82 protein-coding genes and 1 riboswitch (2 of these 83 running past the window's edge) are annotated in these 115,343 nt (G+C 73.5%); of the genes, 39 read left to right on the top strand and 43 right to left on the bottom strand.

The annotated features are described in order from the left end of the window. On the bottom strand, nucleotides 1-28,186 hold the 5' portion of the coding sequence (locus tag FHX39_RS02625; protein ID WP_183336568.1) for a DUF7507 domain-containing protein. It extends 4,700 nt beyond the left edge of the window; 28,186 of the gene's 32,886 nt are visible here — the first part of the coding sequence; it begins with the start codon at nucleotides 28,184-28,186; the stop codon falls past the left edge of the window. 394 nt (nucleotides 28,187-28,580) lie between these two features. Here FHX39_RS02625 and FHX39_RS02620 point away from each other — a divergent pair, with 394 nt between their 5' ends. Further along, entirely contained in the window at nucleotides 28,581-28,784 is a 204-nt protein-coding gene (locus FHX39_RS02620; RefSeq protein WP_183336566.1) for a hypothetical protein, read from the top strand. On the opposite strand, the gene FHX39_RS21950 is transcribed toward FHX39_RS02620, so the two are convergent. From FHX39_RS21950 to rplM, 4 genes are all read right to left on the bottom strand, one after another. Continuing rightward, entirely contained in the window at nucleotides 28,771-30,261 is a 1,491-nt protein-coding gene (locus tag FHX39_RS21950; protein WP_183336564.1) for a sensor histidine kinase, read from the bottom strand. The two genes, FHX39_RS02620 and FHX39_RS21950, sit on opposite strands and share 14 nt — an antisense overlap. After that, the gene (gene glmM / locus FHX39_RS02610) at nucleotides 30,258-31,610 is read right to left on the bottom strand and encodes a phosphoglucosamine mutase (protein ID WP_183336563.1); all 1,353 of its coding nucleotides are present in this window, start codon (nucleotides 31,608-31,610) and stop codon (nucleotides 30,258-30,260) included. The genes FHX39_RS21950 and glmM overlap by 4 nt, the downstream gene beginning before the upstream one ends. A 51-nt stretch (nucleotides 31,611-31,661) precedes the next feature. Further along, nucleotides 31,662-32,162 (bottom strand): 30S ribosomal protein S9, encoded by a 501-nt coding sequence (gene rpsI / locus FHX39_RS02605; protein ID WP_183336561.1) that lies wholly within the window; start codon nucleotides 32,160-32,162, stop codon nucleotides 31,662-31,664. A 73-nt stretch (nucleotides 32,163-32,235) separates the two neighbouring features. Further along, complete coding sequence (rplM, locus tag FHX39_RS02600) at nucleotides 32,236-32,694, bottom strand: 50S ribosomal protein L13 (protein ID WP_183336559.1); 459 nt, start codon at nucleotides 32,692-32,694, stop codon at nucleotides 32,236-32,238. 298 nt (nucleotides 32,695-32,992) lie between these two features. On the opposite strand from rplM, the gene FHX39_RS02595 reads away from it, so the two are divergent. From FHX39_RS02595 to FHX39_RS02565, 7 genes are all read left to right on the top strand, one after another. Beyond that, complete coding sequence (locus FHX39_RS02595; protein WP_183336556.1) at nucleotides 32,993-34,372, top strand: citrate synthase; 1,380 nt, start codon at nucleotides 32,993-32,995, stop codon at nucleotides 34,370-34,372. Nucleotides 34,373-34,406: 34 nt separating this feature from the next. After that, nucleotides 34,407-35,282: a hypothetical protein gene (locus tag FHX39_RS02590; RefSeq protein ID WP_183336554.1), complete on the top strand. Its 876-nt coding sequence runs from the start codon at nucleotides 34,407-34,409 to the stop codon at nucleotides 35,280-35,282. 149 nt (nucleotides 35,283-35,431) lie between these two features. After that, nucleotides 35,432-36,700 (top strand): efflux RND transporter periplasmic adaptor subunit, encoded by a 1,269-nt coding sequence (locus FHX39_RS02585; protein ID WP_183336552.1) that lies wholly within the window; start codon nucleotides 35,432-35,434, stop codon nucleotides 36,698-36,700. After that, entirely contained in the window at nucleotides 36,697-37,404 is a 708-nt protein-coding gene (locus FHX39_RS02580; protein ID WP_332836637.1) for an ABC transporter ATP-binding protein, read from the top strand. Before FHX39_RS02585 ends, FHX39_RS02580 begins: the two co-directional genes overlap by 4 nt. Then, nucleotides 37,401-38,726, top strand: a complete 1,326-nt coding sequence (locus tag FHX39_RS02575; RefSeq protein ID WP_332836636.1) for an ABC transporter permease — start codon at nucleotides 37,401-37,403, stop codon at nucleotides 38,724-38,726. Before FHX39_RS02580 ends, FHX39_RS02575 begins: the two co-directional genes overlap by 4 nt. Nucleotides 38,727-38,772: 46 nt before the next feature. Further along, nucleotides 38,773-39,654 (top strand): DUF5666 domain-containing protein, encoded by an 882-nt coding sequence (locus FHX39_RS02570; protein ID WP_183336550.1) that lies wholly within the window; start codon nucleotides 38,773-38,775, stop codon nucleotides 39,652-39,654. Next, on the top strand, nucleotides 39,647-41,662 hold the full coding sequence (locus FHX39_RS02565) for an HlyD family efflux transporter periplasmic adaptor subunit (RefSeq protein WP_183336548.1): 2,016 nt from the start codon (nucleotides 39,647-39,649) through the stop codon (nucleotides 41,660-41,662). Before FHX39_RS02570 ends, FHX39_RS02565 begins: the two co-directional genes overlap by 8 nt. 13 nt (nucleotides 41,663-41,675) lie before the next feature. On the opposite strand, the gene FHX39_RS02560 is transcribed toward FHX39_RS02565, so the two are convergent. From FHX39_RS02560 to FHX39_RS02545, 4 genes are all read right to left on the bottom strand, one after another. Next, nucleotides 41,676-43,358: an ABC-F family ATP-binding cassette domain-containing protein gene (locus tag FHX39_RS02560; RefSeq protein ID WP_183336546.1), complete on the bottom strand. Its 1,683-nt coding sequence runs from the start codon at nucleotides 43,356-43,358 to the stop codon at nucleotides 41,676-41,678. A gap of 61 nt (nucleotides 43,359-43,419) precedes the next feature. Next, nucleotides 43,420-43,959, bottom strand: coding sequence for a peptidase (locus tag FHX39_RS02555; protein ID WP_183336544.1), 540 nt, complete (start codon nucleotides 43,957-43,959; stop codon nucleotides 43,420-43,422). Between the two features lie 109 nt (nucleotides 43,960-44,068). After that, nucleotides 44,069-45,490, bottom strand: coding sequence for a sensor histidine kinase (locus FHX39_RS02550; protein WP_198423234.1), 1,422 nt, complete (start codon nucleotides 45,488-45,490; stop codon nucleotides 44,069-44,071). Then, nucleotides 45,487-46,143 (bottom strand): response regulator transcription factor, encoded by a 657-nt coding sequence (locus tag FHX39_RS02545; RefSeq protein ID WP_183336542.1) that lies wholly within the window; start codon nucleotides 46,141-46,143, stop codon nucleotides 45,487-45,489. Before FHX39_RS02545 ends, FHX39_RS02550 begins: the two co-directional genes overlap by 4 nt. Nucleotides 46,144-46,218: 75 nt before the next feature. Here FHX39_RS02545 and FHX39_RS02540 point away from each other — a divergent pair, with 75 nt between their 5' ends. The 8 genes from FHX39_RS02540 to FHX39_RS02505 all read left to right on the top strand — a co-directional run bounded on the left by FHX39_RS02540 (nucleotide 46,219) and on the right by FHX39_RS02505 (nucleotide 53,261). Further along, on the top strand, nucleotides 46,219-47,316 hold the full coding sequence (locus FHX39_RS02540; RefSeq protein WP_183336540.1) for a LolA family protein: 1,098 nt from the start codon (nucleotides 46,219-46,221) through the stop codon (nucleotides 47,314-47,316). A gap of 28 nt (nucleotides 47,317-47,344) precedes the next feature. Next, nucleotides 47,345-48,310, top strand: coding sequence for an ABC transporter ATP-binding protein (locus FHX39_RS02535; RefSeq protein ID WP_183336538.1), 966 nt, complete (start codon nucleotides 47,345-47,347; stop codon nucleotides 48,308-48,310). Beyond that, nucleotides 48,297-49,178, top strand: a complete 882-nt coding sequence (locus FHX39_RS02530) for an ABC transporter permease (protein ID WP_183336536.1) — start codon at nucleotides 48,297-48,299, stop codon at nucleotides 49,176-49,178. Before FHX39_RS02535 ends, FHX39_RS02530 begins: the two co-directional genes overlap by 14 nt. Before the next feature lie 190 nt (nucleotides 49,179-49,368). After that, the gene (gene trmB, locus FHX39_RS02525) at nucleotides 49,369-50,082 is read left to right on the top strand and encodes a tRNA (guanosine(46)-N7)-methyltransferase TrmB (protein ID WP_332836635.1); all 714 of its coding nucleotides are present in this window, start codon (nucleotides 49,369-49,371) and stop codon (nucleotides 50,080-50,082) included. A 1-nt stretch (nucleotide 50,083) separates the two neighbouring features. Next, nucleotides 50,084-50,905, top strand: a complete 822-nt coding sequence (gene truA, locus FHX39_RS02520) for a tRNA pseudouridine(38-40) synthase TruA (RefSeq protein WP_183336534.1) — start codon at nucleotides 50,084-50,086, stop codon at nucleotides 50,903-50,905. After that, nucleotides 50,902-51,522, top strand: a complete 621-nt coding sequence (locus tag FHX39_RS02515) for a class I SAM-dependent methyltransferase (protein ID WP_183336532.1) — start codon at nucleotides 50,902-50,904, stop codon at nucleotides 51,520-51,522. Before truA ends, FHX39_RS02515 begins: the two co-directional genes overlap by 4 nt. 39 nt (nucleotides 51,523-51,561) lie before the next feature. Continuing rightward, complete coding sequence (locus tag FHX39_RS02510; RefSeq protein ID WP_183336530.1) at nucleotides 51,562-52,179, top strand: superoxide dismutase; 618 nt, start codon at nucleotides 51,562-51,564, stop codon at nucleotides 52,177-52,179. 116 nt (nucleotides 52,180-52,295) lie between these two features. After that, the gene (locus tag FHX39_RS02505; protein WP_183336528.1) at nucleotides 52,296-53,261 is read left to right on the top strand and encodes a type IV toxin-antitoxin system AbiEi family antitoxin domain-containing protein; all 966 of its coding nucleotides are present in this window, start codon (nucleotides 52,296-52,298) and stop codon (nucleotides 53,259-53,261) included. A 38-nt stretch (nucleotides 53,262-53,299) separates the two neighbouring features. On the opposite strand, the gene pdxH is transcribed toward FHX39_RS02505, so the two are convergent. After that, the gene (gene pdxH / locus FHX39_RS02500) at nucleotides 53,300-53,947 is read right to left on the bottom strand and encodes a pyridoxamine 5'-phosphate oxidase (RefSeq protein ID WP_332836634.1); all 648 of its coding nucleotides are present in this window, start codon (nucleotides 53,945-53,947) and stop codon (nucleotides 53,300-53,302) included. Nucleotides 53,948-54,000: 53 nt separating this feature from the next. Here pdxH and serC point away from each other — a divergent pair, with 53 nt between their 5' ends. Both serC and katG read left to right on the top strand, forming a co-directional pair. Continuing rightward, nucleotides 54,001-55,140 (top strand): phosphoserine transaminase, encoded by a 1,140-nt coding sequence (gene serC, locus FHX39_RS02495; protein WP_183336526.1) that lies wholly within the window; start codon nucleotides 54,001-54,003, stop codon nucleotides 55,138-55,140. 112 nt (nucleotides 55,141-55,252) lie between these two features. Then, on the top strand, nucleotides 55,253-57,589 hold the full coding sequence (katG, locus tag FHX39_RS02490) for a catalase/peroxidase HPI (protein WP_183336524.1): 2,337 nt from the start codon (nucleotides 55,253-55,255) through the stop codon (nucleotides 57,587-57,589). 42 nt (nucleotides 57,590-57,631) lie between these two features. Here the strand turns inward: katG and FHX39_RS02485 are convergent, their stop codons facing one another. Next, on the bottom strand, nucleotides 57,632-58,567 hold the full coding sequence (locus FHX39_RS02485) for a hypothetical protein (RefSeq protein ID WP_183336522.1): 936 nt from the start codon (nucleotides 58,565-58,567) through the stop codon (nucleotides 57,632-57,634). Nucleotides 58,568-58,854: 287 nt separating this feature from the next. Between FHX39_RS02485 and FHX39_RS02480 the strand changes: the two genes are divergently transcribed. The 3 genes from FHX39_RS02480 to FHX39_RS02470 all read left to right on the top strand — a co-directional run bounded on the left by FHX39_RS02480 (nucleotide 58,855) and on the right by FHX39_RS02470 (nucleotide 60,477). After that, nucleotides 58,855-59,385, top strand: coding sequence for a hypothetical protein (locus tag FHX39_RS02480; protein ID WP_183336520.1), 531 nt, complete (start codon nucleotides 58,855-58,857; stop codon nucleotides 59,383-59,385). Between the two features lie 74 nt (nucleotides 59,386-59,459). Further along, nucleotides 59,460-60,230 carry a hypothetical protein gene (locus FHX39_RS02475; RefSeq protein WP_183336518.1) on the top strand — a complete coding sequence of 257 codons (771 nt, stop codon included), beginning with the start codon at nucleotides 59,460-59,462 and terminating at the stop codon, nucleotides 60,228-60,230. 85 nt (nucleotides 60,231-60,315) lie between these two features. Beyond that, a complete protein-coding gene (locus FHX39_RS02470; RefSeq protein ID WP_183336516.1) occupies nucleotides 60,316-60,477 on the top strand; it encodes a hypothetical protein in 162 nt (53 codons plus the stop codon). Between the two features lie 24 nt (nucleotides 60,478-60,501). Here the strand turns inward: FHX39_RS02470 and FHX39_RS02465 are convergent, their stop codons facing one another. The 5 genes from FHX39_RS02465 to FHX39_RS02445 all read right to left on the bottom strand — a co-directional run bounded on the left by FHX39_RS02465 (nucleotide 60,502) and on the right by FHX39_RS02445 (nucleotide 67,339). Continuing rightward, nucleotides 60,502-61,068, bottom strand: a complete 567-nt coding sequence (locus FHX39_RS02465; protein WP_183336514.1) for a manganese efflux pump MntP — start codon at nucleotides 61,066-61,068, stop codon at nucleotides 60,502-60,504. A gap of 15 nt (nucleotides 61,069-61,083) precedes the next feature. After that, nucleotides 61,084-64,491: a pyruvate carboxylase gene (locus tag FHX39_RS02460; RefSeq protein WP_183336512.1), complete on the bottom strand. Its 3,408-nt coding sequence runs from the start codon at nucleotides 64,489-64,491 to the stop codon at nucleotides 61,084-61,086. 201 nt (nucleotides 64,492-64,692) lie between these two features. Then, complete coding sequence (locus FHX39_RS02455; protein ID WP_183336510.1) at nucleotides 64,693-65,349, bottom strand: SIMPL domain-containing protein; 657 nt, start codon at nucleotides 65,347-65,349, stop codon at nucleotides 64,693-64,695. A 137-nt stretch (nucleotides 65,350-65,486) separates the two neighbouring features. Next, nucleotides 65,487-66,878, bottom strand: a complete 1,392-nt coding sequence (locus tag FHX39_RS02450; protein ID WP_332836632.1) for an MFS transporter — start codon at nucleotides 66,876-66,878, stop codon at nucleotides 65,487-65,489. After that, nucleotides 66,875-67,339 carry a MarR family winged helix-turn-helix transcriptional regulator gene (locus FHX39_RS02445; protein WP_183336508.1) on the bottom strand — a complete coding sequence of 155 codons (465 nt, stop codon included), beginning with the start codon at nucleotides 67,337-67,339 and terminating at the stop codon, nucleotides 66,875-66,877. The genes FHX39_RS02450 and FHX39_RS02445 overlap by 4 nt, the downstream gene beginning before the upstream one ends. A 124-nt stretch (nucleotides 67,340-67,463) precedes the next feature. Here FHX39_RS02445 and FHX39_RS02440 point away from each other — a divergent pair, with 124 nt between their 5' ends. The 3 genes from FHX39_RS02440 to FHX39_RS02430 all read left to right on the top strand — a co-directional run bounded on the left by FHX39_RS02440 (nucleotide 67,464) and on the right by FHX39_RS02430 (nucleotide 69,277). Continuing rightward, nucleotides 67,464-67,778 carry a DMT family transporter gene (locus FHX39_RS02440; protein ID WP_183336507.1) on the top strand — a complete coding sequence of 105 codons (315 nt, stop codon included), beginning with the start codon at nucleotides 67,464-67,466 and terminating at the stop codon, nucleotides 67,776-67,778. 143 nt (nucleotides 67,779-67,921) lie between these two features. Beyond that, nucleotides 67,922-69,040 (top strand): DUF3048 domain-containing protein, encoded by a 1,119-nt coding sequence (locus FHX39_RS02435; protein ID WP_183336506.1) that lies wholly within the window; start codon nucleotides 67,922-67,924, stop codon nucleotides 69,038-69,040. A 30-nt stretch (nucleotides 69,041-69,070) separates the two neighbouring features. Next, nucleotides 69,071-69,277: a hypothetical protein gene (locus FHX39_RS02430; protein WP_183336505.1), complete on the top strand. Its 207-nt coding sequence runs from the start codon at nucleotides 69,071-69,073 to the stop codon at nucleotides 69,275-69,277. A 159-nt stretch (nucleotides 69,278-69,436) separates the two neighbouring features. Here FHX39_RS02430 and FHX39_RS02425 read toward each other — a convergent pair whose 3' ends face one another. Genes FHX39_RS02425 through FHX39_RS20875 form a run of 3 tightly spaced genes read right to left on the bottom strand, consistent with a single transcriptional unit; the run spans nucleotide 69,437 to nucleotide 71,210 of the window. Next, nucleotides 69,437-69,970: a MarR family winged helix-turn-helix transcriptional regulator gene (locus tag FHX39_RS02425; protein WP_183336504.1), complete on the bottom strand. Its 534-nt coding sequence runs from the start codon at nucleotides 69,968-69,970 to the stop codon at nucleotides 69,437-69,439. 41 nt (nucleotides 69,971-70,011) lie between these two features. Beyond that, nucleotides 70,012-70,827, bottom strand: coding sequence for a DUF3027 domain-containing protein (locus FHX39_RS02420; RefSeq protein WP_183336503.1), 816 nt, complete (start codon nucleotides 70,825-70,827; stop codon nucleotides 70,012-70,014). After that, a complete protein-coding gene (locus FHX39_RS20875; protein ID WP_183336502.1) occupies nucleotides 70,827-71,210 on the bottom strand; it encodes a cold-shock protein in 384 nt (127 codons plus the stop codon). The genes FHX39_RS02420 and FHX39_RS20875 overlap by 1 nt, the downstream gene beginning before the upstream one ends. A gap of 207 nt (nucleotides 71,211-71,417) precedes the next feature. Between FHX39_RS20875 and FHX39_RS20870 the strand changes: the two genes are divergently transcribed. The 3 genes from FHX39_RS20870 (at nucleotide 71,418) to FHX39_RS02400 (ending at nucleotide 76,182) form a co-directional block, all read left to right on the top strand. After that, the gene (locus FHX39_RS20870; RefSeq protein WP_183336500.1) at nucleotides 71,418-72,272 is read left to right on the top strand and encodes an MFS transporter; all 855 of its coding nucleotides are present in this window, start codon (nucleotides 71,418-71,420) and stop codon (nucleotides 72,270-72,272) included. A 4-nt stretch (nucleotides 72,273-72,276) separates the two neighbouring features. Then, nucleotides 72,277-74,451 carry a helicase-associated domain-containing protein gene (locus FHX39_RS20865; protein WP_183336498.1) on the top strand — a complete coding sequence of 725 codons (2,175 nt, stop codon included), beginning with the start codon at nucleotides 72,277-72,279 and terminating at the stop codon, nucleotides 74,449-74,451. A gap of 75 nt (nucleotides 74,452-74,526) precedes the next feature. Beyond that, a complete protein-coding gene (locus tag FHX39_RS02400; protein WP_183336496.1) occupies nucleotides 74,527-76,182 on the top strand; it encodes a DNA repair helicase XPB in 1,656 nt (551 codons plus the stop codon). A 154-nt stretch (nucleotides 76,183-76,336) separates the two neighbouring features. Here the strand turns inward: FHX39_RS02400 and FHX39_RS02395 are convergent, their stop codons facing one another. Continuing rightward, nucleotides 76,337-77,242 carry a type IV toxin-antitoxin system AbiEi family antitoxin domain-containing protein gene (locus FHX39_RS02395; protein WP_183336495.1) on the bottom strand — a complete coding sequence of 302 codons (906 nt, stop codon included), beginning with the start codon at nucleotides 77,240-77,242 and terminating at the stop codon, nucleotides 76,337-76,339. A 324-nt stretch (nucleotides 77,243-77,566) separates the two neighbouring features. Further along, entirely contained in the window at nucleotides 77,567-78,142 is a 576-nt protein-coding gene (locus FHX39_RS02390; RefSeq protein ID WP_332836631.1) for an NUDIX hydrolase, read from the bottom strand. 150 nt (nucleotides 78,143-78,292) lie between these two features. On the opposite strand from FHX39_RS02390, the gene FHX39_RS02385 reads away from it, so the two are divergent. Beyond that, a complete protein-coding gene (locus FHX39_RS02385; RefSeq protein ID WP_183336494.1) occupies nucleotides 78,293-80,380 on the top strand; it encodes a HelD family protein in 2,088 nt (695 codons plus the stop codon). 96 nt (nucleotides 80,381-80,476) lie between these two features. Here the strand turns inward: FHX39_RS02385 and FHX39_RS02380 are convergent, their stop codons facing one another. From FHX39_RS02380 to FHX39_RS02330, 11 genes are all read right to left on the bottom strand, one after another. Continuing rightward, nucleotides 80,477-80,995, bottom strand: a complete 519-nt coding sequence (locus tag FHX39_RS02380; protein ID WP_198423233.1) for a MarR family winged helix-turn-helix transcriptional regulator — start codon at nucleotides 80,993-80,995, stop codon at nucleotides 80,477-80,479. 83 nt (nucleotides 80,996-81,078) lie between these two features. Then, complete coding sequence (locus FHX39_RS02375; protein ID WP_332836630.1) at nucleotides 81,079-82,581, bottom strand: sensor histidine kinase; 1,503 nt, start codon at nucleotides 82,579-82,581, stop codon at nucleotides 81,079-81,081. Nucleotides 82,582-82,678: 97 nt separating this feature from the next. Beyond that, complete coding sequence (locus FHX39_RS02370) at nucleotides 82,679-84,460, bottom strand: FAD-dependent oxidoreductase (protein ID WP_332836629.1); 1,782 nt, start codon at nucleotides 84,458-84,460, stop codon at nucleotides 82,679-82,681. Further along, a complete protein-coding gene (locus FHX39_RS02365) occupies nucleotides 84,457-84,717 on the bottom strand; it encodes a UBP-type zinc finger domain-containing protein (RefSeq protein WP_183336493.1) in 261 nt (86 codons plus the stop codon). Before FHX39_RS02365 ends, FHX39_RS02370 begins: the two co-directional genes overlap by 4 nt. Before the next feature lie 90 nt (nucleotides 84,718-84,807). Continuing rightward, on the bottom strand, nucleotides 84,808-85,077 hold the full coding sequence (locus FHX39_RS02360) for a DUF4031 domain-containing protein (RefSeq protein WP_183336492.1): 270 nt from the start codon (nucleotides 85,075-85,077) through the stop codon (nucleotides 84,808-84,810). Then, a complete protein-coding gene (locus FHX39_RS02355) occupies nucleotides 85,074-85,814 on the bottom strand; it encodes a copper homeostasis protein CutC (protein ID WP_183336491.1) in 741 nt (246 codons plus the stop codon). The genes FHX39_RS02360 and FHX39_RS02355 overlap by 4 nt, the downstream gene beginning before the upstream one ends. Continuing rightward, on the bottom strand, nucleotides 85,811-87,016 hold the full coding sequence (locus FHX39_RS02350) for a dipeptidase (RefSeq protein WP_183336490.1): 1,206 nt from the start codon (nucleotides 87,014-87,016) through the stop codon (nucleotides 85,811-85,813). Before FHX39_RS02350 ends, FHX39_RS02355 begins: the two co-directional genes overlap by 4 nt. A 69-nt stretch (nucleotides 87,017-87,085) precedes the next feature. After that, complete coding sequence (locus FHX39_RS02345) at nucleotides 87,086-87,802, bottom strand: TetR/AcrR family transcriptional regulator C-terminal domain-containing protein (protein ID WP_198423232.1); 717 nt, start codon at nucleotides 87,800-87,802, stop codon at nucleotides 87,086-87,088. A 138-nt stretch (nucleotides 87,803-87,940) separates the two neighbouring features. After that, complete coding sequence (locus FHX39_RS02340; protein ID WP_183336489.1) at nucleotides 87,941-88,645, bottom strand: DUF3618 domain-containing protein; 705 nt, start codon at nucleotides 88,643-88,645, stop codon at nucleotides 87,941-87,943. Then, entirely contained in the window at nucleotides 88,642-89,091 is a 450-nt protein-coding gene (locus tag FHX39_RS02335; RefSeq protein WP_183336487.1) for a phage holin family protein, read from the bottom strand. The genes FHX39_RS02340 and FHX39_RS02335 overlap by 4 nt, the downstream gene beginning before the upstream one ends. Continuing rightward, the gene (locus FHX39_RS02330) at nucleotides 89,088-90,101 is read right to left on the bottom strand and encodes a hypothetical protein (protein WP_183336485.1); all 1,014 of its coding nucleotides are present in this window, start codon (nucleotides 90,099-90,101) and stop codon (nucleotides 89,088-89,090) included. Before FHX39_RS02330 ends, FHX39_RS02335 begins: the two co-directional genes overlap by 4 nt. Nucleotides 90,102-90,262: 161 nt before the next feature. On the opposite strand from FHX39_RS02330, the gene FHX39_RS02325 reads away from it, so the two are divergent. Further along, nucleotides 90,263-91,585 (top strand): hypothetical protein, encoded by a 1,323-nt coding sequence (locus tag FHX39_RS02325; protein ID WP_183336483.1) that lies wholly within the window; start codon nucleotides 90,263-90,265, stop codon nucleotides 91,583-91,585. A gap of 83 nt (nucleotides 91,586-91,668) precedes the next feature. On the opposite strand, the gene groL is transcribed toward FHX39_RS02325, so the two are convergent. Continuing rightward, a complete protein-coding gene (groL, locus tag FHX39_RS02320; RefSeq protein WP_183336481.1) occupies nucleotides 91,669-93,291 on the bottom strand; it encodes a chaperonin GroEL in 1,623 nt (540 codons plus the stop codon). A 288-nt stretch (nucleotides 93,292-93,579) separates the two neighbouring features. Here groL and FHX39_RS02315 point away from each other — a divergent pair, with 288 nt between their 5' ends. Continuing rightward, nucleotides 93,580-95,049, top strand: a complete 1,470-nt coding sequence (locus FHX39_RS02315) for an MDR family MFS transporter (RefSeq protein ID WP_332836628.1) — start codon at nucleotides 93,580-93,582, stop codon at nucleotides 95,047-95,049. Then, entirely contained in the window at nucleotides 95,046-96,242 is a 1,197-nt protein-coding gene (locus tag FHX39_RS02310) for an MFS transporter (protein WP_183336477.1), read from the top strand. The genes FHX39_RS02315 and FHX39_RS02310 overlap by 4 nt, the downstream gene beginning before the upstream one ends. A 104-nt stretch (nucleotides 96,243-96,346) precedes the next feature. Here FHX39_RS02310 and FHX39_RS02305 read toward each other — a convergent pair whose 3' ends face one another. Beyond that, nucleotides 96,347-97,147, bottom strand: a complete 801-nt coding sequence (locus tag FHX39_RS02305) for an HAD-IIA family hydrolase (protein ID WP_183336474.1) — start codon at nucleotides 97,145-97,147, stop codon at nucleotides 96,347-96,349. Nucleotides 97,148-97,209: 62 nt separating this feature from the next. Between FHX39_RS02305 and FHX39_RS02300 the strand changes: the two genes are divergently transcribed. Continuing rightward, the gene (locus tag FHX39_RS02300) at nucleotides 97,210-97,455 is read left to right on the top strand and encodes a hypothetical protein (protein WP_183336472.1); all 246 of its coding nucleotides are present in this window, start codon (nucleotides 97,210-97,212) and stop codon (nucleotides 97,453-97,455) included. Between the two features lie 16 nt (nucleotides 97,456-97,471). On the opposite strand, the gene FHX39_RS02295 is transcribed toward FHX39_RS02300, so the two are convergent. Beyond that, entirely contained in the window at nucleotides 97,472-97,876 is a 405-nt protein-coding gene (locus FHX39_RS02295) for a VOC family protein (protein ID WP_332836627.1), read from the bottom strand. A gap of 58 nt (nucleotides 97,877-97,934) precedes the next feature. Here FHX39_RS02295 and FHX39_RS02290 point away from each other — a divergent pair, with 58 nt between their 5' ends. Then, nucleotides 97,935-99,452 carry an LLM class flavin-dependent oxidoreductase gene (locus FHX39_RS02290; RefSeq protein WP_332836626.1) on the top strand — a complete coding sequence of 506 codons (1,518 nt, stop codon included), beginning with the start codon at nucleotides 97,935-97,937 and terminating at the stop codon, nucleotides 99,450-99,452. 17 nt (nucleotides 99,453-99,469) lie between these two features. Here FHX39_RS02290 and FHX39_RS02285 read toward each other — a convergent pair whose 3' ends face one another. Then, the gene (locus FHX39_RS02285) at nucleotides 99,470-99,895 is read right to left on the bottom strand and encodes a DUF1810 domain-containing protein (protein WP_183336468.1); all 426 of its coding nucleotides are present in this window, start codon (nucleotides 99,893-99,895) and stop codon (nucleotides 99,470-99,472) included. A 33-nt stretch (nucleotides 99,896-99,928) separates the two neighbouring features. Between FHX39_RS02285 and FHX39_RS02280 the strand changes: the two genes are divergently transcribed. Both FHX39_RS02280 and FHX39_RS21945 read left to right on the top strand, forming a co-directional pair. Then, nucleotides 99,929-101,434: an MFS transporter gene (locus tag FHX39_RS02280; protein WP_198423230.1), complete on the top strand. Its 1,506-nt coding sequence runs from the start codon at nucleotides 99,929-99,931 to the stop codon at nucleotides 101,432-101,434. An 81-nt stretch (nucleotides 101,435-101,515) separates the two neighbouring features. Next, on the top strand, nucleotides 101,516-102,964 hold the full coding sequence (locus tag FHX39_RS21945) for a glucose-6-phosphate dehydrogenase (RefSeq protein WP_198423229.1): 1,449 nt from the start codon (nucleotides 101,516-101,518) through the stop codon (nucleotides 102,962-102,964). Between the two features lie 97 nt (nucleotides 102,965-103,061). Here FHX39_RS21945 and FHX39_RS02270 read toward each other — a convergent pair whose 3' ends face one another. After that, a complete protein-coding gene (locus FHX39_RS02270; protein WP_183336466.1) occupies nucleotides 103,062-105,113 on the bottom strand; it encodes a RecQ family ATP-dependent DNA helicase in 2,052 nt (683 codons plus the stop codon). Nucleotides 105,114-105,310: 197 nt separating this feature from the next. On the opposite strand from FHX39_RS02270, the gene FHX39_RS02265 reads away from it, so the two are divergent. Together FHX39_RS02265 and FHX39_RS02260 are read left to right on the top strand one after the other, a co-directional pair. Beyond that, nucleotides 105,311-105,814 (top strand): pyridoxamine 5'-phosphate oxidase family protein, encoded by a 504-nt coding sequence (locus tag FHX39_RS02265; protein WP_198423228.1) that lies wholly within the window; start codon nucleotides 105,311-105,313, stop codon nucleotides 105,812-105,814. Continuing rightward, a complete protein-coding gene (locus FHX39_RS02260; RefSeq protein WP_183336464.1) occupies nucleotides 105,814-106,671 on the top strand; it encodes an oxygenase MpaB family protein in 858 nt (285 codons plus the stop codon). Before FHX39_RS02265 ends, FHX39_RS02260 begins: the two co-directional genes overlap by 1 nt. Nucleotides 106,672-106,736: 65 nt before the next feature. Here FHX39_RS02260 and FHX39_RS02255 read toward each other — a convergent pair whose 3' ends face one another. After that, nucleotides 106,737-107,012, bottom strand: a complete 276-nt coding sequence (locus tag FHX39_RS02255) for a MoaD/ThiS family protein (RefSeq protein ID WP_183336462.1) — start codon at nucleotides 107,010-107,012, stop codon at nucleotides 106,737-106,739. Continuing rightward, a complete protein-coding gene (thrC, locus tag FHX39_RS02250; RefSeq protein ID WP_183336461.1) occupies nucleotides 107,009-108,295 on the bottom strand; it encodes a threonine synthase in 1,287 nt (428 codons plus the stop codon). Before thrC ends, FHX39_RS02255 begins: the two co-directional genes overlap by 4 nt. A gap of 14 nt (nucleotides 108,296-108,309) precedes the next feature. Further along, a riboswitch (SAM riboswitch) is annotated at nucleotides 108,310-108,421 on the bottom strand. A 102-nt stretch (nucleotides 108,422-108,523) separates the two neighbouring features. Here thrC and FHX39_RS02245 point away from each other — a divergent pair. Then, on the top strand, nucleotides 108,524-109,036 hold the full coding sequence (locus tag FHX39_RS02245) for a hypothetical protein (protein ID WP_183336460.1): 513 nt from the start codon (nucleotides 108,524-108,526) through the stop codon (nucleotides 109,034-109,036). A gap of 27 nt (nucleotides 109,037-109,063) precedes the next feature. Further along, the gene (locus FHX39_RS02240; protein ID WP_183336459.1) at nucleotides 109,064-109,495 is read left to right on the top strand and encodes a hypothetical protein; all 432 of its coding nucleotides are present in this window, start codon (nucleotides 109,064-109,066) and stop codon (nucleotides 109,493-109,495) included. Between the two features lie 21 nt (nucleotides 109,496-109,516). Here the strand turns inward: FHX39_RS02240 and FHX39_RS02235 are convergent, their stop codons facing one another. From FHX39_RS02235 to FHX39_RS02220, 4 genes are all read right to left on the bottom strand, one after another. Beyond that, nucleotides 109,517-113,344 carry an ExeM/NucH family extracellular endonuclease gene (locus FHX39_RS02235; RefSeq protein ID WP_183336458.1) on the bottom strand — a complete coding sequence of 1,276 codons (3,828 nt, stop codon included), beginning with the start codon at nucleotides 113,342-113,344 and terminating at the stop codon, nucleotides 109,517-109,519. Nucleotides 113,345-113,469: 125 nt separating this feature from the next. Beyond that, nucleotides 113,470-114,642 (bottom strand): RNA polymerase sigma factor, encoded by a 1,173-nt coding sequence (locus tag FHX39_RS02230; RefSeq protein WP_183336457.1) that lies wholly within the window; start codon nucleotides 114,640-114,642, stop codon nucleotides 113,470-113,472. A gap of 72 nt (nucleotides 114,643-114,714) precedes the next feature. Then, nucleotides 114,715-115,128 (bottom strand): YciI family protein, encoded by a 414-nt coding sequence (locus FHX39_RS02225; RefSeq protein WP_183336453.1) that lies wholly within the window; start codon nucleotides 115,126-115,128, stop codon nucleotides 114,715-114,717. 202 nt (nucleotides 115,129-115,330) lie between these two features. Beyond that, nucleotides 115,331-115,343, bottom strand: partial view of a GDSL-type esterase/lipase family protein gene (locus tag FHX39_RS02220; protein ID WP_183336451.1) — the final stretch only. Its footprint extends 1,160 nt past the window's final position; the window shows 13 of its 1,173 coding nt (coding positions 1,161-1,173); the start codon falls outside the window, past its right edge — the gene reads right to left on this strand; the stop codon is at nucleotides 115,331-115,333.

Raw genomic sequence — 115,343 nt, 5'->3', positions numbered from 1 at the left:
CGACCTGCAGCGAGGCCGCGGTCGCGGTCGGGGTGCGCACGGTCGTCGGGGCGGACGTGGCCGCCGCGCCGTCGGGGCGGACGCCGGCCGCCGTGACGGTCGTGACCACGGCACCGCTGTCGACGTCGGCCTGGGTGACCACCGTCGAGCCCGTGCAGACGGCCTGCGCGCCCGGGGCGAGGGTGGCCGGCAGGCAGTCGGCGGGTGCGGCGAGCCGCGGCCCGGTGACCGTGACGCCGGTCAGCGTGAGCGTCCCGGTGTTGACCACGACGAAGCGGTAGGGCACGACGTCGCCGGCGTCGACGAGCCCGTCGCCGTTGGTGTCGGTCGGCGTCCCCGCGGTCGCGGTCACGGCCAGCGTGGAGACCGCGGAGGTCGTCGTCGTCTCGCTGTCGGGCGCCGCGACCACGTCGTCGCCCGACGGGTCGGTCCCTGTGGCGGTCGCGGTGTTCGTGACCGAGCCGGCGTCGACGTCGGCCTGGGTGAGGACGTACGTGGCCCGGCAGGTGAGCGTGCCGCCCGGGGCGACGGTGGCGGCGTCGCAGGTCAGGCCACCGGTCTGCAGGCGGTCGGCGACCTGGACCCCGGCGACCGTGACGGTACCCGGGTTGGTGACGACGTAGGTGTAGGTCACGGTGTCGCCCGCGTCGACCTGCCCGTCACCGTCCACGTCCACGGCGGGCGCGGCCCGCAGGTCGATCGCCAGCCCCCGCGCCTGCGGCAGGACCGTGGTGACGCTGGCGGCCGGGGAGCCGACGCCGGTGCCGGTCGTGGTGCGGCCGGAGACGGTCGCGGTGTTCACGACCGACCCCGTGTCCAGGTCGGCCTGGGTGAGCACGTAGACGCTGGTGCAGCGCACGGTGGCGCCCGGCGCGAGCGTGGTCGTGGGGCAGCTGATCGTGCCCAGGACCGGGTCGTCCACGACCAGGCCCTGCACGGTCACCGCACCGGTGTTCGTGACGTCGAAGGTGTAGCGGAGCGTGTCGCCGACGTCGACCCGGCCGGAGCCGTTCGTGTCGGCCGTAGCGTCGGCCCGGAGGTCGAGACGGAGGCCCTCACGGGTGGCCAGCGAGGTGTCGGTGCTGTCGGGCGTCGAGCGCTGGACGGTCCCGTCGGGACGCGTGCCGCGCGCGGTCGCCGTGTTGGTCAGCGAGCCCGCGTCCACCTCGGCCTGGGTGAGCACGTGGTCGCCCGAGCAGGTCGTGACGGCGCCCGGGGTCAGCGTGGTCGTCGGGCAGGGTGCGTCCACCAGCGCGTCGTCGACGCCGACGCCGGTGAGGGTCAGCGCACCGGGGTTGGCGACCCGGAACGTGTAGCGCACCGTGTCGCCGGCGCTGGTCCGGCCGTCGCCGTTCGTGTCGAGCGGCGGAGCGGCGGTCTTGTCCAGCGTCAGGGCGGCGCTCGCGGGGAGCCGGGTGGAGGTGGCGGCCGCCGCGGAGACGACCGGCGCGCCGGTCGGCGAGCTGCCGGTGGCGGTCGCGGTGTTGTCCACGCGCCCGGCGTCGAGGTCGCCCTGGTCGAGGGTGTAGGTCGCGGCGCAGGTCGTCTGCCGCCCCGGGGCCAGGCTCGTGGCGGTGCAGGTGACGTCGCCGCCGACCAGCGCGTCACGGACGGCCACGCCGCTCACGGTGACCGACCCGGTGCTGGTCACCACGAACGTGTAGCGGACGGTGTCGCCCGCGTCCAGGCGACCGTCGCCGTTCGCGTCGACGGGGGCGCCGGCGGTCTTGATGAGGCTCAGCGCGGCCCGGGTGTCGGTCGGCGTCTCGACGGTGGCCGGGGCGGAGCTCACGATGGCGCCGCCGGGCCGGGTGCCCGAGGCCGTCGCGGTCTCGAGCACGGTGCCGGCGTCCACGTCGGCCTGGGTGACCGTGTACGTGAGCGTGCAGGTGGTCGCCGCTCCCGGGACCAGGACCGTGGAGGGGCAGGTCAGGGTGCCGGGCAGGCTGTCGGCCACGGTCACGCCGGTCAGGGTCTGCACGCCGGTGTTCGTGACCACGGCGGCGTACTCGATGCGGTCCCCGGCGCCGGTCCGCCCGTCGCCGTCGACGTCGACCGGCGTGCCGGCGCTGAGCGCCAGGGAGACCGACGCGGCGCTGCTCGTGGCGCTGGTCGCGGTGACGGGGGGCGAGGTGACCGTGGCGCCGGTCGGGGTGACGCCGATCGCGGTGGCGGTGTTGGTGACGCCGCCCGCGTCGACCTCGTCCTGGGTGATGGCGTGGTTGGCCGTGCAGGTGGCGCGCAGGCCCGGCACCAGGGTGCGGACGTCGCAGCTGACCGTGCCGACGCGGGCGTCCCGGATGTCCACGAGCGACAGGGTGACCACCCCGGTGTTGGTGACGACGAACGTGTAGGGCTGCCGGTCGCCGGCCCCGATCCGGCCGTCGCCGTCGAGGTCGACGGCGGTGCCCGCGGTCTTGACCATGACGAGGGTGGCGGTCGGGTCGGTCGGCGTCCGGGTGCCCGAGGACGGCGAGGTGACCGCTCCGCCGCGGGGGTCGGTGGCCGCGGCGGTGGCGGTGTTGACCACGGCGCCGGCGTCGACGTCGGCCTGGGTGATCGTGTACGCCGCCGTGCACGTGGTGGTCCCGCCCGGCAGCAGGGTGGTGGTCGGGCAGGCGACGCCACCGACCCTGGCGTCGCGGACGACGACGTTGGTCAGGGTCTGCGCGCCCGTGTTGGTGAGCACGAAGCGGTAGGTGATCCGGTCGCCGGCGTCGACCCGGCCGTCGAGGTCGACGTCGACCGGGGCGTCGGCGGACTTGACCAGGCCGAGCTGGGCGGTCGCGGACGTCGGGGTGCTCGTGGTGTCCGTCGGGGAGACGGCCCGCGCCCCGCCCGGGCCGGTGGCCGAGACGGTCGCGGCGTTGTCGACCGTGCCGGCGTCCACGTCGTCCTGCGTGATCGTGTAGGTGGCCGTGCAGGTCGCGGTCGCCCCCGGGGCGAGGGTCTCGACGTCGCAGACGGCGGCGGACGCGATCCGGGAGTCGTCGACGGCCAGGGCCGTCAGCGTGACCGCGCCGGTGTTGCGGACCACGAACGTGTAGCGGACGGTGTCGCCGGCGTCGACGCGGCGGTCGCCGTCGACGTCGACCGGGGTGCCGGCCGACTTGTCGAGGGTCAGCGTCGCCGCGGTGGCCGTCGGCACGGTCACGGTGACGGGGGCGGAGGTCGTGGTGGTCCCGGTCGGCGTGGTGCCCGAGGCGGTGCCCACGTTGGTGACCGCCCCGGCGTCGACCTCGGCCTGGGTGATCGGGTGCGTGGCCGTGCAGGTGACCTGCTCGCCGGGCAGCAGCGTGGTGCGCGGGCAGACGACGGGCCCGGCGACCGTGTCGACCACGCCGACCCCGGTCAGGGTCACCGCACCCGTGTTCGTGAGCACCGCGGTGTAGGTGACGGTGTCGCCCGCGTCCGTGCGGCCGTCGCCGTCCACGTCGACCGGGGCGGCGGCCGACAGGGCCAGCGTCAGCGTCGAGGCGCTCGAGGTGCGCGTGGTGACGGTCGCCGGGGCGGACGTCAGCCGCTCGCCCTCCGGGGTGAGGGCGGAGGCCGTCGCGCGGTTGACCACGGCGCCGGCGTCGACCTCGGCCTGGGTGATCGTGTGGTCCGCGGCGGTGCAGGCGACGGCCGCCCCCGGGGCCAGCGGGCCCGCGGGGCAGCCGACCGGGCCCAGCAGTGGGTCGTCCACCGTGACGCCGGTCAAGGTCGCGGTACCGGTGCTCGTGACCGTGAGGCCGTACGTGATGCGGTCGCCGGCGTCGACGCGCCCGTCGCCGTCCACGTCGACCGGGGTCCCGGCGGTCTTGTCCAGCCGCAGCGCGCCGGAACCGACGGTGGGCGTGGTGGTCGAGTCGGGGCGCGAGGTGACGGTCGTGCCGGCCGGGTCGGTGCCGACCGCGGTGGCCGTGTTGGTGAGCGAGCCGGCGTCGACGTCGGCCTGGGTGATCGTCGCCTCGGCGGTGCAGGTGGCCCGGGCCCCCGGCGCGAGCGTGCGGACGTCGCACGGGACGGTGCCGGTGAGGCGGGCGTCCACGACCGCCACGGCGGTGAGGGTGCGGCTGCCCTCGTTCACGACCACGAAGGTGTACGGGACCCGGTCCCCGGCGCTGATGCGGCCGTCCCCGTCGACGTCGCGGGGGGCCCCGGCCGTCTTGTCCAGGGTCAGCTCGGCCACGTCGGCCGTGGGCGTGCTGGTGGAGTCGGTCGCCGTCGGCACGGGCGTCCCGGCCGGGTCCGTCCCGGTCACGGTGGCCGTGTTGGGCACGCTGCCGGCGTCCACGTCGGCCTGGGTGATCGTGTAGGTCGCCGTGCAGGTGACCGAGCCGCCCCCGCCGAGCGGACCGGTGGCGCAGGGCAGCCGGCCACCTGCGGCGGAGTCGCCGAGGAGCGCGTCGCGCAGCACCACGTCGCGCACGGTGCGGACGCCGGTGCTCGTGACGACGAACGTGTAGGTGATCTGGTCGCCCGCGTCGACGCGGCCGTCCGCGTCGACGTCGACCGGGACGCCGGCCCGCTTGTCGAGGCTCAGGCCGACCGTGGTCGCGGTCCGGGTCGTCACGGTCTCGCGGTCGGAGGCGACCAGGGCCCCGGCGGAGTCGGTGCCGGTGGCGGTCGCGCCGACGACCACGGAGCCGGCGTCGACGTCGGCCTGCGTGATCGTGTACGTCACCAGGCAGGTCGTGCTCGCGGCCGGGGCGAGCGTGGTGGTCGGGCAGGTGGGCGCGACCGGCGCCGCCCCCGGGAACGTGACCGCCCCGGTGAGGCCGGTCAGGGTGCGGGTGCCGTCGTTCGACAGCACGACCTGGTAGGTGATCGTGTCGCCGACGTCGACCAGGCCGTTCCCGTTCGCGTCGGCCGGCGTGCCGGCCACCAGGGCGAGGTCGAGCACCGAGCTCGTGGCCACGGGCGTCGTCGTCGTGTCGGGGTCGGAGGTGACCGGCCGGCCCCGCGGGTCGTCGGCCGCCGCGCGGGCGGAGTTGTCGACCGTCCCGGCGTCGACGTCGGCCTGCGTCAGGACGTAGGTCGCGGTGCAGGTCGCGGAGGCGCCGGGCAGCAGCGTGGTCGCCGGGCAGGCCGGACCGGCCGGGATGCGGGCGTCCCGCACCGCGACGCCGGTCAGCGTGACGGCACCGGTGTTGGTGACCCGGAACGCGTACGGCAGCCGGTCGCCCGCCTCCACCCGGCCGTCGCCGTCGACGTCGACGAGGGCGCCCGCCTGCTTGTCGATCACCAGCGTGGCCACCGTGCTCGTCGGCGTGCTCGTGCTGCTCGGCGCGGAGACGACGGGGGCGTTCGTCGGGTCGGTGCCCCGGGCGGACGCGGTGTTGCGGACCGTGCCGGCGTCCACCTCGGCCTGCGTGACCGTGTGCGTCCCGGTGCAGGTGGTCGTGCCGTTCGCGGCCAGGGTGGTGGTCGGGCACACGGCGGCCGCGGCGAGCTGCGGATCGGTGATGCCCAGGCCGGACACCGTGACCGTGCCGACGTTGGTGACCGCGAAGGAGTAGGGCACGACGTCGCCGGCGTCGAGCCGGCCGTTCGTGTTCACGTCGGTGCTGGTCCCGGCGGTCTTGACCAGGCTCAGGCCCTGCACGCCGACCACCGGGGTCACGGTCGAGTCGGGCTGCGAGGTCACGGTGGTGCCGTCCGGCCGCCGTGCGGTCACGGTCGCGGTGTTGGCGACGACGCCGGCGTCCACGTCGGCCTGGGTGATCGTGTAGGTCGCCGTGCAGCTGGTGCTCTGCCCCGGCGCCAGCGCCGTGGTGCCGCAGGGGGCGGTGACCAGCGGGTCCACCACGGCGAGGAACGTGACGCGCTGGGCGCCGGTGTTCGTGACGACGAAGGTGTACGCGACGGTGTCGCCCGCGTCCACCCGGCCGTCACGGTCCACGTCCACCGGCGCGCCGGCCTGCTTGTCGACGGAGAGCGCCGCGGTCGTCGAGGTCGGGGTCGTGGTGCTCGACGCGTTCGACGTCACGGTCGCCCCGGCCGGCGAGGTGGCGGTCGCGGTCGCGGTGTTGGGCACCGAGCCGGCGTCCACGTCGTCCTGGGTGATCGTGTACGGGGCGGTGCAGACGACGCTCGCGCCGGGGGCCAGCGGGCCGGCCGGGCAGGCCGCCGGCGCGGTCAGTCGGGGGTCGGCGACGGCGGGCGCGGCCAGGGTGACCGCACCGGTGTTGGTGAGGGCGAAGCGGTAGTCGACCCGGTCGCCGGCGTCGGTGCGGCCGTTGCCGTTCAGGTCGACCGGCGCCCCCGCGGTCTTGACCAGGGCGAGGGTGGCGACGCGCGAGGTGGGCGTGCGCGTGCTCGAGGGGTCCGAGACCACCGCGGCCCCGGTCGGGTCGGTCCCGGCGGCGGTCGCCGTGTTGTCCACGGTCCCGGCGTCCACGTCGGTCTGCGTGATCGTGTAGGTCGCCGTGCAGGTGGTGCTCGCCCCCGGCGCGAGCGTCGTCGTCGGGCAGGTCGCCGGCGCCGCGAGCCGCGGGTCGGTGACCGCGACCGCGCGGACGGTCAGGCTGCCGGTGTTCGTGACCCGGAACGCGTACGTGATCGTGTCGCCGGCGTCGGTCCGGCCGTCGGCGTTCACGTCGGCGGGCGCACCGGCCGTCTTCGTGAGGGTCAGCGCGGAGCTGGTGAGGAGCGGCGTGGTGGTGGAGTCGGCGGCCGAGGTGAGCGTCGTCCCGTCGGGGCGGCGCAGGCTCGCGGTGGCCGTGTTGAGGACCGCGCCCGCGTCGACGTCGGCCTGGGTGATGACGTAGGTCGCCGTGCACCGCAGCTCGGCGCCCGGGGCCAGCGCCGTCGTCGGGCACGTCGGGGCGACGAGGCTGTCGGTGACCCGCAGCGGCGTCAGGGTCTGGGCGCCGGTGTTGACGACCACGAACGTGTACGCGACGGTGTCGCCGGCGTCGGTCCGCCCGTCGCCGTTCGCGTCCACCGGGCCCGCGGCCTGCTTGTCGAAGGTCACGCTCGTCGCGGTCGACGTGGGCGTGGTGGCGCTCGAGCTGGCGGAGAGGACCGCCGCGCCCCGGGGGTCGGCCGCCCGCGCGGTCGCGGTGTTGCGGACCGACCCGGCGTCGACGTCGGCCTGGGTCAGCGTGTAGACGGCGGTGCAGGTCGTGCCCGCCCCCGGCGCGAGGGAGGTCACCGGGCAGGTCGGACCGCCCGGGACGCGGGCGTCGAGCACGGCCAGGCCGGTCACCGACTGCGCACCGGTGTTGGTGACGGCGAAGCTGTACGCGACGGTGTCGCCGGCGTCGGTCCGCCCGCTGCCGTCCGCGTCGACAGGGGCCGCCGCGGTCTTGACCAGGGCCAGCGCCACGACCGTGCTGGTCGGGGTCGCCGTGCTGTCCGGGTCCGAGGTCGTCGTGACCCCGGCCGGGGTCCGGCCGGACACCGTCGCGGTGTTGGTGACCGCACCGGCGTCCACGTCGGCCTGGGTGATCGTGTACGCCGCGGTGCAGGTGGTCGTCGCCCCCGGGGCCAGGGTCCGGCTGGGGCAGACCGCTCCCCCGTCGACGCGGCTGTCGGCCACGGCCACGCCGGTCAGCGTCACGTCACCGGTGTTGGTGACGACGAAGGAGAAGGGCACCCGGTCGCCGGCCGCGATTCGGCCGTCGCCGTTGCGGTCGACCGGGGTCCCCGCCTGCTTGTCGAGCGTCAGCGCGGAGGTGGTGCTGGTGGGCGTGCTGGTGCTCGAGGCGGGCGAGGCGACGGTCGCGCCGGCCGGGGTGCGACCGGCCGCCGTCGCGGTGTTCGCGACCGCGCCCGCGTCCACGTCGGCCTGGGTGATCGGGTACGTGGCCGTGCAGGTGGTGGTCGCGCCCGGGGCGAGGCCGCCCGCCGGGCAGGAGACCGCGACCTTGGCGTCGGCCACGGTCACGCCGCTCAGCGTCAGCGCGCCGGTGTTGGTGACGGCGAAGCGGTAGGTGATCGTGTCGCCGGCGTTCGTCCGGCCGTTGGCGTCGGTGTCCACCGGGGGCGCGGCGGTCTTGGTCAGGGCGAGCGTCGCCGTGGTGCTCGTCGGCGTGCTGGTCGTCGAGACCAGCGACGTCACGGCGGTGCCGCGCGGGTCGCGGGCGCTCGCGGTGGCGGCGTTGGCGACCGCGCCCGCGTCCACGTCGGCCTGGGTGACGACGTACGGGGTCGTCGTCGTGCAGGTCGTGCCCGCTCCCGGGGCCAGCGTGGTGACCGGGCAGGTGGTCGCCCCCACCTTGGCGTCGGCGACGGTCAGGCCGGTCAGGGTCGTCGTGCCGGCGTTGGTGACGGCGAAGCGGTAGGGCACGGTGTCGCCCGCGTCGAGCCGGCCGTTGCCGTTGACGTCGGTCGGGGTGCCGGCCGACTTGCGCAGCGACAGGGTCGAGGCGCCCGTCGTGGGCGTGGTGGTGCTCGCGTCGGGCGAGGTCACGGCGGCGCCGCCCGGGGACGTCCCCGTCGCCCGGGCGGTGTTGGTCACCGCGCCGGTGTCGAGGTCGGCCTGCGTCACGGTGTAGGTCACCAGGCAGGTGGTCGAGGCGCCCGGCGCGAGCGTGCGCGTCGCGCAGCTGACCGGGCCGACCGTCGGGTCGACGACCGTGACCGCGGCGACGGTGACCGTGCCCGGGTTGCCCACGGTGAACGTGTAGGCGATCGTGTCGCCGGCGTCGGTCCGGCCGTCGGCGTTCGCGTCGACGGGCGCGCCCGCGGTCTTGGTGAAGGAGAGCGCAGCCGAGGTCGCGAGCGGGGTCGACGTGGCGGCGGCCGCCGACGTCACGGCGGTGCCGGTCGGGGTCTGCCCGGCCGCCCGCGCGGTGTTGTCGTGGCGCCCGCGGTCGAGGTCGGCCTGGGTCAGCGTGTACGTGCCGACGCAGGTGGTGCTCTGCCCCGGCGCCAGCGTCACCGGCGCGCAGTCCGGGAGCTGGGCGTCGGAGGCGGCGACGCCCGTGAGGGTCAGCGCGCCCGTGTTCGTCGTCACCAGCGTGTAGGTGATCGTGTCGCCGGCGTCGATCCGGCTCGAGCCGTTCGCGTCCACCGGGCGGCCCGCGGTCTTGGTCAGCCCGAGGGTGGCGACGGTGGAGGTCGGGGTCCGCGTGCTCGAGGCGGCGGAGGTGACCACGGCGCCGTTCGGCGCCGTGGCGCTCGCCGTCGCGGTGTTGGTCACCGCGCCCGCGTCGACGTCGGCCTGGCTGACCGGGTAGGTCGCGGTGCAGGTCGTGCCGGCACCCGGCGCGAGGGTCGTCACCGGGCAGGCGACCGGCACCCCGATGGTGACGTCGAGCACGGCCACGTCCCGCAGGGTGGTGGCGCCCGCGTTGGCGACGGCGAAGGAGAAGGGGATCCGGTCACCGGCGTCCACGCGGCCGTTGCCGTTCGCGTCGGCCGGCGTGCCCGCGGTCTTGACCAGCGTGAGCGTCGCCGCGGTCGCGGTCGGGGTCGCGGTGGAGGAGCTGTTCGAGGTGACGGTCGCGCCCGCCGGGCTGCGTCCGGTCACCGTCGCGGTGTTGGTGACCGCGCCAGCGTCGACGTCGGCCTGGGTGATCGCGTACGCCGTCGTCGTCGTGCAGGTGGTGCTCGCCCCCGGCGCCAGCGTCGTGACCGGGCAGCTCGTGGCCCCGACCTTCGGGTCCACCACCGCGACGTTCGACAGGGTCTGCGCGCCCGTGTTGGTGGCGACGAAGGAGAAGCCGATCCGGTCGCCGGCGTCGACCCGGCCGTTGCCGTTGCTGTCGACCGGGGCGCCCGCCGTCTTGGCCAGGCTCAGCGTGGCCAGCGTCGACGTGGTCGTCGACGTGGTGGAGACGTTCGACGCCACCGCGGCACCCGCCGGGTTGCGCCCGGTGGCCGTGGCGGTGTTGGTGACCGCGCCGGCGTCGACGTCGGCCTGGCTGATCACGTAGGGGGCGTCGGTGGTGCACGTGGTGGTCGCCCCCGGGGCCAGCGTGGTGGCCGGGCAGGTGGTCGCGCCGACCTTCGGGTCGGCGATCGCGACCGCGCTGACCGTCACCGCGCCGGTGTTCGAGACGGCGAAGGAGTAGCCGACCCGGTCGCCGGCGTCGACGCGGCCGTCCGCGTCGGAGTCGACCGGTGCCCCGGCGGTCTTGACCAGGGCGAGGCCGGTCAGCGTGGTGGTCGCGGTGGACGTCGCGTCGGGCGCGGAGGTGACCGTGGTGCCGTTCGGGCGGCGACCGGTGGCCGTCGCCGTGTTGTCGACCGTCCCGGCGTCCACGTCGGCCTGGCGGATGACGTACGCCCCGATGCAGGTCGTCGAGGCCCCCGGGGCGAGCGTCGTGGCGACGCAGGCGGCGCTGACCCGGGAGTCGACGACGGCCACGTTCGTCAGGGTCTGCGCGCCCGTGCTCGTGAGCGTGAACGTGTAGGGGATCCGGTCGCCGGTGTCCGTGCGGCCGTTGCCGTTGACGTCGAGCGGGGTTCCGGCCGTCTTGTCGAGCAGCAGGCCGGACGCGGTGCTCGTCGGGCTGGAGGTCGTGGACGCCGCCGAGGTCACCGTCGCGCCGCCCGGCGTGCGCGCGGTGACGGTCGCGGTGTTGGCGACGGCACCGGCGTCGACGTCGGCCTGGGTGATGACGTACGGCGTCGTCGTGGCGCAGGTGGTGCTCGCGCCCGGCGCCAGCGTGGTGGCCGGGCAGGTGGTCGCCCCGACCTTCGCGTCGACGACGGCGACGCCCGTCAGCGTCTGCGCGCCGGTGTTCGTGGCCAGGAACGTGTAGCCGACCCGGTCGCCCGCGTCGACGCGGGCGTCGCCGTTGACATCGACCGGCGTCCCGGCGCTCTTGACCAGGGTCAGGGTCGCCGCGGTGGAGGTCGGGGACGAGGTCGAGGAGGCGTTCGACGTGACGGCCCCGCCGGCGGGGTTGCGCCCGGCGGCGGTGGCCGTGTTGTCCACGGCCCCGGCGTCGACGTCGGCCTGGGTGATCACGTACGGCGTCGTCGTGGTGCAGGTCGTGCTCGCGCCCGGGGCCAGGGTGGTGGCCGGGCAGCTGGTGGCGCCGACCTTCGCGTCGGTGATCGCCACCCCGCTGACCGTCTGGGCGCCCGTGCTCGTGACGACGAACGTGTACGCGATCCGGTCGCCCGCGTCGGTCCGGCCGTTGCCGTTGACGTCGGTCGGCGTGCCCGCGGTCTTGGTCAGGCTCAGCGTGGCCACGGTCGAGGTCGGGGTGGACGTCGACGAGGCGTTCGAGGTGATGGTGGCGCCGGCGGGGTTGCGCCCGGTCACGGTCGCGGTGTTGGCCACCGCGCCCGCGTCCACGTCGGCCTGCGTGATCGCGTACGGCGTGGTGGTCGTGCAGGTGGTGCTCGCCCCCGGCGCGAGCGTCGTCGTGCCGCAGGTCGTCGCCCCGACCTTGGCGTCGACCACCGCGAGGCTCGTGATCGTCACCGCGCCGGTGTTCGTGACGGCGAAGGCGTAGCCGACCCGGTCGCCCGCGTCGACCCGGCCGTTGCCGTTCGGGTCGGTCGGCGTGCCCGCGGTCTTGGTCAGCACCAGCGTGGCGAGCGTCGACGTCGGCGTGGCGGTGGACGAGGCGTTCGAGCTGGTCGTGGCCCCGGCCGGGGTGCGCCCGGTGGCCGTGGCCGTGTTGCCCACGCTGCCGCTGTTCACGTCGGCCTGGGTGATCGTGTACGGCGCGGTCGTGGTGCACGTCGTGGTCGCGCCGGGCGCGAGCGTGGTCGACGGGCAGGACGTGGCCCCGACCTTCGGGTCGCTGATCGCGACCGCGGTCTGCGTCACCGCGCCGGTGTTGGTCACCGCGAAGGCGTAGGCGACCCGGTCCCCGGCGTCGACCCGACCGTTGCCGTTCGTGTCGACGGGGGCACCGGCGGTCTTGGTCAGGGCGAGCGTGGCCACCGTCGAGGTCGGGGTCGAGGTGCTCGAGGCGTTCGAGCTCGCCGTCGTGCCCGCCGGGGTCCGCGCGGTCACCGTGGCCGTGTTCGCGACCGCACCGGCGTCGACGTCGGCCTGGGTGATCGTGTACGGGGCGGTGGTCGTGCACGTGGTGCTCGCCCCCGGCGCGAGCGTCGTGGCCGCGCAGGTGGTGGCGCCGACCTTCGGGTCGACCACGGTGAGGTTGGTCAGCGTCTGCGTCCCGGTGCTGCTCACGGCGAAGCCGTAGGCGACCCGGTCCCCCGCGTCGACCCGACCGTTGGCGTTCACGTCCGTCGGGGCACCCGCGGTCTTGACCAGCGTCAGCGCGGTCAGCGTGCTGACGGCGGTGCTGGTGCTGTCCGGGGGGGAGGTGACGGCGGCGCCGTCGGGACGCCGCGCGCTCGCGGTCGCCGTGTTGTCCACGGTCCCGGCGTCCACGTCGGCCTGGGTGATCGTGTAGGTCGCGGTGCAGGTCGTGGCCGCGCCCGGGGCCAGCGTGGTGGTCGGGCAGCCGGCGGTGACCCGGCTGTCGGCGACGGCCGCGGACGTCAGGGTCACCGCGCCCGTGTTCGTCACGACGAAGGTGTAGGTGACCCGGTCGCCGGCGTCGGTGCGGCCGTTGCCGTTCACGTCGGCCGGGGCGCCCGCGGACTTGTCCAGCCGCAGCGTCGCCACGGTGCTCGTCGGGGTGGCGGTCGTCGAGGTGTTCGACACGACGCGGACGTTGGCCGGGGTGCGGCCGGTCGCCGTGGCGCTGTTGCTCACGCTGCCCGCGTCCACGTCGGCCTGCGTGATCGTGTACGGCGCGGTCGTCGCGCAGGTGGTGCTCGCCCCCGGGGCCAGCGTCGTCGCCGGGCAGGTCGTAGCGCCCACCTTGGCGTCGGTGATGGCCACGGTGGAGAGGGTCTGGACGCCGGTGTTGGTGACGAGGAACGTGTAGCCGACCCGGTCGCCCGCGTCCGTGCGCCCGTTCGCGTTGACGTCGGTCGGGGCGCCGGCCGTCTTGGTCAGCGCGAGGGTGGCCAGGGTCGCCGTCGGGGTGCTGGTGGACGAGGCGTTGGAGGTCACCGTGGCGCCGGCCGGGCTGCGCCCGGTCACGGTCGCGGTGTTGGTCACCGCGCCGGCGTCGACGTCGGCCTGGGTCACGGCGTACGCGGTCGTCGTCGTGCACGTGGTGCTCGCCCCCGGCGCCAGCGTCGTGGCCGGGCAGCTCGTCGCCCCCACCTTCGGGTCGGCGACGGCCACGGTCGTCAGGGTGACGGCGCCGGTGTTGGTGGCCAGGAACGTGTAGCCGATCCGGTCGCCGACGTCGGTCCGGCCGTCGGCGTCGACGTCGGTGGGGGCGCTGGCGGTCTTGGTCAGGCTCAGCGTCGCGACGGTCGACGTCGGCGTGGAGGTCGTCGAGGCGTTGGACGGCACGGTCGCGCCGGCCGGGTTGCGTCCGGTGACGGTCGCGGTGTTGGAGACCGCACCGGCGTCGACGTCGGCCTGCGTGATCGTGTACGGCGCGGTCGTCGTGCAGGTGGTGCTCGCGCCCGGGGCCAGCGTCGTCGCGGCGCAGGTGGTGGCGCCGACCTTCGGGTCGACGACCGCGAGCCCGCTGATGGTCTGGGCGCCGGTGCTGGTCACCGCGAAGGAGTAGGTGATGCGGTCGCCCGCGTCGACGCGGCCGCTGGTGTTCGTGTCGACGGGCGCGCCGGCGGACTTCACGAGCTGCAGGGTGGCCGTGGTGGCGGTCGAGCTGGTGGTGGTGTCGCCGTTGGAGGTGACGGTCGTGCCGTCGGGTCGACGCGCGCTGGCCGTGGCCGTGTTGGTCACCGCACCGGCGTCGACCTGGGCCTGGGTGATGGTGGCCGTGCCCGTGCAGGTGCTGGTCTGGCCCGGGGCCAGGGTGGTGGCCGAGCAGGTGGCGGACACCCGGCTGTCGTTCACCGCGAGCACGGTCAGCGTGACCGCACCTGTGTTCGTGGCGGTGAAGGTGTAGCCGATCCGGTCACCGGCGTCCGTGCGCCCGTTGCCGTTGACGTCCGTCGGCGCCGCGGCCGACTTGTCGAACCGCAGCGTCGCCGCCGCGCTGGTCGGGGTGCTCGTGGAGGAGGCGTTCGAGGTGACGGTGCCGCCGGCCGGGTTGCGTCCGGTGACCCGCGCCGTGTTGGCCACCGCACCGGCGTCCACGTCCGCCTGGGTGATCGTGTAGGGCGCGGTGGTCGTGCAGGTGGTCCCCGCCCGCGGGGCGAGGGTGGTCGCGGCGCAGCTGGTCGCCCCGACCTTCGGGTCGACGACGGCGAGGCCGGCGACCGTCTGCGCACCCGTGTTCGTCACCGCGAACGTGTAGCCCAGCGTGTCCCCGGCGTCGACGCGACCGTTGGTGTTGACGTCGGTCACCGCGCCCGCGGTCTTGACCAGGCTCAGCGTCGCCGCGACCGAGGTCGGGGTCGAGGTCGCGTCGGAGTTCGACGTGATCAACGTGCCCAGCGGACCGCGCGCCGTCGCGGTCGCGAGGTTGTCGACCGAACCGGCGTCGACGTCGCCCTGCGTGATCACGTACGGGGTCGTGGTCGTGCAGGTGGTGGTGGCGTTGGGGGCGAGGCTGGTGACCGGGCAGCTCGTCGCGCCGACCTTGGCGTCGTTGATCGCCAGCGTCCCGATCGTCTGCAGGCCCTGGTTCGTGACCACGAACGAGTAGGCGACGGTGTCGCCCGCGTCGACCCGGCCGCTGGTGTTCGCGTCGACCGGACCGGCGGCGACCTTGTCGAGCAGGATGCGGCGCAGCGTGCTCGTCGGGGTGCTGGTCGAGGACGCGTTCGAGGTGACGGCCGCCCCGCCCGGCGCGGTCCCGGACGCCGTGGCCGTGTTGTCGACGGTCCGCGCGTTCGCGTCGGCCTGCGTGATCACGTACGGGGCGTTCGTCGAGCAGGTCGTCGACGCCCCCGGCGCCAGCGTGGTCGCCACGCAGGTGGTCGGTCCGACCTTCGCGTCGGTGATCCGCAGGCCGCTGAGGGTCTGCACCCCCGTGTTGGTGAGCGCGAAGCCGTACGCGATCGTGTCGCCGGCGGCGACGTAGCCGTCACCGTTCGTGTCCACCGGTGCGCCCGCCGACTTCGTCAGGCCCAGGGTGCGGGCGGTCGAGGTCGGCGTCGCCGTCGACGAGGCGTTCGACGTCGCCGTCGCCCCCGCCGGCGTGCGGCCGGTCACGGTCGCCGTGTTGTTCACCGTCCCGGCGTCGACGTCGGCCTGCGTGATCGTGTACGGCGCGGTCGTGGTGCACGTGATGACGTCACCGGGCGCCAGCCGGGTGCTCGGGCAGGTGGTCGCGCCGACCTTCGCGTCGACGACCGCGACCCCGGTGAGGGTGACCGGGCCGGTGTTCGCCGTCCGGAAGCTGTAGGAGATCTGGTCACCGGCGTCGACCCGGCCGTTGCCGTTCCCGTCGGTCGGGGTGCTCGCGGACTTGGTCAGCGTCAGCGTGCCCGCGGTCGCGGTCGGCACGGTCGCGGTCGAGCTCGGCGAGGTGACCGCGGTGCCCGCCGGGTTCCGGGCCGTCACCGTGGCGGTGTTGACGACCCCGCCGGCGTCGACGTCGGCCTGGGTGATCACGTACGGGGCGTTGGTCGTGCAGGTGGTCGTCGCTCCCGGCGCGAGCGTCGTGGTGGGGCAGGTCGTCGTGCCGACCTTCGCGTCGACCACGGCCAGCCCGGTCAGCGTCACGGCACCCGTGTTCGTCGCCCGGAAGGCGTACGCGACCCGGTCGCCGGCGTCGGTCAGGCCGTTCGCGTTCACGTCGGTCGGCGTCCCGGCCGACTTCGTCAGGGTCAGGGTGGCGGCGGTCGACGTGGGGGTCGCGGTCGAGGAGGCGTTCGAGGTCACGGTGGCGCCGGCCGGGTTGCGCCCGGTCACCCGGGCCGTGTTGGCCACGGTCCCGGCGTCGACGTCGGCCTGGGTGACGACGTACGGCGCGGTCGTGGCGCAGCTCGTCGTCGCGCCCGGCGCCAGGCTGGTCGTCGTGCAGGTCGTCGCCCCGACCTCGGGGTCGACGACGGCGAGGCCCGTGATCGTCTGCGCACCGGTGTTCGTCACGGCGAACGTGTAGCCCAGCGTGTCCCCGGCGTCGACGCGACCGTTGGTGTTGACGTCGGTCACGCCCCCGGCGTTCTTGACCAGGCTCAGCGTCGACGCGATCGAGGTGGCCGTGGACGTCGCGTCGGCGTTCGACGTGATGAGGCTGCCCATCGGGGCCCGGGTCGTCGCGGTCGCGACGTTGTCGACCGACCCCGCGTCGACGTCGGCCTGGGTGATCACGTACGGCGTCGTCGTGGTGCACGTCGTCGTCGAGTTCGGCGCCAGCGTCGTGACCGGGCAGGTCGTCGGGCCGGCCTTCGCGTCCTGGATGGTCAGCGCCGTGAGCGTCTGCAGACCCGTGTTGGTCACCACGAACGAGTAGGCGATCGTGTCGCCGGCGTCGACCCGGCCGTCGGTGTTCGCGTCGACCGGGGCGGCCGCGATCTTGTCGAGCGACTCCTGGCGCAGCGAGCTGGTCGGCGTGGACGTCGACGACGCGTTCGACGTGACCGTCACCCCGCCCGGCGCCGTCCCCGTCGCGGTGGCCGTGTTGGTGACGACGCGGGCGTCGGAGTCGGCCTGCGTGAGCACGTACGGGGCGTTCGTCGAGCACGTCGTCGTCGCGTTCGGCGCCAGCGTCGTCGCCACGCAGGTCGTCGGACCGACCTTGCCGTCGACGATCCGCAGCCCGGTGAGGGTCTGGGCACCCGTGTTCGTCACCGCGAAGGAGTACGCGATCGTGTCGCCGGCGGCGACGTAGCCGTCACGGTTCGTGTCCACCGGTGCCCCGGCCGACTTCGTCAGGCTCAGCGTCGACGTGGTGGCCGTGGAGGTCGAGGTGGTGGAGACGTCGGACGTCACCGGCGTCCCGGCCGGGGTGCGCCCGGTCGCGGTCGCCGAGTTGTTCACCGCGCCGGCGTCGACGTCGGCCTGGGTGATCACGTACGGGGCGGTCGTCGTGCACGTCGTCGTCGCGCCCGGGGCGAGCGTGGTCGCCGGGCAGCCGGTGGCGCCGACCTTCGCGTCGCCGATCGCCACGCCGGCGATCGTCTGGACGCCGTCGTTGGACACCAGGAAGCTGTACGAGACCCGGTCCCCCGCGTCGACCCGACCGTTGCTGTTGACGTCGACCGGGTTGCTCGCGGTCTTGGTCAGGCTCAGCGCCGCCGCGGTGCTGGTCGCCGTCGTCGTCGAGTCGGTGTTGGAGGTCACCCGGGTGCCGTCGGGCCGGGCGGCGCTCGCGCTGGCGGTGTTGGTCACCGCGCCGGCGTCGACCTGGGCCTGGGTGATCGTCGCGGTGCCCGTGCAGGTGCCGGTCGCGCCGGGGGCGAGCGTGGTCGCCGTGCAGGTCGCGCTCACCCGGTTGTCGAGCACGGTCAGCAGGTCGAGGGTCACCGCGCCGGTGTTCCGGGCGGTGAACGTGTAGGTGATCCGGTCGCCGGCGTCGACGCGGCCGTTGCCGTTGACGTCGGCCGGGGTGCCGGCCGACTTGGTGAACTGCAGGGTGGCCGTCGCGTTCGTCGGGGTGGTCGTCGACGAGGCGTTCGAGGTGACGGTGGTCCCGGCCGGGGTGCGCCCCGTGACCCGCGCGGTGTTGGCCACCGCGCCGGCGTCGACGTCGGTCTGCGTGATCGTGTACGGGGCCGACGTCGTGCAGGTCGTCGACGCGCCCGGGGCCAGGCTGGTCGTCGTGCAGGTCGTCGCCCCGACCTTCGGGTCGACGACTGCGAGGCCCGTGATCGTCTGCGCACCGCTGTTCGTCACCGCGAAGGAGTAGCCCAGCCGGTCCCCGGCGTCGACCCGGCCGTTGCCGTTCACGTCGGTCACCGCGCCCGCGGTCTTGACCAGGGTCAGCGTCGACGCCGTCGAGGTCGGCGTGGACGTGGCGTCGGCGTTGGACGTGATGAGACTGCCGAAGGGGGCCCGGGTCGTCGCCGTCGCCACGTTGTCGACCGACCCCGCGTCGACGTCGGCCTGGGTGATCACGTACGGCGTCGTCGTGGTGCAGGTCGTGCTCGCCGCCGGAGCCAAGGTCGTGGTCGGGCAGGTCGTCGGGCCGACCTTGGCGTCGACGATCGTCAGCGTGGTCAGCGTCTGCAGACCCGTGTTGGTGACCACGAACGAGTAGGCGATCGTGTCGCCCGCGTCGACCCGGCCGCTGCCGTTCGCGTCCACCGGGGTACCGGCGATCTTGTCGAGCGACTCCTGGCGCAGCGAGCTGGTCGGCGTGGACGTCGACGACGCGTTCGACGTGACCGTCACCCCGCCCGGCGCCGTCCCCGTGGCCGTGGCCGTGTTGTTGACGACGCGGGCGTCGGAGTCGACCTGGGTGATCACGTACGGCGCGTTCGTCGTGCAGGTGGTGCTCGCCCCGGGGGCCAGCGTCGTCGTGGGGCAGGTCGTCGGACCGACCTTGCCGTCGACGATCCGCAGGCCGGTGAGGGTCTGCGCGCCGGTGTTCGTCACCGCGAACGAGTACGCGATCGTGTCGCCCGCGGCGACGTAGCCGTCGCCGTTCGTGTCCACCGGGCCCCCGGCCGACTTGGTCAGGCTCAGCGTGGAGGTCGTCGCGGTCGGCGTCGAGGTGGCCGAGACGTTGGACGTGATCCGGGTGCCGGCCGGGTTGCGCCCGGTCGCCGTGGCCGTGTTGCTGACCGCGCCGGCGTCGACGTCGGCCTGCGTGATCGTGTACGGGGCGGTCGTCGTGCACGTCGTCGTCGCGTTCGGGGCCAGCGTGGTCGCCGGGCAGGTCGTCGCCCCGACCTTGGCGTCGACGATCGCGGTCGTGGAGATCGTCTGGACGCCGGTGTTCGCGACCACGAAGCTGTAGGAGATCCGGTCGCCGGCGTCCACCCGGCCGTTGCCGTTCACGTCGGTCGGGTTGCTCGCGAGCTTGGTCAGCTGCAGCGACGACGTGGTGGACGTCGGCACGTTGGCGCTCGAGCCCGCCGACGTGACCGTCGTGCCCGCCGGGTTCTTCGCCGTCACCGTGGCGGTGTTGGCGACCGTGCCGGCGTCGACGTCGGCCTGGCTCACCGTGTAGGGCACGGACGTCGTGCAGGTCGTCGTCACCCCCGGCGCCAGCGTGGTGGCGGGGCAGGTCGTCGTCCCGACCTTCGCGTCGACGACGGCCAGCCCGGTCAGGGTGACCGCGCCGGTGTTCGTCGCGCGGAAGCTGTAGGCGATCTGGTCGCCCGCGTCGGTCAGGCCGTTCGTGTTGACGTCGGTCGGCGCCCCGGCGGTCTTGGTGAGGGTCAGCGTCGCGGTGGCCGACGTCGGGGTCGTGGTCGAGGAGACGTTCGACGTGACGGCGACGTTCGTGGGGTTGCGGCCCGCGGCCGTGGCGGTGTTGACCACCGCGCCCGCGTCCACGTCGGCCTGGGTGATCACGTACGGGGCGGCCGCGGTGCAGGTGGTCGTGGCCCCGGCGGCGAGCACGGTGGCCGGGCAGCTCGTGGCCCCGACCTTGGCGTCGGTCACGGCCACGCCCGTGATCGTGAGCGACCCGGTGTTGGTGACGGCGAAGGAGTAGGCCACCCGGTCGCCGGCGTCGACCCGGCCGTTGCCGTTGACGTCGGTCGGCGTCCCGGCGGTCTTGACCAGCCCGAGGCTCGAGACGGCCGACACCTGGACCGCGGTGGAGGCCGCGTTCGAGGTCACGGTCGCGCCGGCGGGGTTGCGTCCGGTGACGGTCGCGGTGTTGCTGACCGCGCCGGAGTCGACGTCGGCCTGGGTGATCGTGTACGCCGTGCTCGTGGTGCAGGTGGTCGCGGCGCCCGGGGCGAGCGTGGTCGCCACGCAGGTGGTCGCGCCCACCTTCGGGTCGGCGACGGCCAGCGCGGTGATCGTCAGCGCGCCCGTGTTCCGGGCGGCGAACGTGTAGCCGACGCGGTCACCGGTGTCGACCCGGCCGTTGCCGTTCACGTCGGTCGGGGTGCCCGCGGTCTTGGTGAGGCTCAGTGTCGCCACCGTCGAGGTGGGCGTCGACGTGGAGGACGCGTTGGAGGTGACGGCGGCGTTGCCCGGGGTCCGGCCCGTGGCCGTCGCGGTGTTGGCCACGGCGCCGGCGTCCACGTCGCCCTGCGTGATCGTGTACGGGGCGGAGGTCGTGCAGGTGGTGCTCGCCCCCGGGGCCAGCGTCGTCGCCGGGCAGCTCGTCGCGCCGGCCTTCGCGTCGACGATCGCGACCGCGCTGACGGTGACGGCGCCGGTGTTGGTGACCAGGAAGGAGTAGGCGACCCGGTCGCCCGCGTCGACCCGGGCGTTGGCGTTCACGTCGGTCGGGGCGGCGGCGCTCTTGGTCAGGGTGAGCGTCGCGGTGGTGGTCGTGGGGGTGGACGTCGACGCCGCGTTCGAGGTCGCCGTGATCGTTCCGGTGACGTTCCGCGCGGTGGCGGTCGCGGTGTTGGTGACCGCGCCGGCGTCCACGTCGGCCTGGGTCACCGTGTACGGGTTGGTCGTCGTGCAGGTGGTGCTCGCGCCCGGGGCCAGGGTCGTGGCGGCGCAGGTGGTGGCGCCGACCTTGGCGTCGGTGATGGCGACGCCGGTCGCGGTCAGGGCGCCGGTGTTGGTGACCCCGAAGGTGTAGCCGATGCGGTCACCGGCGTCGGTGCGGCCGTTGCCGTTGACGTCGGTCGGCGCGGAGGCCGTCTTGGTCAGCGCGAGGCTCAGCACCTGCGAGGTCGGGGTCGTCGTCGACGAGGCGTTGGAGGTCACGGTGGCCCCGGCCGGGTTGCGCCCGGTCACGGTCGCCGTGTTGTTGACGGCCCCGCCGTTCACGTCGGTCTGCGTGATCACGTACGGCGCGGTCGTCGTGCAGGTGGTGCTCGCGCCGGGCGCCAGCGTGGTGACCGGGCAGGTCGTGGCCCCCGCCTTGGCGTCGACGACGGCCAGCGAGCTCACGGTCTGCGCGCCGGTGTTGGTGACGGCGAAGGCGTACGCGATGCGGTCGCCCGCGTCCACCCGGCCGTTGGTGTTCGTGTCGGTCGGCGTGCCCGCGGTCTTGGTCAGGGTCAGCGTCGACGTCGTCGAGGTCGGCGTCGCGGTGGAGGCCGCGTTCGAGGTGACGGTCGCCCCGGCCGGGTTCCGTCCCGCGGCGGTGGCGGTGTTGCTCACCGCGCCGGCGTCCACGTCGGCCTGGGTGATCACGTACGGCGCCGTCGTCGAGCAGGTGGTGCTCGCGCCCGGGGCCAGCGTGCCGGCCACGCAGGTGGTCGCCCCGACCTTCGCGTCGGCGATGGCCACGCCGGTGACGGTCACCGCCCCGGTGTTGGTCACCCCGAACGAGAAGGTCAGCGTGTCCCCGGCGTCGACCCGGCCGTTGGTGTTGGCGTCGACCGGGGTGCCGGCGGTCTTGGTCAGGGCCAGGGTGGCGACCGTCGAGGTCGGGGTCGTCGTGCTCGAGGCGTTCGAGGTGACGGTCGCGCCGCCCGGGTTCCGCGCGGCGGCCGTCGCGGTGTTGTTCACGGCGCCGGCGTTCACGTCGGCCTGGGTGATCACATACGGCGCGGTCGTCGTGCAGCTGGTGCTCGCCCCCGGGGCCAGCGTCGTCGCGGGGCACGTCGTGACGCCGACCTTGGCGTCGGTGATGGCCAGCCCGGTCAGGGTCACCGCGCCGGTGTTGGTCACGAGGAACGTGTAGGCGACCCGGTCACCGGCGTCGACCCGCCCGTTGGCGTTGACGTCGGTCGGCGCGCCCGCGCTCTTGGTCAGCAGCAGGGTGGACGTGGTCGACGTCGGCGTGGCGGTGGAGGCCGCGTTGGACGTGACGGCGCCGCCGGCCGGGTTCCGGCCGGTCGCGGTCGCGGTGTTCGTCACCGCGCCGGCGTCGACGTCGGCCTGGGTGACCGTGTAGGGCGCGGTCGTGGCGCAGGTGGTGACCGCGCCCGGGGCGAGCGTCGTCACCGGGCAGGTCGTCGCCCCGACCTTCGCGTCGACGATGGCCAGCCCCGTGACGGTCTGCGCCCCCGTGCCGGTCACGGTGAAGCTGTAGGCGATCCGGTCCCCGGCGTCGGTCCGGCCGTTGCCGTTGACGTCCGTGGGCGTGCCCGCGGTCTTGGTCAGGGCGAGCGTCGCCGTCGTGGCCGTCGGGGTCGACGTGGTCGAGGCGTTGGACGTGACGGCCGTGCCGGCCGGGTTGCGGCCCGTCGCGGTGGCGGTGTTGGCGACGGCGCCGGCGTCCACGTCGGCCTGGGTGATCGTGTACGGCGCGGTCGTCGTGCACGTGGTGCTCGCGCCCGCGGCCAGCGTGGTCGCCGGGCAGGTCGTCGCGCCCACCTTGGCGTCGGCGATCGCCACCGCGGTGACGGTCTGCGTGCCGGTGTTGGTGACGAGGAACGCGTAGCCGACCCGGTCCCCGGCGTCGGTGCGGCCGTTGCCGTTCGTGTCGACGGGAGCGCCGGCGGTCTTGGTCAGGGTCAGCGTCGACGTGCTCGTGGTCGGCGTCGACGTGGAGGCCGCGTTCGAGGTGACGGTCGTCCCGGCGGTGGTGCGGCCGGTGGCGGTGGCCGTGTTCGTGACGGCGCCGGCGTCGACGTCGGCCTGCGTGATCACGTACGGCGCGGTCGTCGTGCACGTGGTGCTCGCGCCCGGCGCCAGCGAGGTGGCGACGCAGGTGGTCGCCCCGACCTTGGCGTCCACGATGGCGACGTCGGTGAGGGTCCGGGCGCCCGTGTTCGTCACCGCGAACGTGTAGCCCACACGGTCGCCGGTGTCGGTGCGGCCGTTGGTGTTGACGTCGGTCGGCGTGCCCGCGGTCTTGGTCAGGAGCAGCGTGGCCGTCGTCGAGGTCGTCGTGGACGTGCTCGAGGCGGGCGAGGTCACCGTCGCCCCGGCCGGGGTGCGCCCGCTCGCGGTGGCCGTATTGGCCACCGTGCCGGCGTCGACGTCGGCCTGCGTGATCACGTACGGCGCGGTCGTCGTGCAGGTCGTGCTCGCCCCGGGGGCCAGCGTGGTCGCCGGGCAGGTGGTCGCGCCCACCTTGGCGTCGGCGATCGCCACGCCGCTGATGGTCAGCGACCCGGTGTTCGTCACGAGGAACGCGTACGCGACCCGGTCGCCGGCGTCGACCCGCCCGTTGGTGTTGACGTCGGTCGGCGTGCCCGCGGTCTTGGTCAGGCTCAGCGTCGCGACCGCGGACGCCTGGACGGCGGTGGACGACGCGTTCGAGGTGACCGTGGTCCCGCCCGGCGTCCGGGCCGTGACGGTCGCGGTGTTGTTGACCGCGCCGGCGTCGACGTCGCCCTGGGTGATCGTGTAGGGCGCCGTCGTCGTGCAGGTCGTGCTCGCCCCCGGGGCCAACGTCGTGGCCGGGCAGCTGGTGGCGCCGACCTTGGCGTCGACGACGGCGACGGTCGACAGGGTGACCGCGCCGGTGTTCGTGGTGGCGAAGCTGTAGGCGACCCGGTCCCCCGCGTCGACCCGGCCGTTGGCGTTCACGTCGGTCGGTGCGCCGGCGGTCTTGACCAGGGTGAGCGTGGCGACGGTCGAGGTCGTGGTGGCGGTCGACGACGCGTTCGAGGTGACCGCGGCCCCCGCCGGGTCGAGCCCGGTGGCGGTGGCCGTGTTGACCACCGCGCCGCTGTTCACGTCGGCCTGGGTGATCACGTACGGCGCGGTCGTCGCGCACGTCGTGCTCGCCCCCGGGGCCAGCGTGGTGACCGGGCAGGTCGTCGTCCCGACCTTCGCGTCGGCGATCGCCACGCCGGTGACGGTGCGCGCGCCGGTGTTGGTGACGGCGAAGGAGTACCCGACGCGGTCGCCCGCGTCGACCCGCCCGTTCGTGTTGACGTCGGTCGGCGTGCCCGCGGTCTTGACGAGGGCGAGCGTGGTGACGGTGGACGTCGGGGTGGACGTGCTGGCCGGGCTCGAGGTGCGCAGGACGTTGTTCGGGTCCCGACCGCTGACCGTCGCGGTGTTGGCCACGGCCCCGGCGTCGACGTCGGCCTGGGTGATCACGTAGGCCGCGGCCGGGGTGCAGGTCGTCGCCGCACCCGGGGCGAGCGTCGTCGCCGCGCAGGTGATCGCCCCGGTCAGCCGGGAGTCGGTGACCGCGACCGTGCGCAGCGTGAGCGAGCCGGTGTTCGTGGCCCGGAAGCCGTAGGCGATGGTGTCGCCCGCATCGACCCGGCCGTTGGTGTTGACGTCGACGGGCGTGCCCGCCGTCTTGGTCAGCGCGATGGTCGCGACCAGGTCGGCCTGCGTGGCGGTCGAGTCGGTGTTCGACGTGACCAGCGCGTTGGCCGGCGAGCGCCCGCTCACCGTCGCGGTGTTGGTCACCGAGCCGGCGTCCACGTCGGCCTGGGTGATCGTGTAGGTCGCGGTGCAGACGGTGCCCGCGCCGGCGGCCAGCGTGGTCACCGGGCAGGTGGTCGTCACCTTGGAGTCGGCGACGGCCACGTTCCGCAGGGTCTGCGTCCCGGTGTTGGTGACGCCGAAGCTGAAGGTGATCTGGTCGCCGGCGTCGACCCGGCCGTTCGTGTTGACGTCGACCGGCGTGCCCGCGGACTTGTTGAGGCGGAGCGAGGTGACGACGGTGGTCGGCGTGGTCGCCGAGGCCGCGTTCGAGGCGACGGCGGCCCCGTTCGGGCCGGTGGCCGAGGCGGCCGCGGTGTTGGTGACCGCGCCGGCGTCGGCGTCGGCCTGGGTGATCGTGTACGCGCCGCTCGAGCACGAGGTCGAGGCCCCGGGGGCGAGCGTGGTCGAGGTGCAGGTGACCGGCCCGACCTTCGCGTCGGTGACGACGACCCCGGTCAGGGTCAGCGCGCCGGCGTTCGTGACGGTGAAGGCGTACGAGACCCGGTCGCCGGTGTCGGTCCGGCCGTTCCCGTTGGCGTCGACCGGCGCACCCGCGGTCTTGGTCAGGGTCAGCGTGGTGACGGTGCTGGTGGGGGTCGCCGTGGCCGCGGCGTTCGACGTGACCGCGGTGCCGGCCGGGTTACGCCCGGTCGCCGTGGCGGTGTTGTTCACCGCGCCGGCGTCGACGTCGGCCTGGGTGATCGTGTACGCCGTGGTGGTCGTGCAGGTGGTGCTCGCCCCCGCGGCCAGGGTCGACGCGATGCAGGTCGTGGGCCCGACCTTCGCGTCGGCGATGGCGAGCGTGGAGACGGTCACCGTGCCGGTGTTCGTGACGCCGAAGGTGTAGCCGATCCGGTCGCCCGCGTCGACGCGGCCGTTGGTGTTCGTGTCGGTCGGGGCGCCGGCCGACTTGGTCAGGGTCAGGCTCGACACCTGCGTGGTGGCGGTGGAGGTCGTCGAAGCGTTCGAGGTGACCAGGGTCCCCTGCGGGTTGCGCGCGGTGACCGTCGCGGAGTTGTTGACCGTCCCGGCGTCGACGTCGGCCTGGGTGATCGCGTACGGGGTCGTCGTCGTGCAGGTGGTGGTCGCCCCCGGGGCCAGCGTGGTGACCGGGCAGGTGGTCGCGCCCACCTTGGCGTCGACGACGGCCAGCGTGGTGAGCGTCGACGTGCCCGAGTTGCGGACGGCGAAGCTGTAGGCGATGCGGTCCCCGACGTCCACGCGCCCGTTGCCGTTGGGGTCGGTCGGGGTGCCGGCGGTCTTGGTCAGCTGGAGCGTCGAGGTCGGGTTGGCGGTGACCGTGACGCCGTCGGTGTTCGACGTCACCGCGCCCACCACGGACGAGCCGGTCGCGCGGGCCGTGTTCCGGAAGGACGTGCCGTCGACGTCGGCCTGGGTCGTGGTGTAGGTCGCGGTGCAGGTGACCGTCGCCCCGGGGGCGAGGGAGGCGGCGCCGGCCGGGCAGGTCGGCGTCGGGGCGGTGCCCGTGCCGGTGAAGCCGGACTCGGTCACGGCCACACCGGTGACGGTCGCCGTGCCCGAGCTGGTGACCGCGTAGCTGTAGGTGACGACCTGCCCCGCGGCGGTCACCGAGCTCCGGCTCGCCGTCTTGGCCAGCGTCAGCGTCGCGGAGAGCGGGGTGTCGGTGTAGGTGCAGACGACGTTGGGGGCGTTGGTGGTGCCCGTCGGGATGGTGACGGTGGAGCCCGTCACGGGGACGTTCGCGTTGCCGTTGCCCGTGTCGACGCAGGCCAGGGTCTGGTTGTAGGCCGCGAGGTTGGTGCCGCCGGACGCGGTCTGGGCCAGCGTGTAGGTGCGGCCGGTGACGGCCGGGACGGGCCCCGCGACCTCCGCGGGGTCGTTCTGCACCCCGGTGTTCGTGCCGGAGGTCGTCCCCGTGTTCCCGGTGCTCAGCCCGCTGCCGGTGATGGCCAGCGCGAACTGGTCGGTGCTGCTCACGCGCCCGACGACGTTCGCCCGCAGGCTGAGGACCGGGTTGTAGTCGCAGTCGGCCGCGTCCACCGTGTTCGCCGTGCCGCCGCCGGAGACCGTCGTGGGGTTCCCGACGGCCGCCCCGGAGTTCGGGTCGAACTTGTAGAGCACGCCGGGCGCGGTGGCGTTGGTCGTGAGGTAGAGGTAGCCGTCGGCGTCGAACGTCATGCCGTTGAAGGAGGCCCCGGTGGCGGGGTTGGACACGACCGACACGGTGAGGGCGGCCGAGCCGGCCGTGGTCGGCACGGTCTGGTTCAGCACCCCGAGCTGGGTCGTCCCCGCGGTGGTGCCGGAGGCCAGGGCGTACAGCCGGCCCTGGCTGTCGAAGGCGACGTCGCCGTTGCCGCCGGTCGTGCTGAAGCCGGTGACGCTGCCGACCCGGCCGATGCCGGTGTTGGTGTTCGTGTTGAAGGCGTAGAGGTCGAACCCGCCCGAGCCGGTGGAGTAGTAGACGTAGTAGATCCCCGTCACCGGGTTCAGGGCGCCGCCCACCGCCCCGGTGCCGGTCACCGGCGACGAGGCCAGCGTGTAGGTCGTGGTCGCGCCGGTGACGACGTTGAGGCGGTACACCAGGATCGGCGACCCCGAGGTGAAGCCCTGCTGGACGGCGAAGGCCGCGGTGCCGTCGTTCGTGACCGCGAGCCCGTTGTAGCCGGTGGCCGGGGCGTTCGTGGCCGCGAAGGTGCCGGCGAGCGTCCGCGCGGCCGAGGTGGTGTTCACGGCGAACACCTCGCCGGTGCCGGCCATGGTGAAGACCGTGCCCTGCACGCAGGAGAGGGCGGGGAGCGCGGTGACGGCCAGGGTGGTCGCGGCCGGCGCGTTCAGGCCGGCGAGGGTCGTGAAGTTCGCGGGGTTGTCCACCGTGGTGCCGGGGGTCCGGGAGGTGACGTCCACGCTCACCGTGCACGAGGCGGCTCCCGCCGCCAGCGAGCCGGTGAAGGTCAGCGAGGTCGACCCCGCGGTGTTCCCGGTGGCGGTCGGGGTGCCGGTGCAGGTCGTGGTGTAGTTCGGAATCGCGGCGACGGACAGGCCGGCGGGCAGCGCGTTGGTGAAGGAGAAGCCGCCCTTGGCCAGCAGGTCGGTGGTGTTCGTGACCGTGTAGGTGAGGGTCGAGGTGCCCCCGGAGCTGATGGTGCTCGGGCTGAAGGCCACGTCGAGCTGCGGCGTGACGTCGAGGATCTGCAGGTCGTCGATCGCGCCGTCGTTGCCGTTCCCGGTCACGGTGGTGTTGAGCACCCGGACCCCGACGGCGCTGCCCGGGTAGAGCACGGGCGCGCCGGTGAACGTCCCGCGGCTCGTGCCGTTGAGCAGCGTGGACCCGTTGCAGGCGTTCACGGTGCCGGGGATCGTGGTCGCCGCTCCCCCGGCGTCGAGGTAGGCGAACTGCAGCACCGGCGGCGTCGTCCCGCCGTTGGTGCAGTTGATCGCGGCGTAGTTCACGCGGAACGCCACGTAGCGGTTGGGCCCGGTCAGGGTGCGCGGAGCGACGGTCGACAGCTCGTTCGTGCTGGTGGAGTCGGCCGCCTCGGTGTACGCGGTGACCGCGTGGTTCGCGGTGTTCGGGGACGTGCCGTTCTGCGCGCCGAGCAGGGTCGCCAGCGTGCGGAGGTTGGGGTAGACGTTGGCGGCGCAGTTGTTGTTGGTCGTGCTGGTCGCGGTGCTGGCGCCGCTGAGGACGATGCCGTTGCAGGCGGTCAGCCAGTACGGAGCGGCGGTGTAGCGCTGCCCGCCCACGCCGACGTACTGGTCGACCGGGGTGGAGCCGGTCCCCTGCCCGACCTCGAACGTCTCGTTGAGCACGGAGACGGGGGCCTGGGGTGTGCCGGGGGTCCCGGGCGCGGCGACGGCCGGGGTGGGGGCGGCGAGGGGGATCCCGATGGAGAGGGCGGCGGCGAGCAGCGTGAGCACGACCGCCGAGGCGGTCGGGCGCAGCAGTCTCTCGACCGTGCTGAACGGCCGACGCCGCTCCGCGCTCCGGGCCATGCACCTTCTCCGACTGGACGTTCGTCGGAGACCGGCCCGGCTGGGGGGTCCTCGACCTTGGTGGCCGCCCTCGACCGCTCGGTCGTGGACGTGGATCCCCCCGGACCCGTGGACGACGGCCCGCTCAGGGCTGCCGTCCGTGACACAAATTATGTGTCGAAGAAGAAAGTACGCGATCTTCGAGCATCGTGCTGGGGGGCCGACGTATCAGCCCGCGCTCCCGTCCCTCCTCACCCTCAGGACGCGCGTACCGGCGGTCAGAGGGGAGCCGCCGGCACGCGCTCCTCCCACGTCGCGGGCCGGCTCTCGAGGGCTCGCGGGCGTCCGCCCGGCGCGCTCGGTCGATCACGTCGTCTTCAGGTGACGGACAGCCTCCCGGGCTACCGTGGTCGCCATGTCGAACGAGCAGGGCCCGCTTCCCCCTCGCGAACGGCTGAGCGCGGGGACGGCCTTCAAGGCCGGCTTCTTCGGCGCCTTCGGCGTCGCCGTCTTCTCCCTGCTGCTCACGCTGGTCGTCGGCGTGGTCGCCCTCGTCCTCGCCGCTCTCGGCGTCCTGCCCGGTGTGGCCCAGCTCTTCCAGACCGTCACCGGTCCGTAGCGCCACCCGCCCCGCCGGAGCGGTGGAGGGCCAGCGGGAAGGTCAGCACGAACTGGGCCCCGCCGCCCGGGGCGTCCGTCACGGCGACGGTCCCGCCGTGCTGGCGCACCACCGACTCGGTGATCGACAGGCCGAGACCCGTGCCCGGCGTCGCGCGCGAGGCCTCCGAGCGGAAGAACCGGTCGAACACGAAGGGCCGCTCCTCCTCCGAGACCCCGCCGCCCTCGTCGCCGATCCGCACCTCGTGCCCCTTGAGCGACACCGAGACGGTGCCGCCCGGCGGGGAGTACTTGACCGCGTTGTCCAGGACGTTGGTGAAGGCACGGGCCAGCAGATCGGCGTCCCCGTGCAGGCGGACCGGGTCCAGGTGCACCGCCCAGCCCAGGCCGGGGGCACGCATGCTGACCCGGTCGACCGCCTCGTCGAGCACCGCCGCCAGGTCGACCTCGTGAAAGTCCGTGGGCGCGCGGTCCTCGCGGGTCAGGCCGATCAGGTCGGAGACGAGCGCGGAGAACTCGACGAGCTGCGCGCGGACGTCCCGCATGATCGTGAGCCGGTCGGCGGGGTCGAGCATCGCGCGGTCGGTGTCGGCGGCCAGCAGCTCGATGTTGGTGCGCAGGCTGGTCAGGGGCGTCCGCAGCTCGTGCCCCGCGTCGGCGACGAAGCGGGCCTGCCGCGTCCGGGAGACCTTGACCGTGTCGAGCAGGTGGTTGAAGGCCACGCCGAGGCGGCCCAGCTCGTCGTTCCGCGCGATCGTCACCGGCGTCAGGTCGTCCTCGGCCGCACGTTGCTCGACCTCGGCGGTCAGCTCCCGCACCGGGGCGACCCCGGCCCGCGCCACGCGGCGTCCGACGACCCCCGCCACCGCCACCGCCACGACCCCGCACACGAGCAGGCCCATGGCCAGGGCCATCAGGATCTGCTGCGTCCCGGCCATCGGGCGCCCCACGAGCAGCGCCGTGCCCGGCTCCGCGCCGAGCGGGACGACCCGGACGCGGTAGAGCGCGCCGGCGTCCGTCGTCGCCGAGTGCGTGTACGCGTCCCGGAGGCCCCCGGCGACGGCCACGTCCCCGGCCTGCACCGGCACGACGTCGGGCGTCGTCCCCCGCAGCACCGACCCGTCGGCGCGGACGACCGCGGTCACGATGGTGCTCAGGCCGGGTGCGGTGCTCACGAACCGCTCGAGGTCCGCCGGCCCAGGAGCCGGACCGAGGTCGGCGAGCGCCATGTCGGAGGCCCGCAGGAGGGCGTCGTCCGCGGCGTTGAACGCGGCGGCGCGGGACGCGAGGTAGCCACCGAGACCGGTGACCAGGACGGCGAGCGCGACGATCAGCAGCGTGAACCGCCCGACGCGACGCTGCAGCGACGGACCGAGGGTGAGGCGGAGGCATCGGCGACCCGCGGCGGCCAGGGCAGCCGGGACCGGACGAGCCGTCCGGGCCGACCGGACGGACGCAGGCGCCCCCTCCGCGGTCACAGGCCGAGCTGCACCCGGACGACGTCGGACAGACGCTGCGCGACGGTGTCGGCCACGTCGTACGACTCGGCCTCCACCATCACGCGGACGAGCGCCTCGGTGCCGGACGAGCGCAGCAGCACCCGGCCCTGGTCCCCGAGCTCGGCCTCGGCCTCGGCGACGGCCGCCAGCAGCCCGGGGTCGGTGCCCGCGCGGGCCTTGTCGACGCCGGAGACGTTCACCAGGACCTGCGGCAGGCGGTTCATCACGGCCGCGAGGTCGGCCAGGCTGCGGCCGGTGGTCGCCATCCGGCTCGCCAGGTGCAGGGCGGTCAGCACGCCGTCCCCGGTGGTGGCGTGCTCGGACATGATCACGTGCCCGGACTGCTCGCCGCCCAGGGTGTGGCTCCCGACCTTCATCGCCTCGAGGACGTAGCGGTCGCCGACGGCGGTCTGCTCGACGGCGATGCCGGAGCGGCGCATGGAGTGCAGGAAGCCGAGGTTGCTCATCACCGTGGCCACGACGGTGTCGTTCTTGAGCCGGCCGTCCTCGTGCATCGCGAGGGCCAGCACGGCCAGGATCTGGTCGCCGTCGACGATCCGGCCGTCCGCGTCCACCGCGAGGCAACGGTCCGCGTCGCCGTCGAGCGCGATGCCGAGGTCGGCCCCGTGCTCCAGCACCGCGGACCGCAACGAGTCCATGTGGGTGGACCCGCAGTTCTCGTTGATGTTGAGGCCGTCGGGCGTCGCGTGGATCCGGACGACCTCGGCCCCCTGGGCCTCGAAGGCGGCGGGGCCGGCGACGTACGCGGCGCCGTTCGCGCAGTCGAGGACGACCTTGAGGCCGTGCAGGCTGACCGGCGTGCCGACGCTGTTGACCAGGTGCGCGACGTAGGTCTCCACGAGGGAGTAGTCGTCGCGGACGCGGCCGACGCCGCCACCCGTGGGGCGGGCCCAGGGCTCACGGAGCCGGGCCTCGATGGCGTCCTCGACGGTGTCGTCGAGCTTGACGCCGCCGCGGGCGAAGAACTTGATGCCGTTGTCGGGCATCGGGTTGTGGCTGGCCGACAGCATGACGCCGAGGTCGGCCTGCTGCTGACCGGTCAGGAACGCGACCCCCGGGGTCGGCACGACGCCCAAGCGGACGACGTCGACCCCGGCGCTGGCCAGCCCGGCCACGACCGCGGCCTCCAGGAACTCCCCGGAGGCACGCGGGTCGCGGCCCACGACCGCGAACGGCCGGTGCCCGCTGAACTCGCCGGCCTCGCCCAGCACGTGGGCGGCGGCGACGGCGAGGTCCAGCGAGAGCTCGGCGGTCAGCTCGTCGTTCGCACGACCACGCACCCCGTCGGTGCCGAAGAGACGACCCACGGGATCAGCGTGCCAGACGCGAGGACGACACGGCGGCCGCGACGAGCGCGATCAGCGCTTGCTGTACTGAGGAGCCTTGCGGGCCTTCTTGAGACCGGCCTTCTTGCGCTCCTTGATCCGCGCGTCGCGGGTCAGCATCCCGGCCTTCTTCAGGGCCGGACGGCTGGCCTCCTCGTCGACGAAGTTGAGGCAGCGGGCGATCCCGAGACGCAGCGCGCCGGCCTGGCCGGTGACGCCGCCGCCGTGGATGCGGGCGATGACGTCGTACGAGCCGGTGACCGCAGCGGTGCCGAAGGGCTCGGCCACGATCTGCTGGTGCACCTTGTTCGGGAAGTAGTTCTCGAGGTCGCGGCCGTTGATGGTCCACTGACCGCTGCCCGGGACGATGCGCACGCGGGCGATCGCCTCCTTGCGGCGGCCGGTGGCACCGGCCGGGGCGACGACGGCCGGGCGGTTGCCGGTGCCCGTCGAGCCCGGGTTGGCCTCGGAGCGGTAGGCGATCTCGCGGTCACCCTCGGTGATGGGGGCGATCTCGGTGGCGGTTTCGGTCACGTTCTGGGGTGTCCTTAAGAAGCTCGGTGGTGCGGTCTGTGCTGCGGCTGCTCAGCGATGAGGCTGAACGGTGCTACTGGGCGACCTGGGTGATCGCGTACGCCTGCGGCTGCTGGGCCGAGTGCGGGTGCTCGGGGCCGGAGTAGACCTTGAGCTTCTTGATGAGCTGGCGGCTGAGCCGGTTCTTGGGGAGCATGCCCCACACCGCGAGCTCGACGACCTTGCGCGGGTCACGGGCGAGCAGCTCGCCCGCCGGGACCGACTTCAGACCACCCGGGCGACCCGAGTGGCGGTGGTACATCTTGTCGGTTCCCTTGCTGCCCCCGAGAGAGATCTTCGAGGCGTTGACCACGACGACGAAGTCGCCGCCGTCCATGTGCGGCGCGAAGGTCGCCTTGTGCTTGCCGCGCAGCAGCGTGGCGACCTGGACGGCGAGCCGACCGAGGACGACGTCAGACGCGTCGATGACGTGCCAGTCCCTCGTGAGGTCACCTGGCTTCGGGCTGAACGTCTTGTTGTCGTTCGGGGACAAGGTCGTGGACCAGCTCTCGGATCAGTGGGTGGATCGATCGTTCTTACGGTGCGGTTCGTGCGGTTCTCGTGGCGGTTCGGCCGTGCTCGCGCGTCCCCAGGCACCAGGCCGGGCACGGCTCGAACACGTGCGCGGACGCAACGACCCATCAGGTTACCCGCGCTCTCCGCAGCCGGTCAAAACCACGACGGAACGAGCCCGGAACCGCACCGCCCGGGCCCCCGAGGTGGTGGGGATCACCCCTCCTGGGCGCCGACCGCCCTTCACCGATATTCGGACGTCCTTCTAGATTGGGCCCATGACCGACGTGTCCACGACCGACGCCGCCCTGGACCTCACGCCCCAGCAGCCTGCCCTCGACGACCAGACCTCCGACGACACCGGGCCCGCCGGGAACGGTGGCCGCGACACCCTGACCGTGACGGACAACCGGACGGGCCAGACGTACGAGCTGGAGATCACCGACGGCACCATCCGCGCCGCGGACCTCAAGCAGATCAACGCCGACGGGGAGGGCCTCGCGACCTACGACCCCGGCTTCGTCAACACGGCCTCCTGCCGCAGCGCCGTCACCTTCATCGACGGCGACGCGGGGATCCTGGAGTACCGCGGCTACCCGATCGAGCAGCTGGCCGAGCACTCGACGTTCCTCGAGGTCGCGTACCTCCTGCTGAACGGCGACCTGCCCACCGAGGCCGAGCTCGAGGAGTGGGTGCACCAGATCACGATCCACACGTTCCTCCACGAGAACGTGAAGCAGCTCATGCAGGGCTACCGCTACGACGCGCACCCGATGGGCATGCTCATGTCGTCGGTGAGCGCGCTGTCGACCTTCTACCCCGACGCGGTCAAGATCGCCGACGTCGACAACCGCCAGCTGCAGATCACCCGGCTCATCGCCAAGATGCCGACGCTCGGCGCCTTCGCCTTCCGCCACGCGCAGGGCAAGCCGTACGTCTACCCCGACAACCGGCTGTCCTACGTCGAGAACTTCCTCGCCATGCTCTTCAAGATGAGCGAGCCGACCTACGCGGCCGACCCCCGCCTGGTCAAGGCGCTCGACATCCTGCTGATCCTGCACGCCGACCACGAGCAGAACTGCTCGACCAACGCGGTCCGCTCCGTCGGCTCGTCGCAGGTCGACCCGTACTCCGCGGTGGCCGCCGGCATCGGCGCCCTCTACGGCCCGCTGCACGGCGGGGCGAACGAGGCCGTCCTCAAGATGCTGCGCCGGATCGGGTCCGTCGACCAGATCCCCGCCTTCATCGAGGGCGTCAAGGCCGGCAAGGAGAAGCTGATGGGCTTCGGGCACCGGGTCTACAAGAACTTCGACCCGCGCGCGACCATCATCAAGAAGGCCTGCGACGACGTCTTCGCGGTCACCGGGGTCAACCCGCTGCTCGAGATCGCGCAGGAGCTGGAGCGGATCGCGCTGGAGGACGAGTACTTCGTCAAGCGCAAGCTCTACCCCAACGTCGACTTCTACTCGGGCCTGATCTACGAGGCGCTGCAGTTCCCGCCGGAGATGTTCACGGTCCTCTTCGCGATCGGCCGCACGCCGGGCTGGCTCGCGCAGTGGTCGGAGCTGGTGCAGGACAAGGAGCAGAAGATCGCCCGGCCGAAGCAGATCTACACCGGCCACCGCACCCGCGAGTTCGTGCCGATGGCGGAGCGGTAGGGCCCGGAGCGAGGTCCAGGAGCCGGTCGGACGCGTGGTGACGCCCGACCGGCTCAGCTACGCCCGCCTGGTGAAGGCGGCGCTGGTCGGCGCACTGCTCGGCCTGGTCTTCGACGTGGCGGTCACGCAGCTGACCGGCGGCAGCACGTTCTCGCTCGCGCGACTGCCGTCGATCGTGGCGTCCGGCGTCGTCGGCTTCGCCGGCGGTTGGCTGTTCGAGGTGTTCAAGGCGCAGACCGAGGTGACCGACGGCGCCGTCCGTGCGGTCGCCGCGCTCGAGCGTGACGTCGCCCGGCTGACGCGTCGGCTGGGCTTCGCCGACCAGGCGCTGGGCATGCTCATGGACGCGCCACGCCACCACGCGGCGCTGGACGAGCTGATCACGGCGTCCATGAAGGACAAGTTCCGCAGCATCCCCGACGTCGGCGTCGCGTCCTACCTACGGGTGCTGGAGCTCGCGATCGACCACGCCGCCCGCTACGAGGGCGTGCACACCTCCGGCTTCCGCTGGTACCGCGACACCGACGCCGGGCACTACCTCGACGGCCTCCGCGACAAGCCCATGGGCGTGAAGACGCGGCTGCTGCTGGTCGACGACGCCGACCTCGACGCGATGGAGGCCGACCTCGCCGACGACGACGTGATGACGTACTACTGGCGTCACACCGGCGACGTCGACACGTACTGGATGAGCACGGGCGACTTCCGGACCGCCTTCCCGGGCCGCGACCTCCCCCGCGACTGCGCCTTCTACGACCGCCAGCTCTACGTGGCGTACGACGAGCCCAAGCTGGTGCTCCGCTTCGACGTCCTCGACCCGGGCAACGAGATGGCCCGGCTCTTCGACGACCTGCGCGAGCTCAGCGCCCGGCACGCCCCCACGCTCCACCGGGTCGCCCGGCCCGCCTGAGGCCAGCCGCCCCGTCCTCCTGCGGCCGGGGCCGGCGGTCACAGCCGCACCACAGGTCGGCCCCAGACGTCGCATAGCCGACCTCACCAAGATCACGGCGAGCCCCGGGACCGTCCGCGTCCCGTCACGAGCAGAACGAGGACGCAGCCGTGCGCCGAGCCCGCCCCACGAACGCCCGCCCCCGACGCCGTCGGCTCTGGCTGGTCGTCGCGGCGGCCGCGGTCGTCCTGGTGGGCGGCGGCGGCGCCCTGGCCTGGAGCCTGACCCGGGCGAGCACGACGCCGGCCGCCACCGAGCGGACCGTGACGCTCGCCCAGGAGACGGTCAAGGAGACGGTCGGGGCGACCGGGACCGTGGAACCCGCCCGCCGCGCGGACCTCTCCTTCGGCGCCGCCGGCACCGTGACGTCGGTGAAGGTGGCCGTCGGCGACCAGGTCGCCAAGGGCGACGTGCTGGCCACGCTGGACGACGACGACCTCCAGGCCGACCTCGACGCGGCGCAGGCCGACCTGGAGTCCGCGCAGGACGACCTCACCACCGCCGAGGACGACGACGACACGACAGCGGCGGAGCTGAGCGCGGCGAAGGCGAAGGTGGCGGTCGACGAGAGCACCGTCTCCACCGCCGAGACCGCCCGGGACGCAGCCAGGCTTCGCGCCACGTTCGCGGGGACGGTGGCCGAGGTCGGGGTGGCCAAGGGCGACACGGTCGGCTCCGGCTCGGCGTCCTCCGGCTCGGGCTCCTCCGGCTCCTCCGGCACGGGCACCACCGGCACGACCACCGCCGCGGTGACGGTCATCTCGACCGACCGCTACACCGTCGCCGCCGGTGTCGGCAGCGCCGACCTGGCCAAGGTCAAGAAGGGCCTGCAGGCCCAGATCACCACGAGCGGCTCGACCTCGACCGTCTTCGGCACCGTGTCGTCGGTGGCCGTCATGGCCTCGACCTCCGGCTCGACGAGCGCCGGGACCGGAACGGCCGCCGGCAGCGCGACGTTCCCGGTCGTGATCACCGTGACCGGGACCCGCAAGGACCTGTACGCGGGCGCCACGGCCACGGTGTCGATCATCGTCAGCCAGCGTGACGACGTGCTGACCGTGCCCACCGCGGCGGTCTCCAGCGCCAACGGCCAGACCGTGGTCACCCGGCTCGTCGGCACGCAGAAGGTCGCCACCCCGGTCACGCTCGGCACGAGCTACGGCGCCACGACCGAGGTGACGCAGGGCCTCGCCGCGGGCGACCAGGTCGTCGTGACGGTCCCCGGCCGGGCCGCGGGCGGGAACGCGTCCGGCCGCAGCAGCGCCGGCTCGGGTGGCTTCGGCGGCACGGGGAACGGGACCGGCGGCTTCGGCGGCGGCGTCCCGGGTGGTCAGCCGGGCGCGGGCACGGGGAACGGCACCGGCGGGGGGACCCGGTGACGCCGGACGCCGTCGTGTCGCTCGAGGCGGTCAGCAAGACGTACGCGACCGGGGCCGCGGAGGTGCACGCCCTGCGCGGGGTCACGCTGCGCATCGACCGCGGCGAGTACGTGGCGGTGATCGGGCCCTCGGGCTCGGGCAAGTCGACGCTGATGAACATCCTCGGCTGCCTCGACGTCGCCACGTCCGGGCGCTACAAGCTGAACGGCGTCGACGTCGAGGACCTGTCGGAGACCGAGCTGGCGGCCGTGCGCAACACCCACATCGGCTTCGTGTTCCAGCAGTTCAACCTGCTGCCGACCCTGTCGGCCTGGCGCAACGTCGAGCTCCCGCTCGTGTACGCCGGCGTCGGGCGCGCCGAGCGGCGGGAGCGGGCGCAGCAGGCGCTCGGCCGGGTCGGCCTCGCCGAGCGGGTCGACCACCGTCCCAGCGAGCTCTCCGGCGGCCAGCAGCAGCGGGTGGCGATCGCCCGCGCGCTGGTCACCGACCCCGCGCTGATCCTGGCCGACGAGCCGACCGGCAACCTCGACTCGCGCTCCAGCGAGGACGTCATGGCGCTGCTCGACGAGCTGCACGCGTCGGGCCGCACGATCGTGCTGATCACCCACGACCTCGAAGTCGCCGCCGCGGCGGGACGTTCCGTGACGGTCCGTGACGGCGAGCTCGTCGGGGCCGCCGCGCCGCTGGTGGGGTTCCGCGCGTGAGCACCCCCGCGCTCCACCCGCCCCGCGTCCGGGCGGGTGAGACCCTCGGGATCGCCCTGGAGTCGGTCCGCACGCACCGCATGCGCTCGCTGCTGACCGTGCTCGGGATCTGGATCGGCATCGCCTCCGTCACCCTCACCGTCGGTCTCGGCCAGGGTGCCCAGGCCCAGGTCGCGGCGCAGATCGACAGCCTGGGCAGCAACCTGCTCGTGGTCTCCCCCGGCAGCTCGACGACCGGCGGCGTCCGCGGCGGGCGCGGCACCGCGACGACCCTGACGACTGCGGACGCCACGGCCCTGGCCGACCCCGCCGTCGCCCCGGACATCGCCCACGTGGCCCCGGTCCGGACCAGCTCGAGCGTCCTCACCCAGGGCACCACCACGTGGACGACCACGGTCACGGCGACGACGCCGGACTGGCTGGGCGTGCGCGCCCGGACGCTCAGCGCCGGCCGCTTCCTCACCGCCGCCGACGAGACGACCGCGGCCCACGTCCTGGTCCTGGGCGACACGACGGTGTCCGAGCTCGGGCTGCGGACGGGGGTCGGCAGCACCGTCACGCTCGGCGGGACCGCGTTCACCGTCGTCGGGGTGCTGGCCGCGAGCGGCTCGACCGGCACGACCGACGAGGACGACCTCGCCGTCACGCCGATGAGCACCGCCGACCAGGTGGTCGGCTCGACCACCACCGGCTCCGTGTCGTCGATCTACCTCGAGGCCGCCTCGGGCGACCGGCTCTCTGCGGCCTACCAGGAGGCGTACGCCGCCCTGGCGACCCGGCACGACACCGGCGCCACGGGCACGGCGGGGACGGGCACGACGGGGACGCGGGCGGGGACCACCACGACCGGCGGGACCGGCGGGACGACCGGCACCGTCGACTTCTCGATCACCAGCCAGCAGTCCCTGGTCCAGGCCGCGACCGCGACGTCGAAGACCCTGACGATCCTGCTCGCCGGCGTCGCCGGCATCTCGCTCCTGGTCGGCGGGATCGGGGTCATGAACATCATGCTGGTCTCGGTCTCCGAGCGGATCCGCGAGATCGGCCTGCGCAAGGCCCTCGGCGCGCCACCGGCGCTCATCCGCCGCCAGTTCCTGGCCGAGGCCTGCCTGCTGAGCCTGGCCGGCGGCGTCCTCGGGCTCGGCACCGGCTACCTCGGCGCCTGGCTGCTGCCGGCGCTCATCGGGCAGCCCGTGACGATCTCGCTGCCCGCCTCGTTCGGCGCGCTCGGGGTTGCGCTCGCCGTCGGGGTCGTGGCCGGCGTCTACCCCGCCTCCCGCGCCGCCCGCCTCGCCCCTATCGACGCGCTCCGCAGCGACTGACGCGCCACCCTCCGCTCCGCCCCCTCTGCGCAACCCCAGGAGAACCATGTCCGTCCGTACGCCCACCCGCCCGGCGATGCTCGCCGCCGCCCTCACCGCCGGCCTCGCCCTCGCGCTCGCGGGGTGCAGCAGCCCGGGCACCAGCACCGCCGGAGCCGACCCGTCCGGCGGGGCCGCCTCGGGTCAACGCGCGGGCGGCCAGCGTCAGCCGGGGGTGTCCGGGCTGATCGCCGCGGTGTCGGGCACGACGCTCCAGGTGCAGAGCACGACGGAGCAGACGGCCGTGACCTACACGGACAAGACGACGTTCAGCGAGACGAAGACCGCCAAGGCGTCGGACCTGGCCAGCGGGCTCTGCGCCACGGTCCGGACCGCGGAGGCCGCCGCCGGTGCCACGCCGGCGACCACGGTGGCGGCGTCGTCGGTCACGCTCAGCCCCGCCGTCGACGGGTCGTGCCCGGGCGGGGCGGGCGGCGCCCGGCCGGCGGGCGCACCCTCGGGGGCGGCTCCGTCCGGGGCGCCGTCGGGTGCCGCTCCGGGCGGCACGGCACCGTCGGGAGCGCCCTCCGGCGCCGCCGGGTTCGGCCGCGGGACCAGCGGCCGGGTCAGCTCGGTCGACGGCTCGAGCTTCGTGGTCGCCGAGACCCGCCCGGGCGCGAGCACCACGACCGACGTCACCGTGACCACGACCTCGGCCACCACCTGGTCGCAGGTCGCGAAGGCCAGCGCCAAGGCGGCGACGGTCGGCCGCTGCGCGACGGCTACGGGCACCACCAACGGCACCGGCGCCCTGACCGCCACGACCGTCCGGCTGAGCGCACCGACCTCCGACGGCACCTGCGCCACGTTCGGCGGCGGCCGCGGTGGTCAGGGCGGGCAGCCGGGCCAGGGCGGGCAGCCCGCCGGCGGGAGCACCGCGAATGGCTGACCGCGTCGCCGTCCGCCGGGGTCTGCGCTGGGGGGTGCCGGCCGTCCTCGTGCTGGCCGTCGTCGTCTGGTTCGCGGTGCGGGCCGGGACGGCCTCCGGCGCCGAGGCCGACCGGTACGCCACCACGACAGTCGGCACCGGCTCGGTCACGCAGACGTACGCGGGCAGCGGCACGGTCGCGCAGGTGAAGGAGGCCACGGCCACCTTCCCGGTGTCCGGCGCGGTCACGAAGGTGGACGTCGCCGTCGGCGACCACGTCGAGGTCGGCGACGCCCTCGCGAGCATCGACGACACCGCGCTCGAGACGGCCGAGCTCGAGGCCGAGCAGACGCTGACCGAGGCGCAGGTCGCGCTGGAGGACGCCCAGGACGCGGCCGACGCCTCGGCCAGCGCTTCCGCCTCGGCCAGCGCCTCGGCTTCGGCCAGCGCCTCCCCGAGCGCCGCGCGGTCGAGCGCGACCCGGAGCACCTCCTCCTCGCCGGGCGGAGGCACACCCACCCGCTCGCCCACACCGACCCCCACGCCGACGGCGACCGCCACCCCGACCGGCGGGACGGGAGGCGGTGGTTCCGGGACGGGTGGTTCCGGGACGGGTGGTTCCGGGGGTGGAGCCCTCCCGGCCGCCTCGCTCCCCACGCTGGCCAGGAACGTCGTCAAGGCGCAGGCGGCGCTGACGCAGGTCGAGCACACGGCCGCCCTCCAGCTCGCGGAGCAGCAGAAGGCCTGCACGCCGCTCTCCGTCACCCCGAGCCCCTCGGGCTCGCCCAGCGCGTCGGGCTCCGCGAGCCCGTCGTCCTCGGCGACCCCGACGGGTTCGGCGAACCCGACCGCGTCGGCAACCCCCACGGGTTCGGCGACCCCCACCGCGTCGGCCACACCCACGGGCTCGGCGACGCCGTCGAGCAGCGCGACGCCCACGTCGGGGGCGACCCCGACCGAGACGCTGACGCTGTCCCCGGTGGCCTCGGTCGACGCCAGGACGCTCGCACGCTGCATCGCCGCGGTCGTCACGCTGCAGCAGACCCAGCAGTCCGACGCGAGCCGCCGCACCGCGTACGACACCGCCGTCAACGCCCTCGTCACCGCCGCGTCGAGCCAGGGTCAGGGCTCGAGCCCGGGCTCGGGGACCGGCTCGGGCTCGACCGGTGGGTCCGGCGGTGGGAACGGTGGGAGCGGTTCGACCGGCGGTGGGAGCACGCCCACCCGCACGCCGTCGACCGGCACCGGGTCGACCGGCGCCGGGTCGACCGCCGCCACCGGTCAGAGCAGCGCGACCGGCACCTCCGGGCGCACCGGCCAGACCACGACCGTCGCCTCGGCCGAGGCCGCGGTGACCAAGGCCCAGCTCGCGCTCGACTCCGCGCAGGCCCAGCTCGAGGCCGCGACGATGACCGCCCCGATCAGCGGGACGGTCGCGGACGTGCCGTTCGCCCAAGGCGACACCGCCGGTTCGGGCGACACGGTGACCGTCGTCGGGTCCGGCGCGGTGTCGGTGCAGATGGCCGTGCCCGAGGCGTCGTTCCGGCTCCTGAAGGTGGGCCAGGCCGTCGCCCTCACGACGCCCGGCGGTGGTCAGGCCAGCGGCAAGGTCACCCAGCGGGGCCTGCTGCCCGACACGTCCACGACGACGACGACGTACCCCGTCACGGTCACCGCCTCGGGCAAGGCCGCACGCACCCTGCCGACCGGCGCCACGGCCTCGCTCGCGGTGACCGTGGCCAGCGCGGAGGACGCGACCGTCGTGCCCGTGTCCGCCCTGACCCGCAGCGGCAGCACGGGGACCGTCCAGGTCCTGGCCGGCGGGGTCGTCACCCGCAAGCCGGTGACGCTCGGCGTTGTCGGCACCAGCACCGTCCAGGTGACCGACGGCGTGACGCCCGGCCAGGTGCTGGTCATCGCCGACACCACGACCGCGCTCCCGACGACGAGCGCCAACCAGGGGGCGCGGGCGTTCGCGGGCGGCGGCGCCGGTCCGGGCGCGGGTGGTGCTCCTCCGGGCGGTCGCTGACGACCGGGTCGGGTCAGCGCGTGCGCTGCACCCGGGTCTCGTCCCACACCGGCTCGTCGGAGGCGTAGACGCCACCGTCCGAGCCGAAGACCAGGAACCGGTCGAGGCTCCGGGCGAACCAGCGGTCGTGCGTGACCGCGACGACGGTGCCCTCGAAGGCGTCGAGCCCCTGCTCCAGGGCCTCGGCCGAGGCGAGGTCCAGGTTGTCGGTCGGCTCGTCGAGCAGGAGCAGCGTCGCCCCCGACAGCTCCAGCAGCAGGATCTGGAACCGGGCCTGCTGGCCCCCCGACAGCGACTCGAAGCCCTGCTCCGCCGCGTGCGCCAGCTCGTAGCGGTCGAGCTTGCGCGACGCCAGCTCGCGCCCCATCCCCTGCCGGTGGTCGTCGCCGCGGTGCAGGATCTCGAGCAGCGTGCGGCCGGCCAGCTCCGGGTGCGCGTGGGTCTGCGCGAACCACCCCGGGCGTACGCGGGCGCCGAGCCGGGCCTGCCCCGTGTGCGCCACCGGCGCAATGTCGAGCCACTCGACGGGCTCGTGCTCGCGGTCGGGCAGGCTGCCGCCGAGCGCCAGCAGGCGCAGGAAGTGCGACTTGCCCGACCCGTTCGAGCCCAGCACGCCCACCCGGTCGCCGAACCAGATCTCGGTGCTGAACCGCCGCATCAGCCCGGTCAGCTCGAGGTCCTCGACGACGACCGCGCGCTTGCCGGTCCGTCCGCCCGAGAGCCGCATCGACACCTGCTGCTCGAGCGGGATCGCCTGCGGGGGGCCCGCCTCCTCGAACTTCGCCAGCCGCGTCCGCGCCGCCTGCAGCCGGCTGGCCAGCCCGTCGTTGAACTCGGCCTTGATCTTGTACATCTGCACGAGGTCCTTGAGCTTGGTGTGCTCCTCGTCCCAGCGCCGGCGCAGCTCCTCCAGCCGCGCGGAACGGTCGGCGCGCGCCGTCGCGAACGTGGCGAACCCGCCGTGGTGCACCCACACCGTGTTGCCCGCGGCGCCCAGCTCGAGCGCGGCGATCGCGGTGGCGGACTCGGCCAGCAGCTCCCGGTCGTGGCTGACCATGAGGACCGTCTTCGGCGTCGCCCGCAGCTGCGCCTCGAGCCAGCGCTTGCCCGGCACGTCGAGGTAGTTGTCCGGCTCGTCGAGCAGCAGCACCTGGTCGGGCCCGGACAGCAGGGCCTCGAGCGCGAGCCGCTTCTGCTCCCCGCCGGACAGGGTCCGCACCTCGCGGTAGCGGGCGCGGTCGTACGGGATCCCGAGCGCGGAGGTGCAGCAGGAGTCGAAGCGCACCTCGGCCTCGTAGCCGCCGGCGTCGGCGTACTCCGAGAGCGCGGTGGCGTAGCGCATCTGGACGGGTTCGGTGTCGTCCTCCATCAGCTCGAGCTCGTACGCGTCCACCGCCGCGGCGGCCTCGCGCAGCCGCGTCGGCGCGAGGGAGAAGAGCAGGTCGGCCACGGTCGAGGAGTCGCGGATCGACCCGATGAACTGGCGCATCACGCCGAGCCCGCCGCTGCGGCTCAGGGTGCCGTCGGTCGCGTCCAGGTCGCCCGAGACGATGCGCAGCAGCGTGGTCTTGCCGGCGCCGTTCGGCCCGACGAGGGCGACCACGGCGCCGTCCCCCACCCGGAACGACACGTCGTCGAGCAGCCTCCGACCGTCCGGGAGGTCGTAGCCGACGCCCGAGAGCTCCACGTGTCCCACGGGCGGAGCGTAGACGGGCGGGCCCGCGTCGGCACCCCTGATTCCAAGGGCGCCGGGGCGCTCAGGCGGCGAGCAGGAGGGCCAGGGCGGCCGTGTCGGCGTTCCCGGCGGGGTCGATGCCGCCCCGGCTGATCAGCTGGGTGACCGTGCCGTCGACGTCGGCCTGGACCCAGGCGGCGCGGTGGTCGAGCCCGAGGTGCGGCAGGCCCGGCAGGAACACGCAGCCGGAGGCGACCTCGTAGTCGGGCAGCGTGCGCGGGGTGCTCCGCGGCGGGTGCAGGACGACGAGGCCGGGCGGCGTCGCCTCGGCGAACTGGCCCGGACGCAGCGGGTGCTCGCCGACCAGGGAGCCCTCGGCCACGACGAGCCCGACGGCCCCGGGCTGCGGGTCCTCGGGCAGCTCCTCGCGGATGCGGAAGACGGTGCTCGCGCCGAGCAGGCCCGGCACGGCGGCCATCCGGACGGCCAGCACCAGGAACTTGGCCCACTCGACCGTGTCGTCGGGCCACCGGCCGATCAGCATGAAGCCGTAGAGCGACCCGCGGGACTGCAGGGGGGCGACCTCGATCGCTCGGCGGGACGAACCCTCGTGGCCAGTCATGGAAGACCCCCTCGAACGAGCGCGGGTGCTGCGTGGAGCCACTCTGCACTCGCCCCGGACGCGATCACAAGGAAACGCTCAGGTCCGTACCGAGTTGTAACACCGCGCCTCAGCCGGGGGCCGGCAGCGTGACGAGCGCCCGGAGCCCGCCGTCCGGGCCGTCGGTGAGCACGATCTCCCCGCCCGCCCGCGCCACGAGCTCGGCCACGATCGGCAGGCCGAGGCCGGTGCCGCCCGCGTCGCGGCTGCGGGCGTCGTCGAGGCGGGCGAACCGTTCGAACACCCGGACGCGGTCCGTCGCACCGATGCCGGGGCCGTCGTCGGTCACCCGCAGGACGACGCGGCCGTCGGGCGCGACGACGGCGTCCAGGTCGACCCGCGAACCGGCGTGCCGGACCGCGTTGGAGGTGAGGTTCACGAGCACCCGCCGCAGCTCGGCCGGGTCGGCGAGCACGGTCGGGTCGCCGTCCGGCGGGAGCGCCTCGACCCGTACGCCCGCCCGTCCCGGCACGTCGGCCGCGACGTCGGCGAGCAGCGGACCCACGGCCACCGGCTCGGGGTGGGGCGGCACGGGGGCGTCCGCGCCGCTGCGGGCGAGCAGCAGGAGGTCCTCGACCAGCGCCGAGAGCCGGGCGAGCTCGGGCGTCAGCTCGGCCGGCAGGTCGCCGCCCTCCCCCAGCCGCGCCGCCACCTCGAGCTGCACCCGCATGCTCGCCAGCGGGCTGCGCAGCTCGTGCGCGGCGTCGGCCACGAACGTCCGCTGCCGCTCCCGGGCCGCGGACAGGCGGTCGAGCATCCCGTTGAGGGTCAGGGCGAGGGCGCGGATCTCGTCCGCCGCGGCGGGCACGGGCAGGCGTGCGTCGGGGTCCGCCCGGACGCCGGGCGCACCCGGCCCGCCTGCGGTGCGCCCGACCCCGATGCCGTCGGCCCCGATGCGCTCGGCCCCGGCCCGCAGCTGCTCGACCGGGCGCAGGGTGCGGCCCATGACCACCCAGGCCACCACGGCCATGACGAGCAGCACGGCCGGGAACACGACGAGCAGCCCCGTCCGCAGCGCCGAGCGGGCCGCCAGCACGTCCCCGACCTGGACGGCCACGATGACCCTGACCGGCGCGGTGGCGGGGCCGGCGGGGATGGCGCGGACCCGGAGCGGCCCGGAGGACCCGATCCGCGCGCCGTCGACCACGACCGCCTCCCCGGTGAGCGCCCGCTGCAGCTGCACCGGGGTCAGCACCGGTACGAGACGGTCGGCCCCGAGCGACGCCGCGATGACGCGCTCCTGCGCGTCGACGACCTGCACGAGCTGCGACCCGGTCGTCGGCAGCGCCTCCGGCAGCCGGCCCTCGTCCACGAGGAGGGCCACCTCGTTCGCGCTCGTCAGGGCCTCGCGGTCCAGCGTGCGGTCCGTCGAGACGGTCAGCGCCTGGTAGAAACCGGCACCGCCGACGAGCAGGGCGATCGCCACGCCCGTCACCCCGATCAGCAGCAGCCGCGTCCGCAGGCTGAGGCTGCGCGTCCGGGGCGCCCTCATCCCACGAGCCGGTAGCCCGCGCCGCGCACGGTGATCAGCCGGTCCGCCCCGATCTTGCGGCGCAGGTAGCCGACGTAGACCTCGACGGCGTTCGGCCCGGTCTCCGCCGCGGCCTCCCACACGTGGTCCAGCAGCTCGGTCTTGGTCAGCACCCGGCCGGCGTGGCGGGCCAGGTACTCCAGCAGGGCGAACTCCCGACCGGTCAGCTCCACGGGCTCGCCCGCGACGTCCACCTCGCGACTCGCCGGGTCGAGCCGCACGTCACCCACCGCGAGCACCACGGGTCGTGCGCCCGCACCGCGCCGCAGCAGGGCCCGGAGCCGCGCGAGCAGGACGACGTACGAGAACGGCTTGGTCAGGTAGTCGTCGGCCCCGTCGTCCAGCGCGTCGGCCTGGTCGTGCTCGCCGTCCTTGGCCGAGAGCATCAGCACCGGCACCCAGTTGCCGGCCGCCCGGAGCCGCCGCACGACCTCGTAGCCCGACAGCCGCGGCAGCATCACGTCCAGGACGACGACGTCGTACGCCTCCTGGCCGGCCCGCTCGAGCGCCTCGACCCCGTCACCGGCGACGTCGACCGCGAACCCGTCCGCCGTGAGCCCCTTGCGCAGCGCGGCCGTCAGCCGGGTCTCGTCGTCGACCAGCAGCAACCGCATGCCGACCAGTGTCTCCGGCGCACCCTCGGCCGCCTTCTCAGCCTCCTGACAGCGGGGTGCTTGCAGACTCTGAGCATGCGTTCGCTCACTGCTGCTCGTCCGACCCTGCGCTGGCTCGTCCCGCTCGCGGTCCTGCTCGCCGTCCTGGCCTCCTTCCTCGTCGTCAACAGCGCCAACGCCAAGGCGCCGCTCCCGACGATCTCCGCGCAGGACCTCCTCGTGAAGGTCGGCGGCGCGAAGGTCGACGGGCTCTCGGGCACCGTCGTGCAGAACGCCGACCTCGGCATCCCGGCCATCCCGGGCGGCACCGGCAGCGCCGGCGGCCAGCTGACCTCCCTGCTCTCGGGCAGCCACACCATGCGCGTGTGGACCGACGGCGCCGACAAGGCCCGCCTCGCGGTCAACGACGAGTACGCCGAGACCGACGTCGTCACCAACGGCACCGACGTGTGGACCTACGACAGCCGCGCCAAGGCGGCGACGCACACCACGCTGCCCGACGGCAGCGACCGCGCCGACCGCCAGGCCCCGGCCGGCGCCCCGCAGACGCCGCAGCAGGCCGCGCAGGAGGTCCTCGCCAAGCTCACGCCGACCACCGCCGTCCGGGTTGACCCCGACGTCACCGTCGCCGGCCAGGCCGCGTACGACCTCGTGCTGACCCCGAAGGACGGCGCGTCGCTGGTCAAGCAGGTCCGCGTCGCCGTGGACGGGGCGAACTTCGTCCCCCTGCGCGTGCAGGTCTTCGGCGCCGGTGACAAGCCCGCGCTCGACGTCGCGTACACCGACATCGCCTTCGGCCAGCCGGACGCGCGGATGTTCTCCTTCAACGCGCCCGAGGGCACCAAGGTGACCGAGAAGGCCGTGCCGGAGCGCAAGGCCCCGACGGCGGCGGAGAAGAAGGAGCTCGAGGCCCGCAAGGCCCAGGCTCAGAAGGACACCACTGTTGTCGGCACCGGCTGGAGCACGGTCGTCGTGACCAAGCTCCCGGGCGACGCCGCGAACGGCAACGAGACGCTCAAGGGCTTCCTCGGTCAGCTCAAGCCGGTCTCCGGCTCGTGGGGCACCGGGCGCGAGCTCGACGGGACCGTCGTGACCGCGATCCTCACCGACGACGGCCGGCTGGCCGTGGGTGCGGTCGGCGCGGACGTCGTCGCCGCAGCCCTCGCGCGCTGACGGGACTGACGGCGGGTAGAAGCAGAGCATGACGGCAGCACCGGTCCGTGACGGTGGCGGGGACCTCCCCGCCGCCGTCCGGACGCGTGGCCTGACCAAGCGGTTCCGCCAGCAGACGGCCGTCGGGGGGATCGACCTCGAGGTTCCGAGCGGGGCGGTCTACGGCTTCCTCGGTCCGAACGGGTCCGGCAAGACCACGACCATCCGGATGCTGCTGGGCTTGATCTCCGCGACGTCGGGGAGCATCGAGGTCCTCGGCGAGGCCATGCCCGGCGGTGCCTCCCGGACGCTGCGCCGGGTGGGCGCGCTGGTCGAGGGGCCGGCGTTCCACCCGTACCTGTCCGGCCGCGCCAACCTGGGCCGCCTCGACGCCGCCGACCCGCACAGCGACGCCCGGACGGCGCCCGCCCGGATCGACGCCGCGCTCGACCGCGTCGGGCTGCTGCCGGCCGCGACCAAGCGTTATCGCGCGTACTCGCTCGGGATGCGCCAGCGCCTCGCCATCGCCAACGCGCTGCTCGTGCCGCGCGACCTGCTGGTGCTCGACGAGCCGACCAACGGCCTCGACCCGCAGGGCACCCGCGAGGTGCGGCACCTGATCGAGGAGCTCGCCGCCGACGGCACCACCGTCCTCGTGTCGAGCCACCTGCTCAGCGAGGTCGACCAGATGTGCACCCACGTGGGCGTGATGTTCGAGGGCAAGTTGCTCACCCAGGGCCTGCTGTCGGACCTGCACGCGACGACGGCCCAGACGGTGCGCGTCGACACCGACCGGACCGAGGACGCGGCCGCGGTGCTGCGGACGCTCGGCCTGACCGACGTCCGGCTCCGCGACGACCACGTCACCGCGCTGCTCGGCGAGGTGGCCATCGAGAAGGTCGTGCCCGAGCTCGTGAACGACGGCGTGCCGGTCCTCGGCTTCGCCGTCCTGCGGCCGTCCCTGGAGGACGTGTTCGTGTCGTTGACCGGAGAGGGCTTTGATGTCAGCGGCTGAGGCCGACGTGCTGGTCACCCGTGAGCCGCCCCGTCCGGGGGTCGCGCTCCCCGGGCGGTTCCTGCGCTCGGAGCTGGCGATCGTCTTCGGCAAGCGCCGCAACCTCGTGCTCCTCGGCGTCCTCGCGGCCATCCCGGTCCTGCTCGCGATCGCGCTCAAGGTGTCGTCCGGCCCGGACGACGGCCGGGGCGGGGGCGGGCCCGGCTTCTTCGAGGCCATCACCAGCAACGGCCTGTTCGTGGCGTTCGCGGCGCTGGCCGCCACGCTCCCCCTGTTCCTGCCCCTCGCCGTCGCGGCCGCCTCGGGTGACGCCATCGCCGGCGAGGCCAACCAGGGCACGCTGCGCTACCTCCTGACCATCCCGGCCGGGCGTACGCGGCTCCTCCTGACCAAGTACGCGGCCGTCGTGATCTTCGGCCTGGTGGCCACCGCGCTCGTCGCGCTGGCCGGTGTCGTCTCCGGGCTCGCGCTCTTCGGCGGCGGCGACGTGATCCTGCTGTCCGGGACCACGACGAGCTTCGCCGACGGGGTCGGCCGGCTCGCGCTGAGCGTGCTCTACCTCAGCGCCGGCTTCGCCGCGCTGGGCGCGATCGGGCTGTTCGTCTCGACCCTGACCGAGCAGCCGATCGCCGCGATCGTGGCGACGATCGGGATCGACGTCCTGATGTTCATCCTCGACGCGATCCCCCAGCTCGCCTGGCTGCACCCGTGGCTGCTGGTCGACCACTGGTCCGCCTTCGGCGACCTGCTGCGCGACCCGATCAGCACCGACGCCATCAGCCGGGGCCTGCTGACCGCCTTGGTCTACGCGGTCGTGTTCCTGGTCGCGGCGTGGGCACGGTTCCGGTCGAAAGACATCACCTCCTAGTCCCGTCGATCGGCTCCGCGGCGCGCGCGAGAGCCGGGAGGGGCCGTGCTCGGCGCGGCGAACCTAAGATGCCTGAGTCCCGGCGCCCGTCGAGCTCGCGTCGGGCAGTGACCCGAGACGCAGGTTCGACGGACCGAGCACGGCCCCTCCCGGCGGACGTGACCACCAGCCAGCAGGAGAGACGCGACCCGTGCCCACCGACCTCCGCCCGCGACTCCACCGCGAGGTGACGTCCTTCGTCCGGCGCAGCGCGCGGATGCGGGACTCGCAGCGGCGGGCGTACGAGGCGCAGGTCGGCGGAATCGTGCTGGACGTGCCCCAGGGTGCGCTGAGGACGTCGGTCGCCGACGACGCGGCCGTCCTGGACCTGCCGGCCACGTTCGGGCGGACGGCACCGGTCGTGGTCGAGATCGGCTGCGGACCCGGCGACTCCCTCGTGCCGATGGCCCGGGCGCGCCCCGAGATCGACGTCTTGGCGTTCGAGGTCTTCGAACCGGCCGCCGCCGCCCTCGTGGCCCGGGCCGTCCGTGAGGACGTGAGCAACGTGCGCGTCGCCCCGGTCGACGCCGTGGCCGGGCTGGAACGGCTCGTGCCGGCCGGAGGGCTGGCCGAGGTCTGGACGTTCTTCCCCGACCCCTGGCCCAAGCTCAAGCACCACAAGCGCCGGCTCATCGACCCCGCCTTCGCCGACCTCGTCGCCTCGCGGCTCCGGCCGGGCGGGCTCTGGCGGCTGGCCACGGACTGGGCCGAGTACGCCGACCAGATGCGCGCCGTCGTCGGCGGCCACCCCGCCTTCGTCGCCGAGCCCGAGGAGCGCGGCGACCGGCCGGTCACCCGTTTCGAGCGGCGCGGCCTCGCCGAGGACCGCGCGATCGCCGACCTCGTCTACCGACGGGTCGCCTGACGTGCCCCGCTGGCGGCTGGACGTCGCGTACGACGGGGCCGGGTTCGCGGGCTGGGCCACCCAGCCCGGGCAGCGGACCGTCGCGGGTGAGCTCGAGCGGTGGACGACCACCGTGCTCCGCCTCGACGCGCCGGCCACCCTGGTCTGCGCGGGTCGCACCGACGCCGGCGTGCACGCCCGCGGCCAGGTCGCCCACCTCGACGTGCCCGAGGGCCTCCCCACGCCGCCCGAGGAGCTCCACCGCCGGCTGGCCCGGGTGCTCCCGCCCGACCTCGTCGTCTCCTCGGTCCGGGAGGCGCCCGCGGGCTTCGACGCGCGGTTCGCGGCGGTCTGGCGACGCTACGTCTACCGCCTCGCCGACGATCGGACACCCCGCGACCCGCTGCTGCGCGGCTTCGTGCAGGACGTCCCGGGCACGCTCGACCTCGACACGCTGGCCGCCGTGGCGCCCGCGCTGCTCGGGCTCCACGAGTTCGCCGCGTTCTGCCGGCGCCGCGAGGGCGCGACGACGATCCGTACGCTGCTCGACCTCCGCGCGGAGCGGGTCGCGGCGGGCCCGCTGGCCGGCGTGGTCGAGGTGACGGTGCGGGCGGACGCCTTCTGCCACTCGATGGTGCGCTCGCTGGTCGGCGCGCTCGTCGCCGTCGCCGACGGACGCCGGGACGGGGTGTGGCTGGCCGGGCTCCTCGACGCGTCCGCTCGCGAGCCGTCCGTGCCGGTGCTGCCGGCCCGGGGCCTCACGCTGGAGGAGGTCGGCTACCCCGCTGACGACGCGCTGGCCACCCGGTCGCGCGAAGCCCGAGCCGTACGGGAGCTCGTGTGACCTCGCCGGAGCAGCCGGAGCACTACTTCTCGGGCACGCCCGCCGGGCCGGAGCACCGCCGTCGCCTCGACGTCGAGGTGTGGGGCCGGCGGTTCGTCCTGCAGAGCGCCAACGGCGTGTTCTCCGCCGACCACCTCGACCGTGGGACCGAGATCCTGCTGCGCGAGTCCGCCCCGCCCACGGGCAGCCCGCGCGTGCTGGACCTCGGCTGCGGCTACGGACCGGTGGCCCTGGGCATCGCGTTGGCCTGCCCGGGCGCGCAGGTCGACGCCGTCGACGTCAACGAACGCGCCCTGGCGCTGTGCCGCGACAACGCGGCCGAGCTGGGCGTCGCCGACCGCGTCCGCGCCCTGCTGCCCGACCAGGTCGAGCCGGGGACGACGTACGACGAGATCTGGTCCAACCCACCGATCCGCGTCGGCAAGGAGGCGCTGCACGCGCTGCTGCTGACCTGGCTGCCCCGGCTGGCGCCGACCGGGACGGCCCGACTGGTCGTCAGCAAGAACCTGGGCGCCGACACGCTGCAGCGCTGGCTGGTCGACCAGGGCTACGGGTGCGGGCGCGCCGCGAGCAGCAAGGGCTTCCGGGTGCTGGTCGTGACGCCCGCGGCGGGCTGACCCCGGCGGCGACGGTCGGAGGGACCCTCGTACGGTGGGGTGGTGACGTACACACTTCCTGACCTTCCGTACGACTACAGCGCGCTCGAGCCGCACATCTCCGGCGAGATCATGCAGCTGCACCACGACAAGCACCACGCCACCTACGTGGCCGGCGTCAACACGGTCCTCGACCAGCTCGCGGACGCGCGCGACAAGAACGCCTTCGGCCCGATCAACGGCCTCGAGAAGACGCTCGCGTTCCACCTCGGCGGGCACATCAACCACTCGGTCTTCTGGCCGAACATGTCCCCGGACGGCGGCGACAAGCCGACCGGCGAGCTCGCGGCGGCGATCGACGAGTTCTTCGGCAGCTTCGACGGCTTCCGGGCGCAGTTCGAGGCCAACGCCAACGCGATCCAGGGCTCCGGCTGGTCGATGCTGGTCTGGGACTCGCTGGGCCAGCGGCTCAACATCAACCAGCTATACGACCAGCAGGCCAACCTGCCGCTCGGGCAGATCCCGGTCGTCCTCCTCGACATGTGGGAGCACGCCTTCTACCTGCAGTACAAGAACGTCAAGGCCGACTACGCCAAGGCGTGGTGGAACGTCGTCAACTGGGCCGACGCCCAGGAGCGGTTCGCCAAGGCGAAGGCGCAGACCCCCGGTCTGATCTGACCTCAGCCCGACAACGGGGATGATCCGGCACCTGTGAGGTGCCAGATCATCCCCGTTGTGCTTTTGCCCTGTGGATGAAGGGGTGAGCCCCGCCGTGTGCGCCTCAGGCTTTTCGGGTGACGACATCGGCCGAGGTGCTGCGAGCGCTCAAGCCGCTTGCCGACCTCCAGGCCGGCGTGATCACGCGCGAGCAGGCCAGCGCCCACGGGGTCTCACCTCGCGTCGTCGCACGGCTGCTTGACGAGGGCCATTGGCGGCGCCTGGAGCGTGGGGTCTTCTTCACTGCCCACCTCGAGCCGCCCTTCGTGGCTCGCGCGTGGGTGGGCACGCTGCTGGGCGGTGACGACGCGCGGGTAGGAGACCTTGCCGCGGGTCGGCTCCACGGGTTGGCCGACGAAGACCCGGATCGGATCATCGTCCTGGTACCTCACGCGCAGCGGCCCGCCCCGCGCCGCGGCTACGAGTTCGTCCGCGAGCGCGCGGGCACCCGTGGCCGATCGATCGGTGCGCCACCCCGCACCACCGTCGAGGACACCGTGCTCGACCTGTGCACCACCGCTCGGCCGGAGGACGTCGTCGGCTGGGTGACCGTGGCCGTGGAGCGCCGTCGGACGACGGCGAAGCGCCTCCGACGCACGCTGGCCGGTCGCAGACGGCATCCGCGCCGCGACCTTCTCGAGGGACTCCTCGCCGACGTCGCGGTGGGCGTCCGGTCTCCGCTGGAGATGACCTACCTGCGCGACGTCGAGCGAGCGCACGGGCTGAGTGCCCTGGTCAGCCGGCAGCTGCCCTCGCGGGACAAGAAGGCGGTGCGTGACGTCTGGTACACGCAGTTCGGCGTCGTGGTCGAGCTCGACGGACGGCTCGGGCACACCGAGCTCGGGCGGTTTCGCGACATGGACCGCGACAACGAGGCAAGCCTTGACGGCTTGCTCACCCTGCGCTTCGGCGCTGGTGACCTTCACGGCCAGCCGTGCCGTGTGGCGGCCAAGGTCGCCCGTGCTCTTCACCAGCGTGGCTGGAGCGGCCTGCCGACTCGCTGTCGCCGCTGCCGACTCGTCCCCGCAGGGGAATGGGGATGATCTGGCACCCACCGGGTGCCAAAGCATCCCCACTGGGTCTACGGAGCCAGGCGGGTCCGGATCCAGGCGTCGTCGGTGCGGTCGTAGCGCAGCCGGTCGTGCATGCGGCTGGGCTGGCCCTGCCAGAACTCGATCATCGAGGGCCGCACCCGGAACCCGCCCCAGTGGGGCGGGCAGGGCACGGTCTCGCCGTCGAAACGGCGCTCGACGCGGGCGTACGCGTCGGTCAGCGCCTCGACGCCGGCGACCTCGCCCGACTGCGGCGAGGCCCAGGCGCCGAGCTGCGAGCCGCGCGGGCGCGACGCGAAGTAGGCCTCCGACTCCTCGCGGGCGACGCGGGTCACGAGCCCCTCGACGCGGACCTGGCGCTGCAGCGGGTACCAGCCGAGGTGCAGGGCCGCGTACGGGTTGACCAGCAGCTGGTGGCCCTTGGCGGAGTCGTAGTTCGTGAAGAACACGAACGTGCCGTCCTCGACGCCCTTCAGCAGGACCGTCCGCGAGGTCGGCCGGTCGCCGAGGCTCGTGGACAGCACCATCGCCGTCGGCTCGGGCAGCTCGCCGCGCTCCTTGGCCGCGAACGCGTCGGCCAGCCAGCCGTCGAAGAGCGGGAACGGGTCGGCCGGGGCCTCCTGCTCCCGCAGGGTGTCGGCGCGGTAGTCCATCCGTTCACCTGCGAGGTCGGGCACCTCGCCATCCTTCCAGCACGACCGGCGGACAGCCGGGCCGGTCCACGCCCCAGATGGAAGGATGGACCACCGTGACGGCGCTCCGGATCCCCCAGGACCTCCTGCCGGCGGACGGCCGGTTTGGCTGCGGCCCGTCGAAGATCCGGCCCGAGGCGCTTGCGGCCCTCGCCACCGACGGGGCCGCGCTCCTCGGCACCTCCCACCGGCAGCGCCCGGTCAAGAGCCTCGTGGGCGATGTCCGTACGGGGCTGGCCGAGCTCTTCGCGCTGCCCGAGGGCTACGAGGTCGTCCTCGGCAACGGCGGCTCGACGACCTTCTGGGACGTGGCGGTCAGCTCGTTGATCGAGCGGCGGAGCGCGCACGCCAGCTTCGGGGAGTTCTCGGCCAAGTTCGCCGCCGCCGCGGCCGCGGCCCCCCACCTCGACGCACCCATCGTGGTCACGGCCCCGGTGGGCTCCGTCAACGTCCCGACGGCCGTGCCCGGCGCCGACGTCTACGCCTGGGCCCACAACGAGACCTCGACCGGCGCGATCGCCCCGGTCCAGCGGGTCGAGGAAGCCGACGACGGCGCGCTCGTCGTCGTCGACGGGACGTCGGCGGCGGGTGGGGTCGCCCTCGACGTCAGCCAGACCGACGTCTACTACTTCGCGCCGCAGAAGAGCTTCGGCTCCGAGGGCGGGCTCTGGTTCGCCCTGGTGTCCCCCGCCGCCGTGGAGCGCGTCGAGCGCATCGCTGCCTCCGGCCGCTGGATCCCGGAGAGCCTCAGCCTGGCCGTCGCGCTGACGAACTCCCGCCTCGACCAGACCCTCAACACCCCGGCGATCGCCACGCTCTTCCTGATGCGCGACCAGCTGCGCTGGCTGGCGGCCCGCGGCGGGCTGGCCGGCGCGGCTGCGCGCACCGCGGACTCCGCGGCCCGGATCTACGGTTGGGCGGAACGGTCGCCGTACGCGACCCCGTTCGTCACGGATCCGGCCCACCGCTCCCCCGTCGTCGCGACCGTCGACTTCGAGGGCGTCGACGCGGCCGCGCTGGCCGCCGCCCTGCGGGCCAACGGGGTCGTCGACACCGAGCCCTACCGCAAGCTCGGCCGCAACCAGCTGCGGGTGGGCATGTTCCCCAACGTCGACCCCGACGACGTCAGCGCCCTGTGCGCCTGCGTCGACTGGCTGGTCCCCCGCCTCGGGACCTGAGCGCCACCTGTGCGCCGTCCGGCCGCGTCGGCAACTGCTGAGCACCGAGGCGCAGAATCGCTGGTGAGGCACGGTTCTCGTGCCGTCGGGCGAGAGGTAGGAACAGGAACACATGGTCGACATCCACGACGAGGCCCGGTCAGCCGACCGGACCGACACGAGCACCTTCGAGATGCAGGGCAGCTGCCCGTTCGGCGGTGACACCGTCGGCGGCGCGTTCGGCGACTCCCCCACGCTCGAGACCTGGTACCCCGACCGTCTCCGGGTCGAGCTGCTGCACACCAACGGCCTGGCCGCCGATCCGATGGGCCCCGACTTCGACTACGCGGCGGCCTTCGCGACCATCGACCTCGCCGAGCTCAAGCGCGACATCACGACCCTGCTGACGACGTCGGTGCCCTGGTGGCCCGCCGACTACGGCAACTACGGCCCGCAGATGATCCGGATGGCCTGGCACTCCGCGGGCACCTACCGGATCGCCGACGGCCGGGGCGGCGCGGGAACCGCGATGCAGCGCTTCGCCCCGATCAGCAGCTGGTGGGACAACGGCAACACCGACAAGTCGCGCCGGCTCCTGCAGCCGATCAAGCACAAGTACGGCTCGGCGCTCTCCTGGGCCGACCTGATCGTGCTCACCGGCAACTGCGCCCTCGAGCTGATGGGCTTCCCCACGTACGGCTTCGGCGGCGGCCGGCTCGACGCCTGGGAGGCCGACGACGCCAGCTACTGGGGTCCCGAGGTCTGGGACGCCGCGAACGTGGCGAGCTACGACTCGATGGTCACCCGCGACGAGCGCTGGCGGGGCCAGAACAGCGACGCCGACTACGACCTGCAGAACCCGCTCGCCGCATCGCACCAGGCCCTGATCTACGTCAACCCGGAGGGCCCGTACGCGAACGGCGACCCGCTGGGCTCGGCGCGCGACATCCGCATCACGTTCAGCCGGATGGCCATGAACGACGAGGAGACCGTCGCCCTGATCGCCGGCGGCCACGCCTTCGGCAAGAGCCACGGCGCGGTCCCGGCGGACAAGATCGGCCCGCCGCCGGAGATCGCGCCGATCGAGGCCATGGGCCTCGGCTGGCACAACCCGCAGGGCGCGGGCAACGCCGAGAACACCATGACCAACGGCATCGAGGGCAGCTGGACGCCCGACCCGACGCAGTGGGACAACAGCTACCTGGAGAACCTCTTCGCCTACGACTACCAGCAGTCGGAGAGCCCGGCCGGCGCGCTGCAGTGGACGCCGACCGACCCGGACGCACCGCGGACCCCGGACGCGCACGTCCCCGGCCTCACGCACCCGCTGATGATGATGACCTCCGACATCGCGCTCAAGGTCGACCCGGCCTACCGCGCCGTGTGCGAGAAGTTCCTCACGGACTTCGACACGTTCACGCTGGCCTTCTCGAAGGCCTGGTACAAGCTCACGCACCGCGACATGGGGCCGAAGCACCGCTACCTCGGCCCGGAGGTGACGATCGAGGACGGCCTGCTGTGGCAGGACCCGCTGCCCGAGGCCGACCACGCACCGATCGACGCGGCCGACGTCGACGCGCTCAAGCGGCGGATCCTGGCCATCGGCGTCGGAGTGCCCGACCTCGTCGTCACCGCCTTCTCGGCGGCGTCGACCTACCGCGACAGCGACCACCGCGGTGGCGCCAACGGCGGCCGGCTGGCGCTCGCGCCCCAGAAGGACTGGGCGGTCAACCGGCGTACGGTGCCCGTGGTCGAGGCGCTCCGGGCGGTCAAGGACGAGTTCGACGCCACAGCCGGCGGGGGCAAGCAGGTCTCCCTGGCCGACCTGATCGTGCTCGCCGGGTGCGCGGCGGTCGAGCAGGCCGCCCGTGACGCCGGGGTGGAGACGACCGTGCCGTTCACGCCGGGCCGCGTCGACACCACGCAGGAGCTCACCGACCTCGAGATGTTCGAGTGGCTGCGCCCGGTCACCGACGGCTTCCGCAACTTCGTCGCCGACGAGTACGCGGGAGTCGCGGCGACCGTGGCGCCGGAGAAGCTGTTCCTCGACCGGGCCAACCTCATGACGCTGACGGCTCCGGAGTGGACGGCGCTGACCGGTGGCCTGCGGGTGCTGGGCGCCAACCACGACGCGTCCGCCCACGGGGTGTGGACCGACCGGGTCGGCGTGCTGAGCACCGACTTCTTCGTCGGCCTCACCGACACCGACCTCGAGTGGTCGCCGGCCGACGCGTCGGGCACGACCTTCGTCGGACGGGTCCGCGAGACCGGGGAGGCGAGGTTCACGGGCACGCGCCACGACCTGGTCTTCGGCTCGAACGCGCAGCTGCGCTCGATCGCCGACGTGTACGCGGCGGCCGACGGCCAGCGTCGGTTCGTCGCCGACTTCGTCCGGGCGTGGGACAAGGTGATGATGCTGGACCGCTTCGACGTGAAGGGTCACAAGCGCTACGGGTCGATGGCCGCCTGAGCGCGGGGCCGCGTCTCTCGACCGACGTCGGGAGGCGCGGCCTCAGCCCGGCCGGCGCACCAGAGCCACGACGACGCCGGCCACCACGGCCACGACGCCCGCGAGACCGACGGCCAGGTAGGTGCCCCGCTGGCGCGTCACCGGGGTGGCGGCGGTGTCCTCCGGGTCCTCGTCCGAGCCGGGGTCGGACGACGCCGAGGGGCTCGCCGAGGCGGCCGCGCCCGGGATCGGCATGGAGACGACCTTCGCGTTCTTGCCCTCGCCGCCGACCAGCAGCGACTTCCCGTCCAACGACAGCGTCAGCGCCTCGGCCTGGGCGACGTCGGTGACGTCCTCGCTCGCGACGACCTGACCAGAGGTCCCGTTGACCACCAGGACCTTGCCGTACGTGAGGTAGGCGATCTCCTTGCCACCGGGCAGGATCACCCCGTCCGTGAGCGTCGCGGGGACGTCCTTGATGCGGGTGAGCTTGTTGACCCCGTCGCGGCTCGGCTTCTCCGGCGCGCGGTAGAGCCCGCCCTTCGCCTCCTTCGTCGCCACGTAGAGGACGCCGGCCGGGGTGACCAGGAGCGTCTCCGCGTCGTGCGCGCCGTCGGGGTAGCGGAAGTCGTACGCACGGTAGGTGCGGACCTCGTCGTCCGGCTTGGGGTCGTCGAAGTAGTAGACGCGGATCGTCTTGCGCTTCGCGTCGTTGTCGCCGATGTCGCCGACGTAGAGGCGGTCGTTGCGCCAGGCCACCGCCTCGGCGTCGACGGGGAAGGCGTTGTAGCGCAGCGTCCCCTTGACCTTGCCGGACGAGTCGACGCCGTAGACGATCCCCAGCGCGCCGGAGTCGTTGACGGTCCAGTAGACCTTGTTCGTGGTGTCGCGGGCCATGCCGGAGTTCTCGGTGATCCGGCTGTCCCTGATCGTGAACGCGGTCTTGCCGGCCGCACCCGCCACCAGCGGGAAGGACGTCGCCAGACCGAGTGCGAGCACGGACGCCGCTGCGGCTCGCAGGGTCGCGCGCCTACGCATGGGATCTCGCTCTCGGTGTGAGGGCCGCTGCGGGTGGGTCCGCCGACGGGTCAGCGGGCAGCGTACGTCCGAACAGTCTCCGCCTGCGAGTCGTGAGACGCGGCCCGCCACGCGGCAGCGCTGGCTCAGCGCAGCAGCGCGGTGACGACGACGAGCAACACCAGCCCCACCAGGACACCGGACACGATCACGCGACGGGTCCGGGGGTTCACACGACCGAGGATAGGAGCGGCTCGTACGGTGAGCGCGTGGCCGGGCTCCGTGCGTACGCCCTGGGGGTCGCGGAGCTGCGCGCCGTCGTCGGCGCGACGGGTCCGGCGGCCGAGCGGCTGAGGGCGATCGCCGCGCAGGCGTTCCCGCCCGGCGGGGCGGCGTCGGCCGTCCCCGACCGGCTGGGCCCGATCTACCGGCGCGTGCCCGGCGCCCCCGTGGTCCGGCCCGAGGACCCGACGCGGAGGGACCTCGACGCGCTTCTGGCCGGGACGCCGATCCTCCCGCGACGCGCGGCCCCCGTGTGGCGCCTGGTCGAGGCGTTCGCCGCCGGGCTCGCCTGGTCCTCCTCCCCGGCCCCCGAGGACGCACGGCTGACGTCGCTCCTCGGGCCCGCCGGGCTCGACCTGCCGCCGCTCGAGGGCCTGGTCGCGGGCTGGTGCCGGCTCGACGACGCCGCCGTGGTCCCGGCCCTGCACGACTGGCTCGAGACGTCGCAGGCCTGGACGGAGGCCGCGGGCCGGGCCGGACGCCCACGGCCCGACGTCGTCGTCCTCGGCCTGCCCTGACGGCCTCGGCGTACGCCGGACCCACGGCCACCGCCGCACGGTTTCTGTCGGCCCCGACCCCTATCGTCTGACGGGTGGTGAAGCGGGTGGCGGGTGAGGCGAGGGCGTGGCCCTGGGTCGCGGTGGCGGTCGTCTTCGTCGTGCTGTCCCCCGTCGCGTCGCTCCTCACCCGGGACGCGACCGGCCGCGCCTCGCTCGGCTGGGTCGCCGTCCAGGCGCTCGCCACGGCGGCCGCGTTCCTCATCCCGCAGATCCGTCAGATCCGCTCCGAGCACCGGCAGGCCAAGGCCGAGGAGCGGGAGTTCGACACCCGGGTCGAGGTGGAGCTGGCGTTCAACGACGCGCTGGAGCCCGTCGTCCGGCTGCTCGGCGAGCTCGCGCAGGAGACCGACCGCGACCAGCGCGAACGGCGGCGGGCGCAGGCCGTGCCGCTGGTGCTCACGACCACGGCCCAGCTGACGGGAGAGGACCGCGTCCGGGCGTGCTGGTTCGCGCTCGAGCCCGGACCTCCGGAACGGCTGCGGCCCCAGGAGTCGCTGGGCCGCGCGGGCCCGGTGACGACCGTCTTCGAGCGCGGCACCCCGGGCGGCGACGCCGCCCTCGACCTGGTCACCGCCAGCTCGCGGCTGCTGGTCCGCGACCTCGAGGTCGACGCCCCGGGACTGTGGGAGCTCGACGACACCACGGCGTACCGCAGCCTGGTCGTGGTGGCCGTGACCGTCGGGAACGTCGCCCACGGGATGATCACCCTCGACGCGCTGGAGGTGGACTGCTTCGACGACGACGATGTCGCGCTCGTCCGCCTGATGGCCGGCCTGCTGGGCGCCGCGATGAGCATCCGGTGATCGTCGGGCCGGCCGGCTCCGGCGTGCTCGCGCGCGTTGGACACGGGTGCGAGAATGGGTCTCCAGACCGAGGAGGTGACGGCACGTGGCGATGACGATCGACGGCGACCACCACGACCGGCGGATCGAGGCGATCCTGACCGACCCGAAGGGCTACTTCGAGCGCGCCCGACGCCGGGCCGAGACCAAGGTCCGGCGCGAGATGGAGCAGGAGCGGGACGTCAAGCCCGCACCGCGCACGAGCTGACCTCACCACCGGTGCGGTGAGCCCCTACAACACGCCCGTGTGGTCCAGCAGCACGCGCGTCCCGATCAGGATGAGGATGACGCCGCCGGCGATCTCGGCGGGCGCCCCGAACCGCTTGCCCACCCGTCGGCCGAGCACGACACCGGCCAGGCTCAGCACGAACGTGCACACCCCGATCAGCAGCACCGCCTGACCGACCGGCACGGGCAGGAACGCGAACGAGATCCCCACGGCCAGGGCGTCGATGCTCGTGGCCACCGCGAGCAGGAGCAGCTCCCGGACGGGCAGGGTGTCGCTGTCCTCCGCGTCGTCCTCGCCGCCGCGTACGGCCTCCCAGATCATCTTGGCGCCGATCAGCGTCAGCAGCCCGAAGGCGACCCAGTGGTCGACGCCGGTGATGTAGCGGGCGAACTGGCGGGCCAGCAGCCAGCCCAGCAGCGGCATGACGGCCTGGAACCCGCCGAACGCGAGCGCGATGGCCAGGGCGTGGCGCAGGTTGAACGTCTTCATGTGCAGGCCCTTGCCGAGGGCGACCGCGAAGGCGTCCGCGGACACACCGATGGCGATGAGCAGCAGACCGAAGAAGGACATGACGAGCGGTCCCCGTCAGACGGGGACGACCACCAGCACCAGGTCACCGCCCTCGACCTGCTGGATCGCGCTGAGCGCCAGCCGCTCGACGCGCCCGGCGACGGCCGAGGTGATGGCGGCCTCCATCTTCATGGCCTCGATGGTCGCGACCGTGGCCCCGGCCTCGACCTCGTCGCCCTCGGCGACCGTCACGGTGACGACGCCGGCGAACGGCGCGGCCACCTGGCCCGGACGGGTCGGGTCGGCCTTCTCGGCCGCCTTGACGTCGACGCGGACCGCCTTGTCGCGGACCCGGATCGGCCGCAGCTGGCCGTTGATCGTGCACATGACGGTGCGCATGCCGCGCTCGTCGGGGTCACCGATCGCGGACAGGCCAAGGATCAGGCTGACGCCGCGCCCGATGCGCGCGATGTGCTCCTCGCCCGGCTGGAGGCCGTAGAGGTAGTCGAGGGTGTCGAGCCGGCCCACGTTGCCGTACGTCTCGCGCAGGTGCAGGAAGTCCTTCGTCGGGCCGGGGAAGAGCAGCCGGTTGAGCGCGGCCTGGCGCGGGGCGCCCTCGCGGTCGAGCTCGGCGGAGTCCTCGTCCGACAGCTCGGTCTCGCGCAGCGGCACCGTCCGGCCGGCCAGGGCCTTGGTCCGGAACGGTTCCGGCCAGCCCCCGGGCGGGTCGCCGAGCTCGCCGCCGAGGAAGCCGATCACCGAGTCGGGGATGTCGTACGCCTGCGGGTTGTCCTCGAACTCCTGCGGGTCCGCCCCCGCCGCCACCAGCTGCAGCGCCAGGTCGCCGACGACCTTCGAGCTCGGCGTGACCTTGGTCGGCCGGCCGAGGATGCGGTTCGCGGCGGCGTACATCGCCTCGATCTGCTCGAACTTCTCCCCCAGGCCCAGCGCCACAGCCTGCTGGCGCAGGTTGGAGAGCTGACCACCGGGGATCTCGTGGTCGTAGACGCGCCCGGTCGGGGCGTCCAGGCCGGACTCGAAGGGCGCGTAGACCTTGCGCAGCGCCTCCCAGTACGGCTCCAGGTCCATCACCGCGCGCAGGTCGAGGTTCGTCGCGCGCTCGGTGTGCTCGAGCGCCGCCACGAGCGCGGACGCGGGCACCTGCGAGGTCGTGCCGGCCATGGGCGCGCTGGCCACGTCGACGGCGTCGACCCCGGCGTCCACCGCGGCCATCAGGGTGGCGAGCTGGCCGCCGGCGGTGTCGTGGGTGTGCAGGTGCACGGGCAGGTCGAAACGCTCGCGCAGCGCGGTGACCAGGGTCTTCGCCGCCGGTGGGCGGAGCAGGCCAGCCATGTCCTTGATCGCCAGCACGTGCGCGCCGGCGTCGACGATCTGCTCGGCCAGGCGCAGGTAGTAGTCGAGCGTGTAGAGCTTCTCGTCCGGGTTGGTGAGGTCGGCGGTGTAGCAGAGCGCCACCTCGGCGACCGTCGTCCCGGTCTCGCGGACCGCCTCGATCGCCGGGCGCATCTGGTTGACGTCGTTCAGCGCGTCGAAGATGCGGAAGATGTCGATGCCGACCGTCGCCGCCTCCGCGACGAACGCGCTCGTCACCTTGGCCGGGTAGGGCGTGTAGCCGACCGTGTTCCGGCCGCGCAGCAGCATCTGCAGGGCGACGCCCGGCATGTTGTAGCGCAGCGCCGCGAGCCGCTCCCACGGGTCCTCGGCGAGGAAGCGCAGGGCCACGTCGTACGTCGCCCCGCCCCAGCACTCGACGCTCAGCAGCTCGGGGGTCATCCGCCCGACGTACGGGGCGATGCGCAGCAGGTCCTTGGTACGGACGCGGGTCGCCAGCAGCGACTGGTGCGCGTCGCGGAACGTCGTGTCCGTGACCTCGGTGCGGACCCGCGCCCGCAGGTCGGCCGCGAAGCCCTCCGGCCCGAGCTCGAGCAGCCGCTGCCGCGAGCCCTGCGGCGACGGCTTCGACAGGTCGATCCCGACCGGGCGCTTGACCCCCGGGTCGAGGTGCGTCGGCGCGGGGCCCCACGGCTTGTTCACCGTGACCTCGGCGAGCCAGCGCAGCAGCTTGGTGCCGCGGTCGGCGGGCGCGTGGGTGGTGAGGAGGCCGGGACGTTCCTCGATGAACGCGGTCGAGACGTCGCCGGCGATGAAGTCGGGGTCCTCGAGGACGGCCTGCAGGAACGGGATGTTCGTGCTGACGCCGCGGATGCGGAACTCGGCCAGCGCTCGGCGCGCGCGGGCGACCGCGGCGTCGAAGCTCCGGGCCCGGCAGGTGAGCTTGACGAGCATCGAGTCGAAGTGGGCGCTGATTTCCACGCCCGTGTCGACCGTGCCGCCGTCGAGGCGGACGCCGGCGCCGCCCGCGCTGCGGTAGGCGGTGATCGTCCCGGTGTCGGGACGGAAGCCGTTGGCCGGGTCCTCGGTCGTGATGCGGCACTGCAGGGCCGCGCCGTTGATGCGGACGTTCTCCTGCGACAGGCCGAGGTCGGCGAGCGACTCGCCACTGGCGATGCGCATCTGCGACTGGACGAGGTCGACGTCGGTGATCTCCTCGGTGACCGTGTGCTCGACCTGGATCCGCGGGTTCATCTCGATGAAGACGTGCTCGCCCGCGCGCGGGCCCTCGGTCTCGACGAGGAACTCGACGGTGCCGGCGCACGAGTAGCCGATCGAGGTCGCGAACTTCACGGCGTCGGCGCACAGCGCCTCGCGCAGCTCGGGGCTGATGTTCGGCGCCGGGGCGATCTCGATGACCTTCTGGTGGCGGCGCTGGATCGAGCAGTCGCGCTCGAACAGGTGCATCACGTGCCCGGACGCGTCGGCGAGGATCTGCACCTCGATGTGCCGCGGGCGCCCGACGGCCTGCTCGATGAAGGCGGTCGGGTCGCCGAACGCGCCCTCGGCCTCGCGCATGGCCGCCTCGGTCAGCTCGCGGAGATTGGCCGGGTCGTCGACCCGGCGCATGCCGCGCCCGCCGCCGCCGGCGACCGCCTTGACGAAGACGGGGAAGCCGATCTCCTCGGCGCCGGCCACGAGCTCGTCGACGTCGGCCGAGGGCGGGGTCGAGCGCAGCGTCGGCACGCCGGCCGCGCGGGCGGCGCCCAGGGCGCGCACCTTGTTGCCGGCCAGCTCGAGCACGTCGGCCGGCGGGCCGATGAAGGTGATCCCGTTCGCGTCGCAGGCGCGCGCGAGGTCGGGGTTCTCCGACAGGAAGCCGTAGCCCGGGTAGATCGCGTCGGCGCCGGACTCCAGCGCCGCGCGGATGATCTCGTCGATGTCCAGGTAGGCGCGGACGGGGTGCCCGCGCTCGCCGATCAGGTACGCCTCGTCCGCCTTGATGCGGTGCACCGCGTTGCGGTCCTCGTACGGGTAGACCGCGACCGTCTGGGCTCCGAGCTCGTAGGCGGCGCGAAAAGCCCGCACGGCGATCTCACCCCGGTTGGCGACCAGCACCTTCGTGAACATGCCGAGAACCTATCTGGCCGCGTGTTACCGGTCCGCTACACGTCCGCGCTGCTCGCTCCGCGTCCTGCCGCCGAACGCCTGACGCGCTGGGCGGCCCGGGACGGGTGCTCTCACGAGGCCCCCTCACAACCATCCGCCCTCGCAAGCTCGGGCTCCCGCCAGACCCATCCACGCTCGGGGGCCTCGTGGGAGCACCCGTCCCTAGGTCGGCAGGGCGTCTGACGGTGGCACGTCGGTCAGGGCGAAGCGTGCTGTCACGTTCGCCGTGGCGGTCTGCGGCTGGGGTTCGAGGTCGAGCTCGGGTGCGGGCTCGGCACCACCCTTGGCCGACATGGCGAACATGCGAGGCATCTGGCCGAGGCCGCCGTCGGTGTCGGAGAGCTCGAGGAGGTCGCCGAGGGTCGCGCCGAGGGCGGTGGCGTAGTCGCGGGCCCGGTTGACCGCGGCGCGGACGGCGGCGAGGCGGGCCTCGCGCTGGAGCGGCGACTCGCGGCGCAGCGACCACCAGGGGCCGTCGACCTGCGCGCCCGGCAGGCCGACGAGGGCGACGACGAGGTCGGAGAGGCCGGCGAAGTCGGCGAGGACGAAGGAGGCCGCGTACCGACCGGTGTAGCCGGTGATCTTCACGCCGGAGCGGCGGTCGAAGACGGGCGTGACCTGGAGCGGGTCGGTGCGGACCGCGTCGTACACGAGGTCGGGCCGGGCGGCGTCGACCTGCCGCCCGAGATCGCCGAGGGCGCGGGCGACGTCGGTGGCGGTACGCCCGGTGGTGTGCAGGACGACCGACACGGTCGCGAGCTCCGGCGGCCCCTCGACCTGCCCCTCGCCCCGGACGGTCACGGTCGGCGTCGCACTCATGCGCCGACCCTAGCGAGCACGAGAGATCAGGAACGCTCCCTGAGCCTGTCGAAGGGCCTCGAAGAGGTTGGCTCCACTCGACCAGGAGCCAGCCCGTTCCGGGCCCTTCGACAAGCTCAGGGAGCGTTCCCCAGAGCTCAGGCGGCCTTCACCTCGAGGTTGGGGTGCGGGTGGAGGTGGGGGCGGACCTTCAGGTGCTCGCGGTGCAGGACGAACGCGACGCTCGCGAGGACGCCGAGGGCGGTGAGGCCGCCGCCGCCGATGAGGGTCCAGCGAGGGCCGAGGACCTCGCCGACCCAGCCGAGCAGGGGCGCACCGATCGGGGTGCCGCCCATCAGCACCATCATGTAGAGCGCCATCACGCGACCGCGGAGGTGGCCGGCGGCGCCGAGCTGGACGGAGGCGTTCGCGGCGGTCAGCGTCAGCAGGGCGACGAGGCCGAGCAGCGGCAGGATCGCCGCGTACGTGGCGTAGGTCGGCATCAGCCCGGCGGCGATCTCGACGACCGCGAAGGCCAGGGCCATGATCACCACGAACCGTCCGCGCGGGCGGGTCTGGCGCCGGGCGGCCAGCAGTGCGCCGGTGAGCGAGCCGACGGCCATGAACGTGCCGAGGATCCCGTACGCGGCCGCGCCCTTGTGGAACTCCTGCTGCGCCATGAGGGCGGAGGTCATCTGGAAGTTCATGCCGAAGGTCCCGACGAAGAACGCCACGCACAGGATCAGCAGGAGGTCGCTGCGGTGGGCGATGTAGGACATGCCCTCGCGGATCTGGTGCTTGGCCCGCGGGGGGCGTTCGGCCCGGTTGAGCAGGGCCGGGTTCATCAGGCTCAGCGCGAGGATCATCGCGCCGTACGTGACGGCGTTGGAGAGGATCGCCCAGCCTGAGCCGAAGCCGGCGATGACCAGGCCGGCGAGGGCCGGGCCGATGACGCGCCCGGCGTTGAAGTTGGCCGAGTTGAGCCCGACGGCGTTGGCGATGTGCTCGCCGCCGGCGACCTCGGAGACGAACGCCTGGCGCGCCGGGTTGTCGAAGGCGGTCCCGAGCCCGAAGGCGAGGGCGATGACGAAGACGTGCCAGGTCTGGGCGACCCCGGTGACGGCGAGCAGGCCGAGCACGGCCGCGCACACCGCCATCCAGCCCTGGGTGACCCGAAGGATGCGGCGCTTGTCGAAGCGGTCGGCGATGAGCCCGCCGTACGGCGACAGCAGCAGCATGGGCAGGAACTGCAGCCCCGTCGTCACGCCGACGGCCAGCGCCGAGCCGTGGGACAGCTCGAGGACGAGCCAGTCCTGGGCGACGCGCTGCATCCACGTGCCGATGTTGGAGACGAAGGCGCCGGCGAAGTAGATCCGGTAGTTCGGCTGGCCGAGCGCGGCGAACATGCTGCGGCGCTTCGTCCCCGCTTCCTCGGCCCCACGCTCGTCGGCGACGACGGCCTCGGCGGCGTCGGGCAGGTCGGCGGGGTCGGTCGGGCGGTCGGCCCGGGTGTCGGTCAGCGGGGTGGGACGGTCGGTGTCCACGGTCACGCGGCGTTGATCCTCTCGAGGATGCCCACCGCACGGCGGAGCACCTCTCTGTCGTCCGGGTCGAGCTCGGCGATGCGTTGGGCGAGCCACTCGGAGCGGCGGCGGCGGTTGAGCAGCAGGAGCTCGCGTCCGCTCGTGGTCAGGGAGACCAGCGACTGGCGCCGGTCGGTCGGGTCCGGGGTGCGGACGACGAGCCCGCGCTCCTGGAGCGCGTTGACGACCCGCGTCATCGACGGGGCGGCCACGCGCTCGGCGGCGGCGAGCGTCCCGATCGGCTGGTCGTCGGCCCGCGCGAGGGTGCCCATCGCCGACAGCTGGCTGGCCGTCAGCTCGAGCCCGTCCGCCCGCACCTGCCGGAGCCGGCGCGCGAGGCGCATGACCGCGGGCCGCAGCCCGTCGGCGAGGCCGGCGACGCTCCGCAGCTCGCTGCGGGTGCTCCGGGTGGGGGTCGTCGTGCTCATGACCCTCAATCTACTCCTTAGCAATGTTAAATACAAAGGCTAAGCAACGCCGGATGAGCGCGGCCACGGGGCACGATGCTCGGCAGCCGCCCGCAGGGGGTCGGCGAGAACGAGGGGTGGGTCCATGGCGTGGGTCGTGCTGGTGCTGTCGGGCGTGATGGAAGCGGTGTGGGCCACGGCGCTCGGGAAGTCCGAGGGGTTCAGCCGCCTCGCACCGACCGTCGTGTTCGGCGCCGGGCTGGTGGTGAGCATGGCCGGGCTGGCGTACGCGATGCGCTCGCTCCCGGTCGGCACGGCGTACGCGGTGTGGGTCGGGATCGGCGCGGTCCTCACGATCGTCTACGCCATGGCGACCGGCGAGGAACCGTTCTCCGTCGTCAAGGCGCTCCTGCTCGCCGGCATCGTCGGCTGCGTGATCGGGCTCAAGCTCCTGCACTGAGCCGGGCGCGCAGCCGGCCCGGAGACGACGCCCGGATGAACACCTGCGGCGCCGCCGTGGCGGAGGACGGGTGCCGGCGCGGGCCGTCCGTACGATGACGAGACCGGGCGTGGACCCGGCCACGGACGGAGAGGGAACCCGAGATGGCGCGGATCAGCCGCCGCACGGCGCTGCTGGGAGTGGCGGCCGCCGCGCTGGCCGCCTGCTCGCGGGACAAGACCCCGGCGCCCGCCCCCGCGGCGGACGTCCCGACCCCGGTTCCGACGCCCGCGGCGTCGACCACGCCGGCGGCCCCGGTCGACACGCGGCCCCGCTGGCCGCTGACGGGCGAGCTGCTCGACGACAAGAAGGACGCCCGGCACGCCGCCGTGGCGGTCAAGGTCCCGGACAACCGCCAGGAGCACCCGCAGCGGGGCATCAACGACGCCGACATCGTCTTCGTGCAGCTGGAGGGCTACCTCGACGCCGACGGCTACAGCTCGACCCGCCTCGTCCCGGTGTTCCACAAGCACATGCCCGACACGGTGGAGCCGGTCCGCTCGATCCGCCCCGTCGACGTCCCGCTGCTCAGCCCGATGGACGCGATCATCGGCAACACGGGCGCCGCGAAGTGGACGATCAAGTACGTGAAGAAGTACGACAAGCACCTCGAGTCGATGCTGTCCTACCTCGCGACGAAGGGCACCGGCGCGTACGGGACCGACCAGTCGCGGGTCTACCAGTACCAGGGCCAGACCTACTACGACCGCGCCACCACCTGCCATCCGAAGGTCCTGGCGCAGCAGACCAAGCGGTTCCGGGACGGTCCGCCGCGCGTCTACTTCCCCATCGCGTCCAGCGACAAGGAGGTGAGCACGGTGAAGTTCAAGGGCAAGGACGGCACGAGGCTGCAGGTCCCGTACAAGGGGGACGGCTACCTGATGGGCTACACCTACGACAAGAAGTCCAAGCGCTACCTGCGGAGCATGCCCTGGGGCCCGCACGTGCTGGCCGACGGCAAGCGCGTCTCGACCGACAACGTGCTGGTGATCAAGGCGCACCAGCACTACGAGCACCACGAGCCGTTCCACGACGTCATCGACACCAAGGGCACGTTCCTCTACTTCAACCGGGGCCGGTACGTGACCGGGACCTGGCGCAAGGCCGGGGTCGCGGAACCGTTCAGCTTCGCGCTCACCAACGGCGAGCCGCTCCGGATGGCCCCGGGGCAGACGTTCGTGGAGCTGCCCGACACCAAGGCGAAGATCAAGATCGGCGACTGAGGCGCCACCACGCGGGGTGGGGGACGTCGCATGGACAGCACCACGCCCACCGGCCGACCTGGCCCGCGAACCACGCAGGCGCTCGCGATCTACCCGCGCGACCACGCCGCCGCGGCGCTGGCCGGCGCGGACCTCTTCGCCCGGATGTCCCGCTCGCGGGCCGACCGGGCCTGGGAGCCGACGCAGGTCGTGGTCGAGGGCGGGCTCGACGCGCTGCTGGCCAAGGCGAACGGGTGACGGGCGCTGCAGGCCGCGTACGGGACCACCCTCCCCGTCGACCTCGACGGGCTCCTCGACCGGGCCGAGGACCAGGTCGCCCGGCTGCGGACGGTCCACGCGACGGTCGCCGCCGCCGTCCTCTGAGTCTCAGTGCTCTGAAGCTCAGCGCTCTGAGGCTCAGACGTCGAGGCCGGCGATGACCTTCTCGAGCAGCTCCGCCATCGTCTCGATCTCGTCCTCGGTGAGGCCGGAGAGCACGTCGGACTCGACCATGTCGGACTGGCGGATCACCTCGACGAAGAGGGCGTAGCCGGCGTCGCTCAGCTGGATCAGCACCCGGGTGCGGTTGTCGGAGTCCTGCTCGCGCGTGATCAGGCCCCGCTCGACGAGGCGGTCGAGGCGGTGCGTCATCGACGACGGGGCGATGTTCGTGGCCGCGGCGAGCTGGGACGGGGTGAGCGGCGCGTGGCCGGGGCTCCGCGCGAGCTCGGAGATGACCAGGTACTCGTTGGTCGAGATGTCGAGGTCGACGAGCTGGCGGTCGTACCACTGGTTGAGCCGGCGGGAGAGCCGGTGCACCGCGGTGGTGACGCGCTGGATCGACTCGTCGGCGCCGGCCGCCACGAAGGTCGCGACCGCCTGACGCAGGTCCGCGGCGTCGCCCGGGGAGAGGACGGCCGTCTTGTCGGCGGCTGCCGGCGCGTCAGTCATGGGGTCAGTCTCACCGATCGGTGCGTGGTCGGCCAACGACGTCAGTCGAAGAGGGAGTCGCTCTGGTCCCAGTCGATGGTCTCCCAGAGCAGGGCCGGGAGCTCCTCGACGTGCTCCTCCTCGACGACGCTCGAGTGGGCGCCGCAGCCGTGGTCGACGCTGACGACCGAGCCGTCCGAGGCGGAGAAGCCGTTGGTGCAGGCGCCGAAGAGAACGCCCAGCTCACCGGTCAGGCGGGTGAAGAACCCGCAGGTCTCGCACACGTCGGGCGCCTGGCGGGTGAGGTTGTTGTCCGGGCCGGGCGGGCCCTGCAGCCAGCGCAGCGTGGCGTCGTCGCGACCCGTACGCGTCAGCACGCGCTCGCGGCCCAGGCCGAGCTCGGCCACGACGACGCGGGCCAGCTCCTCCTCGGCGGGGTCCTCGCTGGTGGCGGACTCGCCGCCGGTGTAGCCGGGCTCGAGCCGCTCGTCGTCGACCGGCGAGGCCATCAGGAGGCCCGCGGTCACGTCGCCCGGGCCGACGCGCTCGGCCCACGGGACCCAGCGCGGCGCCAGCAGCGACCCGTCGCCCGGGAGCAGGACGACCTCGTCGACGGTGACGACCTTGGCCCGCGAGGCGCGGGCGACGGTCACCGACCAGTGCCAGCCGGCGTAGCCCGGGTGGGTCGAGGCGAACACGTGGGTGAGGACGCGGTCGCCCTCGGCGACGGCACCGAGGTGCTCGCCGACCCCGATCACGCCGGCGGTCTCGACGGCCGCGTCACGCGCGAGGTCGACGGCGTCGAGGCAGGCCTGGTCGGCCTTCGGCGCCTTGGGCGCCCGCGGGGCGCGCGCGGGGGTGGTGGTGGGTGTCGTCACTAGAGCTCCAGCTCGTCGGCGACGGCCCGCAGCACGGAGGCGAGCTTGCCGGCCGTCCGGGCGTCGGGGTAGCGACCGCGGCGGTAGCCGTTGCCCACGCTGTCCATCGTCTTGATCAGGTCCTCGATGATCACGGTCATCTGCTCGGTGGGCTTGCGCTGCGCCTTGGACAGCGACGGCGGGGCCTCGAGGAGGTGCAGCGACAGCGCCTGCTCGCCGCGGCGGCCCTCGACGATTCCGAACTCGACCTTCTGCCCGGGCTTCAGCGTGGTGACACCCTCGGGCAGCGCGTTGGAGCGCAGGTAGACGTCCCCGCCGTCGTCCTTGGTGAGGAAGCCGAAGCCCTTCTCGGCGTCGTAGAAACGGACCTTGCCAGTCGGCACGACGAACCTCACCTGCTCTTCACGTCTGCTGCGGATGCTGTGCGTCGCGTGGACGAACCGCGACCGCGTACGGGTCACCCACGCTGGGCAACCCCCCGATCCTAGCGGGACGGCTGTCGGCGCCCAACCGAGATCGCGCCGCCCGGGCGGCACCGGCTGTTCTCGTCGCCACCGTCCCGCCGCCCCCCGGCTCACTAGGATTGAGGCGTGGCGACCTGGGAAGACGGACCGGAGTACGCGCCGCACGAGCGGCCGCAGTACTTCGCCGACGCCCCCGTGGCGCCGCTGGAGCAGGCCCCGCCCGCGGCGCGTCCCGCCGACGGCCAGCCGACGAGCCGGCCGCACTTCGACGAGCCGTCCGCGCCGGTCGCCGCCCTGGCGACCCTCGTGCCCGAGCCCCCGGACGAGCGCGACCCGCACCTCCCCTTCGACACCGTGACCACCACGCTGACGTCGGAGTCGCCCTGGGGCGCCAGCCAGCCGTTCGTCGCCAGCGCGCCCTTCGCCGCGACCGCCTCCGAGCTCGCCTCGGCCCCGACGTCCGGGCCGCTGCCCCAGATCCTGCCGACGGGGCCGGTCGGCCAGGGCGTGCCGCAGCCGCCGGCGGACCCGTACGCCTTCCCCGTCCCGGGCACCCCGGAGTGGTTCGCGCCGCCGCCCACGACGTACGGCGACCAGCGTCAGCCCGGCCGCGTCGACGCCAAGCAGGTCGTCGAGGCCGCGACGCCCGGGCTGTGCATCGTCCTGGCCGTCGGCGGGCTCATCTACGTGCTCGCCCCGGTCATGCTGATCGTCGCCGTGATCCTGTCGACGCGGGTGAAGGTCGCGCAGCGGGCCGTGCGCATCGCGTTCCGGATCGCCGCCGGCGCCGTCGCCTTCTTCGCGCTGGTCGGCCTGGTGCGGTCGGTCTTCGACGGCGACCCGTGGTGGAGCTACGTGGGCCTGTGGTCGCTGCTGATCTGCTGGGTGATGCTCGGCGTGACGCTGCTCGTCGTGCGGCAGGGGCTTTCCCGGCCCCGGCCGCCGGCCGCGACCCCGCCCTCCTCGAATCCCTGGGGCTGAGCGCGTGGCCCCGCCCGCGCGTCCCCGAACCCTCACCGAGAGTCTCCGCCGCTGGCCCGTCGAGGCCGTCGAGGCGCTGCTCGCCGCACGCCCCGACCTCACGGTCCCGATGCCGCGGGACCTGTCCGAGCTCGCCTCGCGGGCGACGACGTCCGCCTCGACCGGCCGGGCGCTCGACGACCTCGACGCCTGGCAGCGGCTCGTCGCGGAGGCGCTGGCCGCCCTGCCCGACCCGACGACGCTCGCCGACCTCGAGGCCCTCGTCGGCGGCGCCTCCACGGAGGTCGTGGCGGCCGTCGACGTGCTGCGCGCAAGGGCCCTGGCCTGGGGCGACGACGACGGGCTGCACCTCGTCCGCACCGCCCGCGAGACGTTCGAGCCGCACCCGCTCGGCCTGGCCGCGCCCTCGCGGCAGCCGGTCGAGGACGTGGAGGTCGACGCCGCGCTGGCCGGGTGCACCCCGGCCATGCGGGCGCTGCTGGACCGGCTCGTCTGGTCCCCGACCGGGGTCGCCCGCCAGTCCGACCGCGCCGGTGGTGCGGCCTCCCGCAGCCCCGTCGGCGCCCTCCTGGCCGCACGGCTGCTGCGCTCCCTCGACGGCGACACGGTCGTCCTCCCACGCGAGGTGGCCCTGCGGCTGCGCGAGGGGCGGCTGACGCCCGAGCCCGTCGCCCGGCAGGCTCCGGAGCTGACCGGCCGGAGCCGACCGACCAACCTCGTCGACCGGGCGGCGGCCGGTGCGGCGCTCGGGCTGCTCGACGACGTCGACCTCGTCGCCCGCGCGCTCGAGGACGCCCCGTTCCGACCGCTGCGGACGGGTGGGCTCGCGGCCCGCGACCTGACCGCGCTCGTCCGGGCGCTGGGGACCGACCTCGCCCACGCCACGTTCGTCGTCGAGCTGGCCGCCGCCGCCGGTCTGGTCGCGCCCGGCAGCAGCCACGGCGTGCTGCCCACCGCGGCGTACGACCGCTGGGTCACCCGCCCGGCCCCGGAACGCTGGACGACGCTGGCGCGCGCCTGGCTGGCCGTGCCGCGCTGGTTCGCGCGCTCGTCCGCCGCCGGGGCCCACGCCCTCGGCCCCGAGGCGGAGTCGCCGTCCGCGCCGGCGCTGCGCCGCGTCGTCCTCGGCCTCGCGGTGGCGGCGGGCCCGGGCACGGTCCTGGAGGCACCCGACCTCGGCGCCGCCCTCGCCTGGCACCGGCCCCGCCTCTCGCGGACGCCCGAGGCGGCCGTCGAGCTCTCCCGCGACCTGTGGCGTGAGGCGTCGTGGCTGGGCTTCGTCGCGCTGGGTGCGGTGTCGGACTTCACCCCCAGCCTGCTCGCGGACGTCCCGATCCCGGAGGCCCTGGCGGCCCTGTTCCCGGAGCCGGTCATCGACCTGGTCCTGCAGGCCGACCTGACGGCCGTGGCCGGCGGTCCCCTGCGCCACGACGTCGCCGCCGACCTCCGGCTGCTCGCCACCCAGGAGTCGCGCGGGGCGGGGGCCGTCTACCGCTTCAGCGCCGACTCCGTACGCCGGGCCATGGACGCGGGCTGGTCGGCCGAGGACGCGCTCGGCTGGCTGCGCGCGCACGCCTCGACGGCGGTCCCGCAGCCGCTGGAGTACCTGCTCGGCGACGTCGCCCGCCGCCACGGCGCGGTGCACGTGGGTCCGGCCCTCAGCTTCGTGACCTCCGAGGACGACGCCCAGCTGAGCACGTTCCTGCGGCTGCCGCAGTCCGCCGCCCTCGGCCTGCGTCGCCTCGCCCCCGGCGTGGTCGTGGCCGCGGCCGAGCCCGACGAGCTGCTCGAGGCGCTCCGCGAGGCCGGCCTCAGCCCGGTCGCCGAGGACGCCCACGGCCGTGGCCTGCCCGCCCCGCCGGTCCCCCGCGCCCCCGCCGCCCGGCTGACCCCGGCTGCGTCCCCGCCCCGGACGGCCGACGTCGCCGCCGCCGTGATCGCGGCCGACCAGCGGGCAGCCACCGCCACGACCGCGGCGGCCGCGCTCGACGACCTCCGGGCGGCCACCCGCGACGGGCTGCCCGTCCGCGTCACCTGGGTCGAGAACGACGGCCGGTCCACCCAGCGCGACCTGGCCCCGCTCGACCTCAGCGCCGGCCTGGTCCGTGCCGTCGACCGGACCAACGCGCAGATCGTGACGATCGCGCTCTCGCGGATCGCCGCCGTCGAACCGGTCTGACCCGCTTCTCCGCCGACGCAGGTACCCCTCCTGGGGTGGCCTCCTCGCCACCACCCCCCGCCTACTCTGGGACGGATGTCTGATTCCCAGCCCGGCCCTCTCGTCGTCCAGTCCGACAAGACCCTCCTCCTCGAGATCGACCACCCGGCGGCCGAGGCCTGCCGGATCGCGATCGCCCCCTTCGCCGAGCTGGAACGCGCGCCGGAGCACATCCACACCTACCGGCTGACCCCGCTGGGACTGTGGAACGCACGCGCCGCCGGCCACGACGCCGAGCAGGTCGTCGACACGCTCCTCACCTACAGCCGCTACCCCGTCCCCAACGGGCTGCTGGTCGACGTCGCCGACACCATGGACCGCTACGGGCGGCTGCGGATCGAGAAGCACCCCACGCACGGCCTCGTGCTGGTCACGACGGACCGTCCGGTGCTCGCCGAGGTCCTCAAGTCGGCGAAGGTCAAGGGCCTGGTCGGCAACCGCGTCGACGACGACACCGTCGTCGTGCACGCCAGCGAGCGCGGCCACCTGAAGCAGGTGCTGCTCAAGCTCGGCTGGCCCGCCGAGGACTTCGCCGGCTACGTCAACGGCGAGGCCCACGCGATCGACCTCACGCAGGACGGCTGGGAGCTGCGGCCGTACCAGGCGCAGGCTGCCGAGTCCTTCTTCCACGGCGGGTCCGGCGTCGTGGTGCTGCCCTGCGGCGCGGGCAAGACGATCGTCGGGGCCGCGGCCATGGCCACCGCGAAGACGACCACGCTGATCCTCGTCACCAACACGGTCTCGGCCCGCCAGTGGCGCGACGAGCTGGTCAAGCGGACGAGCCTGACGCCGGAGGAGATCGGGGAGTACTCGGGCTCCAAGAAGGAGATCCGGCCGGTCACCATCGCGACGTACCAGGTCATCACGACCAAGCGCGGCGGCGTGCACCCCCACCTCGAGCTCTTCGGCGCGCGCGATTGGGGCCTCGTGCTCTACGACGAGGTCCACCTGCTGCCGGCGCCCGTGTTCCGGATGACCGCCGACCTGCAGGCCCGCCGCCGCCTCGGCCTGACCGCGACGCTCGTGCGCGAGGACGGCCGCGAGGGCGACGTGTTCTCCCTCATCGGCCCCAAGCGCTACGACGCGCCGTGGAAGGACATCGAGGCGCAGGGCTACATCGCCCCGGCCGACTGCGTCGAGGTCCGGGTGACCCTCAGCGAGTCCGAGCGGATGACGTACGCGGTCGCCGAGCCGGACGTGCGGTACCGGCTCGCCGCGACGGCCGACTCCAAGACCGACGTCGTCGTCGACCTCGTCCGCAAGCACACGGGCACACCGACCCTGGTCATCGGCCAGTACGTCGACCAGCTCGAGGAGCTCGCCTCCCGCCTCGACGCCGCGCTGATCACCGGCGACACGACGGTGCGGCAGCGCGAGCGCCTGTACGAGTCGTTCCGGACCGGCGAGATCGACCTCCTCGTGGTCAGCAAGGTCGCGAACTTCTCGATCGACCTGCCCAGCGCCGAGGTCGCGATCCAGGTCTCGGGCGCCTTCGGCTCCCGGCAGGAGGAGGCCCAGCGCCTCGGCCGCCTGCTGCGCCCCAAGGCCGCCGGCGTCATGGCCCGGTTCTACGCCGTCGTCAGCCGCGACACCGTCGACGCCGAGTTCGCCGCGCACCGCCAGCGCTTCCTCGCCGAGCAGGGCTACGCGTACACGATCATGGACGCCGACGACGCCCTGGCCGCCGACTAGCAGCACTGTTCTCGGTCGGACTCCTGCGAGCCGGCACGCTTTCCTCGCGTCGGCACACCCTGCTCGCCCGGGCACACCCTGCTCGCACCGGCACACCCTGCAGGGTGTGCCGACGACAGCAGGTGGTGCCCAGGCGCACAAGGTGTGCCGCTGATCAGAGGGCCGCGCGGGCAAAGGCCCGGCGCAGGCGTTCGGCGATGACCTCCGGGTGGTCCAGGTCGGCCCACACCCACCGCACCACCTGCCAGCCGAGCTCGCGCAGCAGGTCCTCCCGCCGCTTCTCGCGGTAGAGGACTTCGCCGCCGTCCTCGCCCTGGCCCAGCAGCCGCCCGTACTTGACCCGGCCGTCGAACTCGCCGATCGTGCGCAGCCCCGGCCACACGAAGTCGACCCGCCCCACGGCCTCCGACCCGTCCAGGACGCGGAACTGGATGTCGTCCGGCATGAGGCCAAGGTCTGACAGCAGCACCCGGCTCAGCGACTCGCCGGCCGACTCCGACCGGCCGTCGGCGAACTCCACGACCTTCCGTGCCCTCCCCGCGCCACGGAGCTGAGCGGTCCGGTCGAGCGCTGCACCCAGCTCGGCCATCGTGACCCCGATGGTCAGCGCCCGGTCGGCCGCAGCGACACCCTGCTCGAAAGGGAGGGAACGGGCGAGGTCGACCACCGTCCGCGCCAGGTCAGTGGTGGGCCAGCCGTCGATCCGGACGACCTCGCTCGGCGACAGGGGGCTGCCGTGCCGGTGCACCGTGGTGCGGCGACGTCCCCCGCCGGTGCGGGGACGCGTCACGTGCACCCGGCTCAGCGGATCGGGCCACATGGGCAGCGTGTGCAGGATTCCGGCTGAGCCGTGGCTCAGCGTCCAGCCCGGTCCGAGCTGAGGCATCGTCGCCTCGACCAGCAGCCGGTGCGCCTCCTCGTGGGTGAGGTCACGCCCGTCGGGCCGGAGGTAGGCGCCCCGCCGGAGCCGGACGAGGTCGCCGCCCGAACGACGTCGGGCCAGCTCGGAGTCGGACATCCCTCGGGCCACGAGCTCTCTGCGGAGCACCACCTGCTGCATGCGGCAAGACCAGCACCGGCGGGACAGGCAGGCCAGGGGCTCGTACGTCCCCTGTGGACAGCGCTGCGTACGGAACTGGCTCTGTGGACGGGCGTCACCGAAGTCGGCATACCCACCGGACAGCGGCACACCCTGCAGGGTGTGCCGAAGGGAGCAGGGTGTGCCGGGACGAGCAGGGTGTGCCGAAGGGAGCAGGCTGTGCCGGGACGAGCAGGGTGTGCCGCCCGGGGCTCAGGGGTCGGAGTCATCCCGGTCGGCATACCGGGCGAACGTCGGCACACTGTGCAGGGTGTGCCGAGACGAGCAGGGTGCGCCGGCAGAACCTCAGCTCACGTCGAGAACCGTCGACTCCTCCTGGAAGCCGAGGTCGACCGGCCAGCGGTCGGCGTGGTCGAGGAGCAGGAGGATCTCCTCCAGCTCGCGCGGCCAGACCCACTCGTCGCTGGCGCGCAGGTCCTCCTCGGACCACCAGCGCCAGCCCTTGAAGGTGATCTGCTCCTCGGCCGTGTGGCCGGTGACGTCCACGTCGAACGTGTCGACCTGCGCGAGGTAGAAGGCCTCGTCCTGCTCGATCACCTGGTCGGAGTAGCCGTGGACCACGTGGCGCCGCGCCACCGGGCCGAGGAGGACGCCCGGGTCGAGGTCGAAGCCGGTCTCCTCGCGCACCTCGCGCACGGCCGCCTCCGTCTCGGACTCACCGGGGTCGATGCCGCCGCCGGGGGTCACCCACCAGCGCACGTCGACGAGGCCGGGGTCGCTGTCCTCGAAGAGCAGGGTGGCGCCGTCGGGATTGAGCAGCAGCACGCGGACGGTGCGACGCGTGACCCGCGGGCGGTTCGCCGGGTTCTCGACGGGCGAGTACGAGCGGGTCCGGACGGGCGGTTGCACTGACTCAGTCACGGTCTTCAGCCTAGGAAGCCGGTCGGCGCCCTCGTTCCCGGGTCCCTCCCGGCACGTCGCGGCGGGCAAAGCCCTGGACGGAAGAGCCCCGGGGCCCTAACGTGGCCCCTCGCCCCTTCGTGCCTGCCGATCCAGGATCGGAGCTCTCGCATGCGCGCCGAGCCCTCACACCCGCCCCCTGATCCCCTCGCCGCCGAGCAGACGCACCTCGACGAGTCACGCGCGGCCCTGACGCAGATGCGCCGCCAGACCGCGGGCCTGACCGCCCAGGGCGCCGACCGGATCGCGACCGAGCACCTCAAGCAGGTGCTGCACCGACGGATGCTCTCGCTGCAGGACGACCCGACGGTGCCGCTCTTCTTCGGCCGGCTCGACTACGCCACCGACCTGGGCGCCGAGCACGACGAGACCCTCTACGTCGGCCGCCGCCACATCACCGGCGAGGCCGGTGGCGAACCCCTCGTCATCGACTGGCGCGCGGGCATGTCGCTGCCCTTCTACCGCGCCCGCCCCGCGGACCCGATGCACGTACGCCGCCGCCGCCGGTTCGGCTTCTCGTCGGGGGCGCTGACGGCGTACGAGGACGAGGACCTCGTCGGAGGTCCCGCCGTCGAGGGAGCCGAGCGCGGCACCGGGTCGTCGATCCTCCAGGCCGAGATCGAGCGGCCGCGCACCGGTCCGATGCGCGACATCGTGTCGACCATCCAGCCCGAGCAGGACGTCATCGTCCGCGCGGGCCTCGACCAGTCGGTCTGCGTGCAGGGCGCCCCCGGCACCGGCAAGACCGCGGTCGGGCTGCACCGGGCGGCGTACCTCCTCTACGCCCACCGCGAGCAGCTGTCGCGGTCGGGGGTGCTCGTGGTCGGGCCCAACGCCAGCTTCTTGTCCTACATCGGCGACGTGCTGCCCGCGCTGGGCGAGATCGACGCCGGGCAGGCCACGGTCGAGTCGATGCTCGCTGACGCGACGGAGCTCGAGGTTCGCGGGACCGAACCCGCCGCCCGGGCCCGGCTCAAGGGCGACGCCCGCCTGGCCGAGGTCCTCCGCCGCGCGGTCTGGTCGCACGTCGCGCCCGCCACCGGCACGCTCGTCCTGCCGCGCGGCATCCACCAGTGGCGGGTGCCCGCCTACCTCGCCGACGAGGTCGTCGCCGAGCTCCGGGAACGGGGCGTCCGCTACGAAGCCGGCCGCACGATGCTGGCCCAGCGGCTGGCCCACCAGGTGCTGCTCCGGATGGAGGCCGCGGGCGACTCCCCCGACGACCGGGTCCAGGCGGCCGTGGCCCGCAGCCGGGAGGTGAAGGCGTACGTGAGCGGGCTCTGGCCGGCGCTCGACCCCGCCCGGCTGGTGCTCCGGCTGCTGACCGACGCCCCGTTCCTGGCGGAGGCGGCCGCGGGGCTCCTCGACGACGACGAGCAGCGCGAGCTGCAGGGCGGGCGACCCGGCCGGACGCCGAGGTCGGCCCGGTGGACGCTCGCCGACGTCGCGCTCGTCGACGAGGCGCGCGACGTCCTGATGCGGACGCCGAGCCTCGGCCACGTCGTCCTCGACGAGGCCCAGGACCTGTCGCCGATGATGCTCCGCGCGGTGGGCCGCCGCGCGAGCACAGGCTCCATGACCGTGCTCGGCGACCTCGCGCAGGCCACCACGCCGTGGTCGGTGGGGTCGTGGGAGGAGTCGCTGGCCCACCTCGGCCAGCCGGACGCGGTGGTGACCGAGCTCGTGGAGGGCTTCCGCGTCCCCGGGCTGGTGATCGACTACGCCGCCCGGCTGCTCCCGGTGATCGCCCCGACTCTGACGCCGCCCTACTCCGTACGACGCTCGGCCGGCGAGCTCGACCTGCGGCGCAGCGATGCACCGCTGACCGCGACCGTGACCGCGGCCCGGGAGCAGCTGGAGCAGGCCGGGACGGTCGGCGTCGTGGTCGCGGACGCGCAGGTCGCCGAGGTCGCCGCGGCGCTCGGCGGGGCCGGGGTCGCGTACGCGCTGCTCGGCGAAGGCACGGCCGAGGCCGACCCCGAGGACCACGCGGACGTCCGTCGGGTCGAGCTGGTGCCGGCGTCGTTGGTGAAGGGGCTGGAGTTCGACCACGTGGTGCTGCTGGAGCCCGCCCGGCTCGTCGCCGCCGAGGCGGACGAGGTGACCGGCCTGCGCCGGCTCTACGTGTGCCTGACCCGGGCGGTCACGACCCTGGTGGTCGTGCACGCGGCCGACCTGCCGCTCGCGCTGGCCGCCTGAGCCTCTGCCCCTGACCGACTCAGGAGCTGTCGGTCGAGGCGCCGACCTCTGCGAGGCCCTTCGACAGGCTCAAGGGGCGTTGCTCCGCGTGGAGCGTCAGCCCCGCGCCTCGCGCGTCGCGGCCTTGAGCTGCACGTCGAGCTCGCGGAGCTCGCCGACGAGGGAAGCCATCTCGTCGATGCCCAGGCCGCTGGCCCGGCACATCTCGAGGGTCACGCTGGCGGCGCGCTCCTGCAGGCGCTGGCCGGCGCGGGTCAGGCCGATGATCACGAGGCGCTCGTCCGAGCGGTCGCGCGTCCGGCTGATCAGGCCCATCGCCTCCAACCGCTTGAGCAGCGGGGAGAGGGTGCTGGACTCCAGCGAGAGGCGCTCACCGATCCGGCCGACGGGCACCGACGACTCCTCCCACAGCAGCACCATCACGAGGTACTGCGGGTAGGTGAGCCCGAACTCCTCCAGCGCCACCCGGTAGCGGGCGGTCATCGACCGCGAGGCCGTGTAGAGCGCCAGGCAGAGACGGTCGTCGAGGGCGATCATCGCGGCTTCGTCGGGCGTCACCGGAGACGTACGGGCGTCCCCACCGGGACGCTCCAGCTCCTGCGCGACCAGATCCATGTCCACAGGCTAGTCGCGCGGGGGCCGTACGCCACGGACCCGTCCACGACATCCCGCGTACGGCACATCAATCCGTGACCGCATCAGCCGGCCGTGTCGAGCCGCTGCGGGCTGACGAGCGGGAGCCGCACCTGGAACCGCGTGTCGCCCGGCACCGACGTCACCCGCAGGTCGCCGCCGTGGCGCTGCGCGATCACGCGGTAGGAGATGTCGAGCCCGAGGCCGGTCCCCTCCCCCACGGGCTTCGTGGTGAAGAACGGCTCGAAGATGCGCTCCTGCAGCTCCTGGGGGATCCCCGTCCCCGTGTCCCCGATCTCGACCAGCACGTCGTCGCGCTCGAGCGCGGTCCGGATGGTCAGCGTGCCGCCGTCGGGCATCGCCTGCACGGCGTTGTCGATCAGGTTGGTCCACACCTGGTTGAGCTCGGCCGGGAAGGCCGGGACCTTCGGCAGGCCCTCCGCCAGGTCCTTGACCAGGGTGATGTTCCCCGGCGCGGTGATCTTGTGCTTGAGCATCATGATCGTGCTCTTCAGGCCCTCGTGCACGTCGATGTCGGCGTGCGTCGCGCGGTCCATCTGCGAGTACTGCTTGGCCGCGCCGACGAGGGTCGAGATGCGGGTGGTGGCGTCCTCGATCTCGTTCATCAGCTGCTCGGTGTCGAGCGCGTACGCGACCCAGTGCACCGCGTCGCTCAGGACGTCGGGCGAGACGCTGCCGGCCAGCTCCTCCAGCCAGTCGACGTCGGCGCCGGCGGCCACGAGCACGGGGGCGACGTCCCAGCTGCCGACCACGTCGTGGTCCTCGAGCCAGTCGCCCAGCTCGTCCTCGGCCTCCGACGTCTCCATCGGGCTGAGGTCGCGGGTGATCTTGGCCATCCGCTCGACGGCCGCCTCCTGCAGGTCGACCATCGCCGCGAACTCACGCCCGTCAATGTCGGCCGAGGCGAGGTGGCTGAGCTTGCCGCGCATCTTGCTGACCCGCTCGCGCAGGCTCGCCGTCGCGCGCACGGCCGCCGAGGCGGGGTTGTTGAGCTCGTGGGTGAGGCCGGCGGCCAGCCGCCCCAGGGACAGCAGGCGCTCGCGCTGGCCGACGACGAGCTGGCTGTTGCGCATGCCGGTGGCCAGGCCCTCGAGCATGTGGATGGCCATCGGGAACCAGACGCGGATCTTGTCGGCCCACAGGGCGGCGTCGATCACCCAGAACGTGGAGTCGGTGACCGCGACGAGGCTGTTGGCGTAGCGGTGGCCGGCCTCGGCCTTGACGAACGCCGCTGTCGCGCCCGCGTACACGCCGCGGTGGTCGGTTCGGTTCACCTCGACGTTCGTGCCCTCGACCCAGCGCCGCATCGCGACGCACCCCTCGACCAGCACGAAGAAGCAGGTGGCCGCGTCGCCCTCGGTGTAGACGGCCTCGCCCTCGGCGCGGGTCTCGACGTAGCCGTTCTCGCTGAGCCACTCCAGCTGGGTCGGCTCGAGCGCCTCGAAGAGGAAGAGCGTCCGCAGCTCGTCGGGCGTGAGTCGCCGCTCGCCGCCGCCCTGGTCCGCCGTCCGCTGCTGCACCGTCTGGTCCGTCACCGTGTCGCTCACCGTGTCTCCTTCGCCCTGCACAACGTGCGCGGGACGCTCCTGCTTCCCATGGTGCCCCCGGTCGGGTCCTGCCGCGCGCCGAGGCGCCCGGCCGGTGTCACTGCTCGGCCAGGTAGCGGTGCACGAGCGTCACGGCCAGGGCGCCCTCGCCGACCGCCGAGGCGACGCGCTTGACCGAGTCGGCGCGGGCGTCGCCGGCGACGAACACCCCCGGCAGGCTCGACTCGAGCAGGTACGGGTCGCGCGGCAGGTCCCAGCCGTCGGGCCGGCGGCCCTCGACCAGCAGCTCCGGCCCGGTCACCACGAAGCCGCGCGCGTCCCGGACGACCTCGCCGTCCAGCCAGTCGGTGAGCGGAGCGGCGCCGATGAAGACGAAGAGGTGCTCGGCGTCGACCACCTCGCGCTGCCCGGTGGTCTTGTCGAACAGGGTCACCGCGCTCAGGTGCTCCTCGCCCTCGACCTTCTCGATCTGCGTGCAGGTGCGGACCTCGATGTTGTCGCGGGCCTCGACCTGCTCGATGAGATAGCTGGACATCGACTTCGTCAGCGAGTCGCCGCGGACGACGAGCGTCACCTGGGCGGCGTGCGTGGAGAAGAACACGGCCGCCTGGCCCGCGGAGTTGGCCCCGCCGACGATGACGACGTGCTGGTCGGCGCAGGCGGCCGCCTCGGTCGACGCGGAGCCGTAGTAGATGCCGCGCCCGAGCAGCGCGTCGGCCCCCTCGGCGTCGAGCTGGCGGTAGGACACCCCGGTCGCGAGCACCACGGCGTGGGCCAGCAGGGTCTCGCCGTCGTCGAAGGTGATCTCGCGCGCCGGGCCCTTCGCCTTGAGCCCCACCACGGAACGTGCCGTGAGCAGCTCCGCCCCCAGCCGTACGGCCTGGCGGCGCGCCCGGTCGGTCAGCTGCGCCCCGGCGACCCCGTCGGGGAAGCCCAGGTAGTTCTCGATCCGCGAGCTCTGCCCGGCCTGCCCGCCGGCGGCGGAACGTTCCAGGACGACGGTCTTGAGCCCCTCCGACGCCGCGTACACCGCGGCCCCGAGCCCGGCCGGCCCGCTGCCGACGATGACGACGTCGTAGAAGTCGCCGCGCGGGGTGGTGTCCAGGCCGACCGCGTTCGCGAGGTCGGTCAGGCTCGGGCGCGACATGGCGTCGCCGCTCGTGGTGACCACGACCGGCACGTCGGCCGGTCCCTTGCCCGCCGCGGCCAGCAGCCGCTTGCCGTCCGGGTCCTCGACGTTGTACCAGCGGTACGGCACCAGGTTGCGGGCCAGGAAGTCGCGGACCTCGTACGACTCCGGCGACCAGGGGTGCCCGAGGATCTTGGTCTTGTGCTCCGGCGGCTTGCCGTCGCGCTTCCAGCTGGTGAGCATGTCGTCGATGACCGGGTAGAGCTTCTCCTCCGGCGGCTCCCACGGCTTGAGCAGGTAGTGGTCGACGTCGACGACGTTGATCGCCGCGATCGCCGCGCTCGTGTCGGCGTACGCGGTCAGCAGCGCCCGCCGCGCCTGCGGCACGAGGTCCATGGCCGACTCGAGGAACTCGACCCCGTTCATCTGGGGCATGCGGTAGTCGGCCAGCAGCACGGCCACCTGCTCGCCGCGGAGCACGACCTCCCGGATCACGTCGAGGGCGTCGGAGCCCGTCTCGGCGCGGACCACGCGGTAGTCCTCGGCGTAGCGCCGCCGCAGGTCGCGCGCGACGGCGCGCGAGACGCTCGGGTCGTCGTCGACGGTGAGGATGACGGGCTTGACGTCGCGGGGACCCTCGCCGTCGCGGCGCGGGCGACGTCCCGGGCGGACCTGGTCGCCCGGCTCCCCCACCCCTCGGGTCGGGCCGCCGGTCAGGTCGGTGGGCGTCAGCGGGGCGGGGTCGGTCACGCGGTCTCCTGGTCGATGAAGCACCAGCGCCAGGTCTCGCCCGGTTCGACGGACGTCATGACGGGGTGGCCGGTCTGCTCGAAGTGGCGGGTGGCGTGGGCGTTGAGGGAGTCGTCGCAGCAGGCGACGTGGTCGCAGGTGAGGCAGCGCCGCAGCGTCACCCACTGGTCACCGGTGAGCGCGCAGTCGGCGCAGTAGGGCTCGAACCCGGCGGGGAGAGGTGTCAGCGGTTGTGCCTCGAGGTGGGCGCACGGCATGGAGTCGGCACGGTCCTTTCGTCGGCACCATCTTGCTCCGCGCCGGTGACGAGAAGGTGACGGATCCGCCACCGGCGTAGCGGGTGGCCCTCACCGGGCCAGGCGGGAGCGTTTCCGGCGCCGCAGACCGGCAGCGCGCAGGGCCACGACGATGGCGCGGGAGGTGACCGGCCGGGCTCCCGCGGCGAGCGCGTCGTCGTAGCGGTCCTCCACGAGGTCGTAGTGGTCGCCGTCGAACGCGCGGGGCGGGAGCCCGAGCCGGGCGGCGAAGGCGTGCAGCTCGTCGTACGAGGTGTCGCTGGCCAGGTGCGACCAGAGACGGCCGTGGGCGGGCCAGGTCGGCCGGTCGACCAGGATCAACGCGGCACGTCCCGGGCACCACCGGTGTGGCTGTCGAGCAGCGCCCGCCAGGTGCCCACGAGGTCGGCGTCGACGTAGGCCTTCCACGACCCCAGCGGGCGCACCTGGGTCGACACCTGGAACATGCCCACGCCGGCCCGCGCCAGCCACGGCACGTGCTCGGGGCTCAGCCCGCCGGCGGCCATGATCACCCGGCGCGCCGCCGGGTCGCCCTCCGCGCGGGCCACCAGCTCGTCCAGCCCCTCGGCGACGCCGCGCGCCGAGCCGGCCGTCGCGACCGTGTCGAGCCCGGGCAGGTGGGGCAGGTCGCGCCAGGCGCGGTCGGTGGAGATGCAGGAGTCGACGGCCCGTGAGAACGTCCAGCGCAGGCCCGCCCCGTCGGCCCCGCCGACCAGCTCGGCGACGACCTCGAGGTCGATCTCGGTCAGGGCGTTGAGGAAGCCGAGCACGACGCCGTCCGCGCCGGCGGAGCGGTAGGACGACAGCAGCCCGTGCAGGTGGGCGACCTCGCCGCCGTCGGTGCCGTAGCCCTCGCGCAGGCGCAGCAGCGGGCGTACGGGGAGGCTGGTCGCCGCCCGCACCTGCTCGACCAGCGCCGGTGCCGGCGACAGCGCTCCCGCCTCGCGCTCCGTGCCCGGCAGCGCGTCGCCGATCAGGCTGACCCGGTCTGCCCCACCGGCCTCCGCCTTGACCGCGTCCGGGGCGTGGGTGACGACGACCTCGAGCAGGGCGCTCACACCGGCTCCTCGTGCTGGTCGTCCGCGGGCCTGGACCCGGCCTCGGGCACCCGGGCGCCGTCCAGGGCCTCGATCGTGGCGAGCGACGGGCCGCGGAGGCCGCGCAGCCGCGCGGAGACCGCCTCGGCGTCCGCCAGCACGCGGCGGACGTTGCCGTGGGTCAGCGCGACGAGGTCGGCGCCCGACCAGCCGCGGCCGCGCAGCGCGTCCAGCAGGGCGGGGTAGCGCGACACGTCCTCGAGGCCCACCGGGGTCGAGGCCGTGCCGTCGAAGTCGCCGCCGAGCCCGACGTGCGCGGACCCGGCGACCTCGCGCACGTGCTCGACGTGGGCGACCACGTCGGCCAGCGTCGCCGGCGGGCAGGGCCGCTCGTACGCGTCCCCGAACGCCTCCAGGGCCTCCAGGTCGCGCGGGTCGACACCGGCGCCCAGCGCCGCGTCGTGGACCTCGGCCGACCACGCGGCCGCGGCCGGGCTGACGAAGCGGGGCACGAAGGTCACCATGCACACGCCGCCGTTGCCGGTGAGGCGTCGCAGGACGTCGTCGGGAACGTTCCGGGGGTGGTCGGCGACGACCCGGGCGCTCGAGTGGCTGAAGACCACCGGGGCCTCGGTGACGTCGAGCGCGTCGTGCATCGTCGTCGCCGCGACGTGGGAGAGGTCGACGAGCATCCCGAGCCGGTTCAGCTCGGCGACGACCTCGCGGCCGAAGCGCGTCAGCCCGCCGTGGCGGGGCACGTCGGTCGCCGAGTCGGCCCAGTCGGTGTTGGCGTTGTGGGTGAGGGTCAGGTAGCGGACCCCGAGCCGGTGGAGGCTGCGCAGCACCCCGAGCGAGTCGTCGATGCTGTGACCGCCCTCGGCCCCGAGCAGGCTGGCGATCCGGCCCGACGCCAGCGCCGCGTCCAGGCCCGCGGCGTCGGTGACGAGCACGAGGTCGTCGGGGTGGCGCTCGACCAGGCGGTGCACGGCGTCGACCTGCTCGAGCGTGGCCGTGACGGCGGCGGCGCCGCGAAAGCTGCAGGGCACGTAGACCGACCAGAACTGCCCGCCGACGCCCCCGGCCCGCAGCCGCGGCAGGTCGGTCTGAAGCTGCGGCTGGGGCCGGCTCACGTCGACGAGGTCGAGGTCGTAGCCGCTCGGTCGCAGCGCCCAGGGCAGGTCGTTGTGGCCGTCCACCACGAGCGGCCCGGCGTCGGTCGTCACGGGCTCCTCCTCGTGGTCGGCCCGGCGACAGGGCCGGGCGCTGCTGACCCTAACGGGCCTCGCCCGGGACTACTGGGCCAGCGCCATCTCGAGGCGGTCGAGCAGGGTCTCGAGCCCGACCTCGAACTCCTCGTCGCTGCGGTCCTCGCTCAGCAGGGAGCGGAGCCGGACCACCGTCGGGTTGCCCGACGTGTCGGCGTCCGCGTCGGTCGTCGGCACGCTGGCCCCGCCCTCGTCCAGCGGGTCCTCCACCGGACCGGTCTGCGCGCCGCGGGCCGCGGACTCGAGCAGCAGCTGCCCGAGCAGAAAGCTGGTGAAGGCCCGGTACGTGCCCACGGCCTGCTCGTCGTCGAAGCCGTGCGCGAGGAGCGTCGACAGGAACTGCTCCACGAGCTCGAGGCTGCGCAGCGGCGGTCGGAGCCACGGCGCCGCGGGGTGGCGGGTGGCCACGAGCGGGAAGGCGGCGGGGTGCTCGACGGCGATCCGCCGGATCGCGTGGGCGAGTGCCTGCAGGTAGCCCTGCCAGGAGCCGGTCACGGTCTCGTCGAGCGCGTCGCGGAAGTCGTCCAGGAGCAGCGCCACGACGGCCTCGAGCAGGTCCTCGCGCCCGGTGACGTAGCGGTAGAGCGACATCGCCTCGACGCCGAGGTCCTGGCCCAGTCCGCGCATCGTCAGGTTGTGCGGGCCCCGCTCGTCGATCGCGCGCAGAGCGGCACGCACCACGACGTCCCGGTCGAGACCCTTGGTGGTGCGTCCGTTGTGCACCTTCGGCGCGACCTCCGCCACCTGCCGTCCTCCAGACGTCGAGCTCCCCTGCCCTGGCGACGATAGTGCGTGCCCGGCCGACCCGGGCCCCGCTCGTACGACGGGGCGGGCACCCGAGGTCCGAGGACCTAGGTGCCCGCCCCGCCGGGTGGGTCGGACCTACGAGCCCTGACGGGCCTGCTGCGCCTGGTCGCGCACCTCGCCGGCCGCGGAGGCGCTCTCGTCCTTCACGTCCTGCTGGGCGCTCTGGGCGGTGCCCTTGACCTCCTGCTGCGCGCTCTGCGCCGTGCCCTTGACCTCCTGCGCGGAGTCCTGGCCCTGGGCCTTGACCTGCTGGGCGGCCTGGGTGGCCGTGTCCTTGAGGTCGGCGGCCGCCTGCTGCGCGGGCTCCTTGAGGTTGCCGGCGACCTCCTTGGCCGCGTCCGTGATCTTGGACGTGATCGGCTCGGCCCGCTCCTTGAGGTCGACCGCGGCCTGGCGCTCGCGGGACGACGCCGGGATCAGCGACGAGACGAGCAGACCCAGGCCGAAGGCCACCAGGCCCGCGCCCAGGGGGTTGCCCTGGCTCTTGCTCTTGATCGAGCCGGGGACGTCCGCCACCGCACCCCGCGCGTCCGAGGCCGCGGCCTGGACGTTCGAGGCGGAGACGTGGGCGCTGTCGCTCGCGTCGGACGCGACGCCCATGACCTTGTCCTTCAGGTCGTTGCCCTTGTCGCGGATCGAGCCCTTGACGTTCTCGACCTGGCGGCGGGCGATGTTCTTCGGGTTGGCCTGGTCGGCCAGCGCGTCGACGTCACCGCTGAGGGCGGCGCGGGTGCGCTCGATCTCGCGGCGGATCTCTTCGGGGTCGCTGCTCGTGGTCATCGGTTGTCCTCTTCTTTTCCTTTGACGGCGTTCGGGATCTTGCCCAGGGTGTCCGCGGTGGTCGGGAGCCCGCGCACGCGCTTGAGCTCCTTGCGGCCGACCGTCAGCAGGACGGCGGCGACGATCGCCCAGACGACGGCGACGATCAGGGCGGCCCAGCCGCGGCCGGTGCCGTTGCCGATGGCCCACCACAGCGAGACGGAGAGGAAGAGCAGCACGAAGAAGCCGCCGATCCCGGCACCGGCCAGCAGGCCGACGCCCTTCCCGAGCTGGCTGCCGCTCTGCTTGACCTCGGCCTTGGCCAGAGCCACCTCCTGCTGCATGAGGGTGCTCAGGTCACGCGTCACGTTGCCCAGGCGCTCGCCGAGCGAGATCTCCTGGTCCTGGCCCTGCGGGACGCCCGGGTAGCCGGGCGTCGGGTCCGGCGCGGTGTAGCCAGTGCTCACCGGGACCCACCGGTCCAGGTCTGCGGCGCCGGGCTCTCCGGCAGGTCGCCGGGGACGTAGCCCTCGGTCGGGTAGGCGGGGGTGCCGTAGGCCGGGGTCTCGTAGCCGGCGACGGGCGTCGGCTCGTAGCCCGTGACCGGCGTCGGCTCGTAGCCGGCCGCCGGGTAGCCGACCGGGGTCGCGGCGGGAGCCGTGTAGTCCGGGGCGGCGTGGTCCGGGCCGGTGACGGCGGGCGTCGTGGTGCTGGTGCTCGGCGCCTGCTGCGCGTCGTGCTCGTCCTTGGCCTCGGCGGCCAGGCTGCGGGTCACGCGGCCGACGACCACGCCGGCGACGAGCGAGGCGCCGAGGAAGGTCCAGGGACGACGGCGGGCGAAACGCGTGACCTCGGTCAGCACGTCGGCCGGCTCGTGGTCGGACAGCCACTTCGAGAGCTCGCCGCCGGTCCGGGCCCCGCGGTGCGCGAGGTCGGCCAGCGGGCCGCTCCCGTCGGAACCGCCCGAGGCCATCGTCCCGAGCTCGTCGGCGAGCGAGTGCACGTACTCGGCGAGCTTGTTCTGCGAGGTCCCGGCCTGCGACGCGAGCTGTGTGCGGCTCTCGCCGACGATGTCCTTCAGCGAGCTCGCGGCCTGGTCCTTGACCTGCGCAGCCTGGTCCTTGGCCACCGCGGCGACCTGCTGACCCTGCTCGACGGCGGTGTCCTTGACCTGGCCGGCCTGCTCCTTGGCCGTGTCCTTGACCTGGCCGGCCTGCTCCTTCGCCGTGTCGGCGACGCGACGGCCCTGGTCGGCCGCGGTGTCCTTCACGTCCCCGGCGCCGGTGCTGCCCTGGTCGGTGCCCGGGGTGGTGGTGGTCTGCGGGACCGGTGCGTAGAGGTCCTCGACCGGCGCGACGTACGTCTCCCCGTAGGCGGTGCCGGGCGAGACCTGGGTCCCGGTCTCGTAGACGGTCGTCGGGTCCGGGTCGACTCCGCGACCGATGCCCTCTGCAGGCTCGTACGGCGAGTGCGACATGTGCTCTCCTTCAGCTCTCGGGGAGCCCGTGTGTGCCTCCCCGACCCACCTTCTAGCCCGATCGGGGTGGTCTCAGACACCTGCGGCACCGGCAATCCTTATCGTGTAAGGCTGGAGGCCGGACGAAGTCGGGCGGGCCACCACCCGCCTAGGATCGGGTCGTGGCGTCGAGGCTGCGCACGGCCGGCGTCCTGCTGACGTCCGCCCTGCTCGCGGGTGGGTGCAGCTGGGGCGCGCAGGAGCCGGGGCTGTTCACGACGCCGCGGCCGACCCTCTCCCCCGACGCGAGCACGTCGGCGCCCCCGGTCGACGTCCCGGCGCCGACGGACCCGCGGCTGCCCGTGGTCGGCGAGGCGCTGTGGACCACCGCCGAGGGCAACGACGTCACGATCCGCTTCGCGGTGCACGCGGTCCGTCGGACGACGGGCGCGACCGTGCTCGACTGGTCCGTCACGCCACTCGTCGGACCGGGACGCGCGGCCGGCGACCCCGTGCCGTCCGGGACCGACCTCGGGCTCGACCGCACCCTGGCGGGCCAGCAGAACCTCGCCCTCCTCGACCCGGCCGCGTCGCGGGCCTACCGGCCGCTGGCGAACGTCTCCCCGGAGCTCTTCAGCCGCTGCCTCTGCACGCCGCTCTTCGCGGTGCTGCCGCAGCTGCGCTTCGGCGAGACGCGGCTGCTCCAGCTCGCGTTCCCCACGCTGCCGGCCGCCTCGGACCGGATCGACGTCGCCCTGCCCAACCTCGCCGTCGTGCCCGGCGTCGCCGTGACCCCCGTGGGCCAGGTGCCGGTCGCGCGGACGCCGACCGACCTCACCCGTCCCGCGGCCGCGGGCAACTCCGTGACCGGCGCCAAGCTGTACGCGGTGCCCGACGGCAGCGGCGACCTGCAGACCGTCGTCGTCAACCGGGTCGTCGCGTCGAAGGGCCTCACGTCGGTCGTCTGGACGTTCTACTCGGTCGACGACCAGGACCTGCGGACCCGGGCGGTCCCGCCGGTCGCCCGGGCCCTGCCCGACGGCGTCCGGGTCGTGACCGAGGTCCCCGCGAGCGGCCCTCGGCTGCGGGTGCCGGACAGCGGCACGGCACCGACCGGGGTCCGCTGGACGACGGCCACGTTCGCGGGGCTGCCGACGTACGAGTGCCTGTGCTCGGGTCTCGGGCTCTGGTCGCGCGGTCTGCGCTCCGGCGGCGGCTCCGCGCACCTCACCACCCAGGTCGGCCCCCTGCCGGCCGGGACGACCCACGTGGACGTCCAGTTCCCCGGGCTCGACGCCTTCACCAGCGTGCGCGTCACCTGGGTCGACGACGCGGAGGTCGTGCCCACCGAGCCGGGCACCGGGGCGACCTGGACCTACGACGCGACCGACCCGCCACGCGGCTGGGCGACGTCCGACTGGCCCACCCCGCTCCCCGCGCCCGACCAGGTCGGCGACTACACGAGCCGCCCCGAGCGGATCCTCGGCTCCCTCCCCCGGGGCTGACGCTCACGCCCCCCGGGAACGCACAAGAGGCGGCCCCCCGAAGGGGACCGCCTCTCGTCAGGTCGTGCAGGTGGAGCAGGGACTCAGAAGTCCATGCCGCCCATGCCGCCGTCGCCACCCGGGCCGGCCGGAGCGGCCTTCTCGGGCTTGTCGGCGATGACGGCCTCGGTGGTGAGGAACAGGCTGGCGATCGAGGCCGCGTTCTGCAGCGCCGAGCGCGTGACCTTCACCGGGTCGATGATGCCGGTCGCGACGAGGTCGACGTACTCACCCGTGGCGGCGTTGAGGCCGTGGCCCGCGGGGAGGTTGCGCACCTTCTCCGCGACGACGCCACCCTCGAGGCCGGCGTTGAAGGCGATCTGCTTCAGCGGGGCCGAGGCCGCGGTGAAGACGATCTGGGCGCCGATGGCCTGGTCGCCCGTGAGGTCGACCTGGGCGTCCTTGGCCGCCTGGAGCAGGCCGACGCCGCCACCGGCGACGATGCCCTCCTCGACCGCAGCCTTGGCGTTGCGGACGGCGTCCTCGATGCGGTGCTTGCGCTCCTTGAGCTCGACCTCGGTGGCCGCGCCGACCTTGATCACCGCGACACCGCCGGCCAGCTTGGCCAGGCGCTCCTGCAGCTTCTCGCGGTCGTAGTCGGAGTCCGAGTTCTCGATCTCGGTGCGGATCTGGCTGACCCGGCCCGCGATCTGGTCGGACGAGCCGGAGCCCTCGATGATGGTGGTCTCGTCCTTGGTGACGACGACCGAACGGGCCTGGCCGAGCAGCTCGACCCCGACGCCGTCGAGCTTGAGCCCGACCTCCTCGGAGATGACCTGGCCACCGGTGAGGATGGCGATGTCGCCGAGCATGGCCTTGCGGCGGTCACCGAAGCCCGGGGCCTTGACGGCGACGGACTTGAAGGTGCCACGGATCTTGTTGACGATCAGCGCGGCCAGGGCCTCGCCGTCGACGTCCTCGGCGATGACCACGAGCGGCTTGCCGGCCTGGATGACCTTCTCCAGCAGCGGGAGGAGGTCCTTCAGCGCCGAGACCTTGCCGTTGACGATCAGCACGTACGGGTCGTCGAGCACGGTCTCCATGCGCTCGGTGTCCGTGACGAAGTAGGGCGAGATGTAGCCCTTGTCGAAGCGCATGCCCTCGGTGAGCTCGAGCTCGAGCCCGAAGGTGTTGGACTCGTCGACGGTGATGACACCTTCCTTGCCGACCTTGTCCATCGCCTCGGCGATGATCTCGCCGACGGTGGTGTCCCCGGCGGAGATCGACGCGGTGGCGGCGATCTGCTCCTTGGTCTCCACCTCGACGGCCGCGGCCTTCAGCTGCTCGACGATGGCGGTGACGGCCTTGTCGATGCCCCGCTTGAGGTCCATCGGGTTGGCGCCGGCGGTGACGTTCTTCAGGCCCTCGCGGACCATCGCCTGGGCCAGCACGGTGGCGGTGGTGGTGCCGTCGCCCGCGACGTCGTCCGTCTTCTTGGCGACCTCCTTGACGAGCTCCGCACCGATCTTCTCGTACGGGTCCTCGAGGTCGATCTCCTTGGCGATGGAGACGCCGTCGTTGGTGATCGTGGGGGCGCCCCACTTCTTCTCGAGCACGACGTTGCGGCCCTTGGGGCCGAGGGTCACCTTGACGGCGTCGGCGAGCGTGTTCATGCCACGCTCGAGCCCGCGCCGGGCCTCGGTGTTGAAGGAGATGAGTTTCGGCATGTGTGGCGAATCCTCTGCTGACGGGGTGGTTCCTGCGCTGATTCCTACTCAGGGCCCGCGACGGACGGCCCATGGGGACCTCACCCGCGTAGGAAGGTGGCACTCTCACGTGCCGAGTGCTAACACATGTTTAGCACTCGACCAGGGCGAGTGCAAACAACTCCCACCCTTCTCCGGACGTACGCGGAGGGGTCACGGGCAGGGCGCCTGAGCGCCACTCGGGAACCCGTCACCAGAAAGAAACATCGTCGGGGAATGCATACGGCTGCCGACCGGTTGCGACGGGACGTGGCCAGCCAGACCGAGACGTCCGTCGACCCCGCACCCGTGATCACGCGGGCGTCGGTCGGTCTCCGCTCCGAGCGCGGCCCCGTGCTGCTGGGCGTGATGCTCAGCATGGGCCTCATCGCGATCGACGCGACGATCCTCGCGACCGCGGTCCCCTCGGTCGTGAACGACCTCGGCGGCTTCTCGCAGTTCCCCTGGCTCTTCTCCGTCTTCCTGCTCGCGCAGGCGGTCACCGTGCCGATCTTCGCCAAGCTGAGCGACTCGTACGGGCGCAAGCCGGTGATCATCACCGGCATCGTCGTCTTCGGCGTCGCGTCGGTGCTCTGCGGCTTCGCCTGGAGCATGCCGGCGCTGATCGCCTTCCGGGCGCTGCAGGGCCTCGGTGCCGGGGCGGTCCAGCCGACCTGCATGACGATCATCGGCGACATCTACAGCCTGGCCGAGCGCGCGAAGGTGCAGGGCTACGTCGCCAGCGTCTGGGCCATCTCCTCGGTCGTCGGCCCCACCCTCGGCGGCGTGTTCGTCGACTTCCTCGACTGGCGCTGGATCTTCTTCGTCAACGTCCCGCTCGCGCTGGTCGCCGCCTGGATGATCTCGCGGCACTTCCACGAGAAGGTCGAGCGCGTGCGGCACAAGGTCGACGTCACCGGCGCCGTGCTGCTGACCCTCGGCTCGACCCTGCTGATCCTCGGCCTGCTCGAGGGCGGCGTGCTGTGGACCTGGCTCTCGCTGCCTGGCCTCGGGGTGCCGGCGCTGGGCGTCGCGCTGGTCGTGGTGTTCGGCTTCGTCGAGCGTCGCGCCGCGGAGCCGATCCTGCCGACCTGGGTGCTGAAGAACCGGCTGCTCATCACCACCAGCCTGGCCAGCCTCACGGTCGGCGCGGTGCTGATCGGCCTCACCTCGTACGTCCCCCTCTACGCCCAGAGCGTGCTCGGCCACAGCGCGCTGGTCGCCGGGTTCGCGCTCGCCGCGCTGACCCTCGGCTGGCCGATCGCCGCGTCGTTCGCCGGCCGCGCCTACCTGCGGGTCGGGTTCCGCTCGACCGCGCTGATCGGCACCGTCGTCGCCCTGGTCGGCGTCGCCGGGCTCACGCTCCTGCGCCCGACCAGCTCGATCTGGCAGGTCGGCGCCACCTGCTTCGTCATCGGGCTCGGCATGGGCTGGGTCGCCGCGCCGACGCTGATCGCCGCGCAGTCCTCCGTCGAGTGGAACGTCCGCGGCGTGGTCACCGGCACCTCGATGTTCGCCCGCTCGATGGGCAGCGCGCTCGGCATCGCCGTCTTCGGCGCCATCGCCAACGCCGGGCTCGGCAACACCGTCGGCGGGAACAACGCCAGCACGGCGAGCGCCATCCCGGCCTCGGTCATGGCGGTCGCGCTGCAGCACGTGTTCCTGGCCTCAGCCTTCGGCGCCGTGTTCATGCTGCTGGCCGTGTTCTTCATGCCGCGCCAGATCAAGACCGTCGGATGACCGACCTCGACGTCCGTACGGCCCCGGCGCCCGTCTCGGTCGCCCGCACCTCCGTCCGGCTGGCGCTGCTGGCGGGCGGGCTGTTCGTGGTGGGCACGAACGCCTTCGTCATCGCCGGCGTCCTGCCCGCGATCGCCACCGACCTCGGGTCGACCCAGACCTCGGTCGCGTCGTCGATCACCTGGTACGCCGCCGTGGTCGCCGTCGCGTCCCCGCTCGTCTCCGTCCTCGCCTCGCGCGTGCCGCGCACGTTCCTCATGGCGGTGGGCCTGCTGCTGGTCGCGGCAGGCACTGTCGCCGCTGCGTTCGCCGACGGCCTCACCGCCTTCGTCGCCGGCCGGGTCCTCGCTGCCCTGGGTGGTGCCGCCCTCGTCCCGACGGCGACCGCCGCCGCTCCATCGATGCTGCCGCCCGAGAAGCGCGGGCTCGCGCTCGCCGCCACCGGCCTCGGCTTCACCCTCGCCTCCGCGGTCGGCGCCCCGGTCGGCACCGCGCTCGCCGCGGTCGTCGGCTGGCGCACGACGATGCTCGGCCTCGCCGGCCTGGCGCTGGTGCTCGCCGTGGCGATGGTGCTCGGGCTGGGGACGCTGCCGGTCGGCGCGGTGACGGGTCTGGCCCAGCGGTTCGGGGTCCTCAAGGACGCCCGCGTCGTCCTCGTGCTCATCGCCGCCGTGCTGGTCACGGTCGGCTTCAACGTCGTCTACATCTTCAGCGCGCAGCTCACGCAGCACGCCACCGGTGGGGACGGGCGCCTGCTCGCCCTCCTCCTGCTGCTCTACGGCATCGGCGGCGTCGTCGGGACGGCGCTGGCCGGACCGGTGACGGACCGCTTCGGCAGCCGCCCGACCGCGGCGGTCGTCATCGCGGCCGAGGTGGTCGTCTTCGTCCTGCTGGCCGTCGAGGAGCAGTCGTTCCTCGCGCTGGCGGTCCTCTTCGCCGGCTGGGGCGTGCTGGCCTTCGGGTCCGTCGTCCCCCTCCAGCACCGCCTCGTCGCCGTCGAGCCGGCGGCCGCCGGCATCACCCTCGCCTGGTACTCGACCGCCATGTACGTCGGCATCGCCGCCGCCCCGGTCGTCGGCGCCCTGGTGCTCGCGGGCGGGGTCGTCTGGCTCCCCGTCGCCGGCGCGGTCGCCGCCGCACTCGCGCTGCTCGCGTTCCTGCTCGGCTTCACCCGCCGCCGCGCCCTCGCCTGAGCCCTCGGCCCCACCCGCTACCCCAGCTGACCACTGGTCACTCCGGGGCCCTCTCGGACTCGCCCGACGCTCGGAGCTGACCAGTGGTCGGACTCCAGCGACGGTCACGCCGGGGGTGCAAGCTCGGCGACGAGCGGGACGACGTCGGCGATCGAGCTCTCGACCCGCGTCGGGCGGTAGGGGTACTGCTCGATCTGGCTCTGCCGGGTCGAGCCGGAGAGCACGAGGATCGTGCGCAGCCCGGCCTCGAGGCCCGCGACGACGTCGGTGTCCATGCGGTCGCCGATCATGATCGTCGTCTCCGAGTGCGCCTCGATCCGGTTCAGCGCCGAGCGCATCATCAGCGGGTTGGGCTTGCCCACGAAGTACGGCTTGATCCCGGTCGCCTGCTGGATCATCGCCGCGACCGCTCCGGTGGCGGGGAGCGAGCCCTCCGGCGACGGCCCCGTGACGTCCGGGTTGGTCGCGATGAACCGGGCCCCGCGCTCGATCAGCCGCACCGCCCGCGTGATGGCCTCGAACGAGTAGGTCCGCGTCTCCCCCAGCACCACGTAGTCGGGGTCGCGGTCCGTCATCACGAAGCCCACCTCGTGCAGCGCGGAGGTCATCCCCGCCTCGCCGATCACGTACGCCGACCCGCCCGGCATCTGCTCGCCCAGGAACTGCGCCGTCGCGAGTGCGGACGTCCAGATCGCGTCCTCGGGGACGTCGATGCCGCTCCGCAGCAGCCGCGCCCGCAGGTCGCGCGCGGTGTAGATCGAGTTGTTGGTCAGCACCAGGAACCGGCGCCCGTGCTCCTGCAGCGCGGCGATGAACTCCGCCGCCCCCGGCAGCGCCTGCTCCTCGTGGACGAGGACCCCGTCCATGTCGGTCAGCCAGCAGGACACGTGATGACGTTCGGTCATGGGTCCAGGCTGGCAGCCGTACGTCGGCCCGTCTTGGGCGGGCTCCGTAACCTGAAGGCCTCATGCGACGCGTCCCGAAGGTCCTCGTGCGGCTCGGCCTGCCCGCGGTCGCCGTGCTCGGGCTCGCGCTCGCCGGCTGCGGCGACCCGGCCACGCCGACCCCGGCCGCCCCGCCCGCGACGCCCTCCAGCACCGTGTCCCCGGGCCTGGCTCCCGTGGCCGACGGACGCGCCGACGGGCTGACCGTGCGCTACCTCGCCGACGACGGCACCGTGAAGACCGTCGGGGTCGAGGACTTCCCCCGCTAGACCTCCGTGGCTCTCGTCAGTCCTCGGCGTCCTCGACGTAGAGGCAGAACGGGTGCCCGTCGGGGTCCAGACAGACCCGCACGTGCTCCTGCGGCTGGGACGTCGCCTGCCGCGCCCCGCACCGCTCGGCCCACGCCACCGCCGCGGTGAGGTCGTCGACCTCCACGTCCAGGTGGACCTGCATCGCCTGGTCGTCCGGGCCCGCCGGCCAGACGGGCGGGACGTACGGGTCCTCCCGCAGAAAGCTCAGCCCCGCTCCCCCGCCCGGGTCGACCAGCACCACCCACTCCGGGTGCTCGGAGCGGTACGGCCACCCGAGCAGCCGCGCGTAGAAGGCGGCGAGCGCGATGGGGTCCGGGGTCCCGAGCACGACGCCGCGCAGCCGCAGCGCGGGTCGTCCGTCCGGTGCCGGTCTGGTCACTCCGCCTCCTCGTCGACGGGCTCAGGGAGCGTCCAGTGGATGCTGCCAGACTCGACATGTGGACGAAGCGGCACCGGTGTGGCCGGGCCCGGCCCTGGTCGTCCTGGCGGGCGCGGCCGGTTCCGGGAAGTCGACCTGGGCGGCGCAGCGCTACCTCCCCAGCGAGATCGTCTCCTCCGACGCCCTCCGCGCGGCCGTCGGCAGCGGGCCGTACGACCTCGACGCGTCCGAGGACGCCTTCGCCCTGCTCGACCAGATCGTCGTCGCCCGGCTGGGTCGTGGACTGACCACCGTCGTCGACACCCTCGGCCTCGACCCGAAGCGTCGGGCGCACCACCTCGCGTACGCCCGCGCCGTCGACCTGCCCGCCGTGCTCGTGGTCCTCGACACCGCGCCCGCGCTGGCCCGCGCCCGCAACGGCGCCCGGGACCGACCCGTGCCCGCCCGCGTCCTCACCGAACAGCTCCGGCGCGTTCGCGCGCTCGTGGAGCAGCACGCGCCGGACCGCTGGGCGCCCGACGAGGCGGACGAGGAGCGCTGGGACGCGGTCGTCGTGGTGGAGCAGGCCGACGAGCCCCGGTCGACCCCAGCCTCGGCGGCCGGGGTGCACGCCGCGGCGCCGGGACCGACCCACGCCGGTCCGCGCGTCGTCCTGCAGGTGTCGCGCTTCCCGTGGGGCGAGGGCGTGAGCGACCCCACCCGCTGGTTGACCGACCTGGCGCGGGCCGCCGACGCGATCGGGCTCGACGGGATCGCCCTGATGGACCACCTCGTGCAGATCCCCCAGGTCGACCGCGCCTGGGAACCCATCCCCGAGCCGTACGTCGCGCTCGGCCTGCTCGCTGGCCTCGGCACCCGGCTGCGGCTCGGCACCCTGGTCACGCCGGCGACGTTCCGGGCGCCGGGGATCGTGGCCAAGGCCGTGGCCACGCTGGACGTGCTGAGCGGCGGGCGCGCGTTCTGCGGGCTGGGCGCCGGGTGGTGGCTGCGCGAGCACCAGACGTACGGGCTCGACTTCCCGCCCGCCGGCGAGCGGCTCGACCAGCTGCAGGCGACGATCGAGACGCTACGCGCGCTCTGGGCGCCGGGGACGAAGGCCTACGCGGGCCGCTACGTCCATCTGCCCGAGACGACCTGCTACCCCCGCCCGGTCGGCGCCGTCCCGATCGTCGTGGGCGGTTCCGGCGACCGGCTGCTCCGCGTGGTGGCCGAGCAGGCCGACGCCTGGAACCTGCCCAGCAGCGACACCGCCCGCCTGGCCCGACGCCTGGCGGTGCTGCGGGGCCACTGCGCCGACCTCGGCCGCGACCCCGACGACGTCGAGGTGACCGTGCTCGACGTGCCCGTGCTCGGCACCGACCGCGAGGACGTGGCCCGTCGGGTCGAGCGGCTCCGCGGACGCATCCCGGCCGCCGCGTACGCGCAGCAGCACCACGCGGGGACCGCCGCCGACCACGCCTCCCGCTGGGCGGAGCTGGCCGAGGCCGAGGTCGGCACGGTCTTCGTCGCCCTGCCCGACCTCGTCGACGCGGACGACCTGCGCCGGCTCGAGCCGGTGCTCGCCCGGCTGGGCTGAGCCCCTGACCCGGTCGGCTAGCCGAGCAGCTGCTCGGTCCGCTCGTCGGGCTCGCCGCCGTAGAACGCGTCGAGCACCGCCGCGTACGCGGGATCCTCCGGGTCGGCGCGGGCGAAGAGCGTCATCGACGACCGCAGCTTGAGCGCGTCGATGCCGCCCATGACCTGCTCCGCGCTCCGGTCCGTGTGCGTCAGCACGGCCGCCGTGCACTCCCGCAGCCGCGGTCCGAGGACGGGGTGAGCCAGGTAGGCCCGGGCCTCGTCGAGCGAGTCGAGCGCGTACGCCTGCGCCATCGCGCTGTGCCCGAGGCCCGCGAGCTGCGGGAAGACGAACCACATCCAGTGCGACGTCTTGCGCCCGGCCCGCAGCTCCCGCAGCGCCGCCGCGTACGTCCCACCCGCGTCCTGCGCCTCGACGAAGCGCTCCATATCGTCGCTACGCATCCGCATCTCCCTCTCGTCGGGTACACACTCTTCGTGACGTCGACGCCCGCCCAGCAGCAGGACACCGCTGCACCTGACTACCAGCCCGACCCCGCCCGTTGGCGGGCGCTGGCGGTCTGCATCGCCGCCGGAGCCATGACCCTGCTGGACGTCAGCATCGTCAACGTCGCCCTGCCCACGCTGCGCGCGGGTCTGAACGCCGACGACAGCGACGTGCAGTGGATCATCGCCGGCTACGCGCTCGCCTTCGGCGTCGCGCTCGTGCCGATGGGGCGCCTCGGCGACGCCCGCAGCCGTCGCACCGTGTTCATCGTCGGCGTCGCCGTCTTCACCCTGTCGAGCGCGCTCGCCGGCGCGGCGCCCGTGCCGTGGCTGCTCTCGGTCGCCCGCGTGGTCCAGGGCCTGGGCGGGGGGATCATCACCCCGCAGGTGTCGGGCTTCATCCAGAACCTGTTCCGGGGCAAGGAGCGGGCGAAGGCCTTCTCGATCTTCGGCGCGATGATCGGCATCTCGACCGCCATCGGGCCGCTGCTCGGCGGCCTCCTGGTCAAGGTCGGCGGGCCCGACTTCGGCTGGCGCCTCGTCTTCTACGTGAACGTGCCGATCGGCATCGCCATCGTCCTGCTGGCCCGGCGGCTGCTGCCCGCGGCGGCGGCGCGCAAGGACAAGCAGAGCCTCGACCCGTTCGGCGTCGTGCTCTTCGGTGCGGCCGTGCTGCTCGTGCTCTACCCCCTCGTGGAGGGCGGGCAGGGCGAGTCGCTGGGCGCCCGGCCCTGGTGGCTGCTCGGGCCCGCTGCGGCCCTGTTCGTCGGCTTCGCGCTGTGGGAGCTGGCCTGGCGGCGCCGCGGCAAGGAGACCCTGATCGACCTGACGCTGCTCAAGGTCCCCGCCTACCTCTACGGGCTGAGCCTCGGCACCTTCTACTTCGCCGGCTTCACGTCGATCTTCCTGGTCGTCACCCTCTACCTCCAGACCGGGCTCGGCTACAGCGCGCTGCAGGCGGGGCTGACCACGACGCCGTTCGCCATCGGCGGTGCCGTGTCCGCGCTGGTGAGCGGACGCCTCGTGGGCCGGCTCGGCCGCAAGCTCGCCGTCATCGGACTCGTCTCCGTGTCCGCCGCCCTGCTGATCATCGACCTCCTGGTGCCGCACCTGAACGGCTCGGTCGGCCTCAAGCTCGCCCCGGCGTTCCTGCTGGCCGGGCTCGGCGGCGGCCTGGTCGTGACCCCTAACGTCACGCTCACCCTCGCCGAGGTGGACCCGTCGCGGGCGGGCTCGGGGGGCGGCATGCTGCAGACCGCCCAGCGCGTCGGCTCGGCCATCGGGGTGGCCGTGATCCTGGCGCAGTTCTTCGCCGCCCTCGGCACCAGCCGCGGCGACTACGCCGCCGCACTCTCGGTGGCGCTGCGCACGACGATCGGCTTCGTCGTGGTCGCCCTCGTGTTCGCGGTGATCGACCTCGTCCGTCGCACGAGCCACGACCGGCACCCCGAGCCGCAGCACGCGGCGCCGGAGCCCGTGGCGCGGCACGCGGCCTGAGGAGGACCCTTCGGGTGTGAGTCCCGTCTCGGACGCGGGGGCTCGCACCTCCGCGTCACGAGCGAGGGGGACAATCGAGCCGTGCCTGATTCCACCGACGCGCAGCAGTCCGACGACGCCCAGAAGCCGGATCCGATCGAGGACCCGACCGCGATCATCCTCTACGGCGGGACCGGCGACCTCGCCAAGCGCATGGTGCTCCCCGCCATCTACGCGCTCTTCACCCACGGCCTCCTGCCGAAGCAGTTCCGCCTGATCGGGAACGGTCGCGGCGACGTGTCGGCCGAGGAGTTCGCGAAGCACATCCGCGACTCGCTGGCCGAGTTCGCCGACGCTCCCGAGGACGACGAGTTCGCGGAGTTCGCCAAGAACGTCTCCTTCGCCGGCGGCGGCTTCAAGGAGAGCGACCCCGGCACGCTGCTGGACGCGATCAAGCAGACCGAGGCCGACCTGGGCCACAAGGTCCAGCTGATCCACTACCTGTCGCTGCCCCCGGTCGCCTTCGAGCCGACCACCAAGGCGATCAAGGCGCACGGGCTCAACACCGCGAACGCCAAGGTCGTCTACGAGAAGCCGTACGGCACCTCGCTGGAGAGCTTCCACCAGCTCGACGACCTCGTGCACAGCGCCTTCGACGAGGAGCAGATCTACCGGATCGACCACTTCCTCGGCAAGGAGGCGACGCAGAACCTCTACCTGACGCGCTTCGCCAACCGGCTCTTCGGCGACGTCTGGAACCGCCGCCACATCGCCCAGGTGCAGATCGACGTCCCCGAGACCCTCGACATCGCCGACCGAGCCGACTTCTACGACGCCACCGGCGCCATGCTCGACATGCTCGCGACCCACCTGTTCCAGGTGGCCGCCGAGGTCGCGCTGGAGCCGCCGCTGAGCATGGAGCCCGACGACGTGCAGGCCGCCCGCGAGTCCGTGATCGCCGCGTTCCGCCCGCTCGACCCCAAGGAGGTCGTGCTGGGCCAGTACGCGAGCTACCTCGACACCGAGGGCGTGGAGAAGGGCTCCAAGACCGAGACCTTCGCCGCGGCCCGGCTGTGGATCGACACCGACCGCTGGCGCGGGGTGCCCTTCCTGCTGCGCACCGGCAAGATGATGAAGGAGAGCGCCCAGAAGGTCAGCCTGATCTTCAAGCCCTCCGACGGTCCCCTGGACCACATCCACCCGGACGCGAACGCGATCGTCTTCGACCTCAAGGGCAACGGCGCGATCGACATCCGCCTCACGGTCAAGAAGCCGGGCCCCGACCCGCTGCCCGCCGAGAGCGCGACCTCGCTCAGCCTGGCCAACGTCGCCCCCGGCTCGATGGCGCCGTACACCTCGCTGATCCACGACGTCCTGGCCGGCAACCGGATGCTTTTCACCAGCTCCACCGGCCTCGAGTCCGCCTTCCAGGCCTTCCAGCCGATGCTGTCCGACGCCCGCCCCCAGGTCGAGATCTACGACGACCACTCGTGGGGTCCGCCGTCGGCCAAGGAGCTCACCGGCCCGTGCGGCTGGCTGCTCGGCGACTGAGCACCGGCCCTCGCGCCGAGCACGACCCGCGAGCGGCATCTCGTCCCGCCTGAGACCTCAGGACCGGGAGGGGTGCCGCTCGTGGCGTCTCCGGAGGTCAGGGCAGCTGGTGCAGGGCCAGCGGAAGTACCCGGGTCGCGCCGATGTCGTTCAGCAGCGCGCCCGCGACGGTGAGACTCCACCGGCTGCGGATCGTGTCGTCCACCAGCAGCACGGGTCCGTCGAACGACACCCCCTCCCGGACGCGGGTGCGGACCATCAGGTCCTTGGCCCGCGCCGCGGAGCTCGCGTCGACCGCGGGCGGCGGGCCGCCCACCTCGAGCGCGTCGACCAGCGGCAGCCGTCCGATCCGGGCCAGGTGCTCGGCCACCGAGGTGACCAGGCGCGGGAACCGGCGCGACGGCATCGCCACGACCGCGACCGGGCGTTCCCAGGTCTTCGACCAGCGCCGTAGCACCTCGACGCAGCCGGCCAGCACCGCGGGCGGCGCCTCCGCGTCGGAGCGCCACAGCTGAGCGAGCTCGGAGCTCCACGCCGGGTCGTCGGCGAAGGCCAGTGCCCGTCCCGGCTCCAGGAAGGTGATCTTGCCCTTACGCTCGACCCCGCTCGGCCAGAGCTTGCGCGGCTCGACGACCACGTCCTGCCCGCGAAAGAACGTGCGGGCCGCCGCCACCGCGTCCTCCGACGGCCGGGCACCGGGGGCGGGCAGCCGGCCCGTGCAGACCGAGCAGCGGCCGCAGCGGCGCGGGTCCGGGTCGTCGAGCGCCAGCTGCAGGAACTGCATGAGGCAGCCCTCGCCGTGCGCGTACTTGCGCATCAGGTCGGCCTCGGCCGCCCGCACCTGCCGCAGCGCCGACCACTTGGCCTGGTCGTAGTACCAGCCCTTGCCGGTGGAGATCCAGCCCCCGGCCCGCCGCTCCACCGCGTCGTCGACGGCGAGGACCTTGAGCAGGCCCTCGAGCCGTCCGCGCCGCATGCCGGTGGCCGACTCGATCGTGGGCAACGACTGCGCCTCGGCACCCAGCACGTCGAGCACCCGCTCCACCTGCTGCTCGTCCGGGATGCCCGCGGTGGCGAAGTACTCCCAGATCCGCTCGTCGGACTCCGCCGGCACCAGCACCGCGACCGCGTCGTCGAGCGCGCGCCCGGCTCGGCCGACCTGCTGGTAGTAGGCGACGGGCGAGCTCGGCGAACCCAGGTGGATGCAGAACGCGAGGTCGGGCTTGTCGTAGCCCATGCCCAGCGCCGACGTCGCGACCAGCGCCTTGACCTGGTTGTCGCGGAGCCGGTCCTCCAGCTGCTCGCGGTCCTGGCTCTGCCCCGAGTACGGCGCGACGTCGAGGCCCTGCTCGGTCAGGAACGCCGAGACGCGCAGGGTCTCGGCGACGGTGAGGACGTAGACGATGCCCGAGCCGGGCAGAGTGCGAAGCGCCTCGGCCACCCAGGCGTACCGCTCGAGCACCGACATCGGCGGCACGACGGAGAGCGTGAGCGACGAGCGCGCGAGGGAGCCGCGCAGCGTCACCGTGTCCTCGCCCAGCTGGTGGGCGACGTCGGCGGTGACGCGCTCGTTCGCCGTCGCCGTCGTGGCCAGCACCGGCGTCCCCGGCGCGAGGCCGAGCATGCTGCGGGTCAGGCGCTGGTAGTCGGGCCGGAAGTCGAAGCCCCAGTCCGAGACGCAGTGGGCCTCGTCGATGACGAGCAGGCCGACCGAGCCCAGCAGGTCGGGCAGCTGCGCGGCGAAGGCCGGGTTGGCCAGCCGCTCGGGCGAGATCAGCAGCACGTCGATCGTGCCCGCGCGGACGTCGTTGAGCACCTGGGCCCACGCGTCGAGGTTGGTCGAGTTGATCGTGGCCGCCTTGAGGCCGGCCCGTTCCGCGGCGGCGATCTGGTCGCGCATCAGGGCCAGCAGCGGCGACACCACCAGCGTCGGCCCCGCCCCCTGCTCACGGAGCGCCGCTGTCGCCGCCCAGTAGACGGCGGACTTGCCCCAGCCGGTGGCCTGAACGACCAGGACGCGCTGGTGCCGGACCACGAGCTCCTCGACCGCGCGCACCTGGTCCGGGCGGGGGCGGGCCTCCGGCCCGGCCATCGCCGCGATCACGCGTTCCAGGACCGAGGCCGCGCTGCTGGTCGTCATCGTGCTCATGCTTCCATCCTGGTCGGCCTGCGCCGAACCAGCCGCCGTCGCTGAACCACTGTGGACGAGCGCCCGGCCTCCGATGTCGTCCTGTGGACGAGCGGCACGCTCCCTCCGCGGACGCTGATCCTGTGGCGCACCTGTGAACTGACCCATAACCCGACCGGTTCGGCGTCCAGAACCCGCTGCACGGTCGAACCATCGCCGTGACTTCCACCGACACGACCGGCGGTACCGCCAAGGTCGCCGAGCTCGCCTCCGACATCAAGTTCGCCATGCTCACCACCGTGGACGCCGACGGTGAGCTCGTCAGCCGGCCGATGGCCCACCAGGAGGTCGAGGGCGACGGGGACTTGTGGTTCTTCTCCTCCCGCGACTCCCGCAAGGTCGAGCACGTCCAGGCCAACCCGCACGTCGCCGTGACGCTGGCGTCGAGCAGCTCGTGGGTCTCGATCAACGGCTCCGCGCAGGTCGTCGAGGACGTCCAGCGGGCCAAGGACCTGTGGTCGGTCGACATGGAGGCCTGGTTCCCGCAGGGTCCCGAGGACCCGTCGATCGTCCTGATCAAGGTCACCGGCGACACCGCCGAGTACTGGGACGGGCCCGGGGGCCGCGTGTCCTCGGTGCTGAGCCTGGTGAAGTCGAAGGTCACCGGTGAGCGCTACTCCGGTGGCGAGAACGAGAAGGTCGTCCTCGGGGCGGACTCCTGATGGTCGCCCTCGCGACGGAGCAGGCGCAGGACGCCGGACTCTTCGGACCGGACTCCGTAACCTGGCGTGTCAACGGTGACCAGTCGATGGCGATCGCGGGCTTCCGCGCGCTGCTGCTGCAGGCCGTGCACCCGCTGGTGATGGCCGGCTTCAACGACAACACCGTGTGGTTCGACGACATGTGGGGCCGTCTGCAGCGCACCGGCGACTGGGTCGGCACCGTCACGTACGGGACGACGGCCGAGGCGGAGAAGGCCGGCCGCGTGCTCCGCCGGGTGCACGCGTCGCTGCCCGAGGGCGTCGAGCCCGAGTCGGGCCTGCCCTACCGCGTCGACGACCCGGAGCTGCTGCGCTGGGTCCACGTGACCGAGGTCGAATCGTTCCTCTCGACGTACCGCCGCTGCGGTGGCGTGCTGCGCCGGGGCGAGGGCGACCAGTACGTCGACGAGATGCGGGCGAGCGCCGAGCTGGTCGGCCTCGAGCGGCACACGGTCCCGGCCTCCGAGGCGGAGATCCAGGACTACTACGACTACGTGCAGCCGCAGCTGCGGGTGTCGAAGGTCGCCCGGAACAACACGCTGAAGTTCATCCGGCCGCCGATGCCCCGCTGGGTGCGCCTCGGCACCCCGGCCCGGCCCGCCTGGGCGGGGATGGTCGGGCTCGGCATCGCCATGCTGCCGCCGTGGGCGCGCCGCCTCTACGGGCTCCCGGCCATCCCGGGCGCCGACCTGCTGGCCACGGCCAACGCGTACGCCGTCCGCCGCGTCCTCGCGTCGGTGCCGCTGGTGATCACCAGCAACCCGGCGTACGGGCGGGCGCTGCGGCGGATGCGGAGCCTGCAGCCCGCGCTCGTCTGAGTCACGAGGAACGCCCCCTGAGCCGATCGGCTCAGGGGGCGTTCGTCTGTCGTGGGAGCGGCGGACTAGCCGCCGGCGACGGCCGGGATGATCGAGACGCTGCCGTTGTCGGGCACCTCGGCCTCCAGGCCGCCGATGAAGCGGACGTCGTCGTCGCCGACGTAGACGTTCACGAAGCGGCGCAGGGCGCCGGTGTCGTCGACGATCCGTGCCTTGAGGCCCGGGTAGTCGGCGTCGAGGGACTCCAGCACGTGGGCGACCGTGTGGCCGCTGGCCTCGACCTCCTTGAGCCCGCCGGTGTAGGTGCGCAGGATCGTGGGGATGCGGACGTTGGCGCTCATGCGGAGTAGCCCTTCCAGAAGTCGGTGAACGCCTCGTAGCGCGGCGGGATCGTGATCTTGGGTCCGACGCTGCCGGAGACCGCGTCGAGGGTCTTGAGGCCGTCGCCCGAGTTGATGATCACGGTCTCGGCGTCGGGGTCGAGGTCGCCGTCGGCGATCAGCCGCGCGGTCACGCCGACCGTGACGCCACCGGCGGTCTCGCCGAAGATGCCCTCGGTCCGCGCCAGACGCAGGATGTTCCGCACGACGGTCTCGTCGTCGACGTCGGCGATCCGGCCGCCGGTGCGGCGCACGACGTCGAGCACGTACGGCCCGTCCGCCGGGTTGCCGATCGCGAGCGACTTGGCGATGGTGTTCGGCTTGACCGGCGCGACCACGTCCTGGCCGGCCTCGTACGCCTGCACGATCGGCGAGCAGCCGGTCGCCTGCGCGCCGAAGATCTTGACCGGCTTGTCCTCGACCAGCCCGAGCTTGACCAGCTCGGCGAAGCCCTTGTCGATCTTGGTCAGCTGCGAGCCGGAGGCGACGGGTATGACGACCTGGTCGGGCAGCCTCCAGCCGAGCTGCTCGGCGATCTCGAACGCCAGCGTCTTCGAGCCCTCGGCGTAGTAGGGGCGGACGTTGACGTTGACGAACGCCCAGCCCTCCTCCTCGCCGGCGATCTCGCTGGCCAGCTTGTTCACGTCGTCGTAGTTGCCCTCGATGGCGATCAAGGTCGTGTCGTAGACCGCGGAGGCGATGATCTTCTGCTGCTCGAGGTTCGACGGGACCATGACGACCGAGCGGATGCCGGCACGGGCCGCCGCGGCGGCCACGGCGTTGGCCAGGTTACCGGTCGAGGGGCAGGCGAGGACGTTCAGCCCGAGCTCGCGGGCCGCGGAGAGCGCTACGGCGACGACGCGGTCCTTGAAGGAGTGCGTCGGGTTGCCCGAGTCGTCCTTGACGTGCAGCTTGCGCAGGCCCAGGTCGGCGGCGAGGTTGCCGGCGTCGACGAGGCGGGTGAAGCCGGGATCCGTCGACCGGAACGTGGCGATGTCGGCCGGCACGGGCAGCAGCGGCGCGTAGCGCCAGATGCTCTTGGGACCGGCCTCGATCTCGGCGCGGGTCACGCGCGGGAAGTCGTAGCCGACCTCGAGCGGGCCGAAGCACTCCATGCAGGCGTAGAAGGGGCCGAGCGGCGACTGCGCTCCACAGGCCCGACAGACGAGGTGGGTGGCGTTCCCGAACGCTCCGGCGCGGACGCCGACGGGCGGGGGAACCTGGGTGTCGAGCACCGCGGTCATGACGAATCAGTCCTTCATCATCTGTCTCGAGCGACCATCGCTCGAGCCGGAAGTGGCACCGTGTCTGGCTGTCAGCCGGTTGCCGGGGAGTCGTCGGGCCGTTCCCTCGTCCCCTCTGGATGTGGTCAGAACTCTAGGCTCTCGGGCTCCGGACCACGAAAGCCCTGTCCGGATGCTGAGTCGGCTGACCAGCATGCGGACGCCTCCGTGCGGGTCTAGATTCACGCCGTGGAGCGGAGCGGGTCGGCGGACTGCAGGGCTGTCCTCACCCGCGCCCAGCGCGCGCGACGGCTCGCGAACCGCCTGAACCTCAGCACGCCGCTCGGCCTCGCCGTCGCCCGCGTCGGTGGCGCCCGACGGCGACCCGGCCCGTACGGACTGGTGCTGGCCGAGGGCTACCGGTTCCGCTTCCCCGTCGCCGGCGCCTTCACGGTCGGCGACGTCGTCATCACCGCCCACACCTTCGAGGCGCTGAGCCGCTGGTCACCCGACCTGCTCGCCCACGAGGAACGGCACAGCCGCCAGTACGCCGTCGCGCTCGGCCTGCCCTACCTCCCGCTCTACACGCTGGCGATGGGCTGGTCTGTTCTCCGGACCGGCGACCGGTCCTCGGCCAACGTCTTCGAGCGGCACGCGGGCCTGCTCGCCGGCGGTTACGTCGAACGTCCCGTCCGCCCGCTCGCCGTGTCGCTGCGGGCGGCCGGCGGGTTCCTCCGAGCTCGGCGGAACCCGCTCGCCTGACCCAGAGCCTCGCTAAGGTTCTCCACCGTGCTCATCTGGTCCCGCTGGGGAATCCTGCTCCTGCCCGTCGTCGGCCTCGGCATCTCGATCGGCGTGATCGTCGGCGCGATCACCGACGCCGTGACCGGGGCGTCGGTCGGCGGGAGCCTCTTCCTCGGCGTCGGACTCGTCCTCGGCGGCGTCTTCGTCTGGCTCTTCGACCGCTACGCCCTGCCGCACCTCGACCGACCGCGGCAGCAGCTCGTGCTGCAGCCGCTCGCCCAGCCCTACGTCCACCCGAACGGCGTACGTCAGACCCACCAGCAGGTCCCGCTGGTCGACCAGCGCACGGGTCAGCCGGTGTGGGTGCGCCCGACCTCCAGCCTCTTCTTCGTCCCAGTCCGGTACTGGCCGTACGTGGTCGCCGGCATCGGCCTCGTCGTGACGATCAGCTCGGCCGTCCGCCTCCTCGTGGGCTGAGGCGGACGGCCGGGCCGGTGCTCAGGCGACCGTGACCGGGATGGTGACCGTGGTGCCGGTGTCCGTGGTCAGGACGAGCGTCCCCGGGCCCTTGGCCGCGTCGGCCGGTACGGCGAGCGTGACCGTCGCGCTCCCGTCGGCAGCGGGGGTCTCGCTGACCTTCGACCCGTTGAGCGTCGCGGTCACCGTCGACGTCCGCTCGTCGACCCCGGCGTAGTCCCCGTCCTCGGTCGGACGGCTGCTGAAGTCGAGCGACGACACCGTGAAGGTCGCCGACCGCCCCGCGGTGAGCGCGCCGGGCAGCGGCGAGACCGACACGGCCTGCTTGGCGAACGAGGGACTGACCGGCGTCTCGGCCTTGATGTAGTCGGTCCACGAGTCGAGGTCCGACAGCCCGGTGTCCTTGCTGTTGGCCCCCTCGCCGAGCACCCGGAAGTTGTCGCCACCGGCGGCCAGGAAGCTGTTCGTGGCCACGCGGTAGGACGCCGCCGGGTCGATCGCCTTGCCGTCGACCGTGATGGACGTGATGCGACTGCCTTCGGCGAGCGACGCGTCGTAGGTGTAGGTCACGTTCTTGGACAGGCCGAGCTGCAGGTAGGCCCGCGAGGGGACGTTGCCCGTCGCGTCACGCTGCCACTGCTGCTCCAGCAGCGTCTTGAACTGCGCCCCGGTCAAGTCGACGGTGAACAGCGAGTTGGCGAACGGCAGGACCGACGCCGCCTCGCCGAAGGTGACGTCCCCCGCGTCGAGGTCCTCGCGGACACCGCCCGGGTTCTGGACGCCGATCTGCGCGCTCCCCCGCTCCGGCGACGCGGTCGAAGACCGGTACATCTCGGCGACGAGGTCGCTCAGCGTCGACTCCGCCCCGCGGGTGTCCTCGCCGTCCGGACCGAAGGCCCGGGTGATCTCGTGCGTCGCCTCGCCGATCTTGACCGAGCCGAGCACGTCGGCCCGCGCGAGCGCGGCGTCGACGATCCCCGAGATCCGCCGGACCCGCGGGTACGCCGCGGCCAGGTCGGCGTCGGGGACGGTGGTCGGCTTGAGGTTCTGCTGGGTGTGCGCCAGCACGGCCTTGGTCTTGACGTCGACCGTCAGCGTGACCTTGCCCAGGAACGCGGCGTACGAGCCGCTCTGGGTCACCGGCCGCGTGGCCCCGGCAGCACCGGGGACGGGGGCGTCGTACGCGTACGCCTGATGGGTGTGCGCGGTGAAGATCGCCGCGACCTTGGGCGAGGTGTCGTTCACGATGTGCGCGAAGACCGGGCTCGCCTTGAGCTGGTCCTCCAGGCTCACGACCTGGCTGCCGGTGGTCGGGTCGAGCTGGGTCTTGCTGGCGCCCTCGTGGTACTCGGCCACGACGACGTCGGCCTCGCCGTTCGACTTCTTGCCGTCGGTGAGCTGCTTGGTCACGCGGTTGACCGCGGCGACCGGGTCGCCGAACTCGATCCCGCTGATCCCCGCCGGGGACACGAGCGTCGAGGTCTCCTGCGTCACTGCGCCGACGACGCCGATCTTGAGCCCGCCACGCTCGACGATCGCGTACGTCGGGAGCGCCGGCTTGGTCGTGCCCTTCTTGTAGACGTTCGCGCCGAGGTAGGTCCAGTCGGCCGCCTTGGTGATCCGGCCGGTCAGGTCGGCGAAGCCGCGGTCGAACTCGTGGTTGCCCACGGCCGACACGTCGAGGTCGGCGGCGTTGAGCACGTCGATCGTCGGCTGGTCCTCCTGCACCGACGAGGCGAACAGCGACGCCCCGACGCTGTCGCCGGCCGACATGACCAGGGTGTTGCCCTCGCCGGCCGTGGCCCGCTGCTGCTCGATCGTGCCGAAGAACTGCTTCGTGTCGGGCGACGCCGCGGCGATCCGCCCGTGGAAGTCGTTGAAGTTCAGCATCGTGAGCGTGACCTGGCTGGCCTTGCCCTTCTTGAGGCCGACCTTCACCGGGTCGTGGTCGCTGGCCCGGTAGACGTCGTCGCGGTAGTAGTCGATGAGGGTGGACTTGTAGCGGCTGTACTCGCGCAGCACCGGCTCGACGGAGTTGATGTTCCACACGCCGCTGCCGGTCAGGCGCTTGTCGGCCGCCGGGTTGAGCAGCACGTGGTCGAGCGAGCCCGACAGCCCGTCGAAGTTGTACGAGTAGTCCTTCTGCTGGGCCGCGTTGGTCCAGCCGGCCGCGTAGAGGGTCTCGAGCGGGTCCTCGTGCGTGTAGGAGTTGAAGTCGCCGACGAGCGCGACGGCGTCGGTGCGCGCATCGGTCTGGACGCCGGGCAGCCAGCCGAGCAGCGCGTTCGCCTGGGCGACGCGGTCGGCGTTGTAGGCACCCTGGCCGAGGTCGGCGTTCTCGCCGGTCGCGCCCGAGGCGCTCTTGGACTTGAAGTGGTTGACCGCGACGAGCATCGGCGCACCGCCTCCGACGGGGGTGAAGGCCGCGGCGATCGGGGTCCGCGCGTTCTTGAACGCCCCGGTGTCGGTCGAGTCCTTGCCGTCCGCGTAGGACTTGCCCGCCCAGGTGACCTCGGCCGGCTGGAAGATGATCGCGTTGGTGATGACGTCCTGGTCGGCGACCGGCTGCAGCTGGTCGGACGACGGCACGTAGTCCCACTTGGCGCGCTTGGCGTCGGCGTTGAGCGCGGCGACGAGCGTCTTGGTCGCCTCGTCCTTGCCCTCGCCGAGCTTGGCCGAGTTCTCGATCTCCATCAGCCCGGTGACCGACGAGTCGAGCGCGTTGATCGCCTTGACGATCTTGTCCTGCTGCCGGTCGAGGTCGGCCCCGTCCCAGGCGCCGCGCTGGTCGCAGCCCGACGCGACGGTGTTGGGCGTCCCGTCCGTGCTGACCGGGTTGGCCTTGCACGCCGCGGTCGCCGTGCCGAGCGTCGTGAAGTAGTTGAGGACGTTGAACGAGGCGACGGAGACGTCGCCCTTCACGTTCGGGACCTTCTCCGGCGCCTTGTCGTCGATCGTCGCGACCTCGTCGCCGGCCGCCGTCGGACGGGTCGGGTTGAGCGCCCAGGCGCCGTTGCGCCAGTCGACGACCACCGGCTCGGTGAGCTTGGCCGTGTCGCCGACGCGGACGTCGTTCTTGCGCGTCAGGTAGGGCGGCGTGCCGGGCGAGCCGGCCTTGTCGAACGCGGGACCGCTGATGCCGTCGTCCAGGACGACGCGACGCTCGGCGTTGCGCTCCTCCTGCTTGTCGGCCGCCTTCGACCCGAGGCGCGCCTTGTCGGTGGGCTGGACCAGCCGACCGCCGGTGGCCAGGCCGAGCTCGCCGTACGAGCCGAGCGTGTAGGTGTCGTTGACCGTCCACTTCTCGGTGCTCGAGTAGAGCATCGACTCGAGGTTCTCCCGGCGGTCGTAGGTCGAGGCCCACGAGACGCTGCTGACCGGCTTCACCTTCTTGTACGACGCGTCCGACTTCGTCACCGTCACCGTGCCGGCGATCTCGGTCAGGCTGTCGGCGTCTGGGTCGCTGCCGCTTGGGAACTCCTCGACCGTCCCGGTCACCGTGACGAGGTCGCCGATCGTGACGTCGACCCCGGCCTTGCCGGTGTAGACGAACACGGCGTCCGAGGCCTTCTTGAGGCTGCGGTCCTTGCCGCCCGTCCCCGGTGTCTGCACGACGAACCCGCTCAGCCCACCGGTCGGGTAGGCCGCGGTGACCACGGACGGGGTCGTCGTGACGACCTTGCCCACGTAAGGCGAGAACCGGCTGGTCCCCTGGATCTGCGCGATCGGCAGCGGCGTGGCCGCCGAGGCGGTGCTCGGCACGGCGACGAGCAGGCTCGCGGCCAGCGCTCCGACGGCGCCTACGGCAGCGCCGCGGCGCCTCCAGGGACGGTGGGCAAGAACGGGCACGGGGGCTCCTCGCAGTGGGGACGCTGCCTCCCTCGAGCGAAGCAGCGGACGCGAGTCACTGTCTCCCGTGCCACTGACAAAACTCAACCCCCCGGAGGGAGGGGCCGGGAATCGTCACCTCGCGTTCACGTCCCCGCAGCCCCGGCGGCGCGGGCCAGAGCGGCCTGCCGGACGAGGTGGTCGCGCTCGAGCGTGCTCGGGCACCGTTCCGCGGCGCGCGCGTACGCCTCCGCCGCCTCGGGCAGGTCGCCGGCCATCCGCAGCAGGTAGCCCTGGACGGCCAGCACCTTCCAGCGGTCGCGCAGCACGGGCTCGACGCGCTCGACCTCGAGCAGCCCCGCCGACGCCCCGAGCACGTGCCCGACGGCCACCGCACGACTGAGCACCGCTGCCGGGTCGTCGCGGACCGGGTCGCGGCTGAGCCCCACCAGCTCGTCGTACCAGGCCAGGACCTGCGACCAGTCCGTCTCGCCCGCGGTCTCGGCGTCGTCGTGCAGGGCGGCGATGGCTGCCTCGATCTGGAAGCGGCCGCGCTGGTTCTCCCCCAGCGCCCCTTGCAGGATCGCGACACCCTCGGCGATCTGGGCGCGATCCCAGCGGCTCCGGTCCTGCTCGTCGAGCGGCACGATCCGCCCGTCGACCACCCGCGCCCGGTGCCGGGCATGGTGCAGCAGCATGAGCGCGAGCAGCCCGCGGACCTCGGGCTCGCGGCTGACCAGCACCAGCTGCCGGGTGAGGCGGATCGCCTCGCGGGCCAGGTCGACGTCGCCCGTGTGCCCGGTCGTGTAGACGAGGTGCAGGACGTGCAGCACGACCGCGACGTCGGCCGGCGAGTCGAAGCGCCGGTCGCGCACCGTCGCCTTGGCCCGGCTGATCCGCTGCGCCATCGTCGCCTCCGGCACCAGGAACGCGTCCGCGATCTCCCGCGTCGTCAGTCCGGCCACGGCCCGCAGCGTCAAGGCCACGGCCGACGCGGGTGAGAGGTCCGGGCTCGCGCAGAGGAACAGCAGGAGCAAGGTGTCGTCGGCCTGCTCCGTCGGCCCGGACTCGGGCTCGTCGTCGACGCGTTCTTCGCGCTGGCGCCGAGCCGCTTCGCTCCGCACCGCGTCGGTCAGCCGGTGCACCGCCGCGGTGGTGAGCCAGGCCCGCGCGTCGCGCGGTGGGTTCGCGGGCCAGGTGCGCAGAGCGTCGATCAACGCCTCCTGCACCGCGTCCTCCGCCGCCGCGAAGTCGGCCCCACGCCTCAGGAGAGCCGCGAGGACCTGCGGGACGAGGGCCCGGAGCAGGCCCTCGTCCATCACCTCATCCACGTTCCCGGCCACGTTCCCTGAGCTTGTCGAAGGGCGGCGTTCCCTGAGCTTGTCGAAGGGTCACTCCGCGTAGGAGGGAGGTGCCTCCATGATCTGGCGGATCTGGATCCACTCATAGAGCGGCTTCCCGCCCGGGCCGGGCTCGGAGGAGACGTACGCGGCCAGCTCGACCGCGCGCTCGTACGAGTCGACGTCGATCGCGTACCAGCCGGCGACGAGGTCACCCGTCTCCGGGTGCGGACCGTCGCTCCGGACCGGTGCAGCGCCCGGTCCCCCGTAGCGGATCCACTCCTGGTCCATCGACAGCCCCTGCGCGTCGACGTACTCGCCGTTCTCCTTGAGCAGGTCGTTCACGTGCTCGAGGAAGGCCATGTGCGCGGCGATGTCGGCCGGGTCCCACTCGGGCATCGGCGGCACGGGCGTGGGCAGCTCGGGGCCGCCGCGGTAGTGCTTGAGCAGCAGGTACTTGGGCATCTGTCGACCTCCTCGTTCAGCCGCGCCTCTCGCGGCTTCCACCGAGGAGACGGAGCCGCCGTCGCGTTCTCGACACGCTAGGGCAGAAGTTTTTCGCGAAGGAACGCCCCTGAGCCAGAAACGCCCCCTGAGCTCGAAACGCCCCCTGAGCTTGTCGAAGGGCCTCGAAGAGGTCGGCTCCACTCACCCCTCGAGCCCCGGCTCAGCCACGCCCT

This window comes from Microlunatus antarcticus (genome assembly GCF_014193425.1).
Taxonomy (GTDB): Bacteria; Actinomycetota; Actinomycetes; order Propionibacteriales; family Propionibacteriaceae; genus Microlunatus; species Microlunatus antarcticus.
The sequence above is the reverse complement of the archived record's forward strand: the minus strand, read 5'-3'. Positions and strand labels throughout refer to the sequence as shown.

Coding starts and splice junctions, on each gene's coding strand:
- FHX39_RS02620 (WP_183336566.1), top strand. CDS start 28,581: ATGTCGAACGAGCAGGGCCCGCTTCCCCCTCGCGAACGGCTGAGCGCG.
- FHX39_RS02595 (WP_183336556.1), top strand. CDS start 32,993: ATGACCGACGTGTCCACGACCGACGCCGCCCTGGACCTCACGCCCCAG.
- FHX39_RS02570 (WP_183336550.1), top strand. CDS start 38,773: ATGTCCGTCCGTACGCCCACCCGCCCGGCGATGCTCGCCGCCGCCCTC.
- FHX39_RS02565 (WP_183336548.1), top strand. CDS start 39,647: ATGGCTGACCGCGTCGCCGTCCGCCGGGGTCTGCGCTGGGGGGTGCCG.
- FHX39_RS02555 (WP_183336544.1), bottom strand. CDS start 43,959: ATGACTGGCCACGAGGGTTCGTCCCGCCGAGCGATCGAGGTCGCCCCC.
- FHX39_RS02550 (WP_198423234.1), bottom strand. CDS start 45,490: ATGAGGGCGCCCCGGACGCGCAGCCTCAGCCTGCGGACGCGGCTGCTG.
- FHX39_RS02545 (WP_183336542.1), bottom strand. CDS start 46,143: ATGCGGTTGCTGCTGGTCGACGACGAGACCCGGCTGACGGCCGCGCTG.
- FHX39_RS02540 (WP_183336540.1), top strand. CDS start 46,219: ATGCGTTCGCTCACTGCTGCTCGTCCGACCCTGCGCTGGCTCGTCCCG.
- FHX39_RS02535 (WP_183336538.1), top strand. CDS start 47,345: ATGACGGCAGCACCGGTCCGTGACGGTGGCGGGGACCTCCCCGCCGCC.
- FHX39_RS02530 (WP_183336536.1), top strand. CDS start 48,297: ATGTCAGCGGCTGAGGCCGACGTGCTGGTCACCCGTGAGCCGCCCCGT.
- serC (WP_183336526.1), top strand. CDS start 54,001: ATGGAAGGATGGACCACCGTGACGGCGCTCCGGATCCCCCAGGACCTC.
- katG (WP_183336524.1), top strand. CDS start 55,253: ATGGTCGACATCCACGACGAGGCCCGGTCAGCCGACCGGACCGACACG.
- FHX39_RS02465 (WP_183336514.1), bottom strand. CDS start 61,068: ATGTCCTTCTTCGGTCTGCTGCTCATCGCCATCGGTGTGTCCGCGGAC.
- FHX39_RS02460 (WP_183336512.1), bottom strand. CDS start 64,491: ATGTTCACGAAGGTGCTGGTCGCCAACCGGGGTGAGATCGCCGTGCGG.
- FHX39_RS02455 (WP_183336510.1), bottom strand. CDS start 65,349: ATGAGTGCGACGCCGACCGTGACCGTCCGGGGCGAGGGGCAGGTCGAG.
- FHX39_RS02445 (WP_183336508.1), bottom strand. CDS start 67,339: ATGAGCACGACGACCCCCACCCGGAGCACCCGCAGCGAGCTGCGGAGC.
- FHX39_RS02440 (WP_183336507.1), top strand. CDS start 67,464: ATGGCGTGGGTCGTGCTGGTGCTGTCGGGCGTGATGGAAGCGGTGTGG.
- FHX39_RS02435 (WP_183336506.1), top strand. CDS start 67,922: ATGGCGCGGATCAGCCGCCGCACGGCGCTGCTGGGAGTGGCGGCCGCC.
- FHX39_RS02430 (WP_183336505.1), top strand. CDS start 69,071: ATGGACAGCACCACGCCCACCGGCCGACCTGGCCCGCGAACCACGCAG.
- FHX39_RS02425 (WP_183336504.1), bottom strand. CDS start 69,970: ATGACTGACGCGCCGGCAGCCGCCGACAAGACGGCCGTCCTCTCCCCG.
- FHX39_RS02400 (WP_183336496.1), top strand. CDS start 74,527: ATGTCTGATTCCCAGCCCGGCCCTCTCGTCGTCCAGTCCGACAAGACC.
- FHX39_RS02395 (WP_183336495.1), bottom strand. CDS start 77,242: ATGCAGCAGGTGGTGCTCCGCAGAGAGCTCGTGGCCCGAGGGATGTCC.
- FHX39_RS02385 (WP_183336494.1), top strand. CDS start 78,293: ATGCGCGCCGAGCCCTCACACCCGCCCCCTGATCCCCTCGCCGCCGAG.
- FHX39_RS02380 (WP_198423233.1), bottom strand. CDS start 80,995: ATGGATCTGGTCGCGCAGGAGCTGGAGCGTCCCGGTGGGGACGCCCGT.
- FHX39_RS02365 (WP_183336493.1), bottom strand. CDS start 84,717: ATGCCGTGCGCCCACCTCGAGGCACAACCGCTGACACCTCTCCCCGCC.
- FHX39_RS02340 (WP_183336489.1), bottom strand. CDS start 88,645: ATGACCACGAGCAGCGACCCCGAAGAGATCCGCCGCGAGATCGAGCGC.
- FHX39_RS02330 (WP_183336485.1), bottom strand. CDS start 90,101: ATGTCGCACTCGCCGTACGAGCCTGCAGAGGGCATCGGTCGCGGAGTC.
- groL (WP_183336481.1), bottom strand. CDS start 93,291: ATGCCGAAACTCATCTCCTTCAACACCGAGGCCCGGCGCGGGCTCGAG.
- FHX39_RS02310 (WP_183336477.1), top strand. CDS start 95,046: ATGACCGACCTCGACGTCCGTACGGCCCCGGCGCCCGTCTCGGTCGCC.
- FHX39_RS02305 (WP_183336474.1), bottom strand. CDS start 97,147: ATGACCGAACGTCATCACGTGTCCTGCTGGCTGACCGACATGGACGGG.
- FHX39_RS02300 (WP_183336472.1), top strand. CDS start 97,210: ATGCGACGCGTCCCGAAGGTCCTCGTGCGGCTCGGCCTGCCCGCGGTC.
- FHX39_RS02285 (WP_183336468.1), bottom strand. CDS start 99,895: ATGCGTAGCGACGATATGGAGCGCTTCGTCGAGGCGCAGGACGCGGGT.
- FHX39_RS02270 (WP_183336466.1), bottom strand. CDS start 105,113: ATGAGCACGATGACGACCAGCAGCGCGGCCTCGGTCCTGGAACGCGTG.
- FHX39_RS02260 (WP_183336464.1), top strand. CDS start 105,814: ATGGTCGCCCTCGCGACGGAGCAGGCGCAGGACGCCGGACTCTTCGGA.
- FHX39_RS02255 (WP_183336462.1), bottom strand. CDS start 107,012: ATGAGCGCCAACGTCCGCATCCCCACGATCCTGCGCACCTACACCGGC.
- thrC (WP_183336461.1), bottom strand. CDS start 108,295: ATGACCGCGGTGCTCGACACCCAGGTTCCCCCGCCCGTCGGCGTCCGC.
- FHX39_RS02230 (WP_183336457.1), bottom strand. CDS start 114,642: ATGGACGAGGGCCTGCTCCGGGCCCTCGTCCCGCAGGTCCTCGCGGCT.
- FHX39_RS02225 (WP_183336453.1), bottom strand. CDS start 115,128: ATGCCCAAGTACCTGCTGCTCAAGCACTACCGCGGCGGCCCCGAGCTG.